A 115,343-nucleotide genomic window follows, 5' to 3' on the forward strand; every position below is an offset into this window, starting at 1 on the left:
CACCGACCGGACGACCTGCGTTCTGTTCGGCGATGGCGCCGGCGCGGTGGTTCTCGGCGCCTCGCAAGAGCCCGGCGTGCTCGCCACCCGCATGCATGCCGACGGCAGCCATGCCGACATCCTCTGCGTTCCGGGAGGCACGAAGGGCGGTGCCATCGACGGCAGCGCCTTCCTCTACATGGATGGCCAGGCCGTCTTCAAGCTGGCCGTCACCGTGCTCGACAAGGTCGCCCACGAAACGCTCGACGCCGCGGGCATGGCGGCTGGCCAGCTCGACTGGCTGGTGCCGCACCAGGCCAACATCCGCATCATGCAGGGCACCGCGAAGAAGCTCGGGCTGCCGATGGAAAAGATGGTGGTGACGGTCCACGAACATGGCAACACGTCGGCCGCATCCATTCCGCTGGCCCTCGATGCCGCCGTCAGGGACGGACGCATCCGGCCCGGCCACAACGTGCTCATGGAAGGCGTTGGCGGCGGCTTCACCTGGGGCGCTGCCCTGGTCCGTGTGTAACTCAGCAAACTCGACAACAACATGACCACATTTGCATTTGTATTTCCCGGCCAGGGTTCGCAGGCCGTCGGCATGCTGAACGGCTTTGCCGGCAATGCCGTCGTCAGCCAGACCCTGGAAGAAGCGTCCGACGCCCTGCAGTTCGATCTCGGCAAGCTGATCGCCGAAGGTCCCAAGGAAGAACTCGATCTCACCACCAACACGCAACCCGTGATGCTGACCGCGGCCGTCGCCTTCTACCGCGCCTGGATCGCCGCCGGCGGCAAGGCGCCGTCGCTGGTTGCCGGCCACAGCCTCGGCGAATACTCCGCGCTGGTCGCCGCCGGCGTCATTCCCTTCAAGGATGCCGTGCCGCTGGTCCGTTTCCGCGCGAAGGCGATGCAGGAAGCCGTGCCCGTGGGGCAGGGCGGCATGGCGGCCATCCTCGGCCTCTCGGATGATGACGTGCGCGCGGCCTGTGCGGAATCGGCGCAGGGCGAGGTGGTCGAAGCGGTCAACTTCAACGCACCCGCCCAGGTCGTGATCGCAGGACACAAGGCAGCCGTCGAGCGCGCCTGCGAGGCGGCCAAGGCGAAGGGCGCCAAGCGCGCGCTGCCGCTGCCGGTCTCGGCGCCATTTCACTCCTCCCTGCTCAAGCCGGCGTCGGATCGACTGCGCGATTACATGGATCCGCTTGCGTTTGCGCTGCCCTCCATTCCGCTCATCAACAACGTCGATGTTGCAATCGCGAAAGACGTCGATGCCATCAAGGACGCGCTGGTGCGCCAGGCCGCGAGCCCGGTCCGCTGGGTCGAGACCATCCAGAGGATGGCGGGCGAGGGCGTGTCGCACGTGGTCGAATGCGGTCCCGGCAAGGTGCTTGCCGGACTGACCAAGCGCATTCATGGCGACCTGATCGGCGAAGCCATCTTCGACCAGGCTTCCCTCGACAAGGTACTGGAGCTCCTCAAGTGAATCTGAACAATCAAGTCGCGCTCGTCACAGGCGCATCGCGTGGCATCGGACGCGCCATCGCACAGGAACTCGCGCGCCAGGGCGCGAAGGTCGTCGGCACCGCAACGACCGAGGCCGGAGCCGCCGCCATCACCGAATACCTCGCTGCCGTCGCGCCCGATTGCGGCAAGGGCGTGGTGCTCAATGTCACGAATCCCGCGCAATGCGGCGAGGTCATCGACCTCGTGCAAAAGGAGTTCGGCAGCCTCTCCATTCTCGTGAACAACGCGGGCATCACCAAGGACCAGCTCGCGATGCGCATGAAGGACGAGGAGTGGGACGATGTCATCGCCACCAACCTCACCGCGGTCGGCCGGCTGTCCCGCGCAGTCCTGCGAGGCATGATGAAGGCGAAGCACGGCCGCATCATCAACATCACTTCCGTCGTCGGCGCGGCGGGCAATCCGGGGCAAATGAACTATGCGGCCGCGAAGGCCGGCGTGGCCGGCATGAGCCGCGCCCTCGCGCGCGAGATCGGCAGCCGCAACATCACCGTCAATTGCGTGGCGCCCGGCTTCATCGACACCGATATGACGCGAGAGCTCGGCGAGCAGCAAACCGCCGCCCTCATGCAGCAGATTCCGCTCGGGCGTTTCGGCCAGCCCGAAGACATCGCCGCGGCGGTCGCTTTCCTTGCTTCCCCGCAAGCCGGCTACATCACCGGCACCACGCTGCACGTGAACGGCGGCATGTACATGGCCTGAGAAGTTACGGTCTTTTGGCATTTGTTTCACCACCGTTAGGAACAAAAGCCAAAAGTGAATTTTCACTGCGCAAACCTGCTAAAATGCGCGCACTTTCTGCAATCCACTGGAGGAAAAACATGTCCGATATCGAACAACGCGTTAAGAAGATCGTCGCCGAACAACTGGGCGTCGCCGAAGCAGACATCAAAAACGAATCGTCCTTCGTCGACGATCTGGGTGCTGATTCGCTCGACACCGTTGAACTGGTGATGGCCCTCGAAGACGAATTCGAGATGGAAATTCCGGACGAGCAGGCTGAGAAGATCACGACGGTGCAACAGGCGATCGACTACGCCAAGGCCCACGTCAAGGCCTAATATTGTTTTCGTAGAATCAGGAGAACCGCTTGAGCCGCTCTCGTGAACGTCGCGTCGTAGTGACTGGTCTCGGATGCGTTTCCCCGGTCGGCAATCATGTTGCCGATTCGTGGGCGGCACTGACCGAAGGCAAATCGGGCATTGCGACCATCACAAAATTCGACGCAACGCCTTTCTCAACGCGTTTCGCCGGCGAAGTCAAAGGCTTCAACATCGAGGATTACATCCCCGGTAAGGAAGCCCGCCACATGGACACCTTCATTCACTACGGCATGGCCGCGGGAATGCAGGCATTCCAGGACTCTGGCCTGACTGTCACCGAAGAAAACGCCGAGCGGATCGGCGTGCTGGTCGGTTCCGGCATCGGCGGCCTGCCGATGATCGAAGAAACCCATGCCGAGCTGACCAACCGCGGACCGCGTCGCATCAGTCCCTTCTTCGTGCCGGCGTCGATCATCAACATGATCTCCGGGCATCTCTCCATCAAGTATGGATTGAAGGGGCCCAACCTGGCGATCGTCACCGCTTGCACGACGGGCCTGCACTGCATTGGTGCGGCTGCGCGCATGATCGAATACGGCGATGCGGATGTCATGATCGCCGGCGGTGCCGAATCTACGGTGTCTCCGTTGGGCATCGGCGGCTTTGCCGCGGCGCGCGCGCTTTCCTCGCGTAACGACGATCCCGCCACCGCTTCCCGTCCCTGGGACAAGGACCGGGACGGCTTCGTGCTCGGTGAGGGCGCGGGTGTCATGGTCCTCGAAGAGTACGAGCACGCCAAGGCCCGCGGCGCGAAGATCTATGCCGAGGTAATTGGCTTCGGCATGAGCGCAGACGCCCATCACATGACGGCTCCTCTCGAGGATGGCGACGGCGCACGCCGCTGCATGATCGCCGCCATGAAGAACGCCGGCATCAATGCCGACGAAGTCGACTACGTCAACGCCCATGGCACATCCACGCCGCTGGGCGACGTGGCGGAAACGGTTGCTATCAAACGCGCCCTGGGCGACCGCGCCAGCAAGGTCGTGGTCAACTCCACGAAGTCCATGACCGGCCACCTCCTTGGCGGCGCAGGCGGCCTGGAATCGGTGTTCACGGTCCTCGCGGTGCATCATCAGCTGTCACCGCCGACGATCAACATCTTCAACCAGGATCCGGACTGCGACCTCGACTACTGCGCAAATGCAGCGCGCAACATGACCATCAACGTCGCTGTGAAGAACTCCTTCGGCTTTGGCGGCACCAACGGCACGCTCATCTTCAGCAAGGTCTGACCCCTGACGCCCCGGGATTTCCCGGGGCCGTCCATCCCTTCCTCACTTCTTCCCCCCGGCGCGTCATGACGATTGCGGTGTCGACGATCATCCGTCCTTCGCGCATCCTGACCGCGCTCGTCTCTGCCGTCGCCATCATGGTCGCCTCCATCGGTTTGGCCATTCTGGCCGGCCGTATCGGCACTCTCGGTTTGACGCCGCGCGTACTGACGGGATTTGGCGCTCTTTTCCTCGCATTTTTTGGGTTTTATCATGGCGTCCGAATTCGAAAAATCTTACAACTTGATATCGCTGGAGCAGGGCAGATACGCCTCTCCGAGCAAAGGGAAAAAAGGACTTGCAGCGATTCGGATTGGCCGCATGTAGGAAAGGATATGCAAGTGATGCAACTCATGCCTGGATCGACCATCTGGCCTTGCATGCTGTTGCTTCGCCTGCGTGCGGAAGACCATGCCGTCAGGGTGGTTCCAATCTTGCCTGATAGCGTATCGCGGGAGAGTTTCAGGGCGTTGGCCGTCGCCGTGCGATGGCTGGCGTGGCAAAGCGATTCGCAGGAATCGAGTTACCTCTGAAATATGTTCAATGCATTGAACTTATTACATTTCCATGAGTCAAGCACTCTAGCCGCGTATGTTGCAACGAAACAAGGGAACGGGGATTGACGACAGAACGCGACATTGACCAGCTGCTTGTCGAACGTGTGCAGCACGGCGACAAAAAGGCATTCGAGCTGCTGGTATCGAAATACCAGCGAAAACTCATGCGCCTGGTGTCGAGGCTTGTACGTGATCAAGCGGAAGCAGAAGACGTGGTGCAGGAAGCTTTCATCAAGGCCTACCGCGCGTTGCCGCAATTCCGCGGCGACTCTGCCTTCTACACGTGGCTGTACCGAATCGGCATCAACACGGCGAAAAACTACCTCGTCACGCAAGGAAGGCGTGCGCCAACATCAACCGAAGCAGACGCCGAGGAGGCGGAAACATTCGATGACGGAGAGCATCTGCGGGATATCAATACGCCAGAGTCCATGCTTGCTACAAAGCAGATTGCAGAGACGGTAAACATTGCCATGGATGCACTGCCCGACGAATTGCGAATTGCAATCACGTTGCGCGAAATCGAAGGCTTGAGCTACGATGAAATCGCAGAGGCAATGGGTTGCCCGATCGGAACGGTCCGCAGCAGGATTTTCCGGGCGCGGGAAGCCATCGCCGAAAAACTGCGGCCCTTGCTCGGGACTGCCATCGACAAGCGCTGGTAGCGCAGAACCGGCAAAAAGGCAGGGTTTTTACCAAGAAAATCAGGGAATGGCGCGACCCGCAGAGGTTTTATGAACACCATCGACATCAGCCGCGAACAACTATCTGCACTTGCCGATGGCGAGTGCAGCGATGCGCAACTCGACGTTGCGCTCGCCGCCTTGCGCCAGGGCGATCGAAAAGCGGATTGGGATCTTTACCATCACATCGGCGATGTGTTGCGTTCCGACGACATGGACATGCCGCTCAGCAAAGGCTTCGCCGAGCGCATGGCTGCCCGTCTCGAGGCGGAACCCGTGCTCATCGCTCCGGCCGCCATGCAGGCCGCACAACTTTCTCCGCAGCCGGCCGCGCAAGCAGAGATGCAGAAGCGCTCCGGAGTACGCCGCTGGGCGCTGCCCGGAGCCATCGCTGCCGCCGTGACGGCATCCATTGCCTTCGTCGCGACTCCCCAGCTCATGGTGGCCATGCATTCCGGCAAGTCCGCGAATGCCGACGCCCCCCTGGCCGTCCAGACCGTCAAGCCTGCCGCTGGCGAAGAGCAGGCTGGCGTGATCGCCGCTTCCGCATCCGGCGGTACGGTGCTGCGCGACCCGCGTATCGAAGACTACCTGCTTGCGCATCAACGTCTCTCGCCCTCCCTCGTCAACTCTGCGCAATACGCCCGACCCGCAGCCGTTGCCCCCGAACTGGCTAAATGATTTTTATGGGGCGAACACACCTGTTGCTTCGGTTCGTCGTTGGCATCTCGGTCGCATTGGCGGTTTCCGCGTTCGCTCAGACGGGAGAAGTCCCGGCGGAGAAACGCGACGCCCAGCAGTGGCTCAAAAAGATCCAGTCCGCCGCGCAGAAGCTGAATTACTCCGGCACTTTCGTTTACCAGCAGGGAAACCAGATCCGGACGTCGCGCATCACGCACGTCGTGGATGGCCGCAATGAACTCGAGAAGCTCGAGATCCTCGACGGCAAGCCGCGCGAGTACGTGCGCAACAACGATGAAGTCGTCTGCTACATGCCGGAGTCGCGTACGCTCCAGGTCGAGAAGAAGGCGACCCAGGACCTGTTTCCCGCCATCCTGAACGGCGACGCCGGCGACTTGCTGCGGCACTACCAGGTCAGCAAGGGCGAAAGCGGTCGCGTCGCGGGCCACGACTGCCAGGCCATCGTACTCGAACCGAAGGACAACCTGCGCTACGGCTACAAGCTATGGGCCGACAAGGCCACCGGCCTGCTGCTGCGGTCCCAGACCCTGAACGACCGCATGGAAGTGATCGAGCAGATCGCGTTCACCCAGGTAGGCATCGGCAATGTCGACCGGAGCAATGTCCGGCCCAGCGTCACCAATACCGCCGGCTGGCGCACCGAGCCTGCCAACCTCGCGCTGGCCGCGCCCAGCGGCTGGAACGTCAAGGACTTGCCGCCCGGATTCCACAAGGTCCGCGAAGTCAAGCGAATGGTCGCCGATGGCGCGGCAAACGATGGCCACGGCGGTCAACGGGAAGTCAACCAGATCGTTTTCTCCGATGGCCTAGCAGCAATATCGGTATTCGCTGAGCCAGGCGCGCAAAGCCGGACGGAAGGCACCATGCAGCAGGGTGCGATGAATATCCTCGGCAAGCGACACGGCGATTTTTGGCTTACCATCGTAGGAGAAGTGCCATTTTCGGCAATTCGCCAAATCGCCAATTCGATTGAGTTCAAGTCTAGATAGCGAGGACGACCGGCACGCGCTGGATCCAGCGGCAAGCCGGGCGTCCTGAGAAGAAAAAGGATCCCATGAAAGCAATCAAGCAATCCCGAAGCCTAGTGATGGCGGCCCTGATCGCCATGCTCGGCGGTCTGGTTTCCCCGATCGGCATGCAGACTGCAGCCTATGCCCAGGCCGCCAATGGCGTCGCCGGACTTCCCGACTTTGCCGATCTCGCGGAAAAGACAGGACCGGCGGTCGTGAACATCCGCACCACGGAGCGCGTCAAGCCGGGCCAGAATGGCCTCCCCGGCGGTGCGGAAGACGAAGAGATGCAGGAGTTCTTCCGACGTTTCTTCGGCGTGCCCGTTCCCCGCCAGCAGCAACCCGACCGCAGCCCGCGCGGCCGCCGTTCCAATCCCCAGCAGCAGGAAGAAGAAGTCCCGCGCGGCGTGGGCTCCGGATTCATCATCTCCGCCGACGGCTTCGTGCTGACCAATGCGCACGTGGTCGATGGCGCCGACGAGGTCTACGTCACCCTGACAGACAAGCGTGAATTCAAGGCGAAGATCATCGGCGTCGACAAGCGCACCGACGTCGCCGTGGTGAGGATCGACGGCAATAACCTGCCGCGCCTCGCGATCGGTGATCCGAACAAGCTGCGCGTGGGCGAATGGGTCATCGCGATCGGCTCGCCCTTCGGACTCGAGAATACCGTCACCGCCGGCATCATCTCGGCCAAGGCCCGCGATACCGGGGAGTACTTGCCCCTCATCCAGACCGACGTCGCTGTCAATCCCGGCAACTCGGGCGGTCCGCTGATCAACATGCGCGGCGAAGTCATCGGCATCAATTCCCAGATCTACAGCCGCTCGGGCGGCTACATGGGCATCTCCTTCGCCGTCCCGATCGACGAGGCGGTCCGTGTCGCCGACCAGCTCCGCACGACCGGCCACGTCACGCGCGGCCGGATCGGCGTGCAGATCGGCGAGGTGACCAAGGAAGTCGCCGAATCGCTCGGCATGGCGCGGGCGCAGGGAGCGCTGGTGCAGCGGGTGGAGCAGGGCGGCCCGGCGGAAAAGGGCGGGCTCGAGGCGGGCGACATCATTCTCAAGTTCAACGGCGCGAACATCGAGAAGTCGAGCGACCTGCCGCGCATGGTAGGCGCCACCAAGCCGGGCACCCGCGCGACCCTGAGCGTCTGGCGCAAGGGCGCCGCACGCGACGTGACGCTCACGATCGCCGAGCTTGAACCGGAAAAGGTTGCCAAGAAGACCGAGAAGAAGCCCAAGGCCGAGCAGCCGGCGAACAGCCTCGGCCTCGCGGTGAGCGACCTGACAGAAGCGCAGAAGCGGGATCTGCGCGTCGACGGCGGCGTGTCGGTGGATTCCGTCGATGGCGCTGCTGCCAGGGCGGGCCTGCGTCCCGGCGACATCATCCTTCGCCTCAACAACAATGACGTGAAGGATGCCAAGACCTTTGCCATGCTTGTCGGCAAGATCGAACCCAAGAAGAACGTGGTCGTGCTGGTCCGCCGCGGCGAGGCGTCGCAGTTCGTCCTCATCCGCCCCAACGGCAATTGAGCGGCAATCGTGCCTCGACCGGACTCCGCCGGGATGACGCAGCGCATGCTTTCCGCATGCGCCGTTTCCCGGCAGTTTTCCTGCGCGTCTTGCCAGCCTATACTGTGAGAGCCCGACGGATCACCCTGCGGATCACACCATGACCATCATCACTGCCCCGGAAGCAGCCGCTGTCACCCATTTCACGCTCTACTCGCGCTCGTACTGCCACCTGTGCGACGACCTGCTCGAAGCCCTGCAGTCGCTCAGCGGCGAATACCCCTTCACGGTCGAGGTGATCGACGTCGACAGCGATGAATCCCTGGTCGCGCAGTTCGATGAACTTGTGCCGGTGCTGTTCGGCCGCAAGGGAGAAGCGGGTGCCATCCAGCTCTGCAATTACTTCCTCGACGAGGCCAGGGTGCGCGCCTTCCTGGCCGCCAGCTGAGGGCATGCCGGACGGCGTACCGCAGAAACCGCTTGGAGTGCCGCCAGTATTCCCTTGATTTTCCGGGATTTCTCACTCGAAATCCGGTAAAATGCCGCCAGTCGAATCTCCTTTGGTATGAGGCGCTCGCCTGGGAATCCCTTCCAGGCACGGAGCGCCTTTTTTGCAATTGCGTCTTACTGAATGAACAACATCCGGAATTTTTCCATCATCGCGCACATCGACCACGGAAAGTCCACGCTTGCCGACCGCATCATCCAGATCTGCGGCGGCCTGTCGGATCGGGAAATGGAAGCGCAGGTGCTGGACTCCATGGACCTGGAGCGTGAGCGCGGCATCACCATCAAGGCACAGACCGCCGCGCTTTCCTACAAGGCCCGCGACGGCCAAGTCTACAACCTCAACCTCATCGATACGCCCGGCCACGTCGACTTCTCGTACGAAGTGAGCCGGTCGCTGTCCGCCTGCGAAGGCGCGCTGCTGGTCGTCGACGCCTCGCAAGGTGTCGAGGCCCAGACCGTCGCCAACTGCTACACCGCGCTCGACCTCCACGTCGAAGTCGTGCCGGTCCTGAACAAGATCGACCTGCCCTCCGCGGATCCGGAAAACGCCATCGGCGAAATCGAGGACGTGATCGGCATCGATGCCGGCGACGCGGTGCGCTGTTCCGCCAAGACCGGCCTCGGCGTGGAAGACGTGCTGGAATCCCTGATCGCCAAGGTGCCGCCTCCCAAGGGCAGCGCCAGCGAACCGCTGCAGGCGCTGATCATCGACTCCTGGTTCGACAACTACGTCGGCGTGGTCATGCTGGTGCGCATCGTCAATGGCACCCTGCGTCCGAAGGAAAAGATCTCCTTGATGGCGACCGGCGCCCAGTACCTGACGGAAAACGTCGGCGTCTTCACGCCCAAGTCGCAGGCGCGCGAAGAACTGTCGGCGGGCCAGGTAGGCTTCGTCATCGCCGGCATCAAGGAGCTCAAGGCCGCGCGCGTCGGCGACACCATTACCCACGCCGCCCGGCCCGCCGCGGAGCCGCTGCCCGGTTTCAAGGAAGTGCAGCCGCAGGTGTTCGCCGGCCTGTTCCCGGTCGAAGCCAACCAGTACGACGCACTGCGCGACTCTCTCGAAAAGCTGAAGCTCAACGACGCCGCGCTGATGTACGAGCCGGAAGTGTCCCAGGCGCTCGGCTTCGGCTTCCGCTGCGGCTTCCTCGGCCTGCTGCACATGGAAATCGTCCAGGAGCGCCTCGAGCGCGAGTTCGACATGGACCTCATCACCACGGCGCCTACCGTGGTGTACGAAGTGGTGCAGCGCGACGGCTCCGTGATCATGGTCGACAATCCGTCCAAGATGCCGGACCCGCCCAAGATCGAGGAAATCCGCGAGCCCATCGTGACCGTCAACCTGTACATGCCGCAGGAGTACGTCGGTTCGGTGATCACCCTGTGCACGCAGAAGCGCGGCGTGCAGATCAACATGTCCTACCACGGCAAGCAGGTGCAGCTTACCTATGAAATGCCGATGGCCGAGATCGTGCTCGACTTCTTCGACAAGCTCAAGTCGACCTCGCGCGGCTACGCCTCGATGGACTACGAGTTCAAGGAATACCGCGCCGCCGACGTGGTGAAGGTGGACATGCTCATCAACAGCGAGAAGGTCGATGCGCTGGCCATCATCGTCCACCGGTCCACGAGCCAGTACCGTGGCAGGGCGGTCGCCGCGAAGATGCGCGAGCTGATTCCGCGCCAGATGTTCGACGTCGCCATCCAGGCGGCCATCGGCGCCAACATCATTGCCCGCGAAAACGTCAAGGCGATGCGCAAGAACGTGCTCGCCAAGTGCTACGGCGGCGACATCAGCCGCAAGCGCAAGCTGCTCGAAAAGCAAAAGGCCGGCAAGAAGCGCATGAAGCAGGTCGGCTCGGTCGAAGTGCCCCAAGAAGCATTCCTGGCGATCCTACAGGTGGAAGATAAATGAATCTGCAAGCGATTCTCGGCAATTTCGCCTTAATCCTTTTCGTACTTACCGTTCTCACCGGCATCATCTGGTTCCTGGACGTCTTCCACTTCGCCAGGCAGCGCCGGGCGCGGGCGGATGCCGCCCTGGCCGACTTCGACGCCCGCAACGCGAAGCTGCAGAAAGAGGGCATCAAGACGGACGACAGCGACCGGGCGAAGCTCGAAGCGGACATCCTGCGCCAGCCGACCTGGATCGAATATTCCGGGAGCTTCTTCCCGGTGATCGCACTGGTGTTCTTCCTGCGCTCCTTCCTCTACGAGCCGTTCAAGATCCCTTCCAGCTCCATGGTGCCCACGCTCGTGATCGGCGATCTGATCCTGGTGAACAAGTTCGTGTACGGCATCCGCCTTCCGGTCATCAACAAGAAGATCATCGAGGTAAACGATCCCCAGCGCGGAGACGTGATGGTCTTCAAGTATCCGAAGGACCCGTCCATGGATTACATCAAGCGCGTGATCGGGGTGCCCGGCGACAAGGTCAGCTACAGGAACAAGCGCCTGACCATCAACGGACAGGAAGTCAGATACGAGCCGCTGCCTGATTACCTGGACGAGGAATCGCTGCGGTACTCGAAGCAATACAGCGAGCACCTGCCGACCGTCACGCACAATATCCTCAACGATGAAAACAAGCCGGCCTACGTGCAGGATCCGGATGCCTTCCCTTACCACGAACAATGCACTTACAACCTAGAAGGCTTCACCTGCACGGTGCCCGCTGGACATTACTTCATGATGGGCGATAATCGGGATAACAGTGCCGATAGCCGCTACTGGGGTTTCGTGCCGAACGAAAACATTGTCGGAAAGGCATTTTTCGTCTGGATGAACCTGGGTAATTTCCGCCGGATCGGCAGCTTTCACTGACAAAAGTTATCCTGGGAGTGTGTAAATGCAGCGTCATCCGGAATCTCAAGGCAGGCAGCGTGGTCTTTCACTGGTAGGCTTCCTGTTCGTGATGGCCATCGTCGCCGTGCTCGCCGTGATCGGCCTCAAGGTCGTGCCGACCGTCACGGAGTTCATGGCCGTCAAGAAAGCGATCAACCAGGCTGCGGCGACCGGAAATACCGCCGCCGAAATCCAGACCTCCTTCGACCGCCAGCGCGAAACGACGTACATCGATTCCGTCACGGGCAAGGACCTGGATATCAAGAAGAATGCCGACGGCAAGTACGACGTCAGCGTTGCATACCAGAAGAAGATTCCGCTGTTCGGACCCGCCAGCCTGGTGCTGGACTACGAAGCCAGTTCGACCGCCAAGTAAAAGTCTTTGATCAGCGCGCGCTTGTACCGACAAGGGGAAATGGAAGGCTAGGAATTCAATGGATTTCACGTTACTGCAGGAAAGGCTGGGCCACGTGTTCAAGGATGCTGCGTTGCTGCAGCAGGCCCTGACACATCGCAGCCACAGCAGCCTGCACAACGAACGCCTTGAATTCCTGGGCGATTCCGTCCTCAACTGCGTCGTTGCCTCGCTTCTGTTCGAACGTTACAACAAGATCGACGAAGGCGACCTCTCACGCCTGAGAGCGAACCTGGTCAAGCAGCAGTCCCTCTATGAAATCGCCCAGCGCATCGAGTTGTCGCAATTCCTGCGGCTGGGCGAGGGCGAGCTGAAGTCGGGCGGCTTCCGTCGCCCCTCCATCCTCGCCGACACGCTTGAAGCCCTGTTTGGCGCAATCTTCCTCGATGCCGGCTTCAATGCCGCGCGCGACGTGATCCGCTCCCTGTACATCCCCATCCTCGAGTCGGTCGATCCGAAAACGCTCGGCAAGGATGCCAAGACCTTGCTGCAGGAATTTCTCCAGGGCAAGAAGATCGCGCTGCCCCAGTACAACGTGGTCGCGACCCACGGCGCGGCGCACAACCAGGAATTCGAGATCGAGTGCCTCGTTCCCAAGCTGGACATCCAGGTGTTCGGCACCGGCGGCAGCCGCCGGGCTGGCGAGCAGGCCGCTGCCAAGCTCGCGCTGGAAGCCGTCCAGCAAGTCCTGGCGAAGAGCGCGACCGGCACCAAGAAGAGCCGGCCGCGGGCTTCGCAGCTCAAGCTTGCGGGCATCGCCACGATCCAGCCGGATACGCCGATGGCGCCGGCCGCCGCACCCGCCGAGGAAGGCAGGAAGCCGGCGAAGATCCTGGCGAAGTCGTCCAGCCAGCAGGCAAAGCTGGACTTGCGATCCGACGGCAAGCCGGAGAAGGCAGACAAAGCCGACAGGGCGGACAAAGCCGACAAGACAGACAAGGCGGAAACGTCCGGCAAGCAGGACGGCAGAGAACTGCCGCCTGACGCCGGAGCCGCCGCCGACATGGACGCGCCGGCGGCCGGCCCTGCAGGCGCCGACCACCCGACGCTCGACCTCACGCCGGCAGCCCCGGTGACCAATCAATCGAAAAGCGCATGACAGACACTCCCGATGCCGCCGCGGATTTCCGCTGCGGCTACATCGCCATCGTTGGCCGCCCCAATGTCGGCAAATCGACCCTGATGAACGCCCTGATCGGCGCCAAGGTCAGCATCACCTCGCGCAAGGCGCAGACCACGCGCCACCGCATCACCGGCATTCAGACGCGCGACAACGCACAGTTCATCTACGTCGACACGCCCGGCTTCCAGACGCGGCACTCGAACGCGCTCAACCGCACCCTGAACCGCACGGTCACCAATACCCTGACCGCGGCCGACGTGATCCTCTTCATCGTCGAGGCCGGCACCTACGGCGCTGCCGACAAGCAGGTGATGGAGCTGCTTCCCGCCAACGTGCCAGTCATCCTCGTGATCAACAAGGCAGACCGCATGAAGGACAAGGCCGTGCTCATGCCCTTCGCACAGCAGGTGGCCGCGGAAAGGTCGTTTGCCAGCGTGGTGCCCGTGTCGGCCAAGCAGCGTTTCCAGCTCGATGCGCTGGAAAAGGAAATCGAGCGGTACCTGCCCCACAATCCGCCTGCCTTCGGTCCGGACGACATCACCGACCGCTCGGAAAAATTCCTTGCAGCGGAAATCGTGCGCGAAAAGGTGTTCCGGTTCGTGGGCGAGGAACTGCCGTACACCAGCACCGTGGTCATCGAGAAGTTCGAGGAAGAGGGCAGGCTGCGCCGCATCTTCGCCGCGATCCTGGTCGAGCGCGACAGCCACAAGGCGATGGTAATCGGACAGAAGGGCGCCAAGCTGAAGGAAATCTCCACCCAGTCCCGGCTCGACATGGAAAAGCTCTTCGACGCGCCGGTCTACCTGGAAATCTGGGTCAAGGTGAAGTCGGGCTGGGCGGACAACGAAGCCGGCCTGCGGGCTTATGGCTATGAGTGAGCGCCGCGCCGGATGACGACGGACTCGGTCACGCCGCAAGGCATTGACGCACCCGCCGGCACGACGCCGTCCGGCGCCAGGACCGCCGGCGGCAAGACCGCCGCGCGCAAGCCGTCGGGCAGTGCGCGCGCGCCCAAGCAGGAAGTCCGCATCACCAGCCAGCCGGGATTTGTCCTGCACAGCTATCCCTACAAGGAAACCAGCCTCATCGTCGACGTGTTTTCCCGCGATTTCGGGCGCGTGGCGCTGGTGGCGAAAGGCGCCAAGCGGCCGCATTCCAAGCTGCGCGGCGCGCTCCAGACCTTCCAGCCGCTGTCCCTCTCCTGGACCGGCCGCGCCGAGGTGCGCAACCTGATCGACGCCGAATGGATAGGCGGCCTGCGTCCGCTCGAAAAATCCGGCCTGCTCTGCGGCTTCTATCTCAACGAGCTGCTGGTCAAGCTTCTGGCACGCGACGATCCCCATCCCGACCTGTTCCAGCACTACATCGCCACGCTCAACGAGCTGGCCCATGACGAGCCTGCACCCATCGTGCTGCGCAAGTTCGAGCGGGCCCTGCTCAAGGAAACCGGCGTGGGCGGCGATTTCTCCCGCTGCAAGCCGACCGGCCAGGCCGTCATCGAAGGCGCCAGCTACGTGGTCGATCCGGAAATGGGACCGCGGCTCGCCCTGCCTTCCGACAACATCCCTCGCGTGACCGGCAAGACCCTGCTCGACATGGAGAGGGAAGACTACAGCGACGCCACGACCCAGCTGCAAAGCAAGATCCTGATGCGCTACCTGTTGGCCCATCATCTTGGCGGCGCCACGCTGAATACCCGGCAAATTCTGATAGATTTGATGCAGTTGTAGACCCGCGTTCCTCTCTTCATAGATCATCACGGTCACGTCATCATGAGCCTACTTCACCCGAACTCCCCCGTCATCGACCTCGGCGTCAACATCGACCACGTCGCCACGCTGCGCAACGCGCGCGGCACGGTCTATCCCGACCCGGTGCAGGCCGCGCTGCTGGCGGAGGAAGCCGGCGCCGACGGCATCACCCTGCACCTGCGGGAAGACCGCCGCCACATCCGCGACGCCGACGTCGAGGCCATCCGCCCGCAGCTGCGCACCCGCATGAACCTTGAGTCGGCTGTGACCCCGGAAATGATCGACTTCGCCTGCCGCATCAAGCCCCATGACGTCTGCCTCGTGCCCGAGCGCAGGGCCGAGGTGACGACCGAGGGCGGGCTAGACGTGGTGACGCATTTCCGCGAGGTCAGCGCCGCCGTCAAGACGCTGCAATCGGCCGGCATCCGCGTCTCCCTGTTCATCGACGCCGACCCCATGCAGATCAAGGCCGCGCAGGAAACCGGCGCGCCGGTCATCGAAATCCACACCGGCCGCTACGCCGACGCGCAGACCGAGGAAGCCGCGCACCTCGAGCTGAGCCGGGTCCATGCCGGCGTGCTCGAAGGCGTCGGGCTGGGCCTCAAGGTCAATGCCGGCCACGGATTGCATTACACCAACGTGCAGGCCATCGCCGCCATCCCGGAAATCGCCGAGCTCAACATCGGCCATGCCATCGTCGCGCAGGCGGTCTTCATCGGCTGGCAAAACGCCATCAAGGAAATGAAGGCCATCATGGTCGCGGCGCGCCTGGGCATCCACAAGAAATGATCTACGGAATCGGCACCGACATCATCCAGATTCCCCGCATCGAAGCGGCCCTCGCGCGCCATGGCGATCGCTTCGCCGAACGCATCCTCGGCCCGGAAGAGATGGAGAAGTACCTGCGCCGCAAGTCCAAGGTCGAGGCGCGCGGCATCCGCTTCCTCGCAACCCGCTTCGCGGCCAAGGAAGCCTTCTCCAAGGCCATCGGCCTGGGCATGCGCATGCCCATGACCTGGCGCGCCATGCAGACATTGAACGCCCCTTCCGGCAAGCCGGTCGCAGTCACGAGCGGCACGCTCAAGGAATTCATGGAACAACACGGCCTGACCGCGCAGGTCTCGATCACGGACGAATCCGATTACGCGGTCGCGTTCGTCATAGTGGAGAAACGATGAACACAACAACAACCCGCACGCCTCTCGGACCGGTGATGCTGGACGTGGTCGGCACCAGCCTCGACGAGCAGGACATTCGCCGCATCCAGCATCCGTTTACCGGCGGCGTGATCTTGTTCGCGCGCAATTTTCAGGATCGCCGCCAGCTGTGCGCGCTGACCGAAGCAATCCACATGGCGCGCCCCGGCGTGCTGATCGCGGTCGACCACGAAGGCGGGCGCGTGCAGCGCTTCAAGACCGATGGCTTCACCCGCCTGCCGGCGATGCGCAAGCTCGGCGAATTGTGGGACCGGGACGTGCTCGAAGCCACGCGCGCCGCCACCGACGTCGGCTTCGTGCTGGCCGCCGAGTTGCGTGCCTGCGGCGTCGACCTCTCGTTCACCCCGGTGCTCGACCTCGACTTCGGCCAGTCCGGCGTCATCGGCGACCGCGCCTTCCACCGTGATCCGCGCGTGGTGGCCGTGCTCGCCAAGAGCCTCAACCACGGCCTAGCGCTGGCCGGCATGGCCAACTGCGGGAAGCATTATCCCGGCCACGGCTACGCCGAAGCGGACTCCCATGTCGCCATCCCCGTGGATGAGCGCACCCTTGACGAGATCGTGAAGGACGACGCCGCTCCGTACGGCTGGATGGGGCTTGGACTCGCCGCCGTCATGCCGGCGCATGTCATCTACCCCAAGGTCGACAAGCATCCCGCCGGCTTTTCCCGCAAGTGGCTGCGCATGCTGCGCAAGGACTTCAACTTCCAGGGCGTGATCTTCAGCGATGACCTGAGCATGGAAGGCGCAAGCGTCGCCGGTACGGTGGTCGACGGCGCCCATGCCGCCCTCAAGGCCGGCTGCGACATGGTCCTCATCTGCAATTCCCCGGACAAGGCGGACCAGCTGCTCGACGGACTGCGGATTGCCGATGAAGAGGCGGCCCGGGCGTCCTCGGCGCGCATCGCGGCGATGGTGCCGCAAGGCGACTTCCTCGGCTGGGACGCGCTGCAGCGCGATGCGCGCTATCTCGCCGCCCGCAAGACCATCAAGTCGCTGATGGCCGACTGATCCCCGGAGCACGCATGTCCGACCAGGCCGACACCGCAGCCCCCGATCCGCGCGCAGCCCTGCTGGAGGAAGTCTCCAAGCTGCCGCACCTGCCCGGCGTCTACCGCTATTTCGATACCGGCAACAACCTGCTCTACGTCGGCAAGGCGCGCGACCTCAAGAAGCGGGTGTCGAGCTATTTCCAGCGCAATCTCGCCAGCCCGCGCACCGCCATGATGGTGGAAAAGATCGTGCGCATGGAAACCACGGTCACGCGCAGCGAGGCGGAGGCGCTGCTGCTGGAAAACAATCTCATCAAGACCCTGCAGCCGCGCTACAACATCCTGTTTCGCGACGACAAGTCTTATCCCTACCTCAAGATTACCAGCCAGCCCGTGCCGCGCATGGCCTACTACCGGGGCGCGGTCGACAAGAAGAACCAGTATTTCGGTCCCTTTCCCAGCGCCTGGGCGGTCAAGGAATCGATGCAGATCCTGCAGAAGGTTTTCCGCCTCCGCACCTGCGAGGATACCGTCTTCGCCAACCGCACCCGTCCTTGCCTGCTGCATCAGATCCAGCGGTGCAGCGGCCCCTGCGTCAACCTGGTCAGTCCCGAGGACTATTCGCTCGATGTCGAGAATGCCGCCAAGTTCCTGCGCGGCCGGCAGACCGAAGTGATGGAGGCGCTCGAAAAGAAGATGCATGCCTTCGCCGCCGACCTGAAGTTCGAACAGGCGGCCGCGGTGCGCAACCAGATCACCGCGCTGTCCCGCGTGCTGCACCAGCAAACCATGGAAACCGTCGGCGATGCCGACATCGACATCATCGCCGTGCTCGTGCAGGGCGGACGCGCCTGCGTCAACCTCGCCATGGTGCGCGGCGGCCGGCACCTCGGCGACCGTGCCTATTTCCCGACGCATGTCGACAATGCCCTCGGCAGCGCCGCCGAGGGAGCGGCCGATGCGCCCGACTCCGTCGACCAGGAGGTGCTCAAGGCCTTCCTGGCCCAGCATTACATCGACAAGTTCACGCCGGCGACGCTGATCCTCAACGTCGAATTCGACGAGCCCGCGCTGATGATGGCGCTGGCCGAGCAGTGCGGACACCGCATCAACCTCGTCTTCCAGCCCCAGGGACAGCGCCGGCAGTGGCTGGAAATGGCGCAGAAGGGCGCCGAGATCGCCCTGGCGCGCCTGCTTTCGGAGCAGGGTTCCCAGCAGGCCCGCACCCGGGCGCTCGCCGAGGCGCTCAACCTCGACGCCGAAGACCTCGACGCCCTGCGCATCGAGTGTTTCGACATCAGCCATACCCAGGGCGAAGCGACCCAGGCATCCTGCGTGGTGTTCCACCACCATGCCATGCAGAACAGCGAGTACCGCCGCTACAACATCAATGACATCACGCCCGGCGACGACTACGCCGCCATGCGCCAGGTCCTGATGCGGCGCTACGAGAAGGTGGCCAACGGCGACGGCGTCATGCCCGACATCGTGCTTATCGATGGCGGCAAGGGCCAGGTGGAAATGGCGCGGCAGGTGTTCAGCGAACTCGGCCTCGACATCAGCCAGCTGGTCGGCGTTGCCAAGGGGGAAGGGCGCAAGGTCGGCCTCGAAACCCTGGTGTTCGCCGACGAGCGGCTAGCCCTCGAACTGGGCAAGGAATCGGCCGCGCTGATGCTCATCGCCCAGATCCGCGACGAGGCCCACCGCTTCGCCATCACTGGCATGCGCGCCAAGCGCGCCAAGGCCCGCCAGACCTCCCGGCTGGAAGAGATCGAAGGCATCGGCGCCAAGCGCCGCCAGAAGCTGCTCGCCCGGTTCGGCGGCCTGCGCGGCGTCGCCGACGCGAGCATCGAGGACCTCGCCTCGGTCGACGGCATTTCGCTCAAGCTCGCGGAGGAAATCTACAAGCAGCTTCATTGATGCCGCCGAAACCCGGCAGATTGCAGTGCTGTCAATTTCCACGCGATAATGGCGAAACTCCGGACGCCGACATATGCCTTTCAATATCCCGATTCTCCTGACCTGGCTGCGCGTAGCCCTGATTCCGCTCGTGGTCGGCGTGTTCTACCTGCCGGACGTCTGGCTCACGCCATTCGGCAAGGGCGTGGCGTCGACCACGGTCTTCATCGTCGCCGCCATCACCGACTGGTTCGACGGCTATCTCGCCCGGCGCTGGAACGAAACCTCTTCCTTCGGCGCCTTCCTCGACCCCGTGGCCGACAAGCTCATGGTTGCCGGCGCCTTGCTGGTGCTGGTGGAATTCGAGCGCGTCAACGCGGTGATCGCCTTCATCATCATCGGCCGGGAAATCGCCATATCCGCCTTGCGCGAATGGATGGCGCTGATCGGCGCCTCCAAGTCGGTGGCGGTCAGTTCCATCGGCAAGATCAAGACCACGGCGCAGATGATCGCCATTCCCATGCTGCTGTACAGCGACACGCTGTTCGGCGTGATCGACACCCGCTACTGGGGCGCTTGGCTGCTGGTCATCGCCGCGGTGCTCACGGTGTGGTCGATGTTCTACTACCTGAGGAAGGCCTGGCCGCTGATCAAGGAAAAGACGGACGAGGGCGATGCCGCCGGGCGTTCATGAGAAGCAGGTGCATCGCTTGACAAGAAACCTCAGTCCTCTATAATGCACGTCTGTTGTCGACGCGGGAATAGCTCAGTTGGTAGAGCGCAACCTTGCCAAGGTTGAGGTCGAGGGTTCGAGACCCTTTTCCCGCTCCAGAGGTTCTGAAAGGAAGCTTCTAAACAAGCTTCCTTTTTTATTTAAGTGGGTGGGTAACGTTGTGTTATCTGTCCTGTATCAAGCGATGCGCATGCATGCCATGGCATCACCGGTACGAAGCAGCACCATGCGGGAATAGCTCAGTTGGTAGAGCGCAACCTTGCCAAGGTTGAGGTCGAGGGTTCGAGCCCCTTTTCCCGCTCCAGATTCCCCGGATGACGAGTCAATGTTTGTTGTCCACTACGTCCGCGATATTCCGCTTCACAGGTTGTCCGGCGTATGCAGCACGGTTTCCGTTTTGTGGTTAGAATAACCACCCGTGGCGGGGTAGCAAAGTGGTTATGCAGCGGCCTGCAAAGCCGTCTACGCCGGTTCAATTCCGACCCCCGCCTCCAGTTTTCCTAAAAAGCGCCACGTGCGCTTTTTTTGTATCTGTAGCAAACTGCGCTCTTGCGCGCCCGAGTGGTGAAATTGGTAGACACAGCGGACTTAAAATCCGCCGCTTGCTGAGAGGCGGCGTACCGGTTCGACCCCGGTCTCGGGCACCACGGCATTGCTACCCCCTCTCCTGCTCCACCTCCAATCATTTCCTGAATCGCCATGCCCTCGCTGCGGCATCGGCGTCATGGGCTTCTGCGCAGCCGGCAAATGTCGCCATGGATAAACAGGTTGTCCGGCACCGACACCTTCGCGAAACAGCAAACCCCAACCCAACACAAGCCCGCCGCCTAATGCGTCCATTATTGCGCCGGCTCACATCGCAGGGCCTTTCCTTGCGAACCGCCTTGTCCGATCATTCTCTAAATGCCATGCCAGACATGGCGGCTGCACCCTGGAAAGGAGCGGAAGATGACGGCGATAGTGCGCATCGACGATGAGGTGATCGGTACGGATGACTTCATCAAGGTCCTGAAGCTCACCGGGCAGTTCGAAGGCTTGATCGAGCAAATGGTGCGGGACAAGCTGACCGTGAAGGCGGCGCGGAAGGCCGGCCTCCAGGTGGCTGTCGAAGACATCCAGGAACGCGCGGATCAGTTCAGGCGCGTACAGGGTTTGCATCGGGCAGCCGACATGAACAATTACCTGAATGCGCTTGGCGTGACCCTCGACGACTTCGAGGTGTTCATCACGGACAGCCTCTATCATGAAAAGATGATGGCCCAGGTTTGCAGCGACAAGGCTGTCGAATCCTATTTCCAGCTCAACTCGCCCAAGTTCGACGCCATCGAGGTCAGCCACATGGTCCTCGACGCCGAGGGCAAGGCCAAGGAAATGATGTCGGTGCTGAGGGACGACCCCGACAGTTTCGCCGACATGGCGCGCGAGTATTCCGTGGCGGATACGCGGGAGCGCGGCGGACACATCGGCAAGGTGCTTCGCGGATCGCTGAAGACCGACATCGAAGCGAAGGTGTTCAACGCCGCCGTTGGCGACCTGCTCGGGCCTTTCCCATCAGGCGATCGTTCCTTTTTCGAAATTTTCCGGGTAGATGCGAAGTACCCTGCGAAGCTGGATGAAGACACGTCGGCGGAGGTGCGGCGCCTGCTTCGCGAAGACTGGCTGTTGGCGCGAGCCCAGGAACACGTGATCGAAGCCCGCTGATCCACGCCCCCCACGAGATTGCGCCAGCATGGACGCTTCCTCCGAACTCCATCCGCTCACCGACTTCCTGGCGTCGGTGGAAATCCTCTCCGCGCTGACGCGCGATGAACTCGACCAGCTGGCCCAGCAGGCGGAATCGAAGTTCTTCGGCTTCGGCGACACGATCTGTACCGCCGGCGAAGCTGCCGGGGGCCTGTGCATCGTGAAAGCCGGATCGGTGCGCGTCTTCACCGAACAGAACGGCAAGGAAACCAGCCTCGGCGTGCGCAAGTCCGGCGAAGTGTTCGGCGAGCTGGCGATGCTGCGCGAGCACTGGCACGAGTTTTCCGTGCGCGCATCCGTCAAGACCGAGCTGCTGTTCATCCCGCGCGAAGCCGCGGCGCCCATCATCCACCGAAATCGCGCCGCGCTGGACTTCGTGACCAGCTACGTGGCGATCAGCTCCGCGGGCGGTTTCGTGACCCAGCTTTTCGATCTGCGCGGCAAGGTCGACCGCAAGGAACTCGAGGAATTCATCCGCAGCGTTGGCGTCAAGCGCGCGCCGGCAGGGAAGGAAATCCTGCGGCAGGATTCGCGCGAAGACCGCCGGCTCTACGTGGTGCGGCACGGCGAGGTCAAGCTGATGCGCACGGAAGAGGGCACTGACTACCCGCTGGCGACGCTGCGGCAGGGCGAGATCTTCGGCGAGAAGGCATGCCTGATGCGGCAGGAACAGGTGGCCACGGTGGTGGCCTCGACCGACGCCACTTTGCTCGTCATCCCCGAGAAGACCATCCACCAGATCCTGGAGCGCAATCCCAGGCTGCGCGAGGCTCTGGAAGACCGGATCCGTTATGTCGAACGGGAGCTGCAGCGGCAAAAGAAACTCGCGGAACGCCGCAAGCGCCCGGTCATCCTCGACCTGCAATCGAAGCCGGAGGCGGGAGAGCGCGTCATCAAGCGCTTCGCGCTGGTCGAGCAGGCGGAAGAGATGGACTGTGGGGCAGCCTGCCTCGCGATGATCTGCAAGCAGTACAACATCTCCATGACGCTGGGCAAGCTGCGCGAGCTCGCTAACGTGACCACGCAGGGCGCGACGCTGGACAGCCTCGCCCGAGCGGGCGAATCGCTCGGCTTCTCGACGCGCGGCGTCCAGTGCACCTATGAGGCCATCCTCGGCTTCGAGCTGCCTTTCATCGCGCACTGGGAAGGCTATCACTACATCATCGTCTACGGCGTTTCCAAGAAGCAGGTGTGGATCGCCGACCCGGCCGTGGGATTCAAGAAGCTGAGCGTCGAGGAATTCGAGCGCGGCTGGAGCGGTACCTGCCTCGTCTTCACGCCGGGGCAGAACCTGGTGCAGATCGCGGCAACGCGCTCGCCCTGGATACGCTTCGTCGGCTACCTGAGGCCTTACCGCAAGGTGCTGGCCCACTTGTTCCTCGCGACCTTCGTGATCCAGGTTCTGGGCATCGTGCCGCCGATGATCATCCAGAACATCCTGGACGGGGTGATCGTGCACCAGAACGTGAGCCTGCTGCATCTGCTGATCCTGGGCCTCATCGTCTCCAACCTGTTCACGCAGCTGATGTCGACGGTGCGCGCCTTCCTCGCGAACTTCATGGTGCGCAACATGGACTTTTCCATGATGTCGCACTTCTTCAAGCACACCATGTCATTGCCGTTCTCCTTCTTCGCGAAGCGCAAGACCGGCGACATCCTCGCGCGCTTCGAGGAAAACGCGACGATACGCAACTTCCTGACGGAATCCACCGTCACCACGATGCTGAACCTGCTGATGGTGTTCATCTATTTCACCATCATGTTCTTGTACAACGTCACCATGACGATGGTGCTCATCGCCTTCGTCATTCCCATCATCGCGCTCACGGTGTTCGTGACGCCGCGGGTCAAGACGTATGCCCGCGACGTCTTCGCCGCCGCGACCGACGCCAAGGCGCACCTGATGGAAACCCTGGGCGGGGTGGAAACGATCAAGGGCATGGGCATCGAGCGTCCGGTGCGCCTGAAGTGGGAAAAGAAATACGCCAAGGCGCTGGACATGCAGTACAAGGCGCAGACGTTCAACATCGTGGTCGGTCTCGTCAGCCAGATCCTGAATGCATCGACCACCATCGCCATCCTCTGGGTCGGGGCGGACCTCGTGCTGCAGCACAAGCTGTCCATCGGCCAGCTGATCGCCTTCAATTCCCTCATGGGCAGCGTGCTCGCTCCGCTGATGGGCCTGGTCGGCCTCTGGAGCCGCCTCAACGATGCCGGGGTGGCGATGGAACGGCTGGGCGACGTGCTCGACATGGAGCCCGAACAGCGGCCGCAGGATCTTGCGTCGCGCGTGGTCCTGCCCGACCTGCAGGGGGAAATCAAGCTCGAGAACATCTATTTCCGCTACGGCGGCAACGATACCCAGTATGTGCTGGAAAACATCAGCCTCGACATCAAGCCGGGCGAACTGATCGCCATCGTCGGCCGCAGCGGCTCCGGCAAGACCACGCTCGCCAAGCTGCTGGTCGGCTTCTACACGCCGACCGAAGGCAAGATCATCGTCGACGGCTATGACGTCAACAACATCGACAAGGAATATTTCCGCGCCCAGGTCGGCTACGTCATGCAAAGCAACCTCCTGTTCTCCGGCACCATCGCGGAGAACATTGCCAGCGGCGACGAAAGCCCCGACCGCCGCCGCATCGAGGAAGTGGCGAAGATGGCCGATGCGCACGGCTTCATCAGCAAGATGCCGATGAGCTACGAACAGGTGGTGGGCGAGCGCGGCGTCGGCCTGTCCGGCGGCCAGATCCAGCGCCTCTGCATCGCCCGCGCGCTCTACCACGATCCGCGCCTGCTCGTGTTCGACGAAGCCACCTCCGCGCTCGACACGCAATCGGAAAGCAACATCATCGGCAACATGGGGGAGATACTCAAGGGACGCACCGCCGTCATCATCGCGCACCGCCTGAGCACCATCATGCGGGCCGACAAGATCCTCGTCCTGTACGAAGGATCGATCGTCGAGCAGGGCAAGCATGATGAACTGGTGGACCGGCGCGGCATGTATTACCAGCTTGTTCAAAAACAGTTGAGCGCGGCATGAAACTCTACAATCCCGGTGGACGCGGCTCGGTGATGTCGTACGCCGGGCTGCTGGAGAAGATCGAAATCCTGAGTTCGACGCTGCGCTGGGCATCGCGGCTGGAACGCGCGGACATCGAGAAGCTGCTGCGGCAATCGCATGCGCTGCGCGACGAAGTGATGCAGCTATCCCACAAGGAGCGCTTCGTGCAGGCCGCCACCAGCGACGCGGAGCCGGTGGAACAGACGCCTGGCGAGCGCCGGCAGGCGCTGCTGGCGCGCAGCTTCGTGTTCGAAGGCACCTTCGGCGACAACCCCAAGCTGCTCGACGCGCTGGAAGTGGCGGAGAAGGCCGCGCCGACCGACCTGCCGGTGCTGATCGATGGCGAAAGCGGTACCGGCAAGGAGCTGATGGCCAAGGTGATCCATGCCAACGGTTCGCGTGCCGACAAGCCGTACATTTCTGTCAACTGCGGAGCGATCCCGGACAACCTGCTCGAATCCGAACTGTTCGGCCACAAGAAGGGGGCATTCACCGGCGCCAGCAATGACCGCAAGGGAAAGTTCGAGAGCGCGCACAAGGGCACCATCTTCCTCGACGAGATCGGCGAAATGCCGCTGACCGGCCAGGTCAAGCTGCTGCGCGTTTTGCAGTCCCACGAAATCCAGCGGGTGGGTTCGGACGAAATCATCCACGTCGATGCGCGCATCGTGGCGGCGACGAACAAGAACCTGCGCAAGCTGATCGAGGAGGGAACCTTCCGCGAAGACCTTTTCTATCGGCTGAGCGTGATTCATGTCACGCTGCCGGCGCTGCGCGAGCGCAAGGATGAGATTCCGCTGCTGCTGGCCTATTACGGGGATGAAGCCGCCGAGGCGCTGAAACGCCGGCCCATCAAGATGACGCCGCGGCTGCGGGATTTCCTGCTCAACTATGCCTACCCCGGCAACATCCGGGAACTGCGCAACCTGGTCTATCGCCTTGCCTGCCTGGCCGGTGAAACGGCGGACATCGGCCACCTGCCAGAGGACATCCGGCCGAAGGCAGGCGTTCCGCAGGCCAGCCTGCCGGAAACGATGGCGTCTCAGGCAATCGCACCGAGTTCTCTCAGCGATGCAAAGCGTGCGGCGAGCGACGAGGCGGAGCGCGCTTTCCTCGAGCGCGGCCTGACCGAAGTCGGCGGGACGGTGGCGGAGCTCGCCCGGCGTTGCGACATGAACCGCTCGCATCTCCAGATGCTGCTGAAGAAGCACGGCATCCATTCCAAGGATTTCCGCAAGCCTCGTCCTCCGCAAGGCGGGGCCGGGGCCTGACGATGCGGCCCCGCGCCTGCATCAGCGGCCGGAAGCGGCATCGCTGATCGTTTTCTCCTGCGGCAAGGCATTGCCTGCGTCGGCAGTGGCTTCGGCTTTCTTTTCCTTGTCCGCGAACACCATCTTGCCGTTCTCGGTGCGTTTGTCGTCGCGGAATTCGCCTTCCCAGAAACTGCCGTCGGCCCAAGTGTAGCGCCCGAAGCCGTTGCTCTTGCCGCGCGCCCAGGCGCCCGCATAGGCGTCGCCGTTCTTGAACTTCGCCGTGCCGCGTCCATCCGGCACGCCGTCCCTGACTTCGCCGTCATAGCGGTTGCCGTTCGCGAAGAAGAGCGTGCCGCGCCCATTGGGCAGGTCGTGCGACCATTCGCCGACGTAGCGCTGGCCGCTCGCCCAGCGGAAGTTGCCGCGTCCTTCCTTCATTCCGCGCACCAGCGTGCCATCGAACTGGTTGCCGTTGCTCCAGACGATCCGTCCGGTGCCGGAGACGATGCCGGTCTTCTGGTCGACGCTGAAGTCGCCGGTCAGGATCTGGTCCTCGATGAAGATGGGCTTCCTGCCAGCAAGGGAATCAGCCGCCTTGGGCAGCGGTTCTTCGACGGCCTTGCGCGGCGCATGGCCTTGCGGCGCCGTGTGTGCCGCGGGGGCTTGCGAGGACGCGGCAGCGCTGGCGGTCACGGTATGCTGTGCGGCAGAGGCGGGCGGCGCCGCGGTTCCGCTTGCTGCGCTTGCTGAACTTGTTCCGCTTGTACCGCCCGAGGATGGCGAAGCGCCCGATGTTCCCGACGTGCCCGAGCTAACCGACTTGCTTGAGGCAGCGGGCGTTCCGGACGATCCCGCCGATGCCAGCGGACCGTTGGTTGGGGATGGTGCCGCAGCCGACGGCGTGCGAGTCGCCTCGTCTGCCGCGGCGCGGGATGGCGAATGCACTGGCGGCTGCTTGAAGAGGGTCAGCTTGTCACGCGCCAGCGCGGCATAGCGTCCTTTCGGATAGCGGGAAAGATAAGCTTCGTAGGCAGGCGCCTGCTGGAGGTTGTTCGCCAGATTCCAGGCGTCTTCCTCCGGCGAAGGCGTAGCCGCGGCTTCCTTGCGTGCGGACGCTGACTGCCGGTCCTGCTTCTCCTGTTTTTCCTGCCTATCCTGCTTGTCTTTTTCCCTGTTAGCCAGCGCCTTGGGCGGTTCCTGCTCTTTCACCGCCTTGGCCTGCCTTGCTTCCAGTCGTTGCCGGGCGGCCAGCGCATACAGGCCCTTCGGGAAGCGCTTCAGGTAGTTCTCATAGGCTGCGGGCGTATCGAGCGCGATGGCGTTCTGCCACGATTCCTCATCCGGGGACCGGCGCGCGGTAGGCGTGCTTGCCGACGGCGTACCGGGCACGGAAGACGGCAGGGAACGCAGGCTGCGCGCCGCAGCATCGGCCGAAGGAGGGTTCGGCGGCGTGGCACGCGCCTGGTCCGGCTTGATGCTCGCGGACTGCGGGTGTTCGTCGTCCGGACCGCCGGCGGCGCTGGAGCCCGCCTGTTTCGGCATCGACGGCACGCCGGATTCCTGGGCGGCGCTACTGCCACTACCACTGCTGCCGCTCATCGAATCGTTGCCGCCGCCAGCGTTGCCGCGATCCTTCCATGGCACCTGCGTCCCGAGGTAGACTCCGGCGCCCAGTCCCGCCGCAAGCAGCAGGGAAAGCAGGCCCCAGGTTTTAGCCCGGCTGCGGTCTTGATGCGCATGGATAGGGCCGGCGTTCGGCGGCATGTGATCGCCGCCGAACGCCATCGACACCGGCGCTTCGGGGCGCCTGGTCTGGAACATGGTCATGTCGTCGGGCCGTTGCTGGCCTCGCTGCGGAAGCGGGTCATGCTGCGCGGCGGGCGTCTGCGGAATCGTCATGCCGGGGCGCGGCGCGTCTAGGCGCGGCTCCTGCCTGGGCACCGGCTTGGGTTCGGCGACGCGGGTGGTCGGCAGTTCGTTGCCGGTCCAGCGGGTGGACGAGCGAGGCAGGGTGCGCGGCACGGTGCCCATGATGTCGAGCGCCTTGCGCAGTTCCGCGATGCTGCGGTAACGCTGCTCCGGCTTCACAGCCAGAGCCTTGTCGAGCACGCCGAGCAGGCTGCTGCTGTAGCGCCCCTTTCCGGCTTCGCGGGCAGGCACCATTTCATCATGCACCATGCGCGCCACCGCAGGCGGCGGCGCCTTGCCGGTAATGACGTAATAGGTTACCGCGGCCAGCGCATAGATATCGGTCCATGTCCCCTGGCGCAAGCCGGCGATGTCCGCATACTGTTCGATGGGCGCGAAGCCCGGCTTGAGGATGACGGTGAGGCATTGCGTCAGGTCGCCGATCACCCGCCGGGCGGCGCCGAAGTCGAGCAGCACCGGCCGCCCGTCCTTGAGCAGCAGGATGTTGTCCGGCGCGATGTCGCGGTGCAGGCATTGTGAGTTGTGGATGGTCTCGATGGCATCGAACAGGTCGGCCAGCAGCAGGCGGATCCAGCTTTCCGTCGGCGTGACGCGATGCTCCTTGAGCGCCTGCTTCAGTGTCACGCCCTCGTAGTAGGGCATGACCATGTAGGCCGTGCCATTGCCTTCCCAGAAGCGGTGCACCTTCACCAGCGCCGGGGAATCGAACTGCGCCAGCATCTTGGCTTCGTTGATGAAGCTGCGCAGCCCCGCCGTGAAGGTGGCTGCGTTATGTTCGGAGCGGACCGTGACCGCCATCTTGGTGGTGCGGCTCGCCAGCCCGGCGGGCATGTACTCCTTGAGGGCGACATGCCGTTCCAGGGAATGATCGTATGCCAGGTAGACGATGCCGAATCCGCCTTCTCCGATGAGGTCGAGAATCTCGAATTCACCGAGATGGGTGCCAACGGGCAGGACGTTGACGCCATGCTCCGCGCTTTCCTGCGCCCCGGCACGGAAAGGCATCCGCCGGGTGCGTACCATGGTTTTGTCGCTGTCGTCGCTCATCATTTGGCTTGCTCGCTTGGTGATACGTTTGCTGGATGCTCCGTTTGCGGCGGCAACGCGCTTCCGCATGCCGTCCCCGGCTTCGTCCTAGCACCTTTGGTGCCAGCCGGCCCGTCATTGCCTTCCGGCGCCGCAAGCGGGGTCTCGGGCCTCCATGAACGCGCCGCGAAGGCTCCGCCGACGCTTTTTTCGGCAGGAAGGGCGCAACGGACGCGCTCAGGCGGATCGTGCCGGCCGGCAGCGTTGGCGTGGCGCCGACACCCCGGCACCATCCGGCCGGGACCTGCCGGCGCGCTGCCAACAGCCGTGTCGTTGCCGGCCGGCGCGCACCGCGCCACGGGCCGTGCGGAACGGAGACGAAGGTCTGTTGACATGGTGAATCTTCCTTGGCGGGGAGAAAGCCTTGGCGCAGGCGTGAAAGAGAATTGCCGGGCTCCGCTACCATGATCCGCGCGCAATTCGACAGGGTGTTGACCTGCGTCTGTCCTAGCCGAGTTTTAGCGGTCAAAGTGCCGGATTCAGCACAGTCTTTTCAATGGTGAAGCGGTCGTCGTCACGCACCACGACGACCGTGACGTTATCGCGTCCACCATTGCGCAGCGCCAGTTCGATCAAGGTATCGGTGGCACGCGCGCAATCGTCCGCCGCAAGCGCGGCGGTCATCTGCTGCGGGCTGACTTCGTTGCTTAGTCCGTCGCTGCACAAGAGAAACGCGTCGCCCTCGACGACGGGCATGCTCAGTTCGTCGAGTTCGAGCAGGTCAGCCGCGCCGACCGCTCGGGTAATGAGGTTGCGGGCAGGATGCAGCAGCGCTTCTTCATCGCTCAGGCTGCCGGCCATGCGCAATTCCTCGACCTGGCTGTGGTCGCGCGTGACCTGCGCCAGTTCGCCATTGCGCAGGACGTATAAACGGCTGTCTCCGGCCCAGACGCAGGCGCAGCGCTCGCCCCGGATGAGCAGGACGACCGCCGTGCTGCCGATGATGTGCGCATGGCGCTCGGCCGCTTCGGCGCGCAGGCGGCGGTTGGCTGCCTGCAAGGCGTCGCGCACCGCGGCCACCAGCGTTTCCAGCGAATCGAACGCGGCTGGGGAATCGTCGACAAGCGCCGACAGGGCGTCAATGACGGTCTTGCTGGCAAAGTCGCCCAGCGTATGTCCGCCCATGCCATCCGCCACCGCCCACAGGCCGTGGGCCGGGAGCGACAGGCAGGAATCCTCGTTGATTTGCCGGACCATGCCGACATGGCTCTTCGCGGAACAGGTCCATCCAGCCTGGGTGGTGTTCATTGCCGCAGCCTCCGCATTGCCCGGGCGAGACGCCGGGATCAACCAATGTGCTTGTCGTTGCCGGCGTTGCCGTCGACGGCAACGTTGATGTTCGAGTTGGCTGCCGAATTGTTGACCTCGACGACCTGGATCTGGTTGATCATCTGGTCGGCGTAGTTGTTGACTTGGTAGAAATTGACCACGGGGCCGAAGGCGGGCGCGTCGCTGTAGGGCTTTATCCAGCCGTACACCCACGGGGCGCCGCCGCCGCGGACGAAGGACATCTCGCCACGGTCCAGCTCGCGATCGTTACGAAGGTCCTTGATGACCAGATGAGCCATGATGTGTCTCCTCAGCTTGGCCCGGAAAAGGCAATGCAGGCAATCGTTGCCGGTCATTGCCCCCCGGACTTACAGTGCGACATTGGCGTTCGCCCATTGCGACGGGTTCACCGCCAGGTTAGGCGGGACGAATCCCGCGCCGATCACTCCTACATTATTCAATGCATTTACAGCGACGTTCTGCAGTTGCGTAATGTTTTGGTTCACGCCGACGTTGACATTCGCGACGGGACCGAATTGCTTCAGCAGGGCATCCGCATCGGCACCGCCGCGCACGTCCATCATGGCCTTGCCGTCGAGATCGCGGCTTGCGGCGAGGTCGTTGATCACGAGGTTCGACATTGCAGTTCTCCTTTAATTCGATGCTTGCCCGGCGCCTCAGCCGATGTGGATGTTGTTGCTGCCGTTCTGGGTCGGATTCACGCAGGAGGTGATGCCCGAGACGAAGGCGGCGTTGTTGCCGTTGTTGACGAGCGTGTTCTGCGACTGGCCCAGCGATTGCACCGCGCCGACGTTGAACTCGCTTGCGCTCAGAGAGAGCGAGCCGAAGGACGGCATGGCGAACGGCGTCAGGCCGGATGAGTAGCCCATGCCGCCGCGGACTGCCGACATGGCCTTGGCATCGAGTTCGGTGGTGGCGGACAGATCCTTGATGTTCAGTGCTTGCATGTCATTCTCCTTGGTCGGGTGAGTGTTTCGTTTGCTGCCAGGTGGTTGAACGTTGCGCGTTGCTCGTTGGCGTCGCGCTCGGGGCTTCTATTGCGAGGAGCGTGCCAGCATGGCGCAGACGAGGAGTGAAATGCCTAAGCCATTGAATTTGAATGAAAGTGCGGGATTGCCTGCGTAGCGTGGCTGGTTCGTGCGCGCCGGGCGGCCCGCGCAGGATGGCGGCTGACGGCCAACACCGGGAGGCCGCTGTCGCAATGGCGCCGACATTGCCATGAACCTGGTCATTCCCGTGACCGGAGCGCGGACGAACGATGCCTTGGAAGAAGCGATTGTCTCCGCGTTGGCGAGCCTGAATGACTGTTTTTTAAGGTGGAGAAGGAAGGCGTGACGCAACGACAAAAGTGCAACCGTATGTAGCAGTTGTTTGCATGCGACGAAGTGATTCGGAGAACTTTATTCACGGAAAGACGTCAGCGTATGATGTCATCGTTCCTTTCCGAACTTCAACATCATGGCTGTCTTTATCGCACTTTGTTTTCTTTGCACCTTGGGTGGGACCACGTCGGCGCTGTGCCAGGCCTGGATGCGCCGCATGGCGAATGCCGACGGCATCGATCCGCGGGAGCGTGATCAGATTGCCGCGACCGGCGACTTCTATCGCCGTTCGACGATGGGCACCTATGGCGCGGCCATCCTCACGGGCGGCATCGCGGTGCTGTCTTACTTCTACGCCTGATCGAACCGGGCCTGATTAAGTCAGGCAGGATCGATGCGGGCAGGTTGCGGAAACGCGGCATGCCGGCCGGGCGCTCAGCCCGGGCCGGTTGATTTGATGCCGCCGCCTTCTACTTCGATTCGGAGCGGCGTTCGCCGAGAGGGCGTCGCTGGACGCCTGGCGGGTAATCCAGCAGGCGGTTCTGGCGGGATGCCGTCAGGGCTTCATAAGGCATCCTGCCGCCGGTGCGGGCACCGCCGGTAATGGCCGTCATGGCCTTGTGGTCCAGTTCGACGTTTTCCGTCAGATCCTTGATGACGATCTTAGGCATCGCAATCTCCTCATTCGATACTTGCACAGCCGGTTTCCCATCGGGCCCGGCGCCGGAAACGCCCGCAGGGAGGCACACAGGCCTCCCTCGCAACGCGGGCATGTTAGGTCACGCTTGTCACAGCGCCACGTTGGCATTCGCCCACTGGGATGGGCTGACATCCAGCTTCAGCGGCCCGAATCCCGCGCCGATCACACCCACATTATTCAACGCGTTCACTTGGACGTTCTGAAGTTGCGTAATGTTCTGGTTCACGCCGACATTGACGTTGGCGAGCGGGCCGAGTCCCGAGAGCCAGGAGTTATAGCCGCCGCGCACGCTCTTCATTGCCTTGGCATCGAGTTCGCCATCCTTGGCGAGATCATTGATCATGAGTTTGGACATGTTGTTCTCCGATGATTTCCGCTTGTAGTCGTTGCGCCATCAATAGGCGCCAATGCTGATGTTGTTGCTGCCGTCCTGCGTGGGATGCACGTCGGACGTGATGCCGCAAACGAAGGCCGCATTGTTGCCGTTGTTGACGGCGGTGTTCTGGGACTGACCCAGGCCCTGCATCGCGCCGAAGTTGAACGTGCTGGACGTGGCGCTGAACGAAGGACCCATGGACGGGGTGTGGCCGGGGTAGCCGCGGCTGCCGCCGCGCACGGAAGTCATTGCCTTACGGTCGAGGTCTGCGGAAATGACGAGGTCGTTGATGGCGAGGGTGTTCATGTCGATTCTCCTGAAGGTTGGGCTTGCTTGCCGGTTTGTCGTGTCCTGAAATCTGCTTCGTGCTTGAAGCAGATATAGCAGGCGGCGTGCCAGCGCGGCGAAGGTGGCACAAGTTTCCGCGCAAGTCCTTGAATCCAAAGCGGAAAACCGGAGATGCGCCCATCTCGTCGGCTTCGCTGGCGGCTTGCGGCAAGGCCCTTTTGCATGGCGGCGGCCAACAGCTTGCGCGCGCGGTGTCGGCTGCCTTCCAACATGTCGTTGCCGCGGAGGCGAAGCGGACAGGACAAGCCGCGGGCACGCAATGCTGGCCTCCGGGAAATTGCCATGATTTGAATTTAGGCGAGGCACGTTTGTCTTAACCATGAAGCATGGAATGCGCTACATTAGGTGGCGTCACTGTGTCTGCATGCCTAACATCGGGGCGATGATCATGGCTAGTCTTTCGCACGCAATCCATTCGTTTCAGTCGGGCGACCTGTCCGAATATGAATTGCTTGCGCACGTCGACCGGGTTCTGGCCAGCGACAACACCGAGTCGGCGCGCCAGCTCGAAGAGCTCCTGAGCGACGACCATACCCGCATCATGCTGCCGCCGGAGGTGTATGCCGAGCTGCGCAAGCGCGTGCACCAGCGTGAACAAGGCCAGGCGCCGCGGCCTCCCTTCGAGCGCGGCGATGCGGAAGCCACCCGCATGCAGGTCAATCCGCAACGCGATCCCACCGGTTCCCAGGACGGCGCGCGCGACATTTCCCGCCGGACCCTGCCGACCAATCCGCCGTCGATGACGATGGAATTGCCGGCAGGCCAGGATAGCCAGAAAGGAATCGGCGATACCCTTAACGGCCGCTTCGTGCTCGAAGAATGCATCGGCTTCGGCGGCATGGGAACGGTATACAAGGCGCTCGACCTGCGCAAGCTGGAAGCCTCCGACCGTAAGCCTTACATCGCCATCAAGGTGCTGAACCTGCAGTTCCGCGGCCATCCCAAGTCGCTCATCACCTTGCAGCGCGAAGCCAAGAAGGCGCAGGCGCTGGCGCATCCCAACATCGTGACCGTCTATGATTTCGACCGCGACGGGTCCACGGTCTTCCTGACCATGGAATACCTGTCCGGCAAGCCGCTCAGCCAGGTGTTGCGCGCACCCGGTTTCGGAGGGCTGCCCTTGAGCAAGGCGTTGCCGATCGTCGAAGGCATGGGGCGGGCGCTGGCGTACGCGCACGAGCGCGGCTTCGTGCATTGCGACTTCAAGCCCGCCAACGTGGTGCTGACGGATTCCGGCGACGTGAAGGTCATCGACTTTGGCATTGCCCGCGTCTTCCGCAAGCCGGAGGATGACGTCGAGGCAACCGTGTTCGATCCGGGCAGCCTCGGCGGCCTCACGCCGGCCTATGCCAGCCCGGAGATGCTGGAGCACCGCGAGCCCGATCCGCGAGACGACATCTATGCGCTGGCTTGCATTACTTATGAACTGCTGACCGGGCGCCATCCCTTCGATCGCGCGACCGCCTCGCAGGCGCGCAACTCCGGACTCAAGCCGGCCAGGCCGAAGAATCTCGGCGCCAACCAGTGGCGCGCGCTGAAATGCGGCCTGGCATTCGACAGGAACGCCCGCACGCCGACCATCCAGCGTTTCCTGTCCGACCTGCGCGGAGATCGCAAGCCCGTCATGCTGGTCGCGGCCGGGCTTGGCGCGCTTGCCGTCGCCAGCCTCGCCGTCGTGGTGGCTGTCAACCTGATGGGCAGGCCCGACCGCGGACTGCGCAGCGAAGGCTCGTCTGGCGAAGAGCCGGCCCCGCCGGCGCAAGCGCAGGCACCCGCGCCCGTCGCGCCTGCACCCGCGCCAGTCGCTCCGGCGCTGACCATGGCCTCGGTTGCCGGCGTCCTCAACACCGTCAGCTGTTCGGCGCTTCTGCCGTCGGTGGACGGCGACACGGTCAAGGTGCAAGGCTACCTGTCCGCCCAGACGGGCGCCGCGCGGCTGAAAGACATGTTGTCGCGCCTGCCCGGCGCCCGCAACGTCATCATCGACACTCAGCCGGTCGCGGATGACAAGTGCGACACGCTGGCCGTGCTGGCGCCTTACTGGGCCAAGTCGCGCGCCAACAGTCCGGTCAGCATCCGCACGAGGGCGGCGAACGGCGAACTGGTCGAAGGCGAACCGCTCGTGATGGAAATCACCACGCCGGGCTTCGATGCCTATGCCTACGTGGATTACTTCGTGCTGGATGGCAGCGTGGCGCACCTGCTGCCGAACGTCCGCGCGCGGGCGCACCAGACGCCGCCGAATTACAGCGCCACCATCGGCGGCATGGGCAACTGGGTGGTATCCAAGCCCTTCGGCAAGGAAATGGTGGTGCTGATCATGTCCCCCGAGCCGCTGTTCGACGGCTTGCGCCCCGCCAGCGAGTCACGGAAGGATTACCTGCGCGCCCTGGAGCGGCAGCTCAAGCAGGTTGCGTCCAAGCATGGACAGGACAAGGTCGTGACGGACTTCGTGCAGATCACCACCAAGGCGGCGCGCTGAAACCCGGCGCACCATGCGCCTTCAAGCTCATCATTATCCGAATTTACTTGAGTTCGCGGACCACGCGGAAACCATTCTGTGTATGGCGCACGTTCGCGTCATACTTGAAGCGCGTCGAGGAGGGCATGTAGCTGGCGTCTTCACGCCATGAGCCGCCGCGGATCACGCGCACGCGGCAGGCGGGGTCTTCCCAGGACTTGCCATCGGCAGGTGCGCCCTTGAATGACGTATGCCAGCAGTCGCTGACCCATTCCCAGACGCTGCCGTTGACGTCATGCAAGCCGAAGGGGTTGGGCGCAAACGAGCCTACGGGCGCGGGCGCGTCCTGCTGCCAGGGCGGGCCGCAGTCCTTGCAGTTGGCGGTGCCCTTGCGCATCTGTTCGCCCCACCAGAAGCGGGTGGAGGTGCCGCCGCGCGCCGCGTATTCCCATTCCGCTTCGGTCGGCAGCCGGTAGGACTTGCCGGTGATCTTGGTGAGCCATTTCACGTATTGCTGGGCATCGTCCCAGCTGACGTCCCTGACGGGAACGTTCTTCTTGCTGGCATCGATGTTCACCTTCGTACAGCCGCCTGTGTCCACGCAGGCATTCCATTGCTCCAGCGTGACTTCATATTTGCCGATTGCAAAGCCGCTCGCGAGAGTCACGCGGTGCTCCGGCTTTTCGGTCGGATCTCCGGTGTTGCTTCCCATGGTGAAGCTGCCGGCGGGCAGGCTGATCAAGTCGGGGCAGGTCGGGCAATCCTTGATCTCCGCGCTGGCGTTGCGCCGCGGCGCGGGCTGCTCGGCTGCCGGTGCGGACGGCGTCGCTTGCACGGGGGGCGCGGCAGGCGGCGCGGCGCGTGGCGTTTCCGCCGCCTTAGGCGCAGGCTTGGGCGTCTCCGCTGCCTTGGGTGCGGGCTTGGGCGTTTCCGCCGCCGGCTTCGAAGCTTCCTTCGCGCCCTTTCCTTCGGCGCGCAAGCGCTCGATGCGCGCCTTCGCCAGCGCCGCGAAGCGGCCCTTGGGGTAGGCCTGCAGGTAGGCTTCGTAGTCGTCGGCGTGGTTGCTGTCCTTGATCGAGTCCCAGAACGTCAGTTCGTATTGTTCATTGGTGTCCTTCGGCAGCACGCCGCGCGTGTCGTATGCCAGCACGGTCTCGGGCCCGGAGGCGGCCTCCGCGCCGGTCCGGAGCGCCATGCGGGAGCCATCGGGTAGCAAGGACATGCTTGCCGGCAGGGTGGATGCGGCCCAGGGGCGCTGCCGGCCTTGCGTCAGCGCGGTCACGGCCGCTGCGGTGCTGGCCAGCAATTCGCCAACGGGACGGCCGGGCGCGCGCAATTCCGCGAGCAGCCGGGCGGTGAAGATGCCATTGCGGCCGGCGTCTCCCGCGCCGTGGCCGGGTTGGGCCGCGAGGGCGAGCAACGTGTCCGCCGGCAGCGGGATCGCGAGCGCGGTGTCGCCGTCGGCCGGGGTCAGGCAGGTGTCGAGAACCACGATGCGGCGATGGCCTTCCATCTTCGCCAGCAGCGCGGACACCGAGACCTCGGGTTGGGCGCCGACCGGCGAAAGCATGATGTCGCCGCCGCGCATCGCCGCGTGCCCGGCAAAATACACCAAGCCATCTGCGCCGGCGCCGAGGCGGGTAAAGAACACCTGGATGGCGGCGTGCATGCCTTGCCGGTCGAGGTCTTCCGCGCGCAGCACGTCGTAGCCGAGCGCTTCGAGCGCCGCCGCCATGTCGCGCGCATCATGCCTTGCCTGGGGGATCGGGCGGAAACGGTCATCCGCATTGCCGATGACTAGGGCCACCGGCACGGATGCCAGCGCGGCCTGCATGCCGCACAGACAGAAGAGCAAGGCGGCGGACGCATGACGAAGCAGGGTAAAGAGCCGTTTGCGCATGGAGTGATCGATGTCGGACTGCGTATCGGATTTCGGCGTGACCTTTGCTTGCAATGTCGCGCATAAATCTGGGCGTCTCTCTGATTAAGTTCAAAGCAGCGGCGCGTCGATGAGATAAACCATCATATCTGGCGTAATCTGAGTCTGCGACTGAAGGCGGGCAACCGATTACGACACACCCGGCGCGGCGCATGCCGCCTGCATGCGCGGACAAGCCGCGCACCTTGCTGAAAGGATGGCTATCATGACAAGCGCACAGCGCCTTGCCGCGCCTCTCGTTGCCCTGATGTTCGCAGTCCTGTTGCTGGCGCCGCAGGCAGCAGCCTGGGCTGCCGAGGTCACGCCTTCGCCGAAGGATGCCCAGGTCTACTTCATCTGGCCGCGCGACGGCGAGGTCATCAACGGCGGCAAGTTCTGGGTACGGATGGGACTGCGCAACATGGGCGTGGCGCCGAAGGGCGTGAACAGGCCTGGCACGGGGCACCATCACCTGATCGTCGATTCGGAACTGCCTCCCGCCGGTCAGCCCATTCCTTCCGACCGCAACCATCTCCACTTTGGCGCGGGCGAGACCGAGGCGCGCGTCGAACTGCCCCCCGGCAAGCACACGCTGCAGTTGCTGCTCGGAGACCAGGACCATGTCCCGCACGATCCGCCGATCCATTCGAAGAAGATCACCGTGACGGTCCGATGAACCGCGCGCCCACCCGGCCAACAAGCCGAACCTTGCCCTTGATGAGGAACACGCCATGTCGAAACTTGCCGCGGCAGCAGCGCTCTTCCTGTTCTCTTCCCTTGCCTTCGCCGGAGACACGCCGGCGCCGCCGAACGCCTATCTATATATAGGCTGGCCGCAGGATGGCGCGGTCATCACGAAGCATCCATTCCGGGTCTGGTTCGGACTGCGCAACATGGGCGTCTCGCCCAAGGATGTCAAGTTTCCGAACACTGGCCATCACCACCTGCTGATCGATACGCCGGTACCGCCGATGGACCAGGTCATTCCGTCGGACCGGAACCACCTGCACTTCGGCGCGGGAGAAACCGAGACCATGCTCGATCTCCCGCCCGGCAAGCACACGCTGCAGCTGATCATGGGCGACGACAAGCACGTGCCGCACAATCCGCCGGTGGTGTCGAAGAAGATCACGATCACGGTGAAGTGAACGATCGGCCTGCTGGCGCTCTCGCCCGGGAACCGGAACCGCGCACCCCGCCATGAGTCGAAGCAATATGGCGCCATGCCGCGCGGGAATCCCGCCGCGCGGCGACGCATCCAGCGAACGAAGGGCAGCGACATGAGACGGCAAACAGGATTGCCCGACGGACCGCGCGGCGCGCCAGCGTATCTCGAAGTGCTGGGCGCATCCGAGTCGGTGCCGGCGATCTTTCCCTTGCAGGATGAGGTCGTGATCGGACGTGACCCGCAGGATTCCCTCGACCCGGATCACTTCTTCTGCATTCCCGAACATACCGTCAGCCGCCGGCACGCGCGCATCCTCCGCCGGGGCGACGCCTATTATGTGGAGGACCTGCATTCCTTCAATGGCACCTACGTCGACGGCGAGCGCCTGAAGCCCGGCGCCTGGCGGGCGCTGCAGGAAGGCGATGAGCTGAACATCTCGAACGCGCAGATCGTCTTCCATTCCATGGTCGCGCCGGCCCAGGACAACATGGCAACGATCATCACCAAGGTGGTCGATGCAACCCAGCTCACGCGCATGATCGAACCGCTTCCCGCCACCGGCCCGGCCGACATCCAGCACGTGGTGCAGAAACTGCACGCCATGGCCCAGGTAAGCATCGCGCTGGGCGCGGTTACCAACAGCGAGACGCTGATCGAAAAGATCATGAATTTCATCTTCGAGCTGTTCCCGCTCGCGGAGCGCGCCTTCATCCTGCTGCGCAACGGCGAGGAAGAGCGTCCCGTGCCGGTCGCCGCGCGCCGCCGCGACGGTTCGGAAATGGATCCGTCGCGCGTGACGATGTCGAGCACGATCATCAACGAGGTCCTGAACAAGAAGCAGTCGGTGCTGTCGGTCGACACCTTGTCGGACCGCTATTTCGGCAGCCAGCATTCCATCATCTCGCAGGCGATCCGGAGCGTGATGTGCGTGCCGCTGCTGCTGGAGGGACAATGCCTTGGACTGATCCAGGTCGACACCTCCTCGGACCCGTATGCCTTCAAGGAACAGGACCTGGAAATCCTGACCGGCGTGTGCGCCGAGACGGCGGTGGCGCTGAAGAACTTCCAACTTTACTCGGACATCGAGCGCCTGCTCGACGGCTTCGTGCGCGCTTCTGTGCAGGCCATCGAGGAACGCGATCCGGCGACGGCCGGTCATTCCTTCCGCGTCGCCGACTTCGCCGAGCGCCTGGCGGTGGCGGTCGATCGCGACACCGGCAAGGAATTGCGCGAGGTCGCCTTCAGCCTCGACCAGCTTCGCGAGATCCGGTATGCCGCGCTGCTGCACGACTTCGGCAAGGTCGGCGTGCGGGAAAACGTCTTGTGCAAGGAAAAGAAGCTGCATCCGCACGAGATGCGCCTGCTGGATGAACGTTTCCGTTTCGCGCAGGCCTGCCTGGAACGGGAAGCTTACAGGCGGCTGGTTGAGTTGCATGCCCGCCATGACCTGAGCATCTCCGCCTTCCGCGAAGCAAAGGAGAAGGTCGAGATCGGGCTGGCGGAAGAGAAGGAACGCCTGGCGCGATTCCACGAGGCGATCTGCCTGGCCAACGAGCCCAGCGTGTCGCACACCGAAAGCGGGGCGGGGCTGCAGGCGGTACTCGACTACGCCTTCCCGGAATCGGAGGATAGCCACCACCCGCTGCTGCAACAGTCTGAGTTTTCCGCCCTGAACCTGCCGAAGGGATCGCTCACGCTGGAAGAGCGCCGGGAAATCGAATCGCACGTCGCGGATTCGTATTCCTTCCTGATCCTCATTCCCTGGACCCGCGACTTGTCGGCCGTGCCCGCGATTGCCCATGGCCATCACGAGAAGCTGGATGGCTCCGGGTACCCGATGGGCCTGCGCGGCGAACAGATCAGCATCCAGACGCGGATTCTGACGATCTGCGACATCTACGACGCGCTCACCGCCGGCGACCGGCCCTACAAGAAGGCGGTGCCGGTGGACAAGGCCCTGGACCTGATGGCGCGGGAATGCAAGGCGGGCCACCTCGACCCGCGGCTGTTCCGCGCCTTCGTGGATGCGCAGGTATGGCTGCCGTCCTGAGCGGGCGGCGAGGTGAACCATGACAGCAAAGGATGACAGCACATGAACGCGTTGCAATCCCATGGCGCCGGCGAGCCCGCCGGGGCGGCCTCGAGCGGCAAGACCCTGATCCGGATGGCAACCGGGACCACCCGCCGGACGACCCGGTCCGGCGTGGCCGGTCCGGTTTCGCTCGGCGTCTGTGCCATGCTGCTGTGGGGCTGCGCCGACGTCAGCATGAAGGACTACCAGCGGCCCGACTCGCCGGTAAAGACAAGCTGGGCGGGCAAGACGGCGCCGGTGTCGCCGGCGGAAACGATCGCGCCCGACTGGTGGAAAGGTTTCCGCGATCCCTATCTCGACCAGCTCGTGGAGAGGGCGGTGAACAATAATTTCGACGTGCGCGTGCTGGCCGCGCGCACGCAGGTGGCATCCGCCCAGGTCGGCGAGGCGCGGGCAGGCGCGCTGCCGACGGCCGACATCGGGGCCGGGGCCAGCCTGGAAAAGACCACGGGCCAGAAATCCACCAAGCAGTTCAACGTGGGCGGCCAGGTCAACTGGGAAGTGGATGTCTGGGGCAAGGTAGAGAAAGGCGTGCAGGCACAGAAGGCCGAGTACCAGGCCTCGGAAGCCGACTGGCGCGCCGGCTACCTTTCCCTCGTGTCGGACGTTTCCACCACGTATTTCCAGATCCTGCAGTTCGACGAGCAGATCGACCAGCAGCAGCGCAGCCTCGACAAGAACAAGACCATCCTTGGCACCTTCGAGCAGATGCTCAAGGCGGGCGTGCTGCCGAACACGCGGGTGCTGCAGCAGCGCGCCGAGATCAACCGGCTGACCAACGACCTGCTCGAGCTGCGGCGTGCGCGCGATCTCGCTGGCAACGCCCTGGCAACCCTGCTGGGCGTGCCGGCCGGTGAATTCAGGGTGCCGCCGGGGCGGCTGCAAGAAAGGGTGCAGCTGCCCGCGGTGCCGGCCGGCATTCCCTCCGAAATGATCAAGCGCCGACCCGACATCGTGGCGGCGGAATACCGCGTGCTGGAATCCTATGATCTCGTCGGCCAGGCGAAGCTGGCGCAACTGCCATCCATCAGCCTGACGGGAAGGGGCGGCACGTCGAGTTTCGCGTTGACAGACCTGCTGCGTTCCTTCACGTTCGGCCTGCTGCCGAGCATCAACATCCCTATCCTCGATCCTTCGGTGAAGGCGCGCGTGAAGACCAGCGAGGCGCAGACCAAGGTGGCCGAGGAGCAATACCGCAAGACCGTCATCACCGCGTTCGAGGAAGTGGAAAACGCATTGGTCAACCTCGACGCGCACAAGAAGCAGCGCACCGAGCTGCAGCAGCAGATCGAGCACCTGAACGTCGTGTCCAGCCAGGTCGAAGCGCAGCTCAAGGAAGGCGTGGTCTCCCAGCTCGAACTGTTCGAGACCCAGCGTTCGCTGCTGTCGGCGCAGCAGGCCATGCTTGCGAACCACCAGCAGATCCTGACGGATACCGTCACCCTGTACAAGGCGCTCGGCGGCGGCTGGCCGCCGATCGCCGTCAGCAACGCCAGCAATTGAGAGGAAGTGCATGCCGGGATCGACTAACGCGTCCAGCAACGCTTATGCCGAGATGCCGCCGACCGTGGCCCAGGAGTTCGACATCCTGCTCAAGCCGGTCTCGCATCCCGAGCTGAACGACATCTGCATCGACGAAAACCTGTTCCCGATCGGGCGCACCGAGCATCCTTTCGAGTCCTATCCACAGGACGTGGTGGCCGACCTGTCGCGCCGCCACGCGCGCATCTTCTGCGAGCAGGGCGCCGTCTATCTCGCGGACCTCGGCAGCAAGAACGGCACGACGGTCAATGGCCTGGACGTACGGCAGAAAACGGTGCGCCTGAAGAACGGCGACGACATCTGCTTTGGCGGCGTGCTGTGCTACAAGGTGCAGCTCGGCCGGCGGTCGCAGACGACCTTGCAGGTGGCCAGGCTGCACAGCCTGACGCTGGCGCCGGAACACTCCGACCTCGGCCTGCAGCCGGTGGTGATCAGCCAGTTTCCCTTCCTCGTCAGCAAGGCGGACCCGACCTTCGCCCGCTACCGCGACGATTACCCGCACCAGGTCAACTATATCTCGCGCCGCCATGCGCACATCTTCCTCAAGGGCGGCCAGGCTTTCGTCGAAGACCTGGGAAGCACCAACGGCACCTTCGTCAATGGCAAGCGTCTCGACGAGCATGCGGTCATGCTGCAGGACGACGACGTGCTGGCGTTCGGCGGACATCACTTCGTCTACAAGGTAAGCGTGCAGAAGGTACAGGGCGAGATCGACCCGACCGTCACCAAGTTCAGCGCCGGCGCCCGGCGCGCCGGCGTGGCGCCGGGGGACATCGACAAGACCACCTTCGTGGCGGCCGCCGGTTCCTTCCTCGACATCTTTTGCGTCGACCGCGCGCCGAAGCAGGAGGATGAAATCAATGCCGAGCATGCGGCCGAGACGGAAGCCGCCGGCGAGCCTGCCGAGGCCGGCCCGCCCAGGAGCCGAAATGCGGTCTTCCTCGGCGAGCTCAGGCAGGCATTCTTCGGCAAGGAAGGCCCGCCCAAGCATCACTTGAAACACTGGGGGCTCGCGGTGCTGCTGGTCGGGCTCGCGCTAGGCGGCTTCGTATTTTTCCGTGGCGCCTCCGAAGGGGACGTCAAGGATCTGCTGGCCCAGGGCAAGTCGGAGCAGGCGGCCATCCTGGCGAACGACAACCTGGAAGGCAGGCAGGCGAGCGCGCAGATGCGTGCGCTGGCGACCGAGGCGACCCTCAAGGCGAACGTTCCCGGCTGGGTGCAGAAGATCGGGGCGAAGGATTTCGATGGCGCCGCCGGCCTGCTCGACCACATGAACAAGCAAGGCGCGAAGAACCCGGACCTGCAGCCGCTGACCGAGAGGCTGGCGTGGATGGGCGACATGGAAAGGCTGCTGGCGCAGCGCGGCGGGCCTGACGCACCCATCCGCATGGATGGCGACGCGGACCGGATCCAGTCGATTCTCAAGCGCTGGGACGACGATCCGCAGGCGCACCAGCGCAAGCTCGATGCGGTTGCCAGCCAGGTTCCCGAGTTCCGCGACGCCTATGCCCTGGCCATGAGCCACCTGCGCCGCCTGCAAAGCGAGGACGCGGTGTACCTGCCGGCGATCGCCCGTCTCAAGGCGGCCATCGCCGGCGAGCTGGAACGCAACCGGCCCGAGGCCATCGATGGGGTGATCAAGGAATATGCGGACAAGTACCCGCGGCTGGGCATGGACCCGGTGCGGCGCGATCTGCGGCAATACAAGGCGCTGCAGGCGGAGCGGGGCGCCAGGCATGACGACGCGGTGCTCGCGCTGATGGCGAAAGCCGGCTTCGCCACGCCGGAATTCCAGGCGCGCGCGCAGGCGGCGCAGGCCGACGGGCAGTTGCCGCCGCCCGACTTGGTGCGCGCCTACCGCGAAGCGATGCAAGCCTGGCGCAAGGGCGACTTCCAGCCGGCGCTGGCGGCCTTGCAGGGCAGCACCGCCGGCCCGTGGGGGCAGGCGGTGGCGGCGCGGATCGAGCGCAAGAAGGACATCCTGGCGCAATTCGACCGGCTGCAGAAGAGCCGCAACGACAAGGCCTATGGCGACCGCCTGCTGGACTTCTACGGCATGCTCGACCGCGATGAAGATGCCTGGTTCGTGCAGTCGACGAGCGCCGACTTCGCGCCTTACCGCGACAAGGCGCTCGCCCGCGCCCAGGACCTGGCAGGCAAGGCGGAAGAGGGCTGGAACAGGTACAAGAACGCCGGTCCGATCGAAGGCCCGCTGCGGCTGGAGTCGCAGGTGTCGGCGCCGTTCCGCAACCAGGCCAGGCTGCTGTCCGAGGCCCATGCCGCCGCGCAGGCCAGCATTGCCATGTATGTCCGCCTGCAAGGCGACGCGCCCGCGAGGATCACCGCGCTGCAGGAAGAGATTGCCGCCGAGCTCGGCAGCCAGCGCCGTTCCCTGCAGGAAGCCAGGACCTTGCTGGAAGCGAGGGTGCTGAAGGAAAAGCTGGCCCTGCTGGGCGTGCAGGAAGAGGGCCGCTGAGCGGACGTCACATGCCGGCCCATCCGCGCCGGACCGAGATCGAGGGGCAGCCATCATGATGAGGGAAGACCGACTCAAGCCGCTGACCGAGGCGCTGGAAGACCACAGCGCGGAGGGCATCAGCATCCTTTCTTCCGAACCGCGCAGGATCATGGCCTGGTCGGTGTACACCATGCTGGGACTGGTGCTGGCGGGCCTGCTCTGGTCGTTCTTCGGCCATGCCGACGTGATCGTCAGCGGGCAGGGCAGCCTGCAGCCGGAATCCGAGGTAAGGCGCGTGTATGCGCCGGTGGACGGGGAACTGGCCAGCCTCTACATCGCCGAAGGGCAGCCGGTGCAGAAGGGTGACGTGCTGGCGCGCCTGAACGCGCGCGGCGCCATCGAGGCGGCAACGAACGCATTGCAGGCACAGCTGAAGCTGGAAGAGGCGGAACGCGAATGGCGCGAGTTCCCGCAGAAGAAGGTGCTGATGGAACGCAAGGCGGCGGCCCTCAAGCAGCAGATGGAAACCGAGGAGCGCCAGCACGAGAAAAGGCTGGCGGAGGGAACCAGCAAGATCAGCGACAGCCAGCGGGCCCAGCTCGAAGAGGCGCGCACGAACATTGAGGATGCGCGGCGGGCGAGGGATGCGGCGCGGGAAGAGGCGGACAAGTTCGCGCGCCTGTTCGCCTTGCCGGGTGGTGGCGGCGTTTCCCAGCTGCAGGTCGACAGCAAGCGCAATGCCCTGCAGGCCGCGGAGAATGCAATGCGGGTAGCGCAGGCGCGTTTGAGCGAACTGGCGGCGAAGCAGGGGCTGGAATTCAACCAGGCCAGGTCGCAACTGGAAACCAGCGGACAGGAACTGGCGAAGCTGCAGCTGCAATACGAGGCGGCGGCCAAGGACGTCGCGAACACCGAGGAAAAGCTGCGCCTGCAGGTGCAGACCGCGCGCCTCGTGGCGGACGCCGCGGCGCGCATCCGCTTCGAAAACATCGACAAGGACAATTTCTTGCTCATCGTCGCCCCGGCGGACGGCATCGTCACCGACGTTACCTCCACCCAGCCGGGCGACAAGATCCAGGCGAACACGCCGCTGGGCGGCATCGCGCCCAAGAATGCGCGGCCCATCCTGAAGATCGAGATTCCCGAGAACGACCGCGCCTTCCTGCGCGAAGGCTTGCAGGCCAAGATGAAGTTCAACGCGTTTCCATACCAGCGCTACGGCTTGCTTGACGGAACGCTGGAATACATTTCCCCCGCCACCAAGCCGTCGGCCCAGACCAAGCAGCCCGTCTACGAAGGTCGGGTGCGCCTCGGCCGGGACTTCTACCAGATCGGCGACATCAAGTATCCCCTGCGCTATGGCATGACCGCCACCGCCGAACTCGTGGTGCGCGAGCGGCGGCTGATCGATCTTGCGCTCGATCCCTTCCGCCAGATCGGCGGCTGAATTTCCCCGGAATTTCCCAAAAATGCGGGGCTTTTAATTTTAAAAATAATGTGTGACGGATTTATAAATATAAACAAATCGTCATGCAGGTATTTTTTTTGAAAATAAATATGGCATTCCTTTGAGCACATGCACAAGTTGGAAGCCACTACAATCTGGCGCAGGCGAGGGAAGGCAATGCCGTCGTGAAACGCGTTGCGGCGGCGCGCGGCATCTGGCTGGCAGTCAAGAATTCTGGAAGCGGAACACTGTCACAGCAGACGGCGGCAAACACGCCGGCCAGCGCGAACTTTCCCTGCAGCACCCATCATTTCACTGTCGATTTCAAGGAGAGGGCACATGAGCAAGACTGTTTTCACACCGGAGCATGAGTGGCTGCGCATCGAGGATGACGGTTCCGTGACCGTCGGCATCACCGATTACGCCCAGGACCATCTCGGCGACATCGTCTTCGTTCAGCTGCCCGATTCCGGCAAGGAATTTTCGAAAGGCGAGGAAATCGTCGTGATCGAGTCGGTGAAGACCGCCGGCGAAATCATGATGCCCGCCGCCGGCGTGGTCACCGAGGTGAACGGCGCGCTGGGCGACGAGCCGGGCAAGGTCAACGAAGACGCCCTTGGCGCAGGCTGGTTCTTCAAGTTCAAGCCCGCCAGCCCCGGCGACCTGGACGGCTACATGGATGAAGCCGGCTACAAGGCCTACTTGGCAACCCTGGCCTGACGCTTTACCCGCCTTATTTCTGTTCTTTCAGTATTCAAGTATGCATCGAGAGGAAACCATGGTTCACCAACGAGCTGCCTTCGAGGATTTGCAGCAGCACGCGGATTTCATCGCACGCCACATCGGCCCGGCGGAACCCGAAAAGAAACAAATGCTCACGGCGCTCGGATTCGAGTCCATGGACGCCTTCATCCGCAAGGTGGTCCCCGCTTCCATCCTGAGCGAGCAGCCTCTCGACCTCGGCACGCCCCGCAGCGAAGCGGAAGTGCTGGAAGAACTGCGCGGCATCGCCTCGCGCAACAAGGTGTTCAAATCGCTCATCGGCATGGGTTACTACGATACCCACACGCCTCCGGTCATCCTGCGCAACCTGCTCGAGAATCCGGCGTGGTACACCGCGTACACGCCTTACCAACCGGAAATCTCCCAGGGCCGCCTCGAAGCGCTGCTGAATTTCCAGACCATGATCGCCGACCTGACCGGCCTGGAGATCGCCAACGCATCCCTGCTCGATGAAGCCACCGCCGCGGCCGAGGCCATGACCTTCTGCCAGCGCGTCGCCAAGAGCAAGGCCAAAGCCTTCTTCGTTTCGAAGGACTGCCTGCCGCAAACCATCGACGTGGTGCGCACCCGCGCCGAGCCCATCGGCGTGGAAGTGGTGGTAGGCGACCACCGCACCGACCTCGAGGGCCTGGATTGCTTCGGCGTCCTGCTGCAGTATCCGACCGTCGACGGCGAGATCCATGACTACAAGGACATCGTTGCCAGGGCGCACGACAAGGGCGCGCTGGTGGTGGTCGCCGCCGACCTGCTGGCCCTGACCCTGCTGACGCCGCCGGGCGAATTCGGCGCCGACGTCGCCATCGGATCGGCCCAGCGGTTTGGCGTGCCGCTCGGCTACGGCGGGCCGCATGCTGCCTACTTCGCCACCCGCGATGCCAACAAGCGCGTCATGCCTGGCCGCGTGGTCGGCGTCTCCATCGACAGCCACGGCGACAAGGCTTACCGCCTCGCGCTGCAAACCCGCGAACAGCACATCCGCCGCGAGAAGGCGACCTCCAACGTCTGCACCGCGCAGGTCCTGCTCGCGAACATCGCCTCCATGTACGCCGTCTATCATGGTCCGCAAGGCCTGCAGACCATCGCCCGGCGCGTGCACCGCGTCGCCGCCGCGCTTGCCGAAGGCTTGCGCCGCCTCGATTGCGAAGTCCGCAACGCTTCCTTCTTCGATACGTTCGTGGTGCGCGTTTCCGACGCGGCCAAGGTGCACCAGGGCGCGCGCGCCATCGGCATCAACCTGCGCGAGATCGATGCCAGCCATGTCGGCATCTCGGTGGACGAAACCACGACGCCGGCGCTGGTCGAAGCCCTGTGGGGCGTCTTTGCCGCCGGCAAGGCGGCGCCGTCCTTCGCGGCGGTCGAAGCCGAGGCGGCCGACCGCCTGCCTGCCGGACTGGCACGCCGCAGCGCCTACCTGACGCACCCGGTGTTCAATACCCACCATTCCGAGACCGAGATGCTGCGCTACCTGCGCAAACTGTCCGACAAGGACCTCGCGCTCGATCGCACCATGATCCCGCTCGGCTCCTGCACCATGAAGCTGAACGCGACCACCGAGATGATTCCGGTCACCTGGAAGGAATTCGGCGGCATCCATCCCTTCGCGCCGCTGGACCAGGCCCAGGGTTACCAGCAGCTCATCGTCGAACTGGAACACATGCTGGTGGCATGTACCGGCTATGACGCCGTGTCGCTTCAGCCGAACGCCGGCTCGCAGGGCGAATACGCCGGCCTGCTGGCGATCCGCGGCTACCACGCCAGCCGAGGCGAAGGCCATCGCAACATCTGCCTGATTCCCAGCTCCGCGCACGGCACCAACCCGGCGACCGCGCACATGGCCGGCATGCAGGTGGTGGTGGTCGGCTGCGACGACAGCGGCAACGTCGACGTCGCCGACCTGCGGGCCAAGGCGGAGAAGCATTCCAAGGTCCTCGCCGCCATCATGATCACCTATCCGTCCACGCACGGCGTGTTCGAGGAAGCGGTCGGCGAGATCTGCGAGATCGTGCATTCCCACGGCGGCCAGGTCTACATCGACGGCGCCAACATGAACGCCATGGTCGGCCTGTGCCAGCCGGGCAAGTTCGGCGGCGACGTGTCGCACCTCAACCTGCACAAGACCTTCTGCATTCCGCACGGCGGCGGCGGTCCCGGCGTCGGCCCGATCGGCGTCCGCTCGCACCTCGCGCCCTTCCTGCCCGGCCATCGCATGATGGAAAAGCAGTCCGCGCCGGTCTGTGCCGCGCCCTGGGGCAGCGCCAGCATTCTCCCCATCAGCTGGACCTACATCCGCATGATGGGACGCCAGGGCCTGAAGCAGGCGAGCGAGATGGCCATCCTCAACGCCAACTATGTCGCCAAGCGCCTCGCGGATCACTACCCGATCCTCTACGCGGGCGAGGGCGGCCTGGTGGCCCACGAATGCATCGTCGACCTGCGTCCCTTGAAGGATACCGGCGTGACGGTGGACGACGTGGCCAAGCGCCTGATGGACTTCGGTTTCCATGCACCCACCATGTCCTTCCCGGTGCCCGGCACGCTGATGATCGAGCCGACCGAAAGCGAATCGAAGGAAGAGCTCGACCGCTTCTGCGAAGCCATGATCGCCATCCGCGACGAGATCCGCGCCATCGAGCGCGGGGAGCTGAAGGCCGAGGACAGCCCGCTGCGCCATGCGCCGCATACTGCCATGGCCATCACCGGCGAGTGGAATCATTCCTACTCGCGCGAGCAGGCGGTGTTCCCGGTGAAATCGCTCAGGCAGGCGAAATACTGGCCGCCGGTCGGGCGCGTCGACAACGTCTACGGCGACCGCAACGTGGTGTGCTCCTGCCCACCGATGTCGGACTACGAATAAGACGGAGCGCACCGGCTGTCATCCCCGCGCAGGCGGGGATCCCATTGCGATGCGCCTCGAGCCGCTGGAATGGGATTCCATGACAGTTTTCCAGTCAGTGTCCCAATCAGGCGCGAGCAAGACAACCCGGGCAAGCACATGGCCATCAGCGTTTTTGAAATCTTCAAGATAGGCATCGGGCCCTCCAGTTCGCATACCGTCGGACCGATGCGCGCCGCATTGCAGTTCGTGACTGCCTTGCGCGACGACGGCCTGCTGGACAGGACAGCAGGCGTCAAGGCCGAGCTTTACGGCTCGCTGGGTGCGACCGGCAAGGGCCACGGCAGCGACAAGGCCGTGATGCTCGGCCTGCAGGGCGAAGCGCCCGAACTGGTCGATACCGGCGCTATCCCGCAGATGCTCGCCGCCATCCGGCGCGAGAAGCAGATCATCTTGCTCGGCCAGAAGACCGTGCCGTTCCATGAAGTCGATCACCTGCTCATGTTCCGCAAGGCCTTGCCCTTCCATCCGAACGGCATGCGCTTCATCGCCTACGACGCGCAGGGCGCCGAACTGTGCAGCAAGCTCTATTACTCGGTCGGCGGCGGATTCGTGGTGAACGAAGAGGCTGCCGGCATCGACCGCATCGTTCCAGACACCACCGCGGTGCCTTATCCCTTCAACAGCGCCGAGGAGTTGCTCGCGCTGTGCCGGCAGCACGGCTTCAGCATCAGCCAGTTGATGCTGGAAAACGAAAAGTCGTGGCGGCCCGAAGCGGAAACCCGCGCCGGCCTGCTGAAGATATGGCAAGTCATGCAGGAATGCGTCAGGAAAGGCTGCGAAGCCGAAGGACTGCTGCCGGGCGCGCTGAAGGTCAAGCGCCGTGCGGCCGAACTTTACCGCGACCTCTCCAGCAAGCCGGAGGCCAACCTGCGCGATCCGCTCACCACGCTCGACTGGGTGAACCTCTACGCGCTGGCGGTCAACGAGGAGAACGCCGCCGGCGGCCGCGTGGTGACCGCCCCGACCAATGGCGCGGCCGGCATCGTGCCTGCAGTGCTGCATTACTACCACCGCTTCATCGCGGGCGCCAGCGATGACGGCGCGACGCGCTTCCTGCTGACGGCCGCGGCGATCGGCATCCTCTACAAGGAAAACGCCTCGATCTCCGGCGCGGAAGTCGGCTGCCAGGGCGAGGTCGGCGTGGCCTGCTCCATGGCCGCGGGCGCGCTCGCCGAAGTCATGGGCGGCACGCCGGAGCAGGTCGAGAACGCCGCCGAGATCGGCATGGAACACAACCTCGGACTGACCTGCGACCCCATCGGCGGACTGGTGCAGGTGCCGTGCATCGAGCGCAATGCCATGGGTTCCGTCAAGGCGATCAATGCCGCCCGCATGGCGCTGCGCGGAAATGGCCGGCACCTCGTCTCTCTCGACAAGGTCATCAAGACCATGCGCGAGACCGGCGCCGACATGAAGACCAAATACAAGGAAACCGCGCGCGGCGGACTCGCGGTCAACGTCATCGAATGCTGACAACATAAAAGGGAAAAACATGGACAACACCAACACCAGCCTGGCCCGCACGCCGCTTTATCAGCTGCACCTCGAACTCGGCGCCCGCATGGTGCCCTTCGCCGGATACGACATGCCGGTGCAATATCCGAGCGGCGTGCTCAAGGAGCACAACCATACGCGCACGCAGGCCGGCCTGTTCGACGTGTCCCACATGGGCCAGGTCAGGCTGAGCGGGCCGGATGCCGCCGCCGCCCTCGAGACGCTCGTTCCCGTGGACATCGTCGGCCTGCCCGTGAATACGCAGCGCTATGCCTTGTTCACCAATGAGCAGGGCGGGGTGCTGGACGACCTGATGGTGTCCAACGGCGGCGACCACCTGTTCGTCGTGGTCAACGCGGCCTGCAAGGAACAGGACGTCGCGCACCTGCGCCGGCACATCGGCGATCGCTGCAAGATCGAGGTGCTGTCCGACCGCGCGCTGCTCGCGCTGCAGGGGCCGGCGGCCGGCGCCGTGATGGCGCGCCTCGCGCCGGACACCGCCAGGCTGGTTTTCATGCAGACCACGAAGGCGACGCTGGCCGGGGCGGAATGCTTCATCAGCCGCTCGGGTTACACCGGCGAGGATGGCTTCGAGATCTCCGTTCCCAACGACAGCGCGGAAGCGCTGGCCCGCCTGCTGCTGGCGCAGCCCGAGGTGGCGCCCATCGGCCTCGGCGCGCGCGACTCGCTGCGCCTCGAAGCCGGTCTCTGCCTTTACGGCCACGACATGGATGCCGGCACCACGCCGGTCGAGGCCAGCCTCGGCTGGGCGCTGTCGAAGGCAAGGCGCACGGACGGCGCGCGGCCCGGCGGTTATCTCGGGGCCGAGGTCATCATGGGCCAGATTGCCGGCGGCGTGGACCGCAAGCGCGTCGGCCTGCTGGTGAAGGATCGGATGCCGGTGCGCGAGGGCGCAGAACTGGTGGACGGCAACGGCGTCGTGGTGGGCAAGGTCACGAGCGGCGGCTTCGGCCCGACGGTGGGCGGTCCCGTCGCCATGGGCTACGTCACGGCGGCCAATGCCCAGCTCGGCACGCCGCTGCAGGCCATCGTGCGCGGCAAGCCGGTGCCGGTCGAAGTGGCGCGCACGCCCTTCACGCCGCAGCGTTACCATCGCGGCTGACCGACCGCCAGCACAACAGCACAAAAGAACAAAAGCACAAAGGAATGCCGTGACCGAATCGACCAAGGAACAATCGCCGGAGCAGGCCGCCCCCAAGCCCGTCGTTGCCGGCGAAAAACTGCGCGGCGCGGAAAAGATGGCCCGCATCCCGATCAAGATCGCGCCCACCCAGCCAGCGGAATACCTGCGCAAGCCGAAATGGATACGCGCCGAATTCACCGGCACGAAGGAAGTGCAAAGGCTGAAGAGCGTGCTGCGCGAGAACAGCTTGCATACCGTCTGCGAGGAAGCCAACTGCCCGAATCTCGGCGAGTGCTTCAAGAACGGCACCGCCACCTTCATGATCATGGGCGACATCTGCACCCGCCGCTGCCCGTTCTGCGACGTCGGCCACGGGCGCCCGAATCCGCTCGATCCGGACGAGCCGCGGCACCTCGCCGAAACGATAAAGGCGATGGGCCTCAGGTATGTGGTCATCACCTCGGTCGACCGCGACGACCTGCGCGATGGCGGCGCGGGCCATTTCGTCGCCTGCATCAGCGAAACACGCAGGCTGAATCCCGGCATCGCCATCGAGGTGCTGACGCCGGATTTCAGGGGGAGGGTGGAAACGGCGCTCGCGGTGCTCGAACAGGCGCCGCCCGACGTGTTCAATCACAACCTGGAGACGGTTCCACGCTTATACCGCGAAGCGAGGCCCGGCGCCGACTACGCCGGTTCACTGGCGCTGCTGCAGGCGTTCAAGGAGCGGCATCCCGCGGTGCCCACCAAGTCGGGCTTGATGCTCGGCCTCGGTGAAGACCTGGAGGAAGTTGAAGCGGTGATGCGCGACATGCGAGCGCACCAGATCGACATGCTGACCCTGGGCCAGTATCTTCAGCCGAGCCGCCATCACCTGCCGGTGAAACGGTATGTCACGCCGGAGGAGTTCGACGGCTTGCGCGTGGCCGGCGAAAAGATGGGCTTCCGGCATGTGGCGTCCGGTCCGATGGTGCGTTCGTCCTATCATGCGGACCTGCAAGCAAAGGGAGAATTTTGAACAATCGAACGGTTGGCCTTAATTAGTAATTCTTTGTGGTAACGCAAATCCGTACGGAATGTCTTCGCCTACACTGAAGTCGGTCCCTTAAGGCCTCCCAGGAAGTATTCACCCGCCACGCGCAAGCCTGGCGGGTTTTTTTTCGCCATGACCCGCCTGAATATGGCACAGGAATGAAAAAATATTAACGCCCGGCACTAACACTTGATATTACTCAAAGCCCGGCAATGCGGACTTGATGATACTTGCCAGACAGAAAAATCGTTGTCATTCACCTTCCTGCCGCCATGAAGAGACAGTTTGATTCCGAGTTGGTGATTACGTCGCTGGTCGAAGCGACTTTGGGAAATGACGCCACGCTGCGTCAGCGTCACCTGTTCCAGGAAAACCTGCGCAGCCTGGTGCGGCTGGCCAAGGCTGAACAGGTCGTCGAGATCAAGGAGAACGTCCGCCGCCTGACCGGAGCCATGGAAAGCCACCAGGCACGCCGGCGCGCGAAGGCGGTGCTGCTCGCCCAGCGCCTGCCGGGCATCCTTGCGGCCGCCCAGCAGACCTTCGAGTTCGACCGCTAGCCTTCTCCAAGCCTGTCAGTCGGCTCAGTCGGCTTTCATCGACCGTCCGGCAGGCCGGGAGCAGGGCGCGGTAAAATTGGCCGCGTCGATAGGCGTCGACTTGAAAGACGCCTCGTTCTTCCTGCCGGCGGGCCATGAAAGTCTACAACCTCAAATGCGAGCATGAACACGCTTTCGAAGGATGGTTTTCTTCGGAAGACGATTTCCTTCGCCAGTCCGGGGAAGGGCTGATCGCCTGCCCGCTGTGCGCTTCATGCAAGGTGGTGCGCATGCCGTCGGCGCCGCGGCTCAACCTGGGCGCAACGCAAGCGCCGGGCGCCGCGCCATCCGGAGCGCAGCCCACGCCGGAGCAAAGGCAGGCGCTGCTGCTTTCCGCCATCCGCCAGATCATTGCCATCACCGAAGACGTCGGCGAGCGCTTCGCGGAAGAGGCGCGCCGCATCCATCATCATGAAGCGCCCGATCGCGCCATCCGCGGCGTCGCGTCGCTCCAGGAATGCGAAGCCCTGGTCGACGAAGGCATCGAGGTGGCGGCATTTCCTCTTCCCGACGCGCTCAAGCAACCCATGCATTGAATCCCGTCGCACGTGCTTCTTCCGCGTGCCGCCTCCCGTTCCTGCCAAGAGGCTCATCGTTGCCGGAACCCTTCCCGTCACGGTAACGATGAACTGCAAGGCAGCCGCTCGATTTCCGTGGCAAGTTGTCCGAGATTTCACTACCCAATCCCGCATTCCGCTGTATAATCGTTTTAGAACGGTCGTGCTTTTTACCGGGACAACAAGGAGACAGCATGGATTTGAATTACTCTGCGGAGGATCTGGCCTTCCGCGACACGGTTCGCACCTTCCTCGAAGCGAACCTTCCCAAGGACCTGCAGGAAAAGGTTCTTAACCACAAGCGCCTGAGCAAGGAAGACTTCGTGCGTTGGCACAAGATCGTCGCCAAGCAGGGCTGGGTCGGCACGGGCTGGCCGGTAGAGCACGGCGGCACGGGTTGGAATGCCGTCCAGCGCCACATCTGGGAAGAAGAATGCGCCCGCGCCGGCACGCCTTCCATCCTGCCGTTCGGCGTGAACATGGTGGCGCCGGTGATCATGGCCTTCGGCAACGAAGCGCAGAAGCGTTACTACCTGCCGCGCATCCTGAATTGCGACGACTGGTGGTGCCAAGGCTATTCCGAGCCGGGATCCGGTTCCGACCTCGCCTCGCTCAAGACCCGCGCCGAGCGCCAGGGCGATCACTACATCGTCAACGGCCAGAAGACCTGGACCACCCTGGCCCAGCATGCCGACATGATCTTCTGCCTGGTGCGCACCGATCCGAACGCACGCAAGCAGGAAGGCATCTCCTTCCTGCTGATCAACATGCATACGCCGGGCATCACTGTCCGCCCCATCATCATGCTCGACGAAGAGCATGAGGTGAACGAGGTCTTCTTCGACAACGTGAAGGTGCCGGTCGAAAACCTCATCGGCGAAGAGAACAAGGGCTGGACCTACGCGAAATACCTGCTGGGACACGAGCGCACCAACATCGCCGCCGTCGGCCGCGCCAAGCGCGAGCTCCAGTTCCTGAAGCGCCTCGCCGCCAAGCAGCAGAAGAACGGCAAGTCGCTGATGGAAGATCCGGTTTACGTGTCCAAGGTCGCGAGCCTGGAAGTGGAAATCATGGCGCTGGAAATGACCGTCCTGCGGGTGCTGTCGCAGGAAGGCTCCAAGCGCGGTCCCGGCCCCGAGGCGTCGATGCTGAAAGTCAAGGGAACGGAAATCCAGCAGTGGCTGACCGAATTGATGGTGGAAGCGATCGGCCCCTACGCCTTGCCCTTCGATCCCGCCTACCTGGAGGGAGAGCAGGAACACAGCGCCTTCGGCGATGATGACGCGGCGCCGCTCGCGCCTTACTACTTCAACTTCCGCAAGACCTCGATCTACGGCGGTTCGAACGAAATTCAGAAAAACATCATCTCCCAGATGATCCTGGGACTGTGAGGCGACGAACATGGACTTCAACTACACCCCCGAGCAGGAACAGTTCCGCGACGCGCTGCGCCGCTTCATCGACAAGGACTACGATTTCGAACATCGCAAGAAGATCGTCTATTCCGACGCCGGCGTGTCCGACGCGGCATGGAATACGCTGGTCGAGCTAGGAATGACGGCATTGCCGGTGCCCGAAGAGCAGGGCGGCTTCAACGGCAACGCGGTGGACATGCTGGTCGTGATGCAGGAACTGGGCCGCGGCCTGGTGGTCGAGCCGTATTTCGCGACCGCGTTCGGCGCCGAATTCCTCAAGTGCGCCGGCGGACAGGAAGCCCTGCTCGAGCAGGTCGCGACCGGCGAACTGAAGCTCGCGGCGGCGATTCACGAGCGCCAGGCCCGTCATGACCTCTTCGACGTGGCGACGACTGCGCGGCAGGCGGATGGCGGCTATGTCATCAACGGCACCAAGACGGTGGTGCTGCACGGCGCGCAGGCCGGCAAGCTCATCGTTTCCGCCCGCAGCAGCGGCAACCAGCGCGATACCGGCGGCATCTCGCTGTTCCTGGTGCCGGCCGATGCCGGTGGCGTCGCGGTCAAGGAGTACCGCACCATCGATTCGCAGCGCGCGGCCGACATCACCTTCACCAACGTGCACGTGCCCGCCAGCGCCTTGCTCGGCGCTGAAGGCGCGGGATGGGACATCCTCGACGCTGCCGCCGACTACGGCGTGGCGCTGCTGTGTGCCGAGGCCATCGGCGCCATGGATGCGCTCAATGCCGCCACGCTCGAATACCTGAAGACGCGCCAGCAGTTCGGCGTCCCCATCGGCAAGTTCCAGAGCCTGCAGCACCGCATGGCGGAAATGTTCATGCAGACCGAGCAGGCGCGCTCGATGGCGACGCTGGCCGCCGTGAAGGTGTCCGGCGACGACGCGGCCGAGCGCCGCCGCACGGTGTCCGCCGCCAAGGCGCGCATCGGCCAGGCCTTGAAATACGTCGGCCAGCAGGCGGTGCAACTGCACGGCGGCATGGGCGTGACCAACGAACTGCCAGCGGCGCATCACTTCAAGCGGCTGACCATGATCGAGGTCACGCTGGGCGATACTGATTACCATCTCGCCCGCTTCGCCGCCCAGCCGGGCTTCCGCGAGGCTGCCTGACGCCCGGAACGCCGGACCCGCCGGTTCGCCGCGCCTGATGCGGCGGACCGGCCGCCCGCCAAGGCAGGGCGGCGTCCGGCTTGTCATCAACCATCACTATCCACCATGTCCCAACCTACCTGGTATTTCGAAGACTTCGAGGTCGGCAAGACCATCGAGGTCGGCACGCGGACCGTGTCGGAAGCAGAGATCATCGAGTTTGCCCGCCAGTTCGACCCCCAGCCTTTCCACGTCGACAGAGAGGCCGCCTCGCGTTCCATCTATGGCGGCGTGATCGCCAGCGGCTGGCATACCTGCGCGATGATGATGCGCCTGATGGTCGATGGTTTCCTCAACAAATCCTCCAGCATGGGCTCGCCCGGCGTGGATGAAATCCGCTGGCTCAAGCCGGTGCGGCCGGGCGACACGCTCAAGGTGACGACCACCGCGGTGGAAGCGCGCCCGTCCTCCAGCAAGCCGGACCGCGGCGTCGTGGTGACGCGCTGGGAAGCGACGAACCAGAAAGGCGAACTCGTCGCCACGGTGACCGGCATGGGGATGTTCGGCCGGCGCCCCGCCTGAACGAACCCGGGAAGTCGATGGCCGGCGTCGCGCCGGCCATTCGCTCCAATCACCTCAATCACCTGCACTTACATACCTGCATGAAGGGAGATGGCATGCGCATCATCGGATCGGTAGAAGAACTGAAAAGCTTGATCGGGCAGGAGGTCGCGGTGACCGACTGGTTTCCCATCACCCAAGAGCGGGTCAACCTGTTCGCCGAGGCGACCGGCGACCATCAATGGATCCACCTCGACGTGGAACGCTCCCGGAAGGAATCGCCCTTTGGCGGCACGGTCGCCCACGGCTTCCTGACCTTGTCGCTGCTGCCCATGATCATGGAAAGCGCCATCAGCATGCCGATGACGAAGATGGGCGTGAACTATGGGCTCAACAAGGTGCGCTTTCCCGCGCCTGTGCCGGTGGGCAGCCGGATCCGCGGCCGCATGACGCTGGCCGAGGTGGAAGACATTCCCGGCGGCGCCCAGCTTGTCTGGAAAGTGACCATGGAGCGCGAAGGCGGGGACAAGCCCGTCTGCGTGGCGGAGTCGGTCTCCCGGCGCTACTGGTAATCCCGGCAGACGCAACCCGGTGTCATTCTGACGCCGGGTTCGCCTTTCTCTCTTGAGACTTGCGCAAGCTTCCTCGCGGGGAAGCTTGCGCTTGTTGTTTTCCGTCACATTCCGTAAAGAATGCGCGCATTTCGTGAAAATTCTTTAGTAATCCGTTTCCTGATGGATAGAATTTAAAACGCGGGCCCGAACAGATAAGCAAACACACCATGGGCGGCCCGTTATGCTGCGGTGCAACGATCCATATGCCGCAGTCTGCCAAGGGGAACGGACATGCCGGTTGGATCGCCACGACCATGGTTTCACGCGATGCTCAGCATCGTGCTGAGCTTTTTGTGGCTGGTTCTTCCTGCCTCGGCGCAAACTCCCCTCAACCTGGCCGTCGAACGTTTCAGCGTGCGCCAGGGCCTAGACATCAAGGGCGGGTGGTCGATCGCGGAAGACCGCTACGGCTTCATGTGGTTCGGCGGTCAACTCGGGCTCAGCCGCTTCGATGGCTACCGTTTCGTGACCTACCGGCATGATGAAAACGATCCGGCCAGCCTCGCCGACAACCTTGTGCGGGCGCTCATCGTCGACAAGGAAAACCGGCTCTGGGTCGGCACCCAGCGCGGTCTTCAACGTTTCCGTTCCGATACCAACCGCTTCGAAACCATTCACCTGGCCCAGGAAAAAACGGACGACGCCGACATCCCCACCATCAATGAACTCGTCCCGGGCACGCAGAATGACCTGTGGGTTGCCTCGGAAGCGGGGCTCTACCACCTGGACCTGGCCTCCGGCGCGCATTACAAGGCAAGTTCCGGGGACCGCCGCCTGCAATACCTGCCGATCAAGTCGGTGACCCTCGACGGCGAAGGGAATGTCTGGGTCGGCACGGCGTTCGGCATGTACCGCCGCAAGCCGGGCGAGGAAGTTTTCCATGGATTCCCCGAACGCTCCGACCGGCCGGACGATCCGGCCGAGTACCGGGTCAATGCCTTGCTCGTGGACGATGAAAACGAATTGTGGATCGGCCTCGACAACGGCCTGGAACGCTGGTCGCTCGACGGCAGGCAGCGGCAGCGATTCACGCTCAAGGAAGGCTTCCTGTCCGACCAGGTGCTCACCCTGGCTAAGGATAGCCACGGCAGCGTCTGGGTCGGCACTTCCTGGGGCGCGTACCGGTGGAACAAGTCGCTGCAGAAATTCCAGTCGCTGCGCCAGGACGAACTCGACCAGCGCAGCCTCGCCGGCCTGGCGGTGCGGCGCATCTTCGAGGACAGCCGGGGAAACGTCTGGATCGGCGAAACGCATATCGGGATCAACCGCGTCATCAACCCCAATGGCGAATTCGAGCGCATCGCCAAGCGCATCGGCAAGCAGAACAACCTCAGCGACATTTCCATCCGCTCGCTCCTGGCCTACGACGGTTCGCACCTCTGGATCGGAACCGTTAATGGCGGCCTGAACCTGCTGGACCGGGCATCCGGCCAGATCAAGGTGTATCGCAACGAGAGCCTGCAGGCGAGCAACGGACTCGCCGGACCGATCTCGGCGCTGTGCCATGGCCACGGCCATGCGATCTGGGTCGGATCGAGCCATGGCCTGAGCCGCTTCGATACCTTGCAGGAAAGGTTCACGCCGGTTGACCTGAAGGCGATCACGCCGCGCGGCAACAGCATCGTCGCCTGCGCCTATGAACCGGCGTCGAAGCAGCTCTGGCTCACCAGCGGCAGCGAGGTCCATCGCCATGACGTCGAGACCGGCGAAACGGCGCATTACGCCTACAACGCGCTGGATCCGGATGGCATCGGTCCTTCCGGCATTCAGTATTCGGCCATCCTGCCGCTGCCCGAAGGCGAAGTCTGGATCGGCGCTTTCACCGGCGGCCTGAGCCGGCTGCAGCGCGGACCGACCGGCGCGGCGCGCTTCACCCGCTTCCGCCTCGATAGCAACGACCCGGGCAGCCTGAGCAACGACACCGTGATGGCGCTCTTCCGCGATCATGCCGGCGTGATCTGGGTGGGCACGGCGGCGGGCCTGAACCGCGTGGTGTTCCGGGATGACGGCAAGGTGATCTTCGTGCGCTACCGCCGCGACGAAGGCCTGCAGGATGAAAGCATCAACAGCATCCTGGAGGACCAGGACGGCAATCTCTGGCTCGGCACCGAGAGCGGCCTGACGCGCCTGGACAAGGCACGCCGGCAGTTCCGGCACTTCAACGCGTCGGACGGCATGATCGAGAGCGGCTTTCTGCCGCGCGTGGCGACGCGCGGGCCGGACGGCCTGCTGGCGTTCGGCGGACATGAAGGCCTGAACCTCTTTTATTCGGAAGCGATCCGGCAGAGCACCCATGCGCCGCGCGCGGTACTGACCGCCGTTACCCTGGCCAACCTGGCGATCCAGCCGGGCCAGCGCCTGGCGGGCGTGAAGATGTCCGGGCCGGTGGAACGGCTTGCCGCGCTGGAGCTGGCGCCCGAGCATCGCGTCTTCGGACTGGAATTCGCCGGCCTGCTGTTCGCCGATCCCCAGCATGTCCGGTATTCCTACCAGCTCGAAGGCTTCGATACCGACTGGATCGAAACCGACCCGGCGAACCGCCGCGCCACCTATACCAACCTCGATCCGGGCGATTACGTGTTCCGCTTGCGGGTGGCCTATGGCAACGAGCCCTGGGAAAGCAGCGACGTCAAGGTGAACATCACGATACTTCCGGAATTCTGGGAAACCTGGTGGTTCCGCGGATTGCTGGTAGTGCTCGCCCATGTGATCGCCATCGCGCTCATCCGCTGGTATGGCAGGGAAATCGCCCGCCGCTACGAAGTGGAAAAGCTGGCTGTCAAGGCGCAGGCCGAGCTGCAGAGCGCCGAGGCGCAGCAGCGGTTCGTGGCCATGGTGTCGCATGAATTCCGCAACCCGCTGGCCTTGATGGATGCGAGCCTGAAGAACATCCGGCGCATGGCGGAGGCGGTGCCGGAGCAGTTCATGGAGCGGGTGCAGAAGATCCAGCGCGCGCACCTGCGCATGCAGGGGCTGATCGACAATTACCTGACCGAGGAAGTCATGAAGACCCGGGACCTGGAGCCCCGCAAGCAGGAAGTCGATTTCGCCGACCTGCTCGGCGAGGTGGTCGCCTATGCCCAGGTCGCGGCGCCCGACCATGTGCTGCACCTGCGCGTGCAGGGAGACTTGCCGCCGATGCTGCTGGACCGCGAAATGATCCGGGTGGCGTTTTCCAACCTGGTCGACAATGGCATCAAGTATTCGCCCAAGCAGGGCATGGCGGAAATCACGGCGGCCATGGAAGGCAGCGGCACGGTGCGCGTCATCGTCGCCGACAACGGCGTGGGCATCCACGAGTCCGACCTGCCCCACATCTTCGAGCGTTTCTTCCGGGCGAGCCACGGGCAGGCCGGTTTCAAGGGCGTCGGCCTGGGCCTGCACCTGGTCCATCGCATCATCGAACTGCACCAGGGCAGCATCGCGGTAGCCAGCACGGTCGGCAAGGGGACGCGATTCGTGGTGCACCTGCCGGTTCGGGCGCAGGAGGCCGCGCCGGCAGGCGATTCCTGTGACGAGGCGCCGCGGGAAGCAGACTCGGTCGAGCACAGGCGCGGTTGAAACCGGCATGGCCGGCGACCCAAACGGCCCCGGGCCTCATGCGAAATCCCGGCTGCGGGTGCCGAGGCGGCCCAGCAGGTGGGTCAGGTCCACCAGGCGCTTGGCGACCAGGTGGCAGACCCCGTTTTCCGACTGCCAGATGCCGTAGATGCCCATCAGGCGCGCACCCAAGGCTTCCTTGCGGTAGCGCGCGATCATGTCCGGCCAGAGGATCACGTTCACCAGGCCGGTCTCATCTTCGATGGTGACGAACATCGTGCCATTGGCGGTTTCCGGACGCTGGCGCACGGTCACGATGCCGCAGGCGCGGGCGATCTGCCGGTCCGCGAAGGTGTGCAGCACGTCGGCCGGCAGGAAGCGGTGCTTGAGCAGCAGCGGCCGCAGCAGGTGCAGCGGATGCCGTCCGAGAGTGAGGCCGGTGGCGCGATAATCGGCGACGATGCTTTCTCCTTCGCCGGGCGCCGGCAGCGGCACCGGGTCTTCGATGACCGGGGCCTTTGCCAGCAAGGCCTTGTCGGGCGCGCCGGCGACGGCCTGCCACATGGCTTGCCGGCGGTTGCCGGCCAGGGGAAGCAGGGCGTCGGCCCTGGCCAGCGCTTCCAGGTCGCGGCGCGCCAGGCCGGCGCGCGACGCGAGGTCGTTCAGGTCGCGGAACGCACGCACCGCGCGCGCCTCCTCGATGCGCAGCGCGGCATCGTGCTGCATCCCGCGCACCATGTTGAATCCCAGACGAACCGCGGGTTGCGAGGTGTTTGATGTGGTCGATGGTTCCAGCGTCGCTTCCCAGCCGCTCTCGCAGACGTCCACCGGCCGCACCTCCACGCCGTGCCGGCGCGCATCCTGCACCAGTTGCGACGGGGCATAGAAGCCCATGGGCTGGCTGTTGAGCAGGGCGGCGAGGAAGGCGGCGGGTTCGTGGCACTTGATCCAGGAACTGGCATAGGCCAGCAGGGCGAAGCTGGCGGCATGGCTCTCCGGGAAGCCGTATTCGGCGAAGCCCTCGATCTGCTGCAGGATGGAGGAGATGAAATCTTCCTCGTAGCCTTTCTTCTCCATGCCCTGGCGCAGCCTGGCCTGGTATTGCGCCAGCGTGCCCTTGCGCCGCCAGGCCGCCATCGAGCGCCGCAAGCCGTCGGCTTCGCCCGGCGTGAAATCGGCGGCGATCATGGCGATCTGCATCACCTGTTCCTGGAAGATCGGCACGCCGCAGGTGCGCTCCACCGCCGGGCGGATTTCATCCTTGGGGTAGATCACCGGTTCCAGGCCCTGGCGCCGGCGCAGGTAGGGATGCACCATGCCGCCCTGGATGGGTCCGGGCCGTACGATCGCCACCTGGATCACGAGGTCGTAGAACTCCCGGGGCCGCAGGCGCGGCAGCATGGTCATCTGCGCCCGGCTTTCGATCTGGAACACGCCTATCGTGTCGGCGCGCTGGATCATGCGGTAGGTTTCCGAATCTTCGGCGGGAATGTCCTGCAGGGTGAACAATTCCCCGCGCTGCTGGCTGATGAAGTCGAGCGCGCGGCGGATCATGCTCAGCATGCCCAGCGCCAGGATGTCGACCTTCAGCAGGCCGAGGGCATCGAGATCGTCCTTGTCCCACTGCACCACGCTGCGCTCGGCCATGGCGGCGTTTTCGATCGGCACCAGGCGCGACAGCTTGTGGCGCGCGATGACGAAGCCGCCGGGATGCTGGGACAGGTGGCGCGGAAAGCGCATCAGCTTGAGCGCGATCTCGGCCCATTGCCTGGCGACGGCGGATTCCGGGTCCAGACCGCATTCGAGGAAGCGTTCCGCCAGCGCCTGCTTGCTGTCCCACCAGCGGTGCGATTTCGCCACCTGGTCGACGATGCCCGCATCCACGCCGAGCGCCTTGCCGACGTCGCGCAGCACGCTGCGCGGCCGGTAGGTGATGACCACGCCGGTCAGCGCGGCGCGGCGGCGGCCATACTTGTGGTAGATGTACTGGATGACTTCCTCGCGCCGCTGGTGCTCGAAGTCGACGTCGATGTCCGGCGGCTCGTTGCGTTCCTTGGAAATGAAGCGCTCGAACAGCAGGGTGCTGCGCGACGGGTCGACCTCGGTGATGCCGAGGCAATAGCAGACCACCGAATTGGCCGCCGAGCCGCGTCCCTGGCACAGGATGCCTTCGCTGCGGGCGTAGCGCACGATGTCGTAGACGGTGAGGAAATACGGCTCGTAACGCATCTCGGCGATCAGCGCGAGCTCGTGCTCCAGCCCCTCCTGCACGGCAAGCGGAATGCCTTTCGGATAACGGCGGCGCGCGCCGTTGTAGGCTTCGGCCCGCAGGTAGCTTTCCGGCGTTTCGCCGTCGGGCACGAGTTCGTCGGGATATTCGTAGCGCAGTTCGTCGAGCGAGAAGGCGCATTGGCGGGCGATGGCCAGCGTTTCCCGCAGCGCCGCCTCGGGGTAGAGGTTGGCCAGGCGCAGCCGCGAGCGCAGGTGCTGTTCGGCGTTGGGCGCGAGCGCGAAGCCGCATTCCGCCACCGGCTGGCGCAGGCGGATGGCGCTGAGGGTGTCCTGCAGCGGCTTGCGCGAGCGCACGTGCATGCAGACGTCGCCGGTGGCGACCACCGGCAGGCGCGCCTGCTCCGCCGCCTGCTCGACCGTAGCCCGATGCTGTTCGTCGCCGTGCTGGTGCAGCAGGGTCAGGGCCAGCCAGGCCCTGCCCGGGAAGGCATGCGCCAGCCAGGCCGCCTGCTGCGCCATCTGGTCGGCGGGGAGGCCGAATGCCGGCGTCAGGATGGCCAGGCAATCCGGCATGCCGCGCAGGTGCGCGTGCTCGGCGTCGGGATGGGTGAAGTCGGCGGGCATGACCAGGTAGCGGCCTTTCTCGGCGCGCGTCCGGCCCAGGGTGATCAGTTCGCAGAGGTTGCCGTAGCCTTCCCGGGTCCGGGCCAGGAGGATCAGCGACCAGGCGGCGCTGCCATCCGGGTGATGCAGCCGGAACTGGCTGCCGACGAGGAAGCGCAGGCCGGCGTCCCTGGCCGCGAGATGCGCGCGCACCACGCCGGCGACCGAGCATTCATCGGTCAGGGCCAGGGCCGCATAGCCAAGCTGCGCGGCGCGGGCGGCGAGTTCTTCGGGATGGGAGGCGCCCCGCAGGAAGCTGAAATTGGATACGCACTGGAGTTCGGCGTAGTCGGGCAGGGCGGCGGGAATCGGCGAGGACATGCGTCACGACAAATACTGTATAAAAATACAGTATAAAAGATGGCATGCCAAAAAGAAAAGCCCTTCCCGTCTTTGTCGCGGCTTTCCTTGAAGTGGTGCAAAAGCGCGTTGGACGCGCCGTGGAGGCGCTCGGCCTCCCTGCGCCGTCTTCCTTACTCCGCCATCATCTCCGCCGCCGCGCGGGCGGCGCAGAGCGCGCGGTGCAGGCTGTCGAAGGGCTGGTCGTAACTCTCGGCCTGGCCCTCGGCGTCGACGAACCACGTCCACCAGCCGTCGTCCGCCTTGACGATGGCAATGTCGTCCGCGCCGCAATGATCGGCGATCCGTTCGCCCTCGTCGAGGGTGAGGATGCGGATGCCATGATGAATCGTTACCGAGGCCATGCGTTCTCCTGTGCCTGTCTGCGCGGTTGCCCGGCGCGGGGAAGGGGATTGTAGCAGCCGCCGGCCTCCGGGACGCCGGAAAATCGCCTTGCCGCGGCAGGTGTCTGCGTGCAGCCGACACCCGCCGTGGCAAGGGTTGGGCGCCGGCCGGCGGTCGTTTCCGCGGCATCCTGGCCGTGTGCTCGATCCAGTTTGGTAAAGACCCGATTTTCTCTTTTTTTTCAATGACTTGGAGATTTTCTGCGCGGAGAGGGGCTGGCTGGCACGGTCCTCGCAATATCCCTTTCGAGCGCGACACGAAACGCCTCGCCAACCACCCAACCACTCATCTGCCAGGAGAATCACCATGAAAGCACTGACCGTCAAAGACATCGCCGCCACCACCGAACTCAAGTCCGACGAACTCTCCGCCGTGCGCGGCGGCTGCGGCTACACCCCGAGCATGCCGTCCTGCTACACCCCCAGCCTGCCCGGCTGCGGCTCGTCCTACGGCCCCTCGGCTTCCCTGACGAAGAACGACTTCAACTTCGCCGCGTCGCAGAGCCTTTGCCAGGACCAGAACACCATGGTCAACAACGGCAACAACGTCGCCTTCGCCAACTGCATCACCAGCAACGTCGCCCCGACCCAGAACGGCCACAACAACATCAGCATCGGCTGATCGTCCACAGCGCCGGCGAGGTTCGCGCCTCGCCGGTTGCCTTGCCGTTTGCCCCGCCATCGGCCGGGCGTGAACTTGTTTGTGAAAACTAATACTTGGAATCGCCAGCCGCATGCAGGCACGGAGTGAATTCATTCCTCAACTCCTTGCGTCCGGCACTTCCATGACCCCTCGCGTTTCAAATTCCGGCACGCCGCGCCAGCAGCCTGCCGCCGCCCCGACCCGGAATGAACGGCCCGGACCCGCCATCACGATGACGCCGTCCACGCTGAATCCGCGGCGCGATCGCCAGGCGGCATCGTTTCCGGTCTTGCCATCGCCGGCAGGCTTCCGGCTTCCTTCGAGGCTGGATGGGAATGTGCCTCTCGAAATCTCTCCCGAACAGCACCGCAGCCCCTACAAGTTCGCCTTCGGCCGGTTTTTCACCGTCTGCCGGGAACTGGATATTCCGATCTCTTCCCTGAGGAATGGCCCGGGCAAGACCGGCTTCGTCGAGCAGGGCTACAGTTTTTCCGCCACCTTCACCAAGACGCACTGCACCAAGGTGCCCGGTCCTGGCGGAAAGCCGATCCGGATCTACAGCGAATCCAGCGTCGAAGTGGTAGCCAACACCGGCGGCAACGCCCATGGCGGTTCCTATTTCAAGGCGGTCCGCCAGCCTGGCGCGAGGGTCATCGCGCGCTTCGGCCGCGAGGGATCGTTCGCTCCCCATGAAACCACCAGGCACGATGACCTGCGTGTTCCGGGCAAGGATCGGCTCGACAAGACCCAGGGCGCGCGCGTCGGCAAGGCGACGCCGACGCGGCCGGTGTTTCTCCCCGGGGATAAAGGGAACTTCAAGCGGCTGCTGGTCGACGCCGTGCATGACGATCCGGAATTCGTTTTCAGGATGTTCGTCGAGAAGAGCGGCGGTGAATCGTGGAGGGAGTTCTTCGGGCGGTTGAAGAAGGGGAGGACGGATGAGGTTGGTGAGGAAGGGCAGACTGTCCGGAGGCTGGATCTCGGGGATGTAGCGTGAGGAGCGCTTGGCGCGGATGACAGCGCCAGTCACGCCCGCACCTCAGCCATGCTGCCTGCTCTTCCTCCCCAGTACGACATGCACGAAGAGCAGCAAGGGAAACCCCACCCCAATCACCCAATGCACCGTCGACCACGCGGGCCGCGTGACTTCATTCGTCAGGTAATACAAACCATAACCGCTGAACGCCAGCGCAAGCAGAAGCGCAATCATGCCCCACCCGGACGTCCGGTTGCGGTCGGTCTTGAGCGCGCGCCGGATATGCATGTTCAGCAGCCCGCCGGCGAGGAAAAGGATGAGCATCGCGCCGATGCCGTGCAGTTGCATGGCGCGCGCTTCCCAAGGACTGATCGTCTCGCCGAACTCGCCGGGGACGCGCCAGAAGAAATGAGCGGCGATCCAGAGCAGGCCGGTCAGCGTCAGCCAGCCGCAGGTGGCGTAGACGCCGTAGCGTTGCCATCGCTCCAGGCGCAGGTGGACCGCGGCGCGGCGGTGGACATGTTTGCTCATGCTTGAATGTGCTTCGCGGAAGAATCGCCCAACAGGATGGCCTCGGCCTGGAATGACTTGAAGATCGGGTGTGCAGGATCATTGGTCGCCAGCAGCACCTTTGTCAAGGCATCCGCGACCGCGCAGCGCGGCGCGAGGACGCTGGCGCTGACCGGACCGTCCAGCGGCGCACCCGAACGCCCGTCGATGAGGGCGCTGACCCAGCCATCGCCATGGCGCTTGCGCGAGAAGTAGCTGCCTGAACTGGCAAGGGATGTGTCGGCGAGCATGAGTTCGCGGGCGATGCGCGATGGCGCCTGCGGCGAACGGACCAGCACGGGAAAAGGCGTGTCGCCGATCACGCGCAGGTCGCCGCCGGCGTTGATGCAGGCGCTGGAGACGCCCGCCGCGAGCAGGGCCTCGGCCGCGAGATCGACCGCATACCCCTTGGCGATGCCGCCGAGGTCGATCCAGGCTTCCCGCAGCTTGCGCACCTTGCCGTCGTCTTCCAGCCCAAGCGCCGGCCCGGCGCTCGCACCGCCTGTCGCCGGCTCGTCAGGGGCGGGCAGATATCCCCAGCGCGACAAGGTCATGCCGCAGGCGATGTCGAAGACGCCGCCCGAGGCGTGATGAATGGCATCCGCCAGGCGCAGGACTTCCAGGGTATGCGCATCGACCGGGACGCTGCTGCCGGCCGGCGCGCGGTTGATGCGGCTGACGTCGCTTTCCCGGTCGTGAAAGCTCATGCGCTCGTGCACCAGGCGGACCTGTCCGAAGGCAGCGGCGATGACCGCGTCGAGGGCGTCGGCGGCGCCATCGGGGATCGTGATCTCGACCAGCGTGCCCAACCAGGGCTGGGCGCGGCGGATCATTTCTTCGCGGGCAGCGCGACCTGCGCCATGGCGGCGATGCGCCGCACGCCATCGGTGACGTGGGCGCAGGACAGGGTCGCGCCGCTGATGTTGGCGATGCCGCCGTTCAGCGCGATGCCGGACTGCGCCGTCTTGCCGACGAACTGCCTGCGCCAGGCGGGATTGCGGATCTCGAAGCCGTGGCTTTCGCGGTAGGCCAGGATTTCCACCTGGCGCACGCTGGCGTCCGGATTGAGTCCCACCGCATAGCTGATGAGTTCCACCTTGCCGATCACGTCGTCGAGCACCATGTAGCCCAGCGGCGTGTCGCCCTTGTAGGCGGCAATGACGCGCCAGTTCGCGGAGCGGGCCGGCAGGCCAGCCAGCTTTTCGACTTCGCGCATCTGCTCGGCGGAGAGCTGCACGCCTTGCTCCTTGAAGGCGGTCGCTTCCGGAAAGATGGTTTGCTGCGCCTGTTCCACGCTCAGGTATTGCACCGCGAAGGCGGATGCGGTGGCACAGGCGGCGGTGACGCCGCTCAAGACGGCGGTCCAGCGGATGACGTTCATGGATGGCTTGCGAAAGGTATCGTCAGAACGAGAAGCCGACGCCGAGGTTCAGGCGGTCGCGCGTCGTGTCCTCGCGGAATTTCTGGTAATCGGCCTTGACCACCACGCCTTCGCCCACGCGCAGGTTGGCGCCGAGGGTGACCACTTTCTCGTCCGCCGCCGGATCGCCGCCGAGGCCGGCCGGCAGGGTGGTGGTGCTGCGGGCGGTGTTGAACTTCTCATAGCGCAGGAACGGGCTCAGGCTGTAGTCGCCCGACTTCAGCAACTGGTAGGCGGCCTGGGCGTACCAGCCATAGAAAGACGTCGGCACGAGCGTCGGGTTCCCCACCAGCGTCAGGTTGAGCGCATCGACGTTGCTGATCTGGCCGCGCGCATAGACGCCTTGCAGGTCCCAGCGGCCGGGCGTGTAGCGCGCATGCAGGTCCCACAGCGTGACGCGCGCGTCCTGCGCCTGGAAGCCGGCGGTGCGGTGGCCGGCCTTGCCGGTGAAGACCGAGCCGCCCAGCAGCAGGCCGGGCACGCCGCGCCAGTTCAGGGCGCCGTGCACGCTCAGGTCGCGCGACTTGGCGAGCTGCCCCTCCTGGTGGATGCTGCCGAGCGGCGATTCGCGGCCTTCGGTGGAAGCGGCATCCCATTTCGACAGGTCGAAGCCGGTGGTGACGCCCGCGTCCCAGCTCAGGCCGTTGGGCAGGTCGCCCGACAGGCCGACGCCGAGTTCGCGCCAGGTGGAGGGAATGATCGCGGTTTCCACGAAGTTGCGTTCCACGCCGTAGAAGGCGGTCGGCTCGTGGTTGGTGTTGATCAGGCCGGACGGGATCAGGAACAGGCCGGCCTTGGCGCGCATGCCGTTGTTGAGCTCGCGTTCCACATACAGCTGCTCGACCGCCACTTCGCCGCGGTCGTCGGCGGAGGTAACGGCATGTTCCCATTCGAATTCCGAGACCAGCTTGGTTTTGTCGTCGAAGCGGTGGTGGATGCCGATCACGGCGCGCCGGACGTCGGCCTGCGCCTGGCTGGCGTCCTTGGTCGGACGGTTGTAGTTGAGTTCGCCGTAGCCGGTGACGACGGTGCGCGGTGCGCCGGAGTCCTCACGTGTCGCGGCGGCGACCGGCGTGCTGGCCGGGGCGGGTGCGGGCTGGGCAGCCGAGGCTGTGGCGGCTTGCGTCTCGACCCGCTTGTCGAGCGTGTCCGTCTTCTGCTTCGTGGCCATCAGTTCGGCCTTGACCTTGTCCAGTTCGGCGGCGAGCTTTTCGATGCGGGCGAGGAGTTCGGCTTCGCTGGCCGAGGCGGCGAGCGGGGCGCCGAGCAGCGCGATGGCGATGGCGCGGGCAATCAATGTCTTGTGCATGGTCTTGGGTGGCGAGGAGGGGAAATGTCTGGAATCCGGTGTCTGCGGCTTGCGTTCAGGGCGCGGCGCGGTAGCCGTCGGTCAGGGTGCCGAGGAAGCGCACCACGTCGTCGATCTCGTCATCCGTGAGCGCGGGCGCCATGCCCGGCTGGCGGTTGTAGGGGCCTTCGGTGGTGTTGACGTTCTTGCGCATGGCCGGCGGCAGGTCGTTGAACTTGTCGATCGTGCCGTCCGCGGCGCGCGGATACCATTCTTCGGGATTGGTGTCGCGCCGGACGTAGAAGCGCACGACGTCGCGCAGGCTGCTGAACACGCCATTGTGGAAGAACACCTTGCGGGTGGCGACGTTGCGCAGGGTCGGCACCTTGAATGCGCCGCACAGCTCGGTGCGGCCGGCGAGGTCGGTGCGGTCGGGGCCGCACAGCCCGAGGTCAAAATAGGCGGGGTCGGCCGTGGCCGGGATGGCGAAATTGCGCGGCACGCCGAGGTTGTCGAAGGTAAAGTCGGTTAACAGGGGCGGCTTGCCGTCGCTGGAGCGGGCGCTGGTGTGGCAGGCGGCGCAATTGCCCTTGGCCGGATCGTTGAAGAACGCCAGGCCGCGCAATTCCGCTGCGCTGAGCTGGACGCTGCCGGCGAGGAACTGGTCGTACTTGGAATCGAAGGGGTGGAAGTCGTTGTCTTCCTTCTGGTATTGCTGGAGCGCGAAGGTCACGCGGTCGAAGGCGTCTGCGGGATTGTCGAAGATGGCGGCGCCGAAGAGCGCCTTGAACCGTTCGGCATAGCTCGCCTTCTTCATGCGCGCGATGACGTCTTCCTTGCTGGCGTTGGCCATCTCGTGCGGTGCCAGGAAGGGACGCTGTCCCTGCTCGGCCAGGCTTTGCGCGCGCCCGTCGCGGTTGAAGCCGCCGGTCGGCGTGCCATCCTTGGCGAAGGAAAAGACAGGATTGAAGCTGAGGTAGCGCAGCGAGGGCACGGCGCGGAATCCGGTGATGTCGGAACCCGGGCCGCCGGATTGCACCGCTAGGGAATTGGTCTGCGCATGTGCGTTGGCCGGGTCGTGGCAGCTGGCGCAAGCCATCTTGCCGGAGGCGGACAGGCTTTGGTCCAAAAAGATCTTTTGGCCGAGGACGGCCGCTTCGCTCAGCTGTTGAGATTCCTGGGGAGTGGCGGAGGAGGCCGGCGCCGCCGTGCCGCTTGCCGTCCCGCTACCGCTTCCGCCACTTCCGCCCCCGCCGCATGCCGCCAGCGCGAAGACGATGCCGGTGACGGCAAGGAAGCGGGAAACGAAAGCGGGGAGCGCGGAAGAGGCGGGGGAAGCGGAGCGGTGGCGGTTCATCTTGTTCTGTCAGGGCATTGCCGCGCTCGTTCAGGTCCGGCGGGACCGGAGGGTGGAGGCAGCGTGATTCTCGTGCTTGGTAAATGAGAATCATTATAATCTGCAGAGGGCAAGAGGGGCAAGTTTTCCATCGGGAAAAAGCCGGCCTAGTTGTTTTTCCTGACTTTTCAGGCGCCGCCGGGCGGGATCTCAGCCATACACGCCTTGCAGGAACCAGTGGTCGCCTTCGTCGAAGCGTACCCGGTACACCCAGTAGTAGCGGCCATTGGCGCCTTGCATAGTGTAGTAGTCCCGCACCGCCAGGCCGCCGTCCCACCAGCCGGATTCGATGCGCTCCGGGCCGCGCAGGGTCCAGAGGGGAGAGCCATAGAAGGGGCGATGCTGCTTGACCATGAGGGCGACCGGCTGTTCCAGCATCCAGAAGGGCCGTTCGATGGCAGGCAGCGTCACCGGCGGCACGCGGTTCGCCGACGCGGCGGGACGCCAGCCGTTGCAGACTTCCGGCCGGTGGTCTGCGCGCGGCGCGGGCACGAGGACGTTCTGCTCGCCGAGGCGCGCCGTCAGCAGTTCCACCAGGCGGCGATAGTCGGAGGCGCTGCCGCCGGGTTCCGGGAACAGGCTGGCGGTGGGCGGCAGCATGGCTTCCACCTGCGCCGCCTCCAGCCGCAAGGCGATGACCGGCGCTTCCAGCGTGATCCGTCCCAGCCTCTCCTTGAGCAGCCGGGTCAGGTGCTCCTCTTGCCAGGCCGGTTCGGCCAGGGCGATTTCCAGCGGCGTGGGCGGGATGGCGGTCCGTCCCCGTTCATGTTCGAGCAGCAGCGTGAAGCGCGACACCGCTACTTGCTGCGCCACCAGCCAGCCGGTCATCTGCAGCAGCAGGCGGCGCGCGCCGAACAGCAGGGCTTCGGCATGCTCGATGCGGTCCGGCATGTCGAGGCGGGCGGCGAAGCGCCTGGGCGCTTGCACCCAGTCGAACAGTTCCGGCGCCTGTCCGTAGGCGCAATCGAGGGCGTGCAGCACATGCTGGTCGGTACGGCGCTGCAGGCCGGGGCGCGGCAGCCGGCGCAGTTCTCCCAAGGCATGGCAGCCCAGTCCTTCCAGCCATTCGACGTAGGGACGGGCGGCGGGGACGAGCGCGCAGGGCAGGGCATCGAGCCTGCGCATCGCGGTTTCCGGCCGCGCCATGCGGCGCACCATGCGCCCGGGATGGCGCGCGAACAGCCAGGCCGCCCGGGCGCTGGGCGCCATGGCGATGCGTGGCGTGAAGCCGAGCGCTTCCACGCTGCCGCGCACCAGGCGGCAAAGCGCGCGCCGGCCGCCGAAGGCGCGCAGGCTCGCGGTGACGTCGAGCAGCAGGCTCGATTCCTCGGCATGAGCCACCTCCGGCGTGTACTGCAGCATGGCCAGCGCGATGCCGTACAGGGCATCCTGCTCGCGCGTGGCGTCATGGTCATGCAGCACCGCGTCCGGGCAGATCGCCTTGACGCTGGCGCGGCGCATCGCCAGCCGCACGCCGGCGGCGGCGGCTTCGGGGCTCATGGTCAGGACATGCTCGCGGTCGATGACGGCATGCCGCCCCGGTTCAGACCAGCGAGGCCGTATCGTTTCGAGCGGCAGCAGCGGCAGGTGCACGCCGATCCAGGTACGCATGGCGGGGAACCGGTGAAGTGGGAGGAAAGGGATGGAAGAAAGGCATGTCGAGCAGGTCGACGCGCAGCGTGCCCTCGGCATGCGGGCCGCGCCGCTTGACGATGCGGACATCGATGCCGCCGATGGCCGGATGCAGCGCCAGGCGCAGCGGCGAAGGCGAGGCGTCCTGCGCGCCGACCAGCGGGCGCAGCAGCCAGAACACCGTTTCGCTGGCCTGGGCGGCGAGATGCAGCCGGCGCAGGGATTCGGCGCGCACCTGGGTCTGCCAGAACAGCAGCGCCCCGCAACTGCCGTTGCGCAGCACCTGTTCCGCGCTCCAGAGGGCGTCGGCGGCGCGCTCGGCCTGAATCCGCAGCAGACGGTCGGCGGGCAGCCCCCATGCGGTCCAGGCCGCGACCTGGGGCATGTAAGGCGGCTGGATCAGAGCGATGCGGCGCTGGCGTCCCAGGGCAGTCAGCGCGGGGCGCAGCAAGCGCATTTCGCCGATGCCGTGGTCCTGCAGCAAGAGTTCGATCAGGACCGAGCAGGGCCAGCCGCCGTTGGGCAGTTCCTCGTCGAGCGCCGCGTGACCGGTCGGGATGACCGGAGTGCGGTAAGATGCCATCTGGCTGGCCAGCCACACATCATGGCGCGGCGGCAGTTCTCCGCGACTATCGGGCTCGGTTGCGGAAACTAATGCAGCCATGGACGTCTCCTAATCAGGTTGAAGTGCTTGTCATCAATACTGTATGCATATACAGTATACTCTGAAGCCGGATTAGTCAAATTCGTTGTGAATTTGCTCTGTCCCTTACTGCAGCCACCTGATATCCATGCAACCCCGCGTCACCTCCGTCGGCCTGATCCTGCGCCACGATCCGTCCGAGCAATTCGAATATCCCGATCACATCGACCAGGACAGCCTGAAGGCCCTGCCATCCAAGCCGGGCATCTACATCTTCCGCGACGACAAGGATCGTCCGCTCTACATCGGCAAGAGCATCAACATCCGCACCCGCGTCCTGTCGCACCTGCGAACGCCGGAGGAAGCGCGCATGCTGCAGCAGAGCCGCTACGTGGAATTCCAGCGCACCGCAGGCGACATCGGCGCGCTGCTGCTGGAATCGCGGCTGATCAAGGAAATGCAGCCGCTGCACAACAAGAAGCTGCGGCGGACGCGGGAAATGTGCACTCTGCGGCTGGGTCCGGAGGCGGATGCCTCGCCGGAAGTGGTCTATGCGCGCGACCATGACTTCGCCCGCACCGAGCACCTGTACGGGCTGTTCGCGACGCGCAAGGCGGCGGTGGAGCGCCTGCGGGCGATCGTCGAGGGCGAGCGGCTGTGCCCCGGCCTGACCGGGCTGGAAGCCATGGTCCGGGGCCGGGCCTGCTTCTCGCGCCAGATCGCGCGCTGCGCCGGCGCTTGCATGGGGGCCGAGCCGCTGGAGGACCACCAGCAGCGGCTGCGGGCTGCGCTCGACAACATGCGCATCGTGGTCTGGCCCTACGAGGGGCCGATGGGAATCGTGGAGGAATGCGACGGCTGGCGCCAGACCCATGTCATCGACCGCTGGTTCTATCTCGGCTCGATCGATCATCCGCGCGGCAAGCTGCCGGTGAAGCGGCCCGCCCGGCGCAGCTTCGACGTGGACACCTACAAGATCCTGGTGAAGCCGATGCTGCGCGGCGAATTGCGCATCGAGCCGGTCAGGCTGTAGACAACGGAGGGTGATGGGTAATCGCAGGGGGCTTGCGTCCCGCGCAACAAGGAAAACGGCACCGCGGACGAGCCGCCGGTGCCGTTGGAAAGCATGGCTCCCTCGGGAGCCTGGTGCGGAATTACTTCGACGTGCTGGACGATGAGCCGCTCGGGGAAGTGGAGCTGCTGCTGCCGGTGCTGCCAGTACTGCCGGAGCTGCTGGAGGTGTCGCCGCTGCCGCTCGGGGAGCCGCTGCTGCCGCCAGTGGTGCCGGTCGTGCCGGTAGAACCGCTCGATCCGCCAGTGGTGCCGGTGCTGCCGGTAGAGCCGCTGCTGCCGCTGGAAGCGCCAGGTGCCGCGCTGCTCGGTGCCGAACTGCCGGGCGTCGCGCTGCTGCCCGCGCCTGCTGAACCTGCCGCGCCGGGGGCTGCCGAGGTGCTGCCCGCGCCCGGGGTTTCGGTGGTGGTTGTGCTGCTGCCACCGGCCGCACTCGGGGTAGTGGTGGTAGTGGTGGTGCTGCTGCCGGTGGAACCGGTGCCGCCTGCGCTGCCGGTCGTGCCGGCACTGGACGAAGCGCCGCCGCTGCTGCCAGCAGTGCTGCCTGCATCGCCCGCATCCTTTTTACCGCATGCCCCTAACGCAAGACTAGCGACCAGCGCCGCGAGCAATACTGAGTGTTTCATATCGGTTCCTCTCAAGAAAGTCTCGTTGTAAGTTAAGTACTCGGCTTATTGGAGAAGCAACTCTTTGGTAAGTGCCGAGGCAAAGTTTGATAAATATCAGCACAGATGTGTTTTTTCCAATATTGATATTGACCAAGCTTGAGACGCATTTTTCCGGGCTTATCGCTTCAGGCAACCTGTACGTACTCGCGCAGGAAGGTTTTCTTGCTGCTGTCCGGAAATACGATCGTCACCTTGTCGCCGGCAACCGAGACCACCCGGCCTTCACCGAAGCGCGGCACGCGCACCGGGCTGCCGGCATCCAGCAGCGGTTCGTCCTTCAGGCGTTGCGGCGCGGGAGGCGCGTGTTCGCGCATGTGCTCCGGGCTCAGCGATTCCTCCGGCGGACGAAGGCAATTGTCGCAGCTGCCGCAGCCTTCCCAGTCGGTCTCTTCGTGGAAGTAATCGAGCAGCACCTTCCAGCGGCAGAAGCCGGTCTGCGCATAGAACACCATGCGCTCCAGCGCTTCGTGATCGCGCATGCTCTTGTCGCGATAAGTTTCCACCAGCGCGCCAAGGATGGCTTGCGTCGCGTTCTTTCCGGTGTGGCGGTAAGCGAGCCTGTCGTCCTGCGTCGCGAAGCCGCCATCCTTCAGCAGCTTGAGCGTAACGTGCAGGCGGCTGTCGGAAATCTCGGGCAGTTCTTCATGCAGCCGCGACAGCGCAATGCCCTCGTCGTCCGCCGCAAGCTTGCGCAGGGCCTGGTGCACCGCGCCGATGTCTTCCAGCCCGGGATAGCGCCGCGCCAGGAAAAACTGCTGCACCTGCTTGTCCCTGAAATAATGCAGCAGGATGCATTCCGCGGGTTCGCCGTCGCGCCCGGCGCGTCCGGCCTCCTGGTAATAGCTTTCGAGATTGGCGGGCAGCTGGAAGTGCACCACGAAGCGGATGTCCGGCTTGTCGATGCCCATGCCGAAGGCGTTGGTGGCGACCATGATGCGGCGCTCGCCGCGCATGAAGGCTTCCTGGTTCTGCGCCCGCGTGCGCGCCGGAAGCTGTCCATGGTAGAACGTGGCGTTTTCTCCCGCGGCTTCCAGCGCCTGGTGCACCAGCTCGACTGCCTTGACCGTCGAGGTATAAATGATGCCCGGGGCGCCCGATGCGCCGGTCCTCCGGGCGATCTCGAGGACGCGGCTCAGCTTCTCTGACTCGTCGGTGGCAGCAATTACATTGAAATGAAGATTTGGCCGATGGATCCCGAGGTTCACCACGTGCATGTCGGGCAGGCCGAGTTGCTTGCCGATATCGTCCACGACTTCCTGGGTCGCGGTCGCGGTCAATGCCAGCACGGTCGGATTGCCCAGCGCCTCGATGATGCTGCCGAGGTGCAGATAAGCGGGCCGGAAGTCGTGGCCCCAATGCGAAATGCAATGCGCTTCATCGATCACGAACAGGCTCACGTGGTTCTGCCTGACCGTTTCCAGGAAGTCGGGATCGGACAAGCGTTCCGGCGTCGTGAAGACGAATTCATGATCGGCGCGCTCGATGCTTGCGAGGACGTCGCGCTCTTCCCGCGTATTGAGCGTGCTGTTGACTTCCGCCGCGCCGAGCCCTGACTCTTCCAGCTTCGATGCCTGGTCCTTCATGAGGGCGATCAGCGGCGACACGACCACCGTGATGCCGGGGATCTGCAGCGCGGGCAATTGGTAGCACAGCGACTTGCCCGCGCCGGTTGGCATGACGGCCAGGGTATGCTGCCCGGACATGACGCTATGGATGACTTCGCGTTGTCCCGGCCTGAGCGATTCGATGCCGAAGGTGTCGCGAAGTATCCTGGTGAGTTCTTCTTCGCGCAGGCGGCGCGCTGCCTGGAGGTGCTGGCGGGAGGAGCGGGAGTGTTGGATGGCGTTGTGCATGGGCATGCGAGGAATGAGATCGATTCCTCATGGATGCAGCAAGCATGCCAGTGTCTTCGCGGAAAGAAGAGCGACTCTATGACGCCGATCAAAAAGTTTTTTTCGCCAATCTGGTCAACTCCCTTCACAAGACTGACAGATGGGTTACAATGCGCCACCGATTGAAGTTTGAACTAGCAGTGTGCAGTAACTGTAGTGGTCTGTCATTTCTTTCTAGCTTCAAAGGAACATGCGGGAAACCGCCAATTTTGTTTTTATAGGAAATGTCATGGCAACAGGTACTGTCAAGTGGTTCAACGATGCAAAAGGCTTCGGTTTCATTACTCCCGATGAAGGTGGCGAAGATCTGTTCGCGCACTTCTCCGCGATCCAGAGCAGCGGCTTCAAGTCGCTGAAAGAAAACCAGCGCGTGACCTTCGAAGTCACCACTGGCCCGAAGGGCAAGCAAGCCTCGAACATCCAGCCGATGTAATTATTTCGGCTCAAAGAAAAGCCCCGGCAAGCCGGGGCTTTTTTTCGTCGTGTGTTTTCCCGTTGAAATATTGCAGCCGCTGGCGCAATAAAAAACCCCGGCACGCCGGGGTTTTTCGTTTCGTGGCCGGGTTGCGGCCACGTTGCTCCAGGTCCTGCTACTTCACCAGCAAGGTGAAGGGATACAGGTAGGCTTGCGCCGTCACCAGCAGGCCCACGAGGCAGGCGAGGGCGATGGAGTGGAAGAACACGTAGCGCAGGATGTCGCCTTCGTGTCCGTACCACTTCGTCGCGGTCGAGGCGACCACGATGGACTGGGCGTCGATCATCTTGCCCATCACGCCGCCCGAGGAGTTGGCCGCGGCCATCAACACCGGGTTCAAGCCGATCTGCTCGGCGGAGGTCCGCTGCAGGCCGCCGAACAGCACGTTCGACGCGGTGTCCGAACCCGTCAGCGCCACGCCCAGCCAGCCGAGCAGGGTGCCGAAGAAAGGATAGAACACGCCGGTATGCGCGAAGGCCAGGCCCAGCGTCGAGTCGATGCCGGAGTAGCGGGTGGTGAAGCCCAGGGCCAGCATGGCGGCGATCGTGATCAGCGAGTAGCGCAGCAGCCAGATGGTGCGGCCGTATTCGCGGAACAGGCCGCCGATGGAGTAACCCATCATCACGCCGGAGATGATCGCGGCAACCAGGATGCCGGTGCCGGTGGCGGAGAGATAGTTGAGGTTGTAGACGGCGGCTTCGGTCGCGGCCTTCGGCACGACCGGCGGCACTTTTTGCACCAGCTTGTGCAGACCGGGCCAGTCGAACTTGAAGATCGAGATGCCATCCAGCACTTTCTTCCACTCGGGGATGCCCCAGATGAACACGAGCACCGCCAGGATCAGCCAGGGCAGCCAGGCCTTAATCACTTCGCTGCGGGTGTAGTTGTGCACCGTGCTGCCGTTGGCTTGCGCCGCGGCCGAACCGCCCGAGAACTTGCCTTCGGTCGAGGTCCAGATTTGAGCCGGCTTCCAGACGCGCAGGAACAGGGTCAGGCAGACCATGGACACGATGGCGGCAACCACGTCCACCAGCCAGGGGCCGTGGAAGTTCGACACCAGGTACTGCGGCACGGCGAAGGTCGCGCCCGCGATCAGCACCGCCGGCCACACCGCGGCCATGCCCCGGAAACCGCAGAAAGCCCACAGCAGCCAGAACGGCACGATGATGGAGAAGAAGGGAAGCTGGCGTCCGACCATGGCGGAGAGCTGCAGCATATCCAGGCCGGTCACGCCGGCGAGGGCGATGATCGGCGTGCCGAGCGCGCCGAAGGCGACGGGCGCGGTATTGGCGATGAGCGACAGGCCCGACGCGGCCAGCGGCGCGAAGCCGAGGCCGATCAGCATGGCGCCCGTCACCGCGACCGGCGTGCCGAATCCGCCGGCGCCTTCGAAGAACGCGCCGTACGAGAATGCGACCAGCAGCAGCTGGAGGCGGCGGTCGGTCGTGATGCCGGTAATGCTGTCCTGCATCACCTTGAAGTAGCCTTTACGCTCGGTAAGCTGGTAAAGGAAGATGACGTTGAGAATGATCCAGCCGATGGGAAGCAGGCCGTTGGCCGCGCCCAGCAAGGCAGAGGAAATCGCCATGGTCGCCGGCATCGTGAAGGCGAAGATCGCCACCAGGAGCGCCGAGGCCAGGCCCATCAGTGCCGCGATGTGCGCCTTGATATGGAAAAACGCCAGCGCCGCCAGCATGACAATGACCGGTATCGCGGCAAGCAGCGTCGATATCACGGCATTGTTGAACGGGTCGTACACCTGAGACCACATGGTTGACTCTCCTCTGAATGAATGGAATGAATTGCCGGATCGCCGCCCGTCCGAGGGGTGGTTTCCCAGTTCTTGTTAGATTATTGACTGCTTGACATTCAAAGATATACCGCAAAGGCAAGAGTTGTCCATCTGAATCAATAGTCATTGAAATTTGCTCAATTTGACGACTTGATCAGATGAAATATTTTCATCTGCTCCAATAGGACGGTTGCGCGTAGGCATGCCTCAGGAAGTCGACGAAGGCACGTATCCTCAGGGGAAGATGGCGGCGTTGAGCGAACACCGCGTAGATGTCGCTGCCGGGAGCGGCGAACTCGTCGAGCACCGTGACTAGTTTGCCGGATTTGATGGCGGAAGCCACTTCCCACATGGACCGCCAGGCGAGGCCGCGGCCTTCCAGCGCCCAGTCGTGCAGCACCGCGCCATCGTTGCACACCATGTTGCCATTGACTTTCAGTGTGACGTTTTTGCCGTTCTGCCGGAAGGTCCAGCCGCGCTGGCTGCCCTGGCTGCTGATGGCCAGGCAGTTGTGCCGGGCCAGGTCGTCCAGCGACACCGGCGCGCCATGGCGTTTGAGGTAAGCCGGCGACGCCACGACCACGCGCTTGTTGTCGGCCAGCTTCACTCCGATCAGGTTCGAGTCGGAAAGGGTGGCAATGCGGATCGCCACGTCGACCCCCTCGCCAATGAGGTCGACCACCCGGTCGTTGAGGTTGAGCGTCACCGAAAGGTCGCGGTGTTCCGCCAGGAACGATGGAAGCAACGGCGCGACGTGCTGCCGGCCGAAGCCGGCCGGCGCGGAGATCAGCAGGTGGCCGCTGGCGCGGGCGCTGCGTTCCGAGACCGCGGCCTCGGCGTTTTCCAGGTCGGCCAGGATGCGCTGGCAGTCATCGAGGAAGGCGATGCCTTCGTTGGTCAAGGCGATCTTGCGGGTGGTCCGCTGCAGCAGCTTGACTCCCAGGCGCTCCTCCAGTGCGTCGAGGCGCCGGCCGATCATCGCGGGCGCGATACCCTCGGCCCGCGCCGCCGCCGACAGGCTGCCCTTGGCGGCGACATCGACGAAGGTGGAGATCTGCTTGAAATGGTCCATGGGAAACGAAAGCGCCTCGAATCACGCTCAGCTTGTACTAAAACGCAATAATAACTTCATTTTTTGTTTCGCTTTTGCGATTCGATATTGAATATACTCCTTGTCTTATATAAGACATGGATTTTCTGCCATGACGATTCAAGCCATCTTGTTCGACGCCTACGGCACGCTGTTCGATGTGTATTCCATCGGCGCGCTGGCGGAGCGCCTGTTTCCGGGACGCGGCGGCGCGCTCGCGGAGTTGTGGCGCGACAAGCAGATCGAGTACACCCGCCTGCGCACCCTGTGTTCTACCTACAAGCCGTTTTGGGAAGTTACCCAGGATGCGCTGGTGTTTTCCTGCCGCAAGCTCGGACTGGACCTGACCCTCGACGCGCAGAACGCCCTGATGGGGCAGTACGCGAAGCTGCAAGCCTTCCCCGAGAACCGCGAGGTCCTGCAGCGCTTGGCGGGCATGGGCCTCAAGCTGGGCATCCTGTCTAACGGCAATCCGCAGATGCTGGAATCGGCGGTCGAGGCGGCCGGCATGAACGGCATCTTCCACCACATCCTGTCGGTGGACGCCATCAGGAAGTTCAAGACCGCGCCGGAAGCCTACCAGCTGGGTCCGGATGTCTTCGGCCTGTCGGCGAAAAACATTCTCTTCGTCTCGAGCAACTGCTGGGATGCCTGCGGCGCCACCTGGTTCGGCTACAGCACCTTCTGGGTCAATCGTTCCTGCGCGCCAGTCGAGGAATTGGGCGTGACCCCGGACAGCACCGGCACCGACATGCGCGACCTGCTGCGCTTCGTGGAAAAACACGTGGGAGAAGGAAAATGACGGTCACACAGATCCTGATCGTGGGCATCGCGGCATTTTGCGCCGGGGCCATGAATTCCGTGGCGGGCGGCGGCACCTTCCTGTCCTTTCCGGCGCTGCTCGCGGCCGGCGTGCCGCCGGTCTCGGCCAATGCCAGCAACTCGGTGGCGCTGTGGCCGGCGAGCCTGTCCGGCGCCTGGGCCTATCGCGCGGAACTGGCGCGTTACAAGCGCTATCTGATTCCGATGGGCCTGATGTCGCTGGTCGGCGGCATCGGCGGCGGCCTGCTGCTGCTGACCACCAAGGATGCGACGTTTTCGCGGCTGATTCCCTGGCTGCTGCTGTTCGCCACCTTGCTGTTCGCTTTCTCCAGCCAGATCTCGGCGTGGCTGCGCCGGGGCCGGGCGGCGCAGGACGGCGGTCAGGCGCACGCGCCCGGAACCGGCCCGGCGGCACTCGCCGGACAGGCGGTGGTCTCGGTGTACGGCGGTTTCTTCGGCGCCGGCATGGGCATCCTGATGCTCGCTAGCCTGGCCATGGCCGGCCACGACGACGTCCATGAAATCAATGCCATCAAGAACCTGCTGTCGGCCATCATCTACAGCGTCACCGTCGTCACCTTCGTGGTGGCGGGCGCGGTCAGCTGGCCCTACACCATCATCATGCTCGCCACGGCAACCCTGGGCGGGTATTGGGGGGCAAGCATCGCGCGCAAGATCCCCGCGCTGTGGCTGCGCCGCTTCATCATCACCGTCGGCTTCGGCCTGACGATCTTTTACTTTTACAAGACGCTGTAAGCGTTCCCCATTCCTCATTTGCCATCCCTAACCCAACTGCCAGGAACAACAACATGACCGAACGTACATCCTGCCACGGCCTCCAGGTCGCCACCAATCTCTACCGCTTCATCGAAGACCAGGTGCTGCCGGGTTCCGGCATCGACAGCACCGCCTTCTGGAAAGGCTTCGACGCCATCGTCAGCGAACTCGCGCCCAAGAATGCCGCGCTGCTGGCCGAGCGCGACCGCATGCAGGTCGAACTCGACAAGTGGTACAAGGCCAACCCCGGCCCGATCAAGGACAAGCCCGGCTACCGCGCCTTCCTCGAACAGCTCGGCTATCTGGTTCCCGCGCCCAAGGACGTGAAGGTCAGCACCGCCAACGTCGATGCCGAACTCGCCCTGCAGGCCGGCCCGCAGCTGGTCGTGCCCATCCTCAACGCCCGCTACGCGCTCAATGCGGCGAACGCGCGCTGGGGCTCGCTTTATGACGCGCTCTATGGCACCGACGCCATCCCCGACACCGAAACCGACGAACGCGCCGGCGGCTACAACCCCGAGCGCGGCGCGAAGGTCATCGCCTATGCCCGCAAGTTCCTCGACGAATCCGCGCCCCTGGCCAAGGGCTCGCACGCTGACTCCACCGGCTACCGCGTCGAGGGCGGCAAGCTGGTCGTGTCCCTGAAAGACGGTTCCACCACCGGCCTCGCCGACGAAAGCAAGTTCGTCGGCTGGCAAGGCGACGCTGCCGCGCCGACCGGCGTGCTGCTTAAGAATAACGGCCTGCACATCGACATCCGCGTCGACCGCAACACCCCGATCGGCAAGGATGACGCCGCCGGCGTCGCCGACGTGGTGCTCGAAGCTGCACTGTCCACCATCCTCGACCTGGAAGATTCCATCGCCGCGGTGGACGCCGAGGACAAGGTGCTGGCCTATTCGAACTGGCTGGGCATCCTGCAAGGCACGCTCACCGAGACCGTATCCAAGGGCGGCAAGACCTTCGAGCGCACCCTGAACGCCGACCGCAAGTACCAGGCGGCCGCGGGCGCGGCCGATGCCAAGGATGGCGTCGTGACCCTGCATGGCCGCTCGCTGCTGTTCCTGCGCAACGTCGGCCACCTGATGACCAATCCCGCCATCCTCTGGGGTGACGGCAAGGAAATCCCGGAAGGCATCATGGACGCGGTGATCACCACCACCATCGCCTTGCGCGACCTGAAGAAGGGCGCCGACCACAAATACCGCAACTCGCGCACCGGCTCGGTTTACATCGTGAAACCCAAGATGCACGGCCCGGCGGAAGTCGCTTTCGCCAGCGAACTCTTCGGCCGCGTCGAAACCCTGCTCGGCCTCGCGCCGAACACCGTCAAGCTCGGCATCATGGATGAAGAACGCCGTACCAGCGTCAACCTCAAGGCCTGCATCAAGGAAGCCGCTGCGCGCGTCGCCTTCATCAACACCGGCTTCCTCGACCGCACCGGCGATGAAATGCATACCTCCATGCACGCCGGCCCGATGCTGCGCAAGGGCGACATGAAGACCAGCGCCTGGCTGACGTCGTACGAGCGCAGCAACGTGCTGACCGGCCTGTCCTGCAGCCTGCGCGGACGCGCACAGATCGGCAAGGGCATGTGGGCCATGCCGGATCTGATGGCTGCCATGCTGGAACAGAAGATCGGCCATCCGAAGGCCGGCGCCAACACCGCCTGGGTGCCGTCGCCCACCGCCGCCACGCTGCATGCGCTGCATTACCACAAGGTGAACGTGGCGCAGATCCAGCAGGAATTCGAGGGTCAGGCCAGCGACGCCGAGATCGCTCGCCTGCTCGACGGCCTGCTGGAAGTGCCGGTCGTCGCCAAGGCCGAATGGTCCGCCGCCGACATCCAGCAGGAACTGGACAACAACGCCCAGGGCATCCTCGGCTACGTCGTGCGCTGGGTCGACCAGGGCGTCGGCTGCTCCAAGGTGCCCGACATCCACAACGTCGGCCTGATGGAAGACCGTGCCACGCTGCGCATCTCCAGCCAGCACATCGCCAACTGGCTGCTGCATGGCGTGGTCACCGCCGACCAGGTCAACGAAACCCTGCAGCGCATGGCCAAGGTGGTGGACGGCCAGAACGCGGGCGACCCGTTCTACAAGCCGATGGCGCCGAACTTCGAGGCATCGTTTGCCTACCGCGCGGCACGCGACCTGGTGTTCAAGGGCCTGGAGCAACCGGCCGGCTACACCGAGCCGCTGCTGCACGCATGGCGCCTGCGGGTGAAGGCGGAGGCCTGATCCGGCGCCGGTTCACACGGCGGTAGTCGAAGTAACCATGCGGCCGGCACCCCGACGATGCAATGCATCGCCTCGTCGGGGTGCCGGCCGCGTTCCTATCCTCAGCACGGGATTCCCGTTCAAAACGGCAGCACGCCGTCCGCGTTCCACACGTTGATCGCGTTCCCGGGCATTTCCTGGTCCTGTTCCCGATCGATGTTGGCCCACCAAGGCGGCAGCGGAAGCAGGTCTTCAAGGGTGGTGCCGTGCTGCAAGAGGGCATGGACCGCGGGAGTCGTCCCATGATTGTCCGCGATGTCCGGATTCGCGCGATGCCTCAGCAGCAACGCGACCATGCCGCGGCAAGCCTGTCCCGCCGCTTTGTGAAGCGCGGTCTGGCCTGAATCATCCCGCGCATCCACCATCGCGCTTTGCGCCAGCAGCACGCTCGCCGCATCGTAGGAATTCCATTCTGCCGCGATCATCAGCGGCGTGGCCCCGTCATCATCCCTGGCTTCGATGGATGCGCGATGCCGGATCAGTTCAAGCACGATGTCGGGGTGATTGGAAGCTGCCGCCTCGCCGAGTGCGGTTACGCCCGAGTGATCGGATGCGTTGATCGGCAGGCGCTTGAGGGACAGGAGCAATCTTGCTGCTTCGATGTGCCCGTTGCGCGCCGCGATGGCGAGCACGGTTTGCCCTTCCAGGTTGCAAGCGCCGATGACGGCGCCATGATCGATCAGCGATTGCATGATGGACGGCTGGTTGCTTTCCACTGCCTGGATCAGCGGAGTCGTGCCCTCGTTATCGGGGTAGTTCGGCATCGCGCGGGCATCGAGCAGGATCTTGCAAACGTCGGGCGTCTTGGCGTGGATAGCGTGGTGAAGCGCCGTGCGGCCTCCCGTGTCCGTGAAGTTCACGCGGGCGCGGTGCCGCAGCAGGCAGGCTGTCGCCCTGGCATGGCCGCTGCGGGCGGCGGCATGGAGGGCTTGCCGGTTTCTCCGGTCCCGGGCCGCAACGTTGATCTGCCGGGCGCTGACCGGCCGCGGTGCGAGTTCTCCCGCTGCCATGTAGAGCAACCGGTCGAGCAGAACCTCGTCCCCGGTGCGCGACGGACATCAGCAGGGTATTGCCGCGCCGGTACCGCGACGACGCCAGCGCCTGGCTCCACGCGATGCAGACCTTGGCATTCTCCGCGAGCTCGCGATGGCCGCGGCTGGTCGCGGCGAATGCCTGGAAGCTGCCCGGCCAGCGGTCATCCTTGCTGGTGCGGATGTCGGGTGGAACCAGCATGCCGAAGACGTGGTGGCGGATGTCTTCGGGCATGCGCAGGAACAGATTGGCGCGATGGAAGTGACCGACAGGACAGGCAACGGGAGGCGATCGGGGTTCGGGCTGCTCAAGGATGGTTGGTTCGGTGGACCGGTGGCCTGATGAAAAAATGGCGGGATTCAATTGGCGTCCTTTCTTCGAAATGCGTGTCGCGCGACGCAGCGGTCGTGGCTGCAGGACACGTCAAACCCTGCTTGGTGTCAAATACCGCGACAACGTGGCAGGGCCGGTCCGATCGACCGGAGCAGAAAATTTAGTCGGCATCCTCTAGCGGACGGCGATCCGATTTATCGTACGATGGCGCGAAAGCCAACAAACGGAGGTGACATGGGCAAGCCGAAACCGAAATCATCCACCCGACGCAAGTTCCTGCTTGGCGCGCTCGGCGCGACAGGCGCGCTGATCGTCGGCTGGGGCGTGATGCCGATTGCCCAGCGACTCGACACCGAAAATACCTTCCCGCCCAAGGAGGGCGAGATCACGCTCAACGGCTGGGTGAAGATCGCCCGGGACGGGACGGTGATCGTGGCCATGTCGCGCAACGAAATGGGGCAGGGCGTGCACACCGCGCTGCCGATGCTCTTGGCCGAGGAACTCGACGTGCCGCTCTCCATGGTGAGCATCGAGCAGGCGCCGATGGACAAGATCTACGGCGACATCACCATCCTGCCGGGCGCCTTGCCCTTCCATCCGGACAGTAGCACCGGCGTCTTCATGCGGGGCGCGAAATGGCTGTCGGCCAAGGCGGCGCGCAGCTTCGGCATCATGATCACCGGAAATTCGACCAGCATCCGCGATTGCTGGGAACCGATGCGCGAAGCCGGCGCGGCGGCACGCGCCATGCTGGTGGCCGCCGCCGCGAAGGAATGGAACGTGCCGGCCGGCGAATGCCGTACCGAGGACGGCGCCGTCTTGCACGGCAGCGGCAAGCGCGCCGGCTACGGCGAACTTGCTGAAAAGGCGGCCGGCACCCGCCCCGGGAAGATCAAGCTCAAGGAGCCCAAGGATTTCAAGCTGATCGGACATTCCCAGCCAAGGCGCGATGCGCCGTCCAAGGTGAACGGCCGCGCCGGCTACGGCATCGACGTGCGCCGGGAAGGCATGGTCTATGCGGCGGTGCGCATGGCGCCGGTGTTCGGCGCCGGCGTCCAGCAGGTCGACGAGGCTGCGGTCTCTGGCATGCCGGGCGTGCTCAAGGTCGTCCGCTTTTCCCGCAGCGCCGGGTCGCAGGCCGGGGTCGCGGTGATCGCCCGGAGCTTCTGGCAGGCGAAGCAGGCCGCTGCCGCGCTTCCCGTCACCTGGGACAAGGGCCCCAATGCCGGACTGTCGAGCGATGGCATCTTCAAGCAACTCGCGGCGGCGCTCGACAATGACAGCGGGTTCACCTACTACAAGACGGGCGACATGGATGCCGGACGCAATGCCGCCAAGACCGTCCGCGCTGAATACCGCGCTCCATTCCTGGCGCACGCCACGATGGAACCCATCAATTGCACGGTGCAGGTCAAGGATGGCGAAGTGGACGTCTGGCTGCCTACGCAGGTGCCGGGATTGTCCGCATCCGCGGCCGCCAAGGCCGCCGGCGTACCGCTGGGCAAGGTCCGGGTGCATGAGACCTACCTCGGGGGCGGGTTCGGCCGGCGCCTCGAAACCGACATGGTGACCCAGGCGACGACGATCGCCGCCCAGGCCGGTGGCGTGCCGGTGCAGGTCATCTGGACCCGCGAGGAAGACATGGGCCACGATTTCTACCGGCCCGCCGCCATCGCCCGCTTCAGCGCCAGCCTCGATGGCCAGGGCGGGGTGCTCGCCTACGACAACAAGTCGGCCGGCGGCTCGGTGTCGCATCACATGATGGACCGGGCCTTTGGCCTGCCCAAGCTTGGACCGGACAAATACGCCGCCGAGGGAGAGTTCGACCTGTGCTACGAGTTTCCGAACCAGCACATCGCCCACGTGATCGTGGATTCCGAGGTGCCGCTCGGCTCATGGCGTTCGGTCGGGCATTCGCAGAATGCGTTTTTCAAGGAATCGTTCATCGACGAGATGGCCCATGCCGGCGGACGCGATCCAGTCGAGTTCCGCCGCAACCTCCTGCAGCGTCATCCGCGGCATCTCGCCGTGCTGAATGCGGCGGTCGAGAAGGCCGGCGCGCCGGCTCAGGGACGGGCCCACGGCGTCGCCCTGCACGATTCCTTCGGCGCCATCGTGGCCCAGGTGGCGGAGGTGTCGGTGGAGGGTGCGGACATCCGGGTGCACCGCGTGGTGTGCGCGATCGATTGCGGCATTGCCGTCAATCCGGACGGCGTGGCCCAGCAGATGGAATCCGGCATCCTGTTCGGCCTCAGTGCCGCGCTGTTCGGCGAGATCACGATCAAGGACGGGAAGGTGGAGCAGCAGAATTTCCACAACTATCCCGTGGTGCGCATGAACCAGGCGCCGGTGGTGGAGACGGTGATCATGAAGAGCGCCGAACCGCCCGGCGGCGTGGGCGAGCCGGGCACGCCGCCGGTGGCGCCGGCGGTGGCGAATGCGGTGTTCCAGCTGACGGGAAAACGGCTGAGAAGCCTGCCCCTGAAGCTGGCGTAGCTGGCCTGGCCGGCCTGTTCCGGCAAAGCCTCAGGCGCCGGCGCCGAGACGTGCGCGCAGGCTGAACTCGTCGAGTTTGTCGTCGGGGTCGGCGTCAGCAGAGGCGTGCGCGCCGATGAGGCGGTCCGCCACCCGCGGATCCGGCAAGACCGTGCCGAAGAAATGCACGTCGTCGCCGCGCTGAATCAGCAGGGTGGGGAAGTTCTCCACGTCGATGTCGCCCACCACGTCGGCCTCGTCCTCGATGTCGATCCAGACGAAGCGCTTGTCCGGATGCTGCCGGGCGAGCGCGTCAAAGCCGGCGCGATAGGCGCGGCAGGTGTCGCACCACGCGGCGCAGAGGCAGGCAACCACCCAGTCGTCGCCGGCCAGCCAGTCGGCAAGCTGGTTGCGGGAAGCGGGCGTCAGGGTCAGGCTGGACATGTCGGCAAGCAAGGGAAATGAAAAGGCGGCCGGGAAGAAATCCGGGCCGCCCTCATTGTAGTACGGGAAGAGAGTAATTGCCTTTGCGCCCGTGCGGCGGGGCCTGTTTCAGGCCGTCGTGTTGATGTTCTTGCCGAGATGCGAAGGTAGGTTGTACGCGGGCTTGTCATTGTCTCCCGGCTTGACGGCCGATGCGGCCGGCGTCGCGGGCGGCAGTGATTCGATCAGGGCGGATGCCGTGGCGGCCTGTACCTCTTCCGTCTTCTTCTGCACCGCGAGGCCGACGGTGTCGTCCGCGTCCGGAGTGCGGGCGGGAGTGGCAAAGCTGGCAATGCTGTTGATTTCCATGTCGTTCCCTTTCAGCGTGGTCGTCTTTCGCGCCTGCCGGACGAATGGACGAACCGTCGGCGTACCTGCTTTAACGGCAGCGGCCATAGCCGATTTAGCCTTTATGCCTCGTCCGGCGAAAATTATTTCATTCGCGGATAGGAGTGGTACCGCCATGGGACCGACGCGGGGTGGCACGGTAAAATACCGGCATGAGTACCTTACTTGCATTGGAAACGTCCACCGAGGTGGCGTCGGTTGCCTTGCTGCACGGCGGCGAAGTGCATTGCCTCGAATCAAGCGGCGTGCAGACCCATTCCCAGAGCGTGCTGCCGATGGCGCAGCGCCTGCTTGCCGATGCCGGACTTGCGCTGCGCGACTGCGATGCGATCGCCTTCGGCGCCGGCCCCGGTTCGTTCACCGGCGTGCGCACCGCGTGCGGCATCGCCCAGGGGCTTGCCTTCGGCGCCGGCTTGCCGGTGGTGCCGGTGGTGACCCTGCTGGCCATGGCGGAAGCCTGCCGTGCCACGCACGGTGCGTCCGACGTCCTTGCCTTGCTCGACGCGCGCATGGACGAAGTGTACTGGGCGCGCTATCGATGGGAAGATGGTTGGTCCATGGTACAGGAACCGGCGCTGGCGCGACCGGAGACCGTGCCCGCCGCCGGAGAAGCATACGCCTGCGGCAACGGGCTCAAGCTGATTGCCGCGGCCATGCCGGAGCATCCCTTCACGCAGCGGACGGATGCCGCGGTGATGCCCCATGCGCGCTGGATCGCGGCGCTGGCCGAGGCCGAATTCGCGGCCGGGCGCACGGTGGCGGCGCGCGATGCCCAGCCGGTCTACCTGCGCAACAAGGTCGCGATGACCACGGCGGAGCGGATGGCGAAGGTGACGGCATGAGTTCGGTGCAGTCCCTGGAAGACGCGGTGCCGGCGCTGGACAGCCTGCGCTTCGCGCCCATGACCGTCGACGATCTGGAAGAGGTCATGGTCATCGAGAACAGCATCTATCCCCACCCCTGGACGCGCGGCAATTTCCTCGATTCCCTTTACAGCGGTTACCAGGCATGGACGCTGCGCGAACCGGGCGGCGCCCTGACGGGATACTTCATGCTGATGCTGGCGGTGGACGAGGCGCACCTGCTGAACATCAGCGTGCGGCGCGACCTGCACGGCAAGGGGCTCGGACGCCTGCAGCTCGACAAGGCATTTGCCATTGCCCGCGCCCACCGGCTGGATTCCATCCTCCTCGAGGTGCGGCCATCAAATGCCCGCGCCCTGGCGGTCTATGAACGCTATGGTTTCGAACGCGTCGGCATCCGGAAGGGGTATTACCCGGCTGCGGACAATGCCCGAGAAGATGCGATCGTGATGAGAGGAGCTGCCCGTGAACCAGAAGCCTGACCGGCGCACCGCCTTCCTGGAGGAAATGGGCCTCGGGCCTGCCTGGACGAGGCGCGAGCTTCCTGCTGCTCCTGCCGCCTTGCCGGAGGAGGCACGGCAAGCACCGGCGGCACCGGATTCCCTCGCCGCTTTACCGCTCGCCGACGCCCCCCATGCGGAAACCGGTTCGCTGCTGACCGAAGTGATCGACCTGCCGTCGGCAACCCGGCCGTCCGACCCGGACGTCGCCGGCATGGACTGGGAAAGGCTCAAGGCGAGCGTCTCCGTCTGTACCAAGTGCCGCCTCTGCCAGGGCCGCAACCACACTGTGTTCGGCGTGGGAGACGAGCGCGCGAAATGGCTGTTCGTGGGCGAGGGCCCGGGGCGGCAGGAAGACCTGCGCGGTGAACCTTTCGTCGGCCCGGCAGGGGAGCTGCTGGACAACATGCTGCTGGCGATGCAGCTGCGGCGCGGCGAAAACGCCTACATCGCGAACATCGTCAAGTGCAGGCCGACCGATGACAACGGCCGCGACCGCCCGCCCGCCGCGGACGAGGCCGCCGCGTGCCTGCCTTACCTGTCGCGCCAGATCGAGCTCATCCAGCCGGCGGTCATCGTCGCACTCGGCAAGAGCGCCGCCGTGCACCTGCTGGGACTCAATCCGGACACGCCCGTCGCCAGCCTGCGCGGCAAGGTGCACCAGTATGCCGGGCGGCCGCTGATCGTGACCTATCATCCCGCCTACCTCCTGCGCAATACCGTCGACAAGCGCAAGGCCTGGGCCGATCTCTGCCTTGCCATGGCGACCTATGCCACCGCCTGAGCCAGGCGGCAAGCAAGACGCGGCGAGCTACCAGCGCCACTTCCACCGGCGCTGGAACCACCTGCAGGACCGCCACGTGCGCACGCTGGCCTGGTTACTGGACGCGCCGGATCTGCTCGATGCGAACGCCGCTGCCTGGCAGGGCAAGGTGGCGACGCTTGGTCCGGTCGATGCCGCCACCGCCGCCTGGCTGGCCGAACTGGATGCCGCGCCGGAGGCCCTGCACGCGGCGCTGCCCAGCGGTCCCTTCACCCGCCTCGGGCGCTATGCCGAAAGCCTGATGGCGTTCTACCTCGCGTGGCAGGGCCGCCTGATTGCCCACGGGGTGCAGGTTCGTGGGGAAAAGAATGAAACCGTGGGCGAGTTCGACTTCATCGTGCGCGACGGCGCCGAGGCGGTGCACTGGGAATTCGCCACCAAGCTCTACCTCCTGGAAACCTGCGGAAAGGGACGCCATGCCGATTACTTCGTCGGGCCGAATCTCGCCGATACCCTCGGCGCCAAGGTGCGCAAGATCATGCAGCGGCAGCTGGCGCTGTCCTCGCATCCGAATGCGATCAACCATTTGCCCGAGCCGGTGCACCGCGCGCAGGCCTTGGTGAAGGGGTGGCTGTTTTACCAGGGAGGAACACCCGATACCATCATTCCGGAAGGTATCGGCCACTGTCATTGCCGCGGGTTCTGGAACGTGCTGGACGGCCTGGACGACCTCGCATCGTTGCGCTACGTGATCCTGCCCCGCCTCCAGTGGCTGGCGCCGGGCAAGTTCCGCGAGAACGAGACATGCGGGCTGGACGAACTGCGCGGCACGATCCGCGCGCATTTCGGTGGCAACACCATGCCGGTGCTGGTGTCGGTGCTGGAAACCGATGGCGGGCGGGATGGCTGGTTATTGGAAACCGACCGGGGATTCATCGTGCCGGACGACTGGAGCCGCCGCGCCGCGGCGATGGGCTGAGCTAAGCTGAGCTGAGCCCAAGGACGCGGCAGCTTGCCCGTTGGCTGACCTTCAGTGCTTGTGCTCGCCGATCAGGCTGAGCGAGTCGTGGTCCCGCTGGTTGTTGGCGTGGCGGCGCATGGCCAGCATCATGGTGCCGGCGACGAAGACGCCGAACAGCACGATGACCACGTTGATGTCGAGATTCAGTTTCACCATCAGCGCGTACAGCATCAGCATGGTCAGCACCGACAGGTTTTCATTGAAGTTCTGCACAGCGATGGAATGGCCCGCGCTCATCAGCACGTGGCCGCGATGCTGCAACAAGGCATTCATCGGCACCACGAAATAGCCGGACAGCGCGCCGACGAGGATGAGCAAGGTGTAGGCGAGCGCCACCGAGTGCACCAGCGTCATCATCATCACGATCAGGCCCATTGCCACGCCGAGCGGCATGACGCTCAACGATTTCTTCAGCGGCACGAAACGCGCCGCCGCCGCCGCGCCGACGGCGACGCCGATCGCGAAGATGCCCTGCAGGATGGCAGCCTTGTCGAGCGGCAGGTGCAGCGACTTTTCCGCCCACTTCAGCACGATGAATTGCAGCGTGGCGCCGGCGCCCCAGAACAGCGTGGTGACCGCGAGGGAAATCTGGCCCAGCTTGTCGCGCCAGAGCGTGGTGAAGCAACCGGAAAACTCGACGATCAGCCGCAGCGGATTGCGCTCCTGGTGCGGGTAGCGCGCGCCGGTGTCGGGAATGCGGATGTTGAACAGCATGGCGATGATGTACATCGTCATGATGACGGTCAGGGCCGCCTCGCTCGAATCGTTGACGATGTCGATCATCGGGAAGTCGATCTTCAGCAGCATCGATGCCACCTGCGGATTGACCAGCGCTCCGCCCATGACGGTGCCGAGGATGATGGAAATGACCGTCAGCCCCTCGATCCAGCCATTGGCCGCGACCAGTTTCTCTGGCGGCAGCAGTTCGGTGAGGATGCCGTACTTGGCCGGGGAATAGGCCGCCGCGCCGAAGCCGACCACCGCGTAGGCGACGAGGGGATGGACGTGGAAGAACATCAGCCCGCAACCGCAGATCTTGATCAGGTTGGTCACGAACATCACGCGGCCCTTGGGCAGGGAATCGGCGAACGCGCCGACGAAGGCGGCGAGCAGGACGTAGGACAGCACGAAGAAAAGCTTGAGCAGCGGCGTCATCCATGCCGGGGACTTCATTTCCGTCAGGAGAGCGATGGCGGCGATGAGCAGCGCATTATCGGCGAGCGACGAGAAAAACTGCGCCGCCATAATGGTGTAGAAACCGCGATTCATCCGCATGTTGTAAATATAGCTCTCCGTGTCTCCGGAGGCTTTATACCATGAAATATCGACCCCACATTGTAATTGATGTCCGGTAAGTCAACGCGTCCGGTAAAATGAAAAATTCTCTTCGGGAAGCGGATTGACGCCGCTTTCTCGTGTCGCTTTCTCGCGTTTCCGGATTAAACCGTCATCATTTCCTGCATGCCATGCCACGTCCGCTCGTTGCCACGATTTCATCCGCTGCGCTGCAGCACAATCTCGCCCTGGCCCGGTCGCGCGCGCCGAATGCCCGCGTCTGGGCGGTGGTCAAGGCCAACGCCTATGGCCATGGACTGGAGCGCGCCATGCGCGCATTCTCCGATGCGGACGGCCTGGCGCTGATCGAAACCGAAGCCGCCCAGCAATTGCGCGCGCTGGGCTGGACCAAGCCCATCCTGCTGCTCGAAGGCTTTTTCAGCGCCTCCGACCTGCCCATGCTCGCCGCGCATGACATCGCCACCGCAGTGCACTGCCAGGAGCAGATCGACATGATCGCGGCGTCCGGGCTCGAAGGCCGGCTTGACGTGCATCTCAAGATGAACAGCGGCATGAACCGCCTCGGCTTCCTGCCCGACGCTTTCCGCGCAGCATACTCCCAGTTGCGTGGCTTGCCGGCAGTGCGCAGCATCACCCTGATGACGCATTTCGCCAACGCCGACGATCCGCGCAACGCCGCCTGCCCGGTCGCGCTGCAGGTCGAGCGCTTCAACCAGGCAAGCGAAGGCCTCGACGCTCCGCGCAGCCTGTCCAATTCGGCGGCGGTGCTGCTCCATCCCGGACTGGCCCACGACTGGATCCGGCCGGGCATCATGTTGTATGGCGGCACGCCGGGCGGCAAGCCGGCGGCCGACTTCGGTCTTCGCCCGGCCATGACCCTGCGCAGCGAGATCATCGGCATCCAGACCATCCACGCAGGCGACGCCGTCGGTTATGGCAGCCGCTTCGTCGCCGACCGGACCATGCGCGTAGGCGTGGTTGCATGCGGGTACGCCGACGGCTACCCGCGCCACGCGCCGGCCGGCACGCCGGTGCTGGTCGATGGCCGGCGCACCGTGCTGGCGGGCAGGGTGTCGATGGACATGATTACCGTCGACCTGAGCCCGGTGCCGGAGGCGCGGATCGGCAGCGCCGTGACCTTGTGGGGCGAAGGAATGCCCATAGATGAAGTGGCTGAAGCGGCCGGCACGATCGGCTATGAACTCATGTGCGCGCTCGCGCCCCGCGTGCGCGTGGTGGCTGACTGATTGAATGAAATCCGGCCGGCCGCGTGACCGCAACGACAAGCTCAAGATGGCAAAACAGAAAACCAACTATACCTGCACCGAGTGCGGCGGCGTGACCAGCAAGTGGGCGGGGCAATGCCCGTCCTGCGGCCAGTGGAACACGCTGGTCGAAACCGTGGTCGACACCGGCGGCAACCGGTTTTCCGGCCAATACCAGGGCCTGGCGCAGACCTCCCCGGTGCTCAGCCTCGCCGACATCGAGGCCATCGACGTGCCGCGCTTCGGCACCGGCATCGAGGAATTCGACCGGGTGCTCGGCGGCGGCCTGGTGGCCGGCGGCGTGGTGCTGATCGGCGGGGATCCCGGCATCGGCAAGTCGACCCTGCTGCTGCAGGCCCTCGCCAACCTGTCGCGCATCAAAAAGTGCCTCTATGTCAGCGGCGAGGAATCGGGTTCGCAGATCGCCCTGCGCGCCAAGCGCCTCGCCGTCGACGCCAAGGAATTGCAGCTGCAGGCCGAGATCCAGCTCGAAAAAATCCTCAACACGCTCGCCGAGCACAAGCCGCAGGTGGCGGTCATCGACTCCATCCAGACGGTGTATTCGGATGCCTTGACCTCGGCCCCCGGATCGGTCGCCCAGGTGCGCGAATGCGCGGCGCAGCTGACCCGCGTGGCGAAGCAATCCGGCATCACCATCATCATGGTCGGCCACGTCACCAAGGAAGGCGCGCTCGCCGGACCGCGCGTGCTGGAACATATCGTCGACACGGTGCTGTACTTCGAAGGCGATACCCATTCGAGCTTCCGCCTCGTGCGGGCCTTCAAGAACCGCTTCGGCGCGGTCAACGAACTCGGCGTGTTCGCCATGAGCGAAAAGGGCCTGAAGGGGGTGTCCAATCCCTCGGCCCTGTTCCTCTCCCAGCATGACAACCAGGTGCCCGGCTCCTGCGTCATGGTGACCCAGGAGGGCACCCGCCCGCTGCTGGTAGAAATCCAGGCGCTGGTGGATACCTCGCACGTGCCGAATGCGCGCCGCCTCTCGGTCGGTCTTGAGCAGAACCGCCTCGCCATGCTGCTGGCGGTGCTGCACCGGCATGCGTCGATCGCCGCCTTCGACCAGGACGTCTTCATCAACGCGGTGGGCGGCGTCAAGATCACCGAGCCCGCCGCCGACCTCGCCGTGCTGCTGGCGATCCATTCCTCCATGCGCAACAAGCCCTTGCCGCGCGGACTGGTGGTGTTCGGCGAAGTCGGCCTGGCGGGGGAGATCCGTCCCGCCCCGCGCGGGCAGGAACGCCTGCGCGAGGCGGCCAAACTTGGTTTCTCGGTGGCATTGATCCCGAAGGCGAATGCACCCAAGCAAAAGATCGAAGGCTTGAAGGTGGTTGGCGTGGAGCGCATCGACGAAGCCTTGAACAAGGCGCGGGATATCGACGCGGAATAGAGAAAGCTCAACAGCGCGGCCGCAACCCGAGGAAGGTGCCGATCACAAACCGGTTCCTTCCTTCGATAAAGGCAAGCGCGACATGATCACTTTCCCCGGAAATCGATATCCATCACCGCGACATCCCGATTACGATGGAATGCCCGATCCATCTGGGCACGACCAGTTTCCAGGCGCCATCCTCGAGCAAACCCTCAGGCGCCTTGGCGCCAGCGACAAGGACGAACTCGACAGGCACGGCGCTCCGCTCCTTGCGCGGGTGAGCGCAGCCGGCGATGTCGATGCGGCACGCTGCCTGCTCGCGGCAGGCGCGTCGGTCATCGCGGGGCATGGATACAATGCGCCGCTGCTGCGCGCCGTGCTCGACGGGCATCCGGAAATCGCGAATCTCCTCCTGGCGCACGGCGCGGACGTGCTTGGCCCGCAGCTCTGCAACATGACCGCGCTCGATCTCTGCGTCCGCAGCCAGGATCCCGAGTTCGATGCAGACGCACGCTACGAGATGCTGCAGCATCTCCTCGGTGCCATCGATGCCATCGTTGCGCCCGGCCGGCACTGGCATGCGACGGGCGGCAAACCGGTGCGTTCACGGCTGGAAGGCGAGTTGCCGCTGCATGTCGCCAGCGTGCGCAACGATCCGCTTCTGCTCAGGTCGCTGCTGGACAAGGGCATCAAGATCGACGCCGTGGATGCCCAGGGCAATACCGCCTTGCACCGGGCCGCCGAACTGGGCAACTTCAGCTGCGCGCGCCTCCTCCTGAATGCCGGCTTGCCGGCGCTCCAGCCGAATGGCGAAGGCATGACGCCGCGCCGGCTTGCCAATGCCGTCGGACCCTGGGTCTCGCAGGTCATGCTGGACTGCATCTTCCGGACCTTGCCGCCCATGCCCAGGTGTTCATCCCATTCCTCCTTTTCCCCGTTTTCACCCTTGCCGCCCGGCTTGCTCAGCCTGGACGAATTGCACGGCGCGCTCCCGGATTCGGCGGCGAATCCGCGTAATGAACTGGATGAACAGACTGAGCGGAAGGATGACGGCGAGGCGCCGTTCGGCACGCCGGGCGCGGGGCGCATGTCCGGATCCGAAGAGCAGGGCGTGTTTACCCTGGACCTCGCGCCGGACATGGACGCGGCGCTGGAAGACGCTATTGCGCGGCACGATGCCGGGGCGGTGGCGTTGCTGCTCGACGGCGGCGCCGACGCGAATGGCGCAGGCGGCATGTCCATCGCTTCGCCATTGGCCAGCGCCGTGGCATCCGGCGACCTGGCAATCGCGCGCTTGCTGCTGGCCCATGGCGCCAACCCCAACCGGGTGGACGAATTCGGTTGCCATGCCCTGTTCAATGCCGTGCTGGCCGGCCATCCCGACCGCGGCACGCTTGATCTCCTGCGCGAGGCGGGCACCGACCTCCACCAGACGACCATGGAGGGCATGACCGTGCTGGAGCATGTGTTGCGGCAAGCCCGGGCCAGTGAAGCTGACCTTGTCCTGGCCAGCTTGCTGCTAGCCTGGCTGGATGACGACAGCAAAGGCATCCGCATCCTCCCTCGCACCCGAAGCGAGCCCAGGCCGGGTGCGGATGCCGAGCTGGTCGAGGCGGTCAGGAAGGCTGCCGCAAATGACAAGGCCGAGTTGGTGCGCGCCTTGTTGCGGGCCGGCGCCAATCCCGACACGTTGGCCGAGGGCGGGGAGCCGCTCTTGCATGTCGCCGCATGGAACCGCGCGCCGCGCGTGGCGCAGGCCTTGATCGAGGCGGGTGCGAACCTCGCGGCGCGCGATGCAGATGGAGAAACGGCCTTGCATATCGCGGCCAGGGTGGGTGCGGTTGACGTGCTACGCAAGCTGCTCGCCTGCGGCATCGACCCGCATGCCCGCAACGCCAGGGGAAGGACGGCGCGCAAGGAGTATGAATTGCTCGCCGGCTCGCGGATATCTCCGCCCGATCCGCGCTTCATCGATCTGCTGTTCCGCCTGCCGGCGCGGCGAAACTAAAGCGGCTGGCCGTGGGCTATTGCGGTTTCGCGCGCAGGATCAGGCCGGCCGCCTCGCGCCCGCTGCGCACGGCGGTTTCCAGCGTCGCCGGATAGTCGCTCGCGGTGTAGTCGCCTGCAAGCACCAGGCCGGGCAGGCCGGTGTCGCATGCGGGCCGCTCCAGGCCTGGCGTGCACGAGAAGGTGGCGCGTTTTTCCGATATCACCTGAAACCAGCCTGGCTTGGCCAGCGCCGGCTGGCGGAACACCGCTGCGAGCTGGCCGGCGATCGCCTGCGCGAGCGCGTCGCGTCCGAGCGCGATCGCCTCGCTGGAGGCGCTGACCACGACCGCCAGCACGCCATCGTGCTGGTCGTCGAGCTGGCCGCGGTCGAACACGAACTGGCCGAAGTGCCCGATGGCCGGATCGTCGACCAGCGCGAGAAAGGGCAGGGGCAGGGCGGCACCCTGGACGTGCAGGTAGCAGGTGGTGATCGGCTCGTACTCGAAGGCGGGCAGGCGCGGCGCACCGTCCACGCCGGCAAGCAGCCCGTCGGCCTGCGGCGCGGGCAAGGCAAGCACGACCTCGTCGAATTGGCGGGGCACGGCATTGCCGTCCTGGAAGGCAAGCCGCCATTGCCTGCCTTCCCGGCGCAGCGATTTCACCGCCGTCCCGCACTGCACGCTGCCGCCGAGGCGTTCGATGCAGGCCCAGGCCTGGTGCGGAAACAGCGCGCTCAAGTCGAGCCGGGGCAAGAGCATGTCGGATGCCTGCCGGCGCGCGCCGATGCTGTCGCGCAGCACATGCAGGAAGACCTTGGCCGATGCCCGCTCCGGCGGCGTATTGAGCGCGGCGAGACAGAGGGGACGCCACATCAGGCGGATCAGGCGGTCGGTCTGGTCGAAGCGGTCGAGCAGTTCCGACACCGTGCAGTCATTGTTGAGCGTCCAGCCCATCCAGCGGGCGGTGGTGGAGAAGCGCGCGAGCGACAGCTTGTCTTCGCGCGCCAGGCCGGACGCGCGCAAGAGGCCGGCCAGCATGTGGAAAGGCGCGGGCAGGCGCGGCGTGAGGAAATCCATGCCGCCGCTGTCCTGCGGATACCGCATCTGCAGCGGCAGGCGCAGCAGGGCGTGGTCCGGGTCGACGCCGACCTGGCGCATCAGCGCAAGCGTCTCGGTGTAGGCCCCGAGCAGGATGTGCTGGCCATTGTCGAGCGTGCGGCCATCGACTTCGACGCCGCGCGCGCGTCCGCCCAGCGTGCGGGCCGCTTCGAACAGCGTGACGTCGCGGCCGGCGGCGGCGAGCGTCACGGCGGCGGCGCATCCCGCCCAGCCGCCGCCGACCACGGCGACTTCGCGCCTGGAAGATGACGACGTCATGGGTTCACGCGCCCGTCCGGCTTCTCCGTCCGGCGACAGGCCTGGTCAGCCAAAGACATAGGTTTTCCAGGCCAGCCACAGCTTGCGGATCGGCGTCAGCGAGACCTTGCGGTCGAGCACGTGGAAGCCATCCGCCTCGATCTCCTGCAGCAGCGCCTGGTAGATGGCCGCCATCATCAGGCCGGGACGCTGGGCGCGGCGGTCTTCCCGCGGCAGCAGGGCGAAGGCCTCGGCGTAGGCCTGGCGCGCGCGCTCCGCCTGGAAGCGCATCAGCTTGACGACGTTGTCGCCATGTCGGGCATTGAGAATGTCCGCCGCCTTCACGTCGAATTGCTGGAGTTCGTTCACCGGCAGGTAGATCCTGCCCTTGCGCGCGTCTTCGCCGACGTCGCGGATGATGTTGGTGAGCTGGAAGGCGAGCCCGAGCTTTTCCGCGTACTGCAGCGTTTCCGGCCTGCTCGCGCCGAAGATGCTGGCCGACAGGATGCCGACCACGCCGGCCACGTGCCAGCAATACTTCCGCAGGCCGGCATAGTCGAGGTAACGCGTCTGGTCGAGGTCCATTTCCATGCCGTCGATGATCGCCAGCAGGTGCGCGCCGTCGAGCGCGAACGTCGCCACGTGCGGCTGCAGCGCCTGCATCACCGGGTGGCTGGGCTTGCCATCCAGCATGGTGTGTACTTCCTTGCGCCACCATTGCAGCTTGTTGCGCGCGATCGCGACGTCGGTGCATTCGTCGACCGTGTCGTCGACTTCGCGGCAGAACGCATACAGCGCGGTGATGGCGCGGCGGCGTTCCTGCGGCAGGAACAGGAAGCTGTAATAGAAGCTGGAGCCGCTTTGAACGGCTTTTTGTTGGCAGTATTCGTCTGGCGACATGAATCAAGGTCGGTTGGCGGAAAGGAAGCCGCTATGCTAGCCGACTTGCCGCCGGCGCGACAAACGGAATTATCGCTTCGGCATCATCTGCTGCCGCGGTTGCTCACTCGGTTGATGCCTCGCTTGATGCCTCGGCCGATTCAGCGCCCCGCGCCCATGCGCGAGGCCCGCCAGAGCAGGACCAGCCAGTCGCGCGTTCCGAGCACCGGCCGTCGCCGGAAAACGTCGTGGTCGGCCTGCTCGATGCGCTCGATGATGCGCAGTCCGCCTTGGACGATCAGCCGCAATTCCCAGCCGATCCGGCCGGGCAGCCTCAAGGGCAGTCCGGCGCCGGACTGCATCAGCGTCCTCGCCCGCGCAAGCTCGAAGGACATCAAGGACCGCCAGGCGTCGTCGACGATCCCCTTTGCGATCTGGTCCTCGGCCACGCCGAAGCGCGCCAGGTCTTCCTGCGGCAGGTAGACGCGCTCCTTCCTCCAGTCGATGGCCACGTCCTGCCAGAAATTGATGAGCTGCAAGGCGGTGCAGATCGCATCGGCCTCTTCCAGCGCGCGCGCGTCCACCGCCTCGTAAAGGTGGAGCATGAGGCGGCCGACCGGGTCGGCGGAGCGCCGGCAGTAGTCAAGTAGTTCGTCGAACGTGGCGTAGCGGGTGGTGACCACGTCCTGCCGGAACGCCGAAAGCAGGTCGTGAAAAGGCTGCAAGGGCAGGGCGTGGCCGCGGATGACCTGGGCAAGGCGGCGGAAAACGGGCAGGGCAGGCGCGGCGCCGGCGGTGATGCATTCGAGTTCCGCCTCGTAGCTCTGCAGGGCGGCCAGTCTCTCCGATGGAAGGGCGTCGCCTTCGTCGGCGATGTCGTCCGCGCTGCGGGCGAATGCATAGATGGCATGCACCGCCGGTCTCAGCCGGGCGGGAAGGAGGATCGATGCGACCGGGAAATTTTCGTAATGCTCTACTGACATGAAATAACTGACTAAAAAGTCATATGCAAGCCGCAAAGACCTGCTTATAATTACTAACCAGCTAGTCAGTAATTAGTTTCCTTGAAGATAAATTAACCGACTACCATGATATTGCGTCCCCGGTCTGCTCCCAGCCGGCATAGTAAAGGAAAAAACGTGGCCAAATCGCTCATTGCCGGTACTTCGCCGTTTTTCGCGGCTCCCCGAACCTCTTTCCGCCGTGCAAGCCTGCCCGTGCTCCTCGCCGCCGCCCTGCTGATGACCGCTTGCTCCAAGCCGGTGGAACGCGCCGAGGAAATACGCCCGGTGAAGGTCGTCAGGATCGCTTCCGGCAACCTGGACAGCGCCGCCGAGTTTTCTGGCGAAGTCCGGCCGCGCTACGAGTCGCGCCTCGGATTCCGGGTAGGCGGCAAGATCGCCGCGCGGAAGGTGGACGTGGGCACGGTGGTCAAGCGCGGCCAAGTGCTGATGCAGCTCGATCCGCAAGACCTGCAGCTTGCGCAGGCCCAGGCTGCGGCCGGCCTGCGGGCGGCGGAAACAAACCGCGACCTGGCCAAGGCCGAACTGAAGCGTTACCAGGACCTGCGCGACAAGAACTTCGTCAGCCAGGCGGTGCTGGAATCGAAGGAAACCGCATTCAAGGCGGCGCAGGCCAGCTACGAGCAAGCCCTGGCGGCATCCCGCAACCAGACAAACCAGTCCGGCTACGCGACCCTCGTGGCCGACGTCGATGGCGTGGTGACCGGGCTCGACGCCGAGGTCGGCCAGGTGGTGGCCGCCGGCACGCCTGTCGTGCGCGTGGCCCAGACCAAGGAAAAGGAAATCGTCATCGGCATTCCCGAGGACCGCGTCGACGCGCTGCGCGCGGTGAGCGACGTGCGCGTGCGCACCTGGGCGCGGCCGAACGACGTCATTCCCGGGAAGCTACGCGAACTGTCGCCAGTCGCCGATGCCGCCACCCGCACCTTCACCGCCAAGATCGCCGTCCCCAACGCGCCCGAAGACCTGCGCCTCGGCATGACCGCCTATGTCTCGTTCGCGGCCAAGGCCAGCGGACAGGCGATCCGCCTGCCCCTGAGCGCGCTGTACAAGGACAAGAGCGGCTCGGCCGTCTGGGTGGTGGAAAAGGATGCGGTCAAGCTCGTGCCGGTGCAGGTCGCCGGCAGCGCCGGCAACGACGTGCTCATCGCCGGCGGCCTCGCGCCGGGCCAGACCGTGGTGACCGCAGGCGTGAACCTGCTCAAGCCCGGGCAGAAGGTGAAGGTGCTTGAAACCGCCGGCGGCGGGTCGCAGCAGCTTGCGGACAGCGGCGCCGGAGCCGCCAAATGAAGGGCGGCTTCAACCTCTCGCGCTGGGCGCTCGAACATATCCCGCTGACCCGCTACCTGATCTTCGCGCTGCTCATCGGCGGCATCCTCAGCTATGGCCGGCTGGGCCAGGACGAAGACCCGCCGTTCACCTTCCGCGCCATGGTCGTGCGCGCCATCTGGCCGGGCGCGACTTCGCTGCAGATGGCCGAGCAGGTCACCGACAAGCTCGAGCGCAAGCTGCAGGAAACCCCCTACATTGACAAGATCCGCAGCTACTCCAAGCCAGGCGAAACCCTCATCATCCTGCAGTTGCGCGAGTCGACACCGCCCAAGGAAGTGCAGGGCACCTGGTACCAGGTGCGCAAGAAGATCGGCGACATCCGCTCGACACTGCCGGCCAACGTGCTGGGCCCGTTCTTCAACGACGAATTCGGCGATACCTATGGCTCGATCTTCGCCGTGTCGGGCGACGGCTTCAACTACGCCGAGGTCAAGGACTACGCCGACTTCGTGCGCCAGCAGCTGCTCAAGGTGCCGTCGGTAGCCAAGGTCGAGCAGTTCGGCGTGCAGGACGAGAAGATCTACATCGAGTTCTCGCACAAGAAATTCGCCCAGCTCGGCATTCCCTTCGACAGCATCGTTTCCCAGCTCAACGCGCAGAATTCGGTCGAATCGACCGGCGTGCTGGTCACGCCGCTGGACAACCTGCAGGTGCGGGTCACCGGCTCCATACTCTCGCCCAAGGACCTGGAAAACCTCGAGCTGCGCGCCGGCGGCACCACCTTCCGGCTGGGAGATTTCGCGACAATCAAGCGCGAATACAAGGATCCGCCGCAGGACAAGATGCGCTTCAACGGCAAGGAAGTCATCGGCCTCGGCATCTCGATGGAGAAGGGCGGCGACATCATCGAACTTGGTCACAACCTAGAGCAGGTGACCGAAGACCTGCGCGCCAAGCTGCCGGTCGGGATCGAGCTCGAGCGCGTGTCCAACCAGCCCAAGGCGGTGGCCTCCTCGGTCAACGAGTTCGTGCGCACCCTGGGCGAGGCGGTGCTGATCGTGCTGGCCGTCAGCTTCGTTGCGCTGGGCCTGCATACCAAGCCCTTCCGCCTCGACATCTGGCCCGGTCTGGTGGTGGCGCTGACCATTCCGCTGGTGCTTGCGGTGACCTTCCTGTTCATGCGCATCTTCGACATCGACCTGCACAAGATTTCACTGGGAGCGCTGATCATCGCGCTCGGCCTGCTCGTTGACGACGCGATCATCGCCGTCGAAATGATGGTTCGGAAGATGGAAGAAGGGCTTTCACGCTTCGACGCCGCGACCTTCGCCTACACCTCGACCGCCATGCCGATGCTGACCGGCACGCTGATCACCGCCGCCGGCTTCCTGCCCATCGGACTGGCCAAGTCGGCAGCGGGCGAATACACCTTCTCGATGTTCTCGGTGAATGCGCTCGCCCTGCTGATTTCCTGGGTGGCGGCGGTGCTGTTCACGCCCTACATCGGGTACGTGCTGCTGAAGGTCAAGCCGCACAGCGGCGCGGACGGCCACCATGAATTGTTCGACACGCCGTTCTACAGCCGTTTCCGGCGCATCGTGAACTGGTGCGTCGAATGGCGCAAGACCACCATCCTGCTGACCCTGCTCACCTTCGTGCTCGGCCTCGTCGGATTCCGCTTCATCGAGCAGCAGTTCTTCCCCGACTCGAGCCGTCCCGAACTGATGGTCGAGCTCTGGCTGCCCGAAGGCAGTTCGTTCGCCGCCACCGAGGCCCAGGCGAAGAAGTTCGAAGCCTTCATCCGCGGGCAGCAGGGCGTGGAAAGCGTCACGTCCTACGTCGGCACCGGCAGCCCGCGCTTCTATCTGCCGCTGGACCAGATATTTCCGCAGACGAACGTTTCCCAGATCGTGGTGCTGCCGACCGACCTGAAGGCCCGCGAGGCCCTGCGCCTGAAGATCGTCGACGTGTTCAAGAACGACTTCCCCGGCGTGCGCGGCCGCGTCAAGCTTCTGCCCAACGGCCCGCCGGTACCATACCCGGTGCAGTTCCGCGTCTCCGGCACCGAGGTGGGCCAGGTACGCGTGATCGCCGATGGCGTGAAGGAAGTCATGCGCGCCAACCCGAACACGGTCGGCGTCAACGACAACTGGAACGAATCGGTCAAGGTCCTGCGCCTCGACCTCGACCAGGACAAGCTGCGCGCCCTCGGGCTGACCTCGCAGGCGGTGATGCGCGCCGCCAATACCATCCTGACCGGAACCACGATCGGCCAGTACCGCGAAAAGGACAAGCTGATCGACATCGTGGTGCGCCAGCCGCTCGAGGAACGCTCCACTATCACGGCGCTCAACGAAGCCAACCTGCAGACCGCCAGCGGCCGCGCCGTGCCGCTGTCGCAGGTGGCGCGCGTGCAGTTCGTGTGGGAGCCGGGCGTGATCTGGCGCGAGGGCAGGGAATGGGCGGTCACCGTCCAGTCCGACGTGGTCGACGGCATCCAGGGGCCGACGGTGTCGAGCCAGATCAGTCCCCAACTCGACAAACTGCGCGCCGCGCTGCCGGCCGGCTACAAGATCGAGCTCGCGGGCGCCGCCGCCGACAGCGGCAAGGCGCAGGCCTCGATCGCCGCCAACGTCCCGCTGGTCGTGTTCATCATCTTCACCCTGCTCATGCTGCAGCTGCACAGCTTCTCGCGCGCGCTGCTGGTGTTCCTGACCGGTCCGCTCGGGCTGGCGGGCGCGGCGATGGCCTTGCTGCTCCTGCAGCGGCCCTTCGGATTCGTCGCCCAGCTCGGCGTGATCGCGCTGTTCGGCATGATCATCCGCAACTCGGTGATTCTGATCGACCAGATCGAGCATGACATCCGGGAAGGCGTGCCAGCCTGGAATGCCATCGTCGAATCGGCGGTGCGCCGCTTCCGGCCGATCATCCTCACGGCGGCCGCCGCGGTGCTCGCCATGATCCCGCTGTCGCGCTCGGTGTTCTGGGGGCCGATGGCGGTGGCCATCATGGGCGGCCTGATCATCGCCACCGGCCTGACGCTGCTGTTCCTGCCGGCGCTCTATGCGGCGTGGTTCCGCGTGCGCAAGCCCGAACCCGAGGTCGCCGTGATTCCCTGAGCGCGCCGGAACCTTCCGGAATGCTCCGCCCGGCACGCCTGTTCCTCAAAAATCGGGACAGGCGGGCGAAAAATCCGTTAAAATCTTGGGTTGAAGTTGAAGAGCTACCAACACAATGCAGGGCGACCGACTGTTCACTTCCGGGTCGCCCTTCGCTTTTGTGAGGGATCAACGCAAATTTCCGCGAGGATGGCGAAATTGGTAGACGCACCAGGTTTAGGTCCTGACGCCAGCAATGGTGTGGGGGTTCGAGTCCCCCTCCTCGCACCATAAAACAAACACTTTTTGGACGATTCACATGGCAACTGCAGTCGAAACTCTGGAAAAACTCGAACGCCGCATGACGATCACCCTGCCGCTCGCGGACGTCAAGGCTGAAGTCGAAAAGCGCCTCAAGATCCGCGCCCGTACCGCGAAGGCCCCGGGCTTCCGTCCCGGCAAGGTGCCGATGAAGATGGTCGCGCAGCAATACGGCTACCAGGTCGAGACTGAAGTGCTCAACGATAAGGTCGGCCGCGCGTTCAACGATGCCGCCAACGAAAACAACCTGCGCGTCGCGGGCTTCCCCCGCATCGAACCCAAGACCGGCGCAGGCGAGGACGTCGTCTCCTTCGACGCCACCTTCGAGGTCTATCCCGAAGTGAAGATCGGCGACCTGGCTTCCGTCGATGTCGAAAAGACCACCTGCGAAGTGACCGACGCCGAGATCGACAAGACCGTCGACATCCTGCGCAAGCAGCGCGTCCACTACCACACCAAGGGCGAGCAGAGCGCCCACGGCGACGGCGGCGCACCGGTTGCCGCCAATGGCGACCGCGTCACCGTCGACTTCGTCGGCAAGATCGACGGCGTCGAATTCCCCGGCGGTAAATCCGAAGACTTCCCCTTCGTGCTCGGCGAAGGCCGCATGCTCCCCGAGTTCGAGGCCGCCGTCGTCGGCCTGAAGGTCGGCGAGTCCAAGACCTTCCCGCTGTCCTTCCCCGAGGACTACCATGGCAAGGACGTGGCCGGCAAGACCGCCGAGTTCACCATCACCGTCAAGAACATCGAATGGGCGCACATGCCCGAAGTCGACGCAGACTTTGCGAAATCCCTGGGCGTAGCCGATGGCGATCTTGCTAAGATGCGCGAGGACATCAAGCAGAACCTGGAGCGCGAAGTCAGCAACCGCACCAAGTCCAAGACCAAGGACAGCGTCATGGATGGCCTCATCAAGGTCACCGAACTCGACGTGCCCAAGGCTTTGGTGGAGCAGGATGTGGACCGCCTGGTGGAGATGACCCGCCAGGACATGGCCCAGCGCGGCATGAACGTCAACGACATGCCTTTCCCCCGCGAGCTGTTCAACGCGCAGGCGGAGCGCCGTGTCCGCCTCGGCCTGATCCTCGCCGAGCTGGTCAAGGCCAACAAGCTGGAAGCCACGCCCGAGCAGGTCAAGGCCCAGGTCGAAGACTTTGCGCAAAGCTACGAAGATCCGCAGCAGGTAGTAAAGTACTACTTCAGCGATCGCCGCCGCCTGGCTGAAGTCGAGGCCCTTGTATTGGAAGAAAACGTCGTTAACTACGTGCTGGGCAAGGCAAAGGTCGCCGAAAAGGCGGTTGCTTTTGATGAATTGATGGGTAACAACGCGCAAGCGTAAGAAACCAGGGCCCCGCCGCCGGATCACCGGCAAGCCGCGGGGCCGCCGATTTCCACGCTTTGCGCACTCCTTAAGGAAAGGCACATGTCAGGCATGTACAAGAATTCAGCACTGGATACCGAAATGCTCGGGATGGTGCCGATGGTGATCGAGCAAAGCGGGCGGGGCGAGCGGGCCTATGACATTTACTCGCGCCTGCTCAAGGAACGTGTGATCTTCCTGGTCGGTCCGGTCAACGACCATACCGCCAACCTGATCGTCGCCCAGATGCTGTTCCTGGAAAGCGAAAATCCCGACAAGGACATTTCGCTTTACATCAACTCTCCCGGCGGTTCCGTTTCCGCCGGGATGGCGATCTACGATACGATGCAGTTCATCAAGCCGGACGTGTCCACGCTGTGCACGGGCCTCGCGGCGTCGATGGGGGCTTTCCTGCTGGCTGCGGGCGCCAAGGGCAAGCGGTTCTCCCTGCCGAATTCGCGTATCATGATCCACCAGCCCCTGGGTGGTGCGCAGGGCCAGGCGGCGGACATCGAAATCCAGGCGCGCGAGATCCTGTACCTCCGCGAGCGCCTCAACCATATCCTGGCTGAAAATACCGGCCGTTCGGTGGAACAAATCGCGAAGGATACGGACAGAGATAACTTCATGTCCGCGGCCGACGCAGCCGAATATGGCATGATTGACAAGGTTCTCACGAACCGCGCGTAACGCCTTATCCGGCAGAAAAACGCCCGGGCGCCTGCGCGTTCGGGCGTTTTTGCATTCTGCCGCGGAAATGGCACTTCTTGCCACAGGGTGTCGGGATTCTTGAGCGCTGTCGTGACGAATCCCGATTTCGCAGGTAATATCGGTCACACACTCAACCACACTTTGCCCTATGTCTGACAAAAAATCCTCCAGTGGCGAAAAACTGCTTTATTGCTCCTTCTGCGGCAAGAGCCAACACGAGGTAAAGAAGCTCATCGCAGGTCCGTCGGTCTTCATTTGCGACGAATGCATCGACCTGTGCAACGACATCATCCGCGACGAGGCATCGAGCATCGAATCGGTCACCGGACCGAAATCCGACCTGCCCACGCCGCATGAAATCTATGAGCTGCTGGGCCAATACGTGATCGGCCAGGAGACGGCAAAGCGCATCCTGTCCGTGGCAGTTTACAACCACTACAAACGGTTGAAGCACCTCGGTAACAAGAAGGATGATGTGGAGCTCGCCAAGAGCAACATCCTGCTCGTCGGCCCGACCGGCTCCGGCAAGACGCTGCTGGCCCAGACGCTGGCGCGCATGCTCAACGTTCCCTTCGTCATCGCCGACGCGACCACGCTCACCGAGGCGGGCTACGTGGGCGAGGATGTCGAGAACATCATCCAGAAGCTGCTCCAGAATTGCAATTACGAAGTCGAGAAGGCGCAAAAGGGCATCGTCTACATCGACGAGATCGACAAGATTTCCCGTAAGTCCGACAACCCCTCCATCACCCGCGACGTGTCCGGCGAGGGCGTGCAGCAGGCGCTGCTGAAGCTCATCGAAGGTACCATGGCATCGGTGCCCCCGCAGGGCGGACGCAAGCATCCGAACCAGGACTTCGTGCAGATCGACACGACCAACATCATGTTCATCTGCGGCGGTGCATTCGACGGCCTGGCGAAGATCATCTCCAACCGTTCCGAGAAGAGCGGCATCGGTTTCTCCGCGAGCGTGAAGAGCCAGAGCGACCGCACCAACAGCGACCTGCTGATGGAAGCGGAGCCCGAAGATTTGATCAAGTTCGGACTGATCCCCGAGCTGGTCGGACGCCTCCCGGTGGTGGCGACGCTGAGTGAACTAAACGAGGAAGCACTGATCCAAATCTTGCTTGAGCCCAAGAACGCGCTGATCAAGCAGTATGCGAAGCTGCTGCAGATGGAAGGCGCCGAACTGGAGGTCAGGCCTGCAGCACTGCACGCGATTGCCAGAAAGGCGCTGGATCGCAAGACTGGCGCACGGGGCCTTCGTTCCATCCTTGAACACGCGCTGCTCGACGTCATGTTCGAACTTCCGAACCAGCAGAACGTGGCCAAGGTGGTGATCGACGAGAACACGATCGTCAATGGAGCCAAGCCCTTGCTGATTTACCACGAGCAGCCAAAAGTGTCCGGAGCCAAGTAAAAAGCATTCTGTTCGGACCTTTGCTGAAGTCCCGTTTTTTCCCAGAAGAAGTACAATTTGAATGCAGGGATCACTTCTGGCATCAGGATCAGGCCACCCGAAGACGACTTCGTGTGTGGCCTTTTTTATTAGCAGTATTTCCTGATGGATTTTTGTTACGGCTTGGACTTGAGATTTCGGCCCCAGGGCCAACATCCACAACAAGCACTTAAATAAGGTTCGCCATGACGACTCCTACTTATTCCGATCACACCCAACTGCCGTTATTGCCTTTGCGTGATGTCGTTGTCTTCCCGCACATGGTGATTCCGCTGTTTGTCGGCCGTCCCAAGTCGATCAAGGCTCTCGAAGCTGCCATGGAGCAGGGCAAGAGCATCATGCTTGCCGCGCAAAAGGCTGCTGCCAAGGACGAACCGTCCGCAGAAGACATCTACAAGATCGGTTGCGTCGCCAACATCCTCCAGATGCTGAAGCTGCCCGACGGCACCGTGAAGGTGCTGGTCGAAGGTTCCCAGCGTGCGCGCATCCACAACATCACCGATTCCGATACGCATTTCGTGGCCGACCTCACGCCGGTCGAGTCCGAGCCGGGCGATGAATCCGAAGTCGAGGCCATGCGCCGCGCGATCGTCCAGCAGTTCGATCAGTACGTCAAGCTCAACAAGAAAATCCCGCCCGAGATCCTGACCTCGCTGGCCGGCATCGACGACGCCGGCCGCCTCGCCGACACGATCGCCGCTCACCTGCCGCTGAAGCTGGAGCAGAAGCAGGTCATCCTCGAGATCTTCAACGTCGCCAAGCGCCACGAGCACCTGCTCGGCCAGCTCGAAGGCGAGCTTGACATCCTGCAGGTCGAGAAGCGCATCCGCGGCCGCGTCAAGCGCCAGATGGAAAAGTCGCAGCGCGAGTATTACCTCAACGAACAGGTCAAGGCCATCCAGAAGGAACTGGGCGAAGGCGAAGAGGGTGCCGATCTCGAAGAGCTCGAGAAGAAGATCGTCGCCGCCAAGATGCCCAAGGAAGCCCGCGAGAAGGCCCAGGCCGAGCTCAAGAAGCTCAAGCTGATGTCGCCGATGTCCGCCGAGGCGACCGTCGTGCGCAACTATATCGACACCATCGTCGGCCTGCCGTGGCGCAAGAAGTCCAAAATCAACAACGACCTGTCCAATGCCGAGAAGGTGCTGGAAGAAGAACACTACGGCCTCGACAAGGTCAAGGAACGCATCCTCGAGTACCTCGCCGTGCAGCAACGCGTGGACAAGGTCAAGGCGCCCATCCTCTGCCTCGTCGGCCCTCCGGGCGTCGGCAAGACCTCGCTGGGACAATCCATCGCCCGCGCCACGAACCGCAAGTTCGTGCGCATGGCGCTGGGCGGCGTGCGTGACGAAGCCGAGATCCGCGGCCACCGCCGGACCTACATCGGGTCTATGCCCGGCAAGATCCTGCAGAGCCTCGCCAAGACCGGCGTGCGCAATCCGCTGTTCCTGCTCGACGAAGTTGACAAGATGGGCCAGGACTTCCGCGGCGATCCCGCATCGGCGCTGCTGGAGGTGCTCGATCCCGAGCAGAACCATACCTTCGCCGACCATTACATCGAAGTCGACTTCGACCTGTCCGACGTGATGTTCGTGGCGACCTCGAACTCGTACAACATTCCGCCGGCGCTGCTGGACCGCATGGAAGTCATCCGCCTCTCGGGTTATACCGAGGACGAGAAGACCAACATCGCCATGCGCTACCTTCTGCCGAAGCAGATCCAGAACAACGGCCTGAAGGAAGACGAGATCCAGGTTTCCGAATCCGCGATCCGCGACATCATCCGCTACTACACCCGCGAGGCCGGTGTGCGCTCGCTGGAACGCGAAGTGTCGAAGATCTGCCGCAAGGTCGTGAAGATGCTGCTGCTGAAGAAGCAGGATCGCAAGATCGTGGTCTCGGCAAAGAACCTCGACAAGTTCCTCGGCGTGCGGCGCTACGACTTCGGCATCGCGGAAAAGGAAAACCAGGTTGGCCAGGTGGTCGGTCTCGCATGGACGGAAGTCGGCGGCGACCTGCTCACCATTGAAGCCATGACCATGCCGGGCAAGGGCGATGTTATCCGTACCGGCACGCTGGGCGACGTGATGAAGGAATCGATCGAAGCCGCCCGCACCGTGGTGCGCAGCCGCTGCAAGCGCCTGGGCATCAAGCCGGAGCTGTTCTCCAAGACCGACATCCACATCCACGTGCCGGAAGGCGCGACGCCCAAGGACGGTCCGTCTGCGGGTATCGCGATGACCACCGCGCTAGTGTCCGTCATGACCGGCATCCCCGTGCGCGCCGACGTGGCGATGACAGGCGAGATCACCCTGCGCGGCGAAGTCCTGCCGATCGGCGGCCTGAAGGAGAAACTGCTGGCGGCGCATCGCGGCGGCATCAAGACCGTGCTGATTCCCGAGCAGAACGTAAAGGATCTTGCCGAGATTCCGGACAACGTCAAGAACAAGCTCGAGATCGTTCCGGTGCGCTGGATCGAGAAGGTGCTGGAGACCGCGCTCGAACGCCAGCCCACCCCGCTGACCGACGATACGCCGGTCGACTCGGCGGTCGCAGCCGCGACCGGCCAGGCCGACTCTACCGTCATGAAGCACTAAGCCAGGCTTGTCCTCAGGCGCACCTTGCCTGACCCCTGACAATACCCCGCGCGCCGCAAGGTCCGCGGGGTTTTGCAATTCTCTTGCCCCATCGTGTAACACCGCGACGATCGGCTTGACTCTTCGACATGCACCGAGTTAAATAGCCGGCGGAAAGTTTTCCAGCAGTACGACGGCAAGAAATTTCATGCCGGGCGCATGCGAAGCCGAACAGCAGAGTCGGCGCGCGCGGCATTTTATCCACCAGTGAGGAGGCAATGTTGAACAAGACGGACCTGATCGACCATATCGCCGGAAAGGCGGACATCAGCAAGGCAGCCGCGACACGCGCCCTGGACGCAATGCTCGGCGCAGTAAAGACCACACTCGAAAAGGACGGCACAGTGACGCTGGTCGGCTTCGGCACTTTTTCGGTTGGCAAGCGCGGTGCGCGCACCGGACGCGATCCGCGTACCGGCGGCGAGATTCAGATCAAGGAGAGCCGCGTAGCGAAATTCCGTCCCGGCAAGGCATTGAAGGACGCGTTGAACTGAGTCAACGAAGCCTTCACGGCAGGGATGGAAACTCGTGTGCCGATAGTAGTGCAAGATGTAAAAATCCCTGTATAATCGCTGTCTTCACGACGGGTGACAACGTCGTTTCGTTTGGCTGGCTAAGGTATCTCAGCAGTTCGCAGGGTGCTTAGCTCAGTTGGTAGAGCGGCGCCCTTACAAGGCGTAGGTCGGGAGTTCGAGCCTCTCAGCACCCACCAGATCAGCCAGACAGCAGCACCAATTCAGGAGTGGTAGTTCAGTCGGTTAGAATACCGGCCTGTCACGCCGGGGGTCGCGGGTTCGAGTCCCGTCCACTCCGCCAGACACGAAAAAGGCGAACGCAAGTTCGCCTTTTTTCTTATGTGGTCGATGTTTCTGCAGTGGCCCGCCATCGATGGACGCGCCGGGGAAAAAAGCGAGAATTAAGCCCGGGTTCATGTTCTTGTGCGACACTGCCTGCTTCTGTTCAAGGTAGGCTCAACGATGTTTGAATTTATCCGTACCCATCAGCGCCTGATGCAGTTCCTGCTGCTGCTGCTGATTTTCCCGTCCTTCGCATTCTTCGGCCTTGAAAGCTATACCCGTTTCCGCGAACGCGACAACGCGGTGGCCAAGGTTGCCGGCCAATCCATCTCCCAGCAGGAATTCGACAACGCGATGCGCGAACAGATGGAGCGCTTCCGCCAGATGTTCGGCCCGCAATTCGATCCGAAGATGTTCGACACGCCGGAAGCGAAGCAAGGCGTGCTGGACAGCCTGATCGCGCAGCGCGTGCTGAGCCACGAAGCCGCGCAAAGCCGTCTCTCCGTTTCCGACCAAGCCCTGCGCCAGAACATCATGAACATCCCCGGCCTGACCGGTCCGGATGGCAAGTTCGACGGTGACCGCTACAAGGGATTGCTTGCCGTGCAAGGCATGACGCCGGCTTCCTACGAGGCGCGCCTGCGGCAGGACCTCGCGATGCAGATGGTCAACGGCGCCGTCGCCCAGACCGGTTTCGCGCCGCGCACCGTCGCCAGCCGCCTCTCCGACCTGAACGACCAGGAAAGGGAAGTGCAGGAACTGGTGATGAAGTCCAGCGACTTCGCGTCGCAGGTCAAGGTCACCGACGACATGCTCAAGGCCTACTACGAAAAGAACATCGCGCAGTTCGAGGTTCCCGAGCAGATCAAGGCCGAGTACGTCGTGCTGAACAATGAGGTCGTGGCGTCGCAGATCCAGGTCAGCGAGGCTGACATGAAGGCCTACTACGACCAGAACGCCAAGAAGTACGGCACGGAAGAGCAGCGCCGCGCCAGCCACATCCTGGTCAAGGTCGACAAGAACGCCTCAGAGGCAGACAAGGCCGCAGCCAAGGCAAAAGCGGAAAAGCTGCTCGAGCAGGTCAAGAAGAATTCGGCCGACTTTGCCAAGATCGCCAAGGCGAACTCCGACGATCCGGGCTCGGCCGCGCAAGGCGGCGACCTCGATTTCTTTGGCCACGGCATGATGGTCAAGCCCTTCGATGACGCCGTATTCAAGATGAACAAGGGCGACATCAGCGGCCTCGTGCAGTCCGACTTCGGCTACCACATCATCCAGCTGACCGACGTGAAGCCGGCCACCATCAAGCCTTACGACGAGGTGAAGAAGGAAATCGAAGCGGACATCAAGAAGCAGCTTGCCGCGAAGAAGTTTTCCGAGATGGCCGAGACCTTCTCGAACACCGTCTATGAGCAGTCCGAAAGCCTCAAGCCGGTTGCCGACAAGCTCAAGCTGCAGATCCAGACGGCCGCCAGCCTGACGCGCAAGCCCAATCCCGGGCTGGGCAACGCGCCCTTCAACCAGCCGAAATTCCTGACCGCAATCTATTCGGATGAAGCGGTGAAGAACAAGCGGAACACCGAGGCGGTGGAAGTTGCGCCGAGCACCTTGATCGCCGGCCATGTCGTCGAATACAAGCCGGTGACGAAGAAGCCCTTCGAGGAAGTGCAGGCCGCGATCCGCGAGCGCGTCCTCCAGCAAGAAGCCGCCAAGCTTGCGAAGAAGGCCGGCGAAGACAAGCTCGCCGCGCTCAAGTCCAGCGGTGCCGGCGAAGGCTTCGGCGCCGCGAAGCAGGTGTCGCGCGCGAAGGCCGAAGGCGTGAACCCGGTCGCCGTGCAAGCCGTCATGAAG

At 64.2% G+C, this 115,343-nt stretch carries 98 protein-coding genes and 7 tRNA genes (2 of these 105 cut by a window edge); 77 read left to right on the forward strand and 28 right to left on the reverse strand.

Annotated features, from left to right (window positions below; genetic code table 11):
- From G3574_RS16845 to G3574_RS16985, 29 genes are all read left to right on the forward strand, one after another.
- A protein-coding gene (locus tag G3574_RS16845) for a beta-ketoacyl-ACP synthase III (RefSeq protein ID WP_163965583.1) crosses the window boundary here: on the forward strand, positions 1–514 show its 3' portion. The gene continues 473 nt to the left of window position 1, outside the view; the window shows 514 of its 987 coding nt (coding positions 474–987); the start codon falls outside the window, past its left edge; it ends in the stop codon at positions 512–514.
- A gap of 21 nt (positions 515–535) precedes the next feature.
- Positions 536–1,468, forward strand: coding sequence for an ACP S-malonyltransferase (fabD, locus tag G3574_RS16850; RefSeq protein ID WP_163965586.1), 933 nt, complete (start codon positions 536–538; stop codon positions 1,466–1,468).
- Positions 1,465–2,211 (forward strand): 3-oxoacyl-ACP reductase FabG, encoded by a 747-nt coding sequence (gene fabG / locus G3574_RS16855; protein ID WP_328804800.1) that lies wholly within the window; start codon positions 1,465–1,467, stop codon positions 2,209–2,211. The genes fabD and fabG overlap by 4 nt, the downstream gene beginning before the upstream one ends.
- A gap of 119 nt (positions 2,212–2,330) precedes the next feature.
- On the forward strand, positions 2,331–2,570 hold the full coding sequence (acpP, locus tag G3574_RS16860; RefSeq protein WP_040041346.1) for an acyl carrier protein: 240 nt from the start codon (positions 2,331–2,333) through the stop codon (positions 2,568–2,570).
- A 29-nt stretch (positions 2,571–2,599) separates the two neighbouring features.
- Complete coding sequence (fabF, locus tag G3574_RS16865; protein ID WP_163965590.1) at positions 2,600–3,847, forward strand: beta-ketoacyl-ACP synthase II; 1,248 nt, start codon at positions 2,600–2,602, stop codon at positions 3,845–3,847.
- Positions 3,848–3,912: 65 nt separating this feature from the next.
- Positions 3,913–4,419, forward strand: a complete 507-nt coding sequence (locus tag G3574_RS16870; RefSeq protein ID WP_163965593.1) for a protein YgfX — start codon at positions 3,913–3,915, stop codon at positions 4,417–4,419.
- An 86-nt stretch (positions 4,420–4,505) separates the two neighbouring features.
- Positions 4,506–5,108, forward strand: coding sequence for an RNA polymerase sigma factor RpoE (rpoE, locus tag G3574_RS16875; protein ID WP_163965596.1), 603 nt, complete (start codon positions 4,506–4,508; stop codon positions 5,106–5,108).
- 69 nt (positions 5,109–5,177) lie between these two features.
- Positions 5,178–5,807 (forward strand): sigma-E factor negative regulatory protein, encoded by a 630-nt coding sequence (locus tag G3574_RS16880; protein WP_163965599.1) that lies wholly within the window; start codon positions 5,178–5,180, stop codon positions 5,805–5,807.
- A 5-nt stretch (positions 5,808–5,812) separates the two neighbouring features.
- The gene (locus tag G3574_RS16885; RefSeq protein WP_163965602.1) at positions 5,813–6,817 is read left to right on the forward strand and encodes a MucB/RseB C-terminal domain-containing protein; all 1,005 of its coding nucleotides are present in this window, start codon (positions 5,813–5,815) and stop codon (positions 6,815–6,817) included.
- Between the two features lie 116 nt (positions 6,818–6,933).
- Positions 6,934–8,376, forward strand: coding sequence for a DegQ family serine endoprotease (locus G3574_RS16890; protein WP_235953486.1), 1,443 nt, complete (start codon positions 6,934–6,936; stop codon positions 8,374–8,376).
- Positions 8,377–8,515: 139 nt separating this feature from the next.
- A complete protein-coding gene (locus tag G3574_RS16895) occupies positions 8,516–8,803 on the forward strand; it encodes a glutaredoxin family protein (RefSeq protein WP_163965604.1) in 288 nt (95 codons plus the stop codon).
- Positions 8,804–8,986: 183 nt separating this feature from the next.
- Positions 8,987–10,780 carry a translation elongation factor 4 gene (gene lepA, locus G3574_RS16900; protein WP_163965606.1) on the forward strand — a complete coding sequence of 598 codons (1,794 nt, stop codon included), beginning with the start codon at positions 8,987–8,989 and terminating at the stop codon, positions 10,778–10,780.
- A complete protein-coding gene (gene lepB / locus G3574_RS16905; RefSeq protein WP_163965608.1) occupies positions 10,777–11,688 on the forward strand; it encodes a signal peptidase I in 912 nt (303 codons plus the stop codon). The genes lepA and lepB overlap by 4 nt, the downstream gene beginning before the upstream one ends.
- A 25-nt stretch (positions 11,689–11,713) precedes the next feature.
- Positions 11,714–12,085 carry a DUF4845 domain-containing protein gene (locus G3574_RS16910; protein ID WP_163965610.1) on the forward strand — a complete coding sequence of 124 codons (372 nt, stop codon included), beginning with the start codon at positions 11,714–11,716 and terminating at the stop codon, positions 12,083–12,085.
- Positions 12,086–12,143: 58 nt separating this feature from the next.
- Positions 12,144–13,223, forward strand: coding sequence for a ribonuclease III (gene rnc, locus G3574_RS16915; protein WP_163965612.1), 1,080 nt, complete (start codon positions 12,144–12,146; stop codon positions 13,221–13,223).
- Positions 13,220–14,125 carry a GTPase Era gene (gene era / locus G3574_RS16920; protein WP_163965614.1) on the forward strand — a complete coding sequence of 302 codons (906 nt, stop codon included), beginning with the start codon at positions 13,220–13,222 and terminating at the stop codon, positions 14,123–14,125. Before rnc ends, era begins: the two co-directional genes overlap by 4 nt.
- Positions 14,126–14,137: 12 nt before the next feature.
- Complete coding sequence (gene recO, locus G3574_RS16925; protein WP_163965617.1) at positions 14,138–14,977, forward strand: DNA repair protein RecO; 840 nt, start codon at positions 14,138–14,140, stop codon at positions 14,975–14,977.
- Positions 14,978–15,019: 42 nt separating this feature from the next.
- Entirely contained in the window at positions 15,020–15,787 is a 768-nt protein-coding gene (pdxJ, locus tag G3574_RS16930; protein ID WP_163965621.1) for a pyridoxine 5'-phosphate synthase, read from the forward strand.
- Positions 15,784–16,176, forward strand: a complete 393-nt coding sequence (acpS, locus tag G3574_RS16935) for a holo-ACP synthase (protein ID WP_163965624.1) — start codon at positions 15,784–15,786, stop codon at positions 16,174–16,176. Before pdxJ ends, acpS begins: the two co-directional genes overlap by 4 nt.
- Positions 16,173–17,225, forward strand: a complete 1,053-nt coding sequence (gene nagZ, locus G3574_RS16940) for a beta-N-acetylhexosaminidase (RefSeq protein ID WP_163965626.1) — start codon at positions 16,173–16,175, stop codon at positions 17,223–17,225. Before acpS ends, nagZ begins: the two co-directional genes overlap by 4 nt.
- A gap of 14 nt (positions 17,226–17,239) precedes the next feature.
- Positions 17,240–19,126 (forward strand): excinuclease ABC subunit UvrC, encoded by a 1,887-nt coding sequence (gene uvrC, locus G3574_RS16945; RefSeq protein WP_163965629.1) that lies wholly within the window; start codon positions 17,240–17,242, stop codon positions 19,124–19,126.
- 73 nt (positions 19,127–19,199) lie between these two features.
- Entirely contained in the window at positions 19,200–19,799 is a 600-nt protein-coding gene (gene pgsA, locus G3574_RS16950) for a CDP-diacylglycerol--glycerol-3-phosphate 3-phosphatidyltransferase (protein ID WP_163965632.1), read from the forward strand.
- Between the two features lie 61 nt (positions 19,800–19,860).
- Positions 19,861–19,936: transfer RNA gene (locus tag G3574_RS16955), tRNA-Gly, on the forward strand.
- 130 nt (positions 19,937–20,066) lie between these two features.
- Positions 20,067–20,142 (forward strand) — tRNA-Gly (locus G3574_RS16960).
- 116 nt (positions 20,143–20,258) lie between these two features.
- A tRNA-Cys gene (locus tag G3574_RS16965) sits at positions 20,259–20,332 on the forward strand.
- Between the two features lie 61 nt (positions 20,333–20,393).
- A tRNA-Leu gene (locus G3574_RS16970) sits at positions 20,394–20,485 on the forward strand.
- Between the two features lie 301 nt (positions 20,486–20,786).
- A complete protein-coding gene (locus G3574_RS16975; protein ID WP_163965635.1) occupies positions 20,787–21,539 on the forward strand; it encodes a peptidylprolyl isomerase in 753 nt (250 codons plus the stop codon).
- A gap of 28 nt (positions 21,540–21,567) precedes the next feature.
- Positions 21,568–24,627, forward strand: coding sequence for a peptidase domain-containing ABC transporter (locus G3574_RS16980; RefSeq protein WP_163965638.1), 3,060 nt, complete (start codon positions 21,568–21,570; stop codon positions 24,625–24,627).
- Positions 24,624–25,919: a sigma-54 interaction domain-containing protein gene (locus G3574_RS16985; RefSeq protein WP_163965641.1), complete on the forward strand. Its 1,296-nt coding sequence runs from the start codon at positions 24,624–24,626 to the stop codon at positions 25,917–25,919. The genes G3574_RS16980 and G3574_RS16985 overlap by 4 nt, the downstream gene beginning before the upstream one ends.
- 21 nt (positions 25,920–25,940) lie before the next feature.
- Here G3574_RS16985 and G3574_RS16990 read toward each other — a convergent pair whose 3' ends face one another.
- The 5 genes from G3574_RS16990 to G3574_RS17010 all read right to left on the reverse strand — a co-directional run bounded on the left by G3574_RS16990 (position 25,941) and on the right by G3574_RS17010 (position 31,153).
- Positions 25,941–28,880 carry a serine/threonine-protein kinase gene (locus G3574_RS16990; RefSeq protein ID WP_163965644.1) on the reverse strand — a complete coding sequence of 980 codons (2,940 nt, stop codon included), beginning with the start codon at positions 28,878–28,880 and terminating at the stop codon, positions 25,941–25,943.
- Between the two features lie 501 nt (positions 28,881–29,381).
- Positions 29,382–30,164 carry a PP2C family protein-serine/threonine phosphatase gene (locus G3574_RS16995; protein ID WP_163965647.1) on the reverse strand — a complete coding sequence of 261 codons (783 nt, stop codon included), beginning with the start codon at positions 30,162–30,164 and terminating at the stop codon, positions 29,382–29,384.
- Positions 30,165–30,202: 38 nt separating this feature from the next.
- Complete coding sequence (locus G3574_RS17000; protein WP_163965649.1) at positions 30,203–30,484, reverse strand: hypothetical protein; 282 nt, start codon at positions 30,482–30,484, stop codon at positions 30,203–30,205.
- A gap of 69 nt (positions 30,485–30,553) precedes the next feature.
- On the reverse strand, positions 30,554–30,826 hold the full coding sequence (locus tag G3574_RS17005; protein ID WP_163965652.1) for a hypothetical protein: 273 nt from the start codon (positions 30,824–30,826) through the stop codon (positions 30,554–30,556).
- Positions 30,827–30,862: 36 nt separating this feature from the next.
- A complete protein-coding gene (locus G3574_RS17010) occupies positions 30,863–31,153 on the reverse strand; it encodes a hypothetical protein (RefSeq protein ID WP_163965656.1) in 291 nt (96 codons plus the stop codon).
- A gap of 592 nt (positions 31,154–31,745) precedes the next feature.
- Between G3574_RS17010 and G3574_RS17015 the strand changes: the two genes are divergently transcribed.
- Entirely contained in the window at positions 31,746–31,889 is a 144-nt protein-coding gene (locus tag G3574_RS17015; protein WP_163965659.1) for a hypothetical protein, read from the forward strand.
- A 109-nt stretch (positions 31,890–31,998) separates the two neighbouring features.
- Here the strand turns inward: G3574_RS17015 and G3574_RS17020 are convergent, their stop codons facing one another.
- The 3 genes from G3574_RS17020 to G3574_RS17030 form a co-directional block, all read right to left on the reverse strand.
- Positions 31,999–32,199 (reverse strand): hypothetical protein, encoded by a 201-nt coding sequence (locus tag G3574_RS17020; RefSeq protein ID WP_163965675.1) that lies wholly within the window; start codon positions 32,197–32,199, stop codon positions 31,999–32,001.
- A gap of 117 nt (positions 32,200–32,316) precedes the next feature.
- Positions 32,317–32,583, reverse strand: coding sequence for a hypothetical protein (locus G3574_RS17025; protein ID WP_163965678.1), 267 nt, complete (start codon positions 32,581–32,583; stop codon positions 32,317–32,319).
- Positions 32,584–32,622: 39 nt separating this feature from the next.
- Positions 32,623–32,910, reverse strand: a complete 288-nt coding sequence (locus G3574_RS17030) for a hypothetical protein (protein ID WP_163965680.1) — start codon at positions 32,908–32,910, stop codon at positions 32,623–32,625.
- 430 nt (positions 32,911–33,340) lie between these two features.
- Here G3574_RS17030 and G3574_RS17035 point away from each other — a divergent pair, with 430 nt between their 5' ends.
- Entirely contained in the window at positions 33,341–35,434 is a 2,094-nt protein-coding gene (locus tag G3574_RS17035) for a serine/threonine-protein kinase (protein ID WP_163965695.1), read from the forward strand.
- A 43-nt stretch (positions 35,435–35,477) separates the two neighbouring features.
- Here the strand turns inward: G3574_RS17035 and G3574_RS17040 are convergent, their stop codons facing one another.
- Positions 35,478–37,313: an SUMF1/EgtB/PvdO family nonheme iron enzyme gene (locus tag G3574_RS17040; RefSeq protein WP_163965710.1), complete on the reverse strand. Its 1,836-nt coding sequence runs from the start codon at positions 37,311–37,313 to the stop codon at positions 35,478–35,480.
- Positions 37,314–37,599: 286 nt separating this feature from the next.
- On the opposite strand from G3574_RS17040, the gene G3574_RS17045 reads away from it, so the two are divergent.
- From G3574_RS17045 to G3574_RS17130, 18 genes are all read left to right on the forward strand, one after another.
- Complete coding sequence (locus tag G3574_RS17045; protein WP_205609832.1) at positions 37,600–38,007, forward strand: DUF4399 domain-containing protein; 408 nt, start codon at positions 37,600–37,602, stop codon at positions 38,005–38,007.
- A 55-nt stretch (positions 38,008–38,062) separates the two neighbouring features.
- The gene (locus G3574_RS17050; RefSeq protein WP_163965714.1) at positions 38,063–38,479 is read left to right on the forward strand and encodes a DUF4399 domain-containing protein; all 417 of its coding nucleotides are present in this window, start codon (positions 38,063–38,065) and stop codon (positions 38,477–38,479) included.
- A 132-nt stretch (positions 38,480–38,611) separates the two neighbouring features.
- Positions 38,612–40,549: an HD domain-containing phosphohydrolase gene (locus G3574_RS17055; RefSeq protein ID WP_163965717.1), complete on the forward strand. Its 1,938-nt coding sequence runs from the start codon at positions 38,612–38,614 to the stop codon at positions 40,547–40,549.
- A 114-nt stretch (positions 40,550–40,663) separates the two neighbouring features.
- Positions 40,664–42,094, forward strand: coding sequence for an efflux transporter outer membrane subunit (locus G3574_RS17060; RefSeq protein WP_163965927.1), 1,431 nt, complete (start codon positions 40,664–40,666; stop codon positions 42,092–42,094).
- A gap of 10 nt (positions 42,095–42,104) precedes the next feature.
- Positions 42,105–44,609: an FHA domain-containing protein gene (locus G3574_RS17065; protein WP_205609828.1), complete on the forward strand. Its 2,505-nt coding sequence runs from the start codon at positions 42,105–42,107 to the stop codon at positions 44,607–44,609.
- A gap of 55 nt (positions 44,610–44,664) precedes the next feature.
- Positions 44,665–46,038 (forward strand): HlyD family efflux transporter periplasmic adaptor subunit, encoded by a 1,374-nt coding sequence (locus G3574_RS17070; RefSeq protein ID WP_163965720.1) that lies wholly within the window; start codon positions 44,665–44,667, stop codon positions 46,036–46,038.
- A 339-nt stretch (positions 46,039–46,377) separates the two neighbouring features.
- Positions 46,378–46,758, forward strand: coding sequence for a glycine cleavage system protein GcvH (gene gcvH / locus G3574_RS17075; protein ID WP_163965722.1), 381 nt, complete (start codon positions 46,378–46,380; stop codon positions 46,756–46,758).
- 40 nt (positions 46,759–46,798) lie between these two features.
- Positions 46,799–49,675, forward strand: a complete 2,877-nt coding sequence (gcvP, locus tag G3574_RS17080) for an aminomethyl-transferring glycine dehydrogenase (protein WP_205609829.1) — start codon at positions 46,799–46,801, stop codon at positions 49,673–49,675.
- 138 nt (positions 49,676–49,813) lie between these two features.
- On the forward strand, positions 49,814–51,190 hold the full coding sequence (locus G3574_RS17085) for an L-serine ammonia-lyase (RefSeq protein ID WP_163965728.1): 1,377 nt from the start codon (positions 49,814–49,816) through the stop codon (positions 51,188–51,190).
- 19 nt (positions 51,191–51,209) lie between these two features.
- Positions 51,210–52,334: a glycine cleavage system aminomethyltransferase GcvT gene (gcvT, locus tag G3574_RS17090; RefSeq protein ID WP_163965730.1), complete on the forward strand. Its 1,125-nt coding sequence runs from the start codon at positions 51,210–51,212 to the stop codon at positions 52,332–52,334.
- Positions 52,335–52,383: 49 nt separating this feature from the next.
- A complete protein-coding gene (gene lipA, locus G3574_RS17095; protein WP_407941680.1) occupies positions 52,384–53,373 on the forward strand; it encodes a lipoyl synthase in 990 nt (329 codons plus the stop codon).
- A gap of 287 nt (positions 53,374–53,660) precedes the next feature.
- Positions 53,661–53,945, forward strand: coding sequence for a hypothetical protein (locus tag G3574_RS17100; protein WP_163965733.1), 285 nt, complete (start codon positions 53,661–53,663; stop codon positions 53,943–53,945).
- 134 nt (positions 53,946–54,079) lie between these two features.
- Complete coding sequence (locus G3574_RS17105; RefSeq protein WP_163965735.1) at positions 54,080–54,520, forward strand: DUF1178 family protein; 441 nt, start codon at positions 54,080–54,082, stop codon at positions 54,518–54,520.
- A gap of 215 nt (positions 54,521–54,735) precedes the next feature.
- Entirely contained in the window at positions 54,736–55,932 is a 1,197-nt protein-coding gene (locus G3574_RS17110) for an acyl-CoA dehydrogenase family protein (protein ID WP_163965737.1), read from the forward strand.
- 10 nt (positions 55,933–55,942) lie between these two features.
- Positions 55,943–57,082 carry an acyl-CoA dehydrogenase family protein gene (locus G3574_RS17115; protein WP_163965740.1) on the forward strand — a complete coding sequence of 380 codons (1,140 nt, stop codon included), beginning with the start codon at positions 55,943–55,945 and terminating at the stop codon, positions 57,080–57,082.
- 105 nt (positions 57,083–57,187) lie between these two features.
- Positions 57,188–57,643 carry a MaoC family dehydratase gene (locus tag G3574_RS17120; protein ID WP_163965742.1) on the forward strand — a complete coding sequence of 152 codons (456 nt, stop codon included), beginning with the start codon at positions 57,188–57,190 and terminating at the stop codon, positions 57,641–57,643.
- A gap of 95 nt (positions 57,644–57,738) precedes the next feature.
- Positions 57,739–58,194, forward strand: a complete 456-nt coding sequence (locus G3574_RS17125) for a MaoC family dehydratase (RefSeq protein WP_163965745.1) — start codon at positions 57,739–57,741, stop codon at positions 58,192–58,194.
- A gap of 309 nt (positions 58,195–58,503) precedes the next feature.
- Positions 58,504–61,797, forward strand: coding sequence for a ligand-binding sensor domain-containing protein (locus G3574_RS17130; protein WP_163965748.1), 3,294 nt, complete (start codon positions 58,504–58,506; stop codon positions 61,795–61,797).
- A 36-nt stretch (positions 61,798–61,833) separates the two neighbouring features.
- Here G3574_RS17130 and G3574_RS17135 read toward each other — a convergent pair whose 3' ends face one another.
- On the reverse strand, positions 61,834–64,992 hold the full coding sequence (locus tag G3574_RS17135) for an error-prone DNA polymerase (protein WP_163965751.1): 3,159 nt from the start codon (positions 64,990–64,992) through the stop codon (positions 61,834–61,836).
- Positions 64,993–65,144: 152 nt separating this feature from the next.
- On the reverse strand, positions 65,145–65,375 hold the full coding sequence (locus tag G3574_RS17140) for a hypothetical protein (RefSeq protein ID WP_163965754.1): 231 nt from the start codon (positions 65,373–65,375) through the stop codon (positions 65,145–65,147).
- A gap of 346 nt (positions 65,376–65,721) precedes the next feature.
- Here G3574_RS17140 and G3574_RS17145 point away from each other — a divergent pair, with 346 nt between their 5' ends.
- Both G3574_RS17145 and G3574_RS17150 read left to right on the forward strand, forming a co-directional pair.
- A complete protein-coding gene (locus G3574_RS17145; RefSeq protein WP_163965756.1) occupies positions 65,722–66,036 on the forward strand; it encodes a hypothetical protein in 315 nt (104 codons plus the stop codon).
- Between the two features lie 163 nt (positions 66,037–66,199).
- A complete protein-coding gene (locus tag G3574_RS17150) occupies positions 66,200–67,054 on the forward strand; it encodes a hypothetical protein (protein ID WP_163965759.1) in 855 nt (284 codons plus the stop codon).
- A gap of 42 nt (positions 67,055–67,096) precedes the next feature.
- On the opposite strand, the gene G3574_RS17155 is transcribed toward G3574_RS17150, so the two are convergent.
- The 7 genes from G3574_RS17155 to imuA all read right to left on the reverse strand — a co-directional run bounded on the left by G3574_RS17155 (position 67,097) and on the right by imuA (position 73,982).
- A complete protein-coding gene (locus G3574_RS17155; RefSeq protein ID WP_163965762.1) occupies positions 67,097–67,564 on the reverse strand; it encodes a DUF4405 domain-containing protein in 468 nt (155 codons plus the stop codon).
- Positions 67,561–68,415 carry an FAD:protein FMN transferase gene (locus G3574_RS17160; RefSeq protein WP_163965764.1) on the reverse strand — a complete coding sequence of 285 codons (855 nt, stop codon included), beginning with the start codon at positions 68,413–68,415 and terminating at the stop codon, positions 67,561–67,563. The genes G3574_RS17155 and G3574_RS17160 overlap by 4 nt, the downstream gene beginning before the upstream one ends.
- Entirely contained in the window at positions 68,412–68,963 is a 552-nt protein-coding gene (locus tag G3574_RS17165; RefSeq protein ID WP_163965767.1) for an FMN-binding protein, read from the reverse strand. The genes G3574_RS17160 and G3574_RS17165 overlap by 4 nt, the downstream gene beginning before the upstream one ends.
- A gap of 22 nt (positions 68,964–68,985) precedes the next feature.
- Positions 68,986–70,311 (reverse strand): porin, encoded by a 1,326-nt coding sequence (locus tag G3574_RS17170; RefSeq protein WP_163965768.1) that lies wholly within the window; start codon positions 70,309–70,311, stop codon positions 68,986–68,988.
- 55 nt (positions 70,312–70,366) lie between these two features.
- Positions 70,367–71,647: a cytochrome-c peroxidase gene (locus G3574_RS17175; protein ID WP_163965771.1), complete on the reverse strand. Its 1,281-nt coding sequence runs from the start codon at positions 71,645–71,647 to the stop codon at positions 70,367–70,369.
- 189 nt (positions 71,648–71,836) lie between these two features.
- Positions 71,837–73,297 (reverse strand): Y-family DNA polymerase, encoded by a 1,461-nt coding sequence (locus G3574_RS17180; RefSeq protein WP_163965773.1) that lies wholly within the window; start codon positions 73,295–73,297, stop codon positions 71,837–71,839.
- On the reverse strand, positions 73,230–73,982 hold the full coding sequence (imuA, locus tag G3574_RS17185; protein WP_163965775.1) for a translesion DNA synthesis-associated protein ImuA: 753 nt from the start codon (positions 73,980–73,982) through the stop codon (positions 73,230–73,232). The genes G3574_RS17180 and imuA overlap by 68 nt, the downstream gene beginning before the upstream one ends.
- Positions 73,983–74,109: 127 nt before the next feature.
- Here imuA and G3574_RS17190 point away from each other — a divergent pair, with 127 nt between their 5' ends.
- Positions 74,110–74,994, forward strand: coding sequence for an endonuclease (locus tag G3574_RS17190; protein WP_163965777.1), 885 nt, complete (start codon positions 74,110–74,112; stop codon positions 74,992–74,994).
- A gap of 113 nt (positions 74,995–75,107) precedes the next feature.
- Positions 75,108–75,689, forward strand: coding sequence for a hypothetical protein (locus G3574_RS17195; RefSeq protein ID WP_163965779.1), 582 nt, complete (start codon positions 75,108–75,110; stop codon positions 75,687–75,689).
- A 136-nt stretch (positions 75,690–75,825) separates the two neighbouring features.
- On the opposite strand, the gene G3574_RS17200 is transcribed toward G3574_RS17195, so the two are convergent.
- Positions 75,826–77,553, reverse strand: a complete 1,728-nt coding sequence (locus G3574_RS17200) for a RecQ family ATP-dependent DNA helicase (RefSeq protein ID WP_235953484.1) — start codon at positions 77,551–77,553, stop codon at positions 75,826–75,828.
- A gap of 268 nt (positions 77,554–77,821) precedes the next feature.
- Here G3574_RS17200 and G3574_RS17205 point away from each other — a divergent pair, with 268 nt between their 5' ends.
- Positions 77,822–78,025 (forward strand): cold-shock protein, encoded by a 204-nt coding sequence (locus G3574_RS17205; protein WP_163965783.1) that lies wholly within the window; start codon positions 77,822–77,824, stop codon positions 78,023–78,025.
- Between the two features lie 157 nt (positions 78,026–78,182).
- Here the strand turns inward: G3574_RS17205 and G3574_RS17210 are convergent, their stop codons facing one another.
- Both G3574_RS17210 and G3574_RS17215 read right to left on the reverse strand, forming a co-directional pair.
- The gene (locus G3574_RS17210) at positions 78,183–79,838 is read right to left on the reverse strand and encodes an L-lactate permease (protein WP_163965785.1); all 1,656 of its coding nucleotides are present in this window, start codon (positions 79,836–79,838) and stop codon (positions 78,183–78,185) included.
- 190 nt (positions 79,839–80,028) lie between these two features.
- On the reverse strand, positions 80,029–80,931 hold the full coding sequence (locus G3574_RS17215; protein WP_163965786.1) for a LysR family transcriptional regulator: 903 nt from the start codon (positions 80,929–80,931) through the stop codon (positions 80,029–80,031).
- A gap of 130 nt (positions 80,932–81,061) precedes the next feature.
- Between G3574_RS17215 and G3574_RS17220 the strand changes: the two genes are divergently transcribed.
- From G3574_RS17220 to G3574_RS17230, 3 genes are read left to right on the forward strand one after another with little or no spacing between them, the layout of a single operon-like run.
- Complete coding sequence (locus G3574_RS17220; RefSeq protein WP_163965789.1) at positions 81,062–81,751, forward strand: haloacid dehalogenase type II; 690 nt, start codon at positions 81,062–81,064, stop codon at positions 81,749–81,751.
- Positions 81,748–82,527: a sulfite exporter TauE/SafE family protein gene (locus G3574_RS17225; protein ID WP_163965792.1), complete on the forward strand. Its 780-nt coding sequence runs from the start codon at positions 81,748–81,750 to the stop codon at positions 82,525–82,527. Before G3574_RS17220 ends, G3574_RS17225 begins: the two co-directional genes overlap by 4 nt.
- A 53-nt stretch (positions 82,528–82,580) precedes the next feature.
- Positions 82,581–84,791 carry a malate synthase G gene (locus G3574_RS17230; RefSeq protein WP_163965795.1) on the forward strand — a complete coding sequence of 737 codons (2,211 nt, stop codon included), beginning with the start codon at positions 82,581–82,583 and terminating at the stop codon, positions 84,789–84,791.
- 119 nt (positions 84,792–84,910) lie between these two features.
- Here the strand turns inward: G3574_RS17230 and G3574_RS17235 are convergent, their stop codons facing one another.
- On the reverse strand, positions 84,911–85,840 hold the full coding sequence (locus G3574_RS17235) for an ankyrin repeat domain-containing protein (protein WP_163965797.1): 930 nt from the start codon (positions 85,838–85,840) through the stop codon (positions 84,911–84,913).
- 34 nt (positions 85,841–85,874) lie between these two features.
- Between G3574_RS17235 and G3574_RS17240 the strand changes: the two genes are divergently transcribed.
- Both G3574_RS17240 and G3574_RS17245 read left to right on the forward strand, forming a co-directional pair.
- Positions 85,875–86,204 carry a hypothetical protein gene (locus G3574_RS17240; protein ID WP_163965799.1) on the forward strand — a complete coding sequence of 110 codons (330 nt, stop codon included), beginning with the start codon at positions 85,875–85,877 and terminating at the stop codon, positions 86,202–86,204.
- A 225-nt stretch (positions 86,205–86,429) separates the two neighbouring features.
- The gene (locus tag G3574_RS17245; protein WP_163965802.1) at positions 86,430–88,691 is read left to right on the forward strand and encodes a xanthine dehydrogenase family protein molybdopterin-binding subunit; all 2,262 of its coding nucleotides are present in this window, start codon (positions 86,430–86,432) and stop codon (positions 88,689–88,691) included.
- A gap of 30 nt (positions 88,692–88,721) precedes the next feature.
- On the opposite strand, the gene G3574_RS17250 is transcribed toward G3574_RS17245, so the two are convergent.
- The gene (locus tag G3574_RS17250; protein WP_163965804.1) at positions 88,722–89,114 is read right to left on the reverse strand and encodes a thioredoxin family protein; all 393 of its coding nucleotides are present in this window, start codon (positions 89,112–89,114) and stop codon (positions 88,722–88,724) included.
- Positions 89,115–89,222: 108 nt separating this feature from the next.
- Positions 89,223–89,462 carry a YjfB family protein gene (locus G3574_RS17255; RefSeq protein ID WP_163965807.1) on the reverse strand — a complete coding sequence of 80 codons (240 nt, stop codon included), beginning with the start codon at positions 89,460–89,462 and terminating at the stop codon, positions 89,223–89,225.
- A 191-nt stretch (positions 89,463–89,653) separates the two neighbouring features.
- Here G3574_RS17255 and tsaB point away from each other — a divergent pair, with 191 nt between their 5' ends.
- The 4 genes from tsaB to G3574_RS17275 are packed head-to-tail and all read left to right on the forward strand — an operon-like array spanning position 89,654 to position 92,606.
- Positions 89,654–90,343 (forward strand): tRNA (adenosine(37)-N6)-threonylcarbamoyltransferase complex dimerization subunit type 1 TsaB, encoded by a 690-nt coding sequence (gene tsaB, locus G3574_RS17260; protein WP_163965810.1) that lies wholly within the window; start codon positions 89,654–89,656, stop codon positions 90,341–90,343.
- Positions 90,340–90,846, forward strand: coding sequence for a ribosomal protein S18-alanine N-acetyltransferase (gene rimI / locus G3574_RS17265; protein WP_163965813.1), 507 nt, complete (start codon positions 90,340–90,342; stop codon positions 90,844–90,846). Before tsaB ends, rimI begins: the two co-directional genes overlap by 4 nt.
- A 25-nt stretch (positions 90,847–90,871) precedes the next feature.
- Complete coding sequence (locus G3574_RS17270; RefSeq protein WP_163965936.1) at positions 90,872–91,648, forward strand: uracil-DNA glycosylase; 777 nt, start codon at positions 90,872–90,874, stop codon at positions 91,646–91,648.
- Positions 91,635–92,606, forward strand: a complete 972-nt coding sequence (locus G3574_RS17275; RefSeq protein WP_163965815.1) for a DUF1853 family protein — start codon at positions 91,635–91,637, stop codon at positions 92,604–92,606. The genes G3574_RS17270 and G3574_RS17275 overlap by 14 nt, the downstream gene beginning before the upstream one ends.
- 51 nt (positions 92,607–92,657) lie before the next feature.
- Here G3574_RS17275 and lplT read toward each other — a convergent pair whose 3' ends face one another.
- The gene (gene lplT / locus G3574_RS17280) at positions 92,658–93,917 is read right to left on the reverse strand and encodes a lysophospholipid transporter LplT (RefSeq protein WP_163965939.1); all 1,260 of its coding nucleotides are present in this window, start codon (positions 93,915–93,917) and stop codon (positions 92,658–92,660) included.
- Positions 93,918–94,114: 197 nt separating this feature from the next.
- Here lplT and alr point away from each other — a divergent pair, with 197 nt between their 5' ends.
- From alr to G3574_RS17295, 3 genes are all read left to right on the forward strand, one after another.
- Positions 94,115–95,191 (forward strand): alanine racemase, encoded by a 1,077-nt coding sequence (gene alr / locus G3574_RS17285; RefSeq protein WP_163965818.1) that lies wholly within the window; start codon positions 94,115–94,117, stop codon positions 95,189–95,191.
- Between the two features lie 46 nt (positions 95,192–95,237).
- Positions 95,238–96,614, forward strand: coding sequence for a DNA repair protein RadA (gene radA / locus G3574_RS17290; protein ID WP_163965821.1), 1,377 nt, complete (start codon positions 95,238–95,240; stop codon positions 96,612–96,614).
- Positions 96,615–96,753: 139 nt separating this feature from the next.
- Positions 96,754–98,604 carry an ankyrin repeat domain-containing protein gene (locus G3574_RS17295; RefSeq protein WP_163965825.1) on the forward strand — a complete coding sequence of 617 codons (1,851 nt, stop codon included), beginning with the start codon at positions 96,754–96,756 and terminating at the stop codon, positions 98,602–98,604.
- A 16-nt stretch (positions 98,605–98,620) separates the two neighbouring features.
- Here G3574_RS17295 and hpnE read toward each other — a convergent pair whose 3' ends face one another.
- The 3 genes from hpnE to hpnC all read right to left on the reverse strand — a co-directional run bounded on the left by hpnE (position 98,621) and on the right by hpnC (position 101,802).
- Positions 98,621–99,961: a hydroxysqualene dehydroxylase HpnE gene (gene hpnE, locus G3574_RS17300; protein WP_163965828.1), complete on the reverse strand. Its 1,341-nt coding sequence runs from the start codon at positions 99,959–99,961 to the stop codon at positions 98,621–98,623.
- Positions 99,962–100,006: 45 nt separating this feature from the next.
- Positions 100,007–100,840, reverse strand: a complete 834-nt coding sequence (gene hpnD / locus G3574_RS17305; protein WP_163965831.1) for a presqualene diphosphate synthase HpnD — start codon at positions 100,838–100,840, stop codon at positions 100,007–100,009.
- Between the two features lie 140 nt (positions 100,841–100,980).
- Positions 100,981–101,802, reverse strand: coding sequence for a squalene synthase HpnC (gene hpnC, locus G3574_RS17310; RefSeq protein ID WP_163965834.1), 822 nt, complete (start codon positions 101,800–101,802; stop codon positions 100,981–100,983).
- A 156-nt stretch (positions 101,803–101,958) separates the two neighbouring features.
- Between hpnC and G3574_RS17315 the strand changes: the two genes are divergently transcribed.
- From G3574_RS17315 to G3574_RS17365, 11 genes are all read left to right on the forward strand, one after another.
- Positions 101,959–103,131 (forward strand): efflux RND transporter periplasmic adaptor subunit, encoded by a 1,173-nt coding sequence (locus G3574_RS17315; protein WP_328804803.1) that lies wholly within the window; start codon positions 101,959–101,961, stop codon positions 103,129–103,131.
- Entirely contained in the window at positions 103,128–106,232 is a 3,105-nt protein-coding gene (locus G3574_RS17320) for an efflux RND transporter permease subunit (protein WP_163965840.1), read from the forward strand. Before G3574_RS17315 ends, G3574_RS17320 begins: the two co-directional genes overlap by 4 nt.
- 183 nt (positions 106,233–106,415) lie before the next feature.
- Positions 106,416–106,502, forward strand: a tRNA-Leu gene (locus G3574_RS17325).
- 28 nt (positions 106,503–106,530) lie between these two features.
- The gene (gene tig / locus G3574_RS17330) at positions 106,531–107,871 is read left to right on the forward strand and encodes a trigger factor (RefSeq protein WP_163965843.1); all 1,341 of its coding nucleotides are present in this window, start codon (positions 106,531–106,533) and stop codon (positions 107,869–107,871) included.
- Between the two features lie 84 nt (positions 107,872–107,955).
- Positions 107,956–108,582, forward strand: a complete 627-nt coding sequence (gene clpP, locus G3574_RS17335; protein WP_163965846.1) for an ATP-dependent Clp endopeptidase proteolytic subunit ClpP — start codon at positions 107,956–107,958, stop codon at positions 108,580–108,582.
- Positions 108,583–108,751: 169 nt separating this feature from the next.
- Positions 108,752–110,023 (forward strand): ATP-dependent Clp protease ATP-binding subunit ClpX, encoded by a 1,272-nt coding sequence (clpX, locus tag G3574_RS17340; protein WP_163965849.1) that lies wholly within the window; start codon positions 108,752–108,754, stop codon positions 110,021–110,023.
- Between the two features lie 224 nt (positions 110,024–110,247).
- Positions 110,248–112,656, forward strand: a complete 2,409-nt coding sequence (gene lon / locus G3574_RS17345; protein ID WP_163965852.1) for an endopeptidase La — start codon at positions 110,248–110,250, stop codon at positions 112,654–112,656.
- Positions 112,657–112,916: 260 nt separating this feature from the next.
- Complete coding sequence (locus tag G3574_RS17350) at positions 112,917–113,189, forward strand: HU family DNA-binding protein (RefSeq protein ID WP_163965942.1); 273 nt, start codon at positions 112,917–112,919, stop codon at positions 113,187–113,189.
- Between the two features lie 142 nt (positions 113,190–113,331).
- Positions 113,332–113,407, forward strand: a tRNA-Val gene (locus G3574_RS17355).
- A 27-nt stretch (positions 113,408–113,434) separates the two neighbouring features.
- Positions 113,435–113,511, forward strand: a tRNA-Asp gene (locus G3574_RS17360).
- A 161-nt stretch (positions 113,512–113,672) separates the two neighbouring features.
- A protein-coding gene (locus G3574_RS17365) for a SurA N-terminal domain-containing protein (RefSeq protein WP_163965855.1) crosses the window boundary here: on the forward strand, positions 113,673–115,343 show its 5' portion. 252 nt of this gene lie beyond the right edge of the window; the window shows 1,671 of its 1,923 coding nt (coding positions 1–1,671); its start codon is at positions 113,673–113,675; the stop codon falls past the right edge of the window.

It is taken from the genome of Noviherbaspirillum galbum, from assembly GCF_010974945.1.
GTDB classification, from domain to species: Bacteria; Pseudomonadota; Gammaproteobacteria; order Burkholderiales; family Burkholderiaceae_D; genus Noviherbaspirillum; species Noviherbaspirillum galbum.

Coding starts and splice junctions, on each gene's coding strand:
- G3574_RS17155 (WP_163965762.1), bottom strand. CDS start 67,564: ATGAGCAAACATGTCCACCGCCGCGCCGCGGTCCACCTGCGCCTGGAG.
- lepA (WP_163965606.1), top strand. CDS start 8,987: ATGAACAACATCCGGAATTTTTCCATCATCGCGCACATCGACCACGGA.
- hpnE (WP_163965828.1), bottom strand. CDS start 99,961: ATGACGTCGTCATCTTCCAGGCGCGAAGTCGCCGTGGTCGGCGGCGGC.
- pgsA (WP_163965632.1), top strand. CDS start 19,200: ATGCCTTTCAATATCCCGATTCTCCTGACCTGGCTGCGCGTAGCCCTG.
- G3574_RS17160 (WP_163965764.1), bottom strand. CDS start 68,415: ATGATCCGCCGCGCCCAGCCCTGGTTGGGCACGCTGGTCGAGATCACG.
- fabD (WP_163965586.1), top strand. CDS start 536: ATGACCACATTTGCATTTGTATTTCCCGGCCAGGGTTCGCAGGCCGTC.
- G3574_RS17015 (WP_163965659.1), top strand. CDS start 31,746: ATGGCGAATGCCGACGGCATCGATCCGCGGGAGCGTGATCAGATTGCC.
- G3574_RS17150 (WP_163965759.1), top strand. CDS start 66,200: ATGACCCCTCGCGTTTCAAATTCCGGCACGCCGCGCCAGCAGCCTGCC.
- G3574_RS17210 (WP_163965785.1), bottom strand. CDS start 79,838: ATGTGGTCTCAGGTGTACGACCCGTTCAACAATGCCGTGATATCGACG.
- G3574_RS17230 (WP_163965795.1), top strand. CDS start 82,581: ATGACCGAACGTACATCCTGCCACGGCCTCCAGGTCGCCACCAATCTC.
- G3574_RS16985 (WP_163965641.1), top strand. CDS start 24,624: ATGAAACTCTACAATCCCGGTGGACGCGGCTCGGTGATGTCGTACGCC.
- G3574_RS16890 (WP_235953486.1), top strand. CDS start 6,934: ATGCTCGGCGGTCTGGTTTCCCCGATCGGCATGCAGACTGCAGCCTAT.
- G3574_RS17120 (WP_163965742.1), top strand. CDS start 57,188: ATGTCCCAACCTACCTGGTATTTCGAAGACTTCGAGGTCGGCAAGACC.
- imuA (WP_163965775.1), bottom strand. CDS start 73,982: ATGGCTGCATTAGTTTCCGCAACCGAGCCCGATAGTCGCGGAGAACTG.
- G3574_RS17065 (WP_205609828.1), top strand. CDS start 42,105: ATGCCGGGATCGACTAACGCGTCCAGCAACGCTTATGCCGAGATGCCG.
- nagZ (WP_163965626.1), top strand. CDS start 16,173: ATGAACACAACAACAACCCGCACGCCTCTCGGACCGGTGATGCTGGAC.
- G3574_RS17000 (WP_163965649.1), bottom strand. CDS start 30,484: ATGGCTCATCTGGTCATCAAGGACCTTCGTAACGATCGCGAGCTGGAC.
- G3574_RS17070 (WP_163965720.1), top strand. CDS start 44,665: ATGATGAGGGAAGACCGACTCAAGCCGCTGACCGAGGCGCTGGAAGAC.
- G3574_RS16885 (WP_163965602.1), top strand. CDS start 5,813: ATGGGGCGAACACACCTGTTGCTTCGGTTCGTCGTTGGCATCTCGGTC.
- era (WP_163965614.1), top strand. CDS start 13,220: ATGACAGACACTCCCGATGCCGCCGCGGATTTCCGCTGCGGCTACATC.
- lplT (WP_163965939.1), bottom strand. CDS start 93,917: ATGAATCGCGGTTTCTACACCATTATGGCGGCGCAGTTTTTCTCGTCG.
- G3574_RS17055 (WP_163965717.1), top strand. CDS start 38,612: ATGAGACGGCAAACAGGATTGCCCGACGGACCGCGCGGCGCGCCAGCG.
- G3574_RS17125 (WP_163965745.1), top strand. CDS start 57,739: ATGCGCATCATCGGATCGGTAGAAGAACTGAAAAGCTTGATCGGGCAG.
- G3574_RS17115 (WP_163965740.1), top strand. CDS start 55,943: ATGGACTTCAACTACACCCCCGAGCAGGAACAGTTCCGCGACGCGCTG.
- G3574_RS16910 (WP_163965610.1), top strand. CDS start 11,714: ATGCAGCGTCATCCGGAATCTCAAGGCAGGCAGCGTGGTCTTTCACTG.
- G3574_RS17250 (WP_163965804.1), bottom strand. CDS start 89,114: ATGTCCAGCCTGACCCTGACGCCCGCTTCCCGCAACCAGCTTGCCGAC.
- tig (WP_163965843.1), top strand. CDS start 106,531: ATGGCAACTGCAGTCGAAACTCTGGAAAAACTCGAACGCCGCATGACG.
- clpP (WP_163965846.1), top strand. CDS start 107,956: ATGTCAGGCATGTACAAGAATTCAGCACTGGATACCGAAATGCTCGGG.
- G3574_RS16980 (WP_163965638.1), top strand. CDS start 21,568: ATGGACGCTTCCTCCGAACTCCATCCGCTCACCGACTTCCTGGCGTCG.
- G3574_RS17270 (WP_163965936.1), top strand. CDS start 90,872: ATGGGCCTCGGGCCTGCCTGGACGAGGCGCGAGCTTCCTGCTGCTCCT.
- G3574_RS17235 (WP_163965797.1), bottom strand. CDS start 85,840: ATGGCAGCGGGAGAACTCGCACCGCGGCCGGTCAGCGCCCGGCAGATC.
- hpnC (WP_163965834.1), bottom strand. CDS start 101,802: ATGTCAGTAGAGCATTACGAAAATTTCCCGGTCGCATCGATCCTCCTT.
- G3574_RS17035 (WP_163965695.1), top strand. CDS start 33,341: ATGGCTAGTCTTTCGCACGCAATCCATTCGTTTCAGTCGGGCGACCTG.
- G3574_RS17165 (WP_163965767.1), bottom strand. CDS start 68,963: ATGAACGTCATCCGCTGGACCGCCGTCTTGAGCGGCGTCACCGCCGCC.
- G3574_RS17005 (WP_163965652.1), bottom strand. CDS start 30,826: ATGTCGAACCTCGTGATCAACGACCTCGCCGCAAGCCGCGATCTCGAC.
- rnc (WP_163965612.1), top strand. CDS start 12,144: ATGGATTTCACGTTACTGCAGGAAAGGCTGGGCCACGTGTTCAAGGAT.
- G3574_RS17130 (WP_163965748.1), top strand. CDS start 58,504: ATGCTCAGCATCGTGCTGAGCTTTTTGTGGCTGGTTCTTCCTGCCTCG.
- G3574_RS17050 (WP_163965714.1), top strand. CDS start 38,063: ATGTCGAAACTTGCCGCGGCAGCAGCGCTCTTCCTGTTCTCTTCCCTT.
- G3574_RS17085 (WP_163965728.1), top strand. CDS start 49,814: ATGGCCATCAGCGTTTTTGAAATCTTCAAGATAGGCATCGGGCCCTCC.
- G3574_RS16895 (WP_163965604.1), top strand. CDS start 8,516: ATGACCATCATCACTGCCCCGGAAGCAGCCGCTGTCACCCATTTCACG.
- G3574_RS17220 (WP_163965789.1), top strand. CDS start 81,062: ATGACGATTCAAGCCATCTTGTTCGACGCCTACGGCACGCTGTTCGAT.
- pdxJ (WP_163965621.1), top strand. CDS start 15,020: ATGAGCCTACTTCACCCGAACTCCCCCGTCATCGACCTCGGCGTCAAC.
- acpS (WP_163965624.1), top strand. CDS start 15,784: ATGATCTACGGAATCGGCACCGACATCATCCAGATTCCCCGCATCGAA.
- G3574_RS16870 (WP_163965593.1), top strand. CDS start 3,913: ATGACGATTGCGGTGTCGACGATCATCCGTCCTTCGCGCATCCTGACC.
- G3574_RS17275 (WP_163965815.1), top strand. CDS start 91,635: ATGCCACCGCCTGAGCCAGGCGGCAAGCAAGACGCGGCGAGCTACCAG.
- G3574_RS17030 (WP_163965680.1), bottom strand. CDS start 32,910: ATGAACACCCTCGCCATCAACGACCTCGTCATTTCCGCAGACCTCGAC.
- G3574_RS17180 (WP_163965773.1), bottom strand. CDS start 73,297: ATGCGTACCTGGATCGGCGTGCACCTGCCGCTGCTGCCGCTCGAAACG.
- gcvH (WP_163965722.1), top strand. CDS start 46,378: ATGAGCAAGACTGTTTTCACACCGGAGCATGAGTGGCTGCGCATCGAG.
- G3574_RS17100 (WP_163965733.1), top strand. CDS start 53,661: ATGAAGAGACAGTTTGATTCCGAGTTGGTGATTACGTCGCTGGTCGAA.
- G3574_RS17205 (WP_163965783.1), top strand. CDS start 77,822: ATGGCAACAGGTACTGTCAAGTGGTTCAACGATGCAAAAGGCTTCGGT.
- alr (WP_163965818.1), top strand. CDS start 94,115: ATGCCACGTCCGCTCGTTGCCACGATTTCATCCGCTGCGCTGCAGCAC.
- recO (WP_163965617.1), top strand. CDS start 14,138: ATGACGACGGACTCGGTCACGCCGCAAGGCATTGACGCACCCGCCGGC.
- G3574_RS17170 (WP_163965768.1), bottom strand. CDS start 70,311: ATGCACAAGACATTGATTGCCCGCGCCATCGCCATCGCGCTGCTCGGC.
- G3574_RS17010 (WP_163965656.1), bottom strand. CDS start 31,153: ATGCAAGCACTGAACATCAAGGATCTGTCCGCCACCACCGAACTCGAT.
- G3574_RS17295 (WP_163965825.1), top strand. CDS start 96,754: ATGCCCGATCCATCTGGGCACGACCAGTTTCCAGGCGCCATCCTCGAG.
- tsaB (WP_163965810.1), top strand. CDS start 89,654: ATGAGTACCTTACTTGCATTGGAAACGTCCACCGAGGTGGCGTCGGTT.
- radA (WP_163965821.1), top strand. CDS start 95,238: ATGGCAAAACAGAAAACCAACTATACCTGCACCGAGTGCGGCGGCGTG.
- lepB (WP_163965608.1), top strand. CDS start 10,777: ATGAATCTGCAAGCGATTCTCGGCAATTTCGCCTTAATCCTTTTCGTA.
- G3574_RS17225 (WP_163965792.1), top strand. CDS start 81,748: ATGACGGTCACACAGATCCTGATCGTGGGCATCGCGGCATTTTGCGCC.
- G3574_RS17105 (WP_163965735.1), top strand. CDS start 54,080: ATGAAAGTCTACAACCTCAAATGCGAGCATGAACACGCTTTCGAAGGA.
- G3574_RS17320 (WP_163965840.1), top strand. CDS start 103,128: ATGAAGGGCGGCTTCAACCTCTCGCGCTGGGCGCTCGAACATATCCCG.
- hpnD (WP_163965831.1), bottom strand. CDS start 100,840: ATGTCGCCAGACGAATACTGCCAACAAAAAGCCGTTCAAAGCGGCTCC.
- G3574_RS17200 (WP_235953484.1), bottom strand. CDS start 77,553: ATGCACAACGCCATCCAACACTCCCGCTCCTCCCGCCAGCACCTCCAG.
- G3574_RS16990 (WP_163965644.1), bottom strand. CDS start 28,880: ATGATGAGCGACGACAGCGACAAAACCATGGTACGCACCCGGCGGATG.
- G3574_RS16975 (WP_163965635.1), top strand. CDS start 20,787: ATGACGGCGATAGTGCGCATCGACGATGAGGTGATCGGTACGGATGAC.
- gcvP (WP_205609829.1), top strand. CDS start 46,799: ATGCATCGAGAGGAAACCATGGTTCACCAACGAGCTGCCTTCGAGGAT.
- G3574_RS16995 (WP_163965647.1), bottom strand. CDS start 30,164: ATGAACACCACCCAGGCTGGATGGACCTGTTCCGCGAAGAGCCATGTC.
- G3574_RS17255 (WP_163965807.1), bottom strand. CDS start 89,462: ATGGAAATCAACAGCATTGCCAGCTTTGCCACTCCCGCCCGCACTCCG.
- G3574_RS17145 (WP_163965756.1), top strand. CDS start 65,722: ATGAAAGCACTGACCGTCAAAGACATCGCCGCCACCACCGAACTCAAG.
- gcvT (WP_163965730.1), top strand. CDS start 51,210: ATGGACAACACCAACACCAGCCTGGCCCGCACGCCGCTTTATCAGCTG.
- clpX (WP_163965849.1), top strand. CDS start 108,752: ATGTCTGACAAAAAATCCTCCAGTGGCGAAAAACTGCTTTATTGCTCC.
- acpP (WP_040041346.1), top strand. CDS start 2,331: ATGTCCGATATCGAACAACGCGTTAAGAAGATCGTCGCCGAACAACTG.
- G3574_RS17020 (WP_163965675.1), bottom strand. CDS start 32,199: ATGCCTAAGATCGTCATCAAGGATCTGACGGAAAACGTCGAACTGGAC.
- G3574_RS17190 (WP_163965777.1), top strand. CDS start 74,110: ATGCAACCCCGCGTCACCTCCGTCGGCCTGATCCTGCGCCACGATCCG.
- G3574_RS17140 (WP_163965754.1), bottom strand. CDS start 65,375: ATGGCCTCGGTAACGATTCATCATGGCATCCGCATCCTCACCCTCGAC.
- G3574_RS17045 (WP_205609832.1), top strand. CDS start 37,600: ATGTTCGCAGTCCTGTTGCTGGCGCCGCAGGCAGCAGCCTGGGCTGCC.
- G3574_RS17175 (WP_163965771.1), bottom strand. CDS start 71,647: ATGAACCGCCACCGCTCCGCTTCCCCCGCCTCTTCCGCGCTCCCCGCT.
- G3574_RS17040 (WP_163965710.1), bottom strand. CDS start 37,313: ATGCGCAAACGGCTCTTTACCCTGCTTCGTCATGCGTCCGCCGCCTTG.
- G3574_RS17110 (WP_163965737.1), top strand. CDS start 54,736: ATGGATTTGAATTACTCTGCGGAGGATCTGGCCTTCCGCGACACGGTT.
- G3574_RS17245 (WP_163965802.1), top strand. CDS start 86,430: ATGGGCAAGCCGAAACCGAAATCATCCACCCGACGCAAGTTCCTGCTT.
- G3574_RS17135 (WP_163965751.1), bottom strand. CDS start 64,992: ATGTCCTCGCCGATTCCCGCCGCCCTGCCCGACTACGCCGAACTCCAG.
- uvrC (WP_163965629.1), top strand. CDS start 17,240: ATGTCCGACCAGGCCGACACCGCAGCCCCCGATCCGCGCGCAGCCCTG.
- G3574_RS17060 (WP_163965927.1), top strand. CDS start 40,664: ATGGCAACCGGGACCACCCGCCGGACGACCCGGTCCGGCGTGGCCGGT.
- G3574_RS16880 (WP_163965599.1), top strand. CDS start 5,178: ATGAACACCATCGACATCAGCCGCGAACAACTATCTGCACTTGCCGAT.
- lon (WP_163965852.1), top strand. CDS start 110,248: ATGACGACTCCTACTTATTCCGATCACACCCAACTGCCGTTATTGCCT.
- rimI (WP_163965813.1), top strand. CDS start 90,340: ATGAGTTCGGTGCAGTCCCTGGAAGACGCGGTGCCGGCGCTGGACAGC.
- G3574_RS17025 (WP_163965678.1), bottom strand. CDS start 32,583: ATGTCCAAACTCATGATCAATGATCTCGCCAAGGATGGCGAACTCGAT.
- G3574_RS17215 (WP_163965786.1), bottom strand. CDS start 80,931: ATGGACCATTTCAAGCAGATCTCCACCTTCGTCGATGTCGCCGCCAAG.